Origin of the sequence: Clostridium sp. OM02-18AC (assembly GCF_003481825.1) — a bacterium.
Taxonomy (GTDB): domain Bacteria; phylum Bacillota; class Clostridia; order Lachnospirales; family Lachnospiraceae; genus Brotaphodocola.
In genome coordinates, this window is sequence record NZ_QULW01000009.1 from 57672 (window position 1) to 140900 (window position 83229).

General features: G+C 47.6%; 74 protein-coding genes, 1 pseudogene and 1 riboswitch (1 of these 76 cut by a window edge). Of the genes and pseudogenes, 64 read left to right on the forward strand and 11 right to left on the reverse strand.

All coding sequences use genetic code 11. The annotated features are described in order from the left end of the window. The 4 genes from DXB18_RS07960 to DXB18_RS07975 form a co-directional block, all read left to right on the forward strand. Positions 1-2425, forward strand: partial view of a hypothetical protein gene (locus DXB18_RS07960; protein ID WP_118707054.1) — the 3' portion only. 1565 nt of this gene lie to the left of the window's left edge; the window shows 2425 of its 3990 coding nt (coding positions 1566-3990); the start codon falls outside the window, past its left edge; its stop codon occupies positions 2423-2425. A 146-nt stretch (positions 2426-2571) separates the two neighbouring features. Beyond that, positions 2572-6726, forward strand: coding sequence for a leucine-rich repeat protein (locus DXB18_RS07965; RefSeq protein WP_118707056.1), 4155 nt, complete (start codon positions 2572-2574; stop codon positions 6724-6726). A 430-nt stretch (positions 6727-7156) separates the two neighbouring features. Next, a complete protein-coding gene (locus DXB18_RS07970) occupies positions 7157-7420 on the forward strand; it encodes a type II toxin-antitoxin system prevent-host-death family antitoxin (RefSeq protein WP_118543287.1) in 264 nt (87 codons plus the stop codon). Continuing rightward, the gene (locus DXB18_RS07975) at positions 7417-7749 is read left to right on the forward strand and encodes a type II toxin-antitoxin system RelE/ParE family toxin (RefSeq protein WP_118543286.1); all 333 of its coding nucleotides are present in this window, start codon (positions 7417-7419) and stop codon (positions 7747-7749) included. The genes DXB18_RS07970 and DXB18_RS07975 overlap by 4 nt, the downstream gene beginning before the upstream one ends. Before the next feature lie 187 nt (positions 7750-7936). Here the strand turns inward: DXB18_RS07975 and DXB18_RS07980 are convergent, their stop codons facing one another. Beyond that, complete coding sequence (locus DXB18_RS07980; RefSeq protein WP_118707058.1) at positions 7937-10264, reverse strand: glycogen/starch/alpha-glucan phosphorylase; 2328 nt, start codon at positions 10262-10264, stop codon at positions 7937-7939. 111 nt (positions 10265-10375) lie between these two features. Between DXB18_RS07980 and DXB18_RS07985 the strand changes: the two genes are divergently transcribed. Beyond that, a complete protein-coding gene (locus DXB18_RS07985; protein WP_147355230.1) occupies positions 10376-10579 on the forward strand; it encodes a hypothetical protein in 204 nt (67 codons plus the stop codon). On the opposite strand, the gene DXB18_RS07990 is transcribed toward DXB18_RS07985, so the two are convergent. Beyond that, positions 10574-12058 carry a hypothetical protein gene (locus DXB18_RS07990; RefSeq protein WP_118707062.1) on the reverse strand — a complete coding sequence of 495 codons (1485 nt, stop codon included), beginning with the start codon at positions 12056-12058 and terminating at the stop codon, positions 10574-10576. The genes DXB18_RS07985 and DXB18_RS07990 overlap by 6 nt on opposite strands. Positions 12059-12072: 14 nt before the next feature. Beyond that, entirely contained in the window at positions 12073-12927 is an 855-nt protein-coding gene (locus DXB18_RS07995) for an MBL fold metallo-hydrolase (RefSeq protein ID WP_118543283.1), read from the reverse strand. A 184-nt stretch (positions 12928-13111) separates the two neighbouring features. Here DXB18_RS07995 and DXB18_RS08000 point away from each other — a divergent pair, with 184 nt between their 5' ends. Beyond that, positions 13112-13810 carry a LytTR family DNA-binding domain-containing protein gene (locus DXB18_RS08000; protein ID WP_243103293.1) on the forward strand — a complete coding sequence of 233 codons (699 nt, stop codon included), beginning with the start codon at positions 13112-13114 and terminating at the stop codon, positions 13808-13810. Beyond that, a complete protein-coding gene (locus DXB18_RS08005) occupies positions 13810-15174 on the forward strand; it encodes a GHKL domain-containing protein (protein WP_118543281.1) in 1365 nt (454 codons plus the stop codon). Before DXB18_RS08000 ends, DXB18_RS08005 begins: the two co-directional genes overlap by 1 nt. Before the next feature lie 22 nt (positions 15175-15196). On the opposite strand, the gene DXB18_RS08010 is transcribed toward DXB18_RS08005, so the two are convergent. After that, positions 15197-16594 carry an amidohydrolase gene (locus DXB18_RS08010; RefSeq protein ID WP_118707066.1) on the reverse strand — a complete coding sequence of 466 codons (1398 nt, stop codon included), beginning with the start codon at positions 16592-16594 and terminating at the stop codon, positions 15197-15199. Positions 16595-16833: 239 nt separating this feature from the next. On the opposite strand from DXB18_RS08010, the gene DXB18_RS08015 reads away from it, so the two are divergent. Beyond that, positions 16834-17886 carry an XdhC/CoxI family protein gene (locus DXB18_RS08015; RefSeq protein WP_118707068.1) on the forward strand — a complete coding sequence of 351 codons (1053 nt, stop codon included), beginning with the start codon at positions 16834-16836 and terminating at the stop codon, positions 17884-17886. Between the two features lie 167 nt (positions 17887-18053). Here DXB18_RS08015 and DXB18_RS08020 read toward each other — a convergent pair whose 3' ends face one another. Further along, positions 18054-18920 carry a TylF/MycF/NovP-related O-methyltransferase gene (locus DXB18_RS08020; RefSeq protein ID WP_118707070.1) on the reverse strand — a complete coding sequence of 289 codons (867 nt, stop codon included), beginning with the start codon at positions 18918-18920 and terminating at the stop codon, positions 18054-18056. 225 nt (positions 18921-19145) lie between these two features. Between DXB18_RS08020 and DXB18_RS08025 the strand changes: the two genes are divergently transcribed. The 7 genes from DXB18_RS08025 to DXB18_RS08055 all read left to right on the forward strand — a co-directional run bounded on the left by DXB18_RS08025 (position 19146) and on the right by DXB18_RS08055 (position 25525). Beyond that, positions 19146-20204: a molybdopterin-binding protein gene (locus tag DXB18_RS08025; protein ID WP_118707072.1), complete on the forward strand. Its 1059-nt coding sequence runs from the start codon at positions 19146-19148 to the stop codon at positions 20202-20204. Position 20205: 1 nt separating this feature from the next. Continuing rightward, on the forward strand, positions 20206-20727 hold the full coding sequence (moaC, locus tag DXB18_RS08030) for a cyclic pyranopterin monophosphate synthase MoaC (protein ID WP_118707074.1): 522 nt from the start codon (positions 20206-20208) through the stop codon (positions 20725-20727). 2 nt (positions 20728-20729) lie between these two features. Continuing rightward, positions 20730-21686: a GTP 3',8-cyclase MoaA gene (moaA, locus tag DXB18_RS08035; RefSeq protein WP_118707076.1), complete on the forward strand. Its 957-nt coding sequence runs from the start codon at positions 20730-20732 to the stop codon at positions 21684-21686. Positions 21687-21690: 4 nt separating this feature from the next. After that, complete coding sequence (locus DXB18_RS08040) at positions 21691-22641, forward strand: MOSC domain-containing protein (RefSeq protein ID WP_118707078.1); 951 nt, start codon at positions 21691-21693, stop codon at positions 22639-22641. A 173-nt stretch (positions 22642-22814) separates the two neighbouring features. Beyond that, complete coding sequence (gene modA / locus DXB18_RS08045; RefSeq protein WP_118707080.1) at positions 22815-23699, forward strand: molybdate ABC transporter substrate-binding protein; 885 nt, start codon at positions 22815-22817, stop codon at positions 23697-23699. Between the two features lie 74 nt (positions 23700-23773). Then, on the forward strand, positions 23774-24451 hold the full coding sequence (gene modB / locus DXB18_RS08050) for a molybdate ABC transporter permease subunit (protein ID WP_118707082.1): 678 nt from the start codon (positions 23774-23776) through the stop codon (positions 24449-24451). A gap of 3 nt (positions 24452-24454) precedes the next feature. Further along, positions 24455-25525 (forward strand): sulfate/molybdate ABC transporter ATP-binding protein, encoded by a 1071-nt coding sequence (locus DXB18_RS08055; RefSeq protein WP_118707084.1) that lies wholly within the window; start codon positions 24455-24457, stop codon positions 25523-25525. Here DXB18_RS08055 and DXB18_RS08060 read toward each other — a convergent pair. Then, complete coding sequence (locus DXB18_RS08060) at positions 25522-25917, reverse strand: LysR family transcriptional regulator (RefSeq protein WP_118707086.1); 396 nt, start codon at positions 25915-25917, stop codon at positions 25522-25524. The two genes, DXB18_RS08055 and DXB18_RS08060, sit on opposite strands and share 4 nt — an antisense overlap. Positions 25918-26165: 248 nt before the next feature. On the opposite strand from DXB18_RS08060, the gene DXB18_RS08065 reads away from it, so the two are divergent. The 9 genes from DXB18_RS08065 (at position 26166) to ilvC (ending at position 33428) form a co-directional block, all read left to right on the forward strand. Continuing rightward, entirely contained in the window at positions 26166-26477 is a 312-nt protein-coding gene (locus DXB18_RS08065; protein ID WP_118707088.1) for a hypothetical protein, read from the forward strand. A gap of 172 nt (positions 26478-26649) precedes the next feature. Next, positions 26650-27018: a histidine phosphatase family protein gene (locus DXB18_RS08070; protein ID WP_118707090.1), complete on the forward strand. Its 369-nt coding sequence runs from the start codon at positions 26650-26652 to the stop codon at positions 27016-27018. Next, complete coding sequence (locus DXB18_RS16160) at positions 27011-27163, forward strand: hypothetical protein (RefSeq protein WP_182430513.1); 153 nt, start codon at positions 27011-27013, stop codon at positions 27161-27163. The genes DXB18_RS08070 and DXB18_RS16160 overlap by 8 nt, the downstream gene beginning before the upstream one ends. Before the next feature lie 163 nt (positions 27164-27326). Next, positions 27327-28118, forward strand: a complete 792-nt coding sequence (locus DXB18_RS08075) for an EFR1 family ferrodoxin (RefSeq protein ID WP_118543267.1) — start codon at positions 27327-27329, stop codon at positions 28116-28118. Beyond that, positions 28115-29482: an MATE family efflux transporter gene (locus DXB18_RS08080; RefSeq protein ID WP_118707092.1), complete on the forward strand. Its 1368-nt coding sequence runs from the start codon at positions 28115-28117 to the stop codon at positions 29480-29482. The genes DXB18_RS08075 and DXB18_RS08080 overlap by 4 nt, the downstream gene beginning before the upstream one ends. A gap of 144 nt (positions 29483-29626) precedes the next feature. Beyond that, positions 29627-30418: a ZIP family metal transporter gene (locus tag DXB18_RS08085; protein WP_118543265.1), complete on the forward strand. Its 792-nt coding sequence runs from the start codon at positions 29627-29629 to the stop codon at positions 30416-30418. Between the two features lie 138 nt (positions 30419-30556). Continuing rightward, positions 30557-31579: an alpha-hydroxy-acid oxidizing protein gene (locus DXB18_RS08090; protein WP_118707094.1), complete on the forward strand. Its 1023-nt coding sequence runs from the start codon at positions 30557-30559 to the stop codon at positions 31577-31579. Positions 31580-31730: 151 nt separating this feature from the next. Next, a complete protein-coding gene (gene ilvN / locus DXB18_RS08095; protein WP_118543263.1) occupies positions 31731-32231 on the forward strand; it encodes an acetolactate synthase small subunit in 501 nt (166 codons plus the stop codon). A 177-nt stretch (positions 32232-32408) separates the two neighbouring features. Then, positions 32409-33428, forward strand: coding sequence for a ketol-acid reductoisomerase (ilvC, locus tag DXB18_RS08100; protein WP_118707168.1), 1020 nt, complete (start codon positions 32409-32411; stop codon positions 33426-33428). 143 nt (positions 33429-33571) lie between these two features. Here ilvC and DXB18_RS08105 read toward each other — a convergent pair whose 3' ends face one another. Next, the gene (locus DXB18_RS08105; RefSeq protein ID WP_118707096.1) at positions 33572-34474 is read right to left on the reverse strand and encodes a LysR family transcriptional regulator; all 903 of its coding nucleotides are present in this window, start codon (positions 34472-34474) and stop codon (positions 33572-33574) included. A 251-nt stretch (positions 34475-34725) separates the two neighbouring features. Between DXB18_RS08105 and leuD the strand changes: the two genes are divergently transcribed. The 8 genes from leuD to DXB18_RS08145 all read left to right on the forward strand — a co-directional run bounded on the left by leuD (position 34726) and on the right by DXB18_RS08145 (position 43031). After that, positions 34726-35208: a 3-isopropylmalate dehydratase small subunit gene (leuD, locus tag DXB18_RS08110; protein ID WP_118707098.1), complete on the forward strand. Its 483-nt coding sequence runs from the start codon at positions 34726-34728 to the stop codon at positions 35206-35208. 3 nt (positions 35209-35211) lie between these two features. Continuing rightward, complete coding sequence (locus DXB18_RS08115; protein WP_118543260.1) at positions 35212-36462, forward strand: 3-isopropylmalate dehydratase large subunit; 1251 nt, start codon at positions 35212-35214, stop codon at positions 36460-36462. A gap of 54 nt (positions 36463-36516) precedes the next feature. Continuing rightward, entirely contained in the window at positions 36517-37008 is a 492-nt protein-coding gene (locus DXB18_RS08120) for a 3-isopropylmalate dehydratase (protein WP_118543259.1), read from the forward strand. A gap of 14 nt (positions 37009-37022) precedes the next feature. Next, positions 37023-38267: a 3-isopropylmalate dehydratase large subunit gene (locus DXB18_RS08125; RefSeq protein ID WP_118707100.1), complete on the forward strand. Its 1245-nt coding sequence runs from the start codon at positions 37023-37025 to the stop codon at positions 38265-38267. A gap of 114 nt (positions 38268-38381) precedes the next feature. Next, positions 38382-38876, forward strand: coding sequence for a Cys-tRNA(Pro) deacylase (gene ybaK, locus DXB18_RS08130; protein ID WP_118543257.1), 495 nt, complete (start codon positions 38382-38384; stop codon positions 38874-38876). A 489-nt stretch (positions 38877-39365) separates the two neighbouring features. Next, positions 39366-40229, forward strand: coding sequence for a cell wall hydrolase (locus tag DXB18_RS08135; RefSeq protein ID WP_243103289.1), 864 nt, complete (start codon positions 39366-39368; stop codon positions 40227-40229). 307 nt (positions 40230-40536) lie between these two features. Then, positions 40537-42141, forward strand: coding sequence for a phosphoenolpyruvate carboxykinase (ATP) (pckA, locus tag DXB18_RS08140; RefSeq protein ID WP_118543338.1), 1605 nt, complete (start codon positions 40537-40539; stop codon positions 42139-42141). 239 nt (positions 42142-42380) lie between these two features. Beyond that, complete coding sequence (locus DXB18_RS08145; RefSeq protein ID WP_118707104.1) at positions 42381-43031, forward strand: HAD family hydrolase; 651 nt, start codon at positions 42381-42383, stop codon at positions 43029-43031. A 78-nt stretch (positions 43032-43109) separates the two neighbouring features. On the opposite strand, the gene DXB18_RS08150 is transcribed toward DXB18_RS08145, so the two are convergent. The 3 genes from DXB18_RS08150 to pyrB form a co-directional block, all read right to left on the reverse strand. Then, positions 43110-43616 (reverse strand): CarD family transcriptional regulator, encoded by a 507-nt coding sequence (locus DXB18_RS08150; protein WP_118707106.1) that lies wholly within the window; start codon positions 43614-43616, stop codon positions 43110-43112. A 302-nt stretch (positions 43617-43918) separates the two neighbouring features. Then, a complete protein-coding gene (locus DXB18_RS08155) occupies positions 43919-44353 on the reverse strand; it encodes an aspartate carbamoyltransferase regulatory subunit (RefSeq protein WP_118707108.1) in 435 nt (144 codons plus the stop codon). Further along, positions 44347-45270: an aspartate carbamoyltransferase gene (gene pyrB / locus DXB18_RS08160; protein ID WP_118543252.1), complete on the reverse strand. Its 924-nt coding sequence runs from the start codon at positions 45268-45270 to the stop codon at positions 44347-44349. The genes DXB18_RS08155 and pyrB overlap by 7 nt, the downstream gene beginning before the upstream one ends. Before the next feature lie 371 nt (positions 45271-45641). Here pyrB and DXB18_RS08165 point away from each other — a divergent pair, with 371 nt between their 5' ends. The 25 genes and pseudogenes from DXB18_RS08165 (at position 45642) to DXB18_RS08285 (ending at position 73908) form a co-directional block, all read left to right on the forward strand. After that, positions 45642-46415, forward strand: coding sequence for an ABC transporter ATP-binding protein (locus DXB18_RS08165; protein WP_118707110.1), 774 nt, complete (start codon positions 45642-45644; stop codon positions 46413-46415). A gap of 12 nt (positions 46416-46427) precedes the next feature. Beyond that, complete coding sequence (locus DXB18_RS08170) at positions 46428-48287, forward strand: CARDB domain-containing protein (RefSeq protein WP_118707112.1); 1860 nt, start codon at positions 46428-46430, stop codon at positions 48285-48287. A gap of 100 nt (positions 48288-48387) precedes the next feature. Beyond that, positions 48388-49725: an FtsX-like permease family protein gene (locus DXB18_RS08175; RefSeq protein ID WP_118707114.1), complete on the forward strand. Its 1338-nt coding sequence runs from the start codon at positions 48388-48390 to the stop codon at positions 49723-49725. A gap of 58 nt (positions 49726-49783) precedes the next feature. Beyond that, a riboswitch (ZMP/ZTP riboswitch) is annotated at positions 49784-49866 on the forward strand. A 147-nt stretch (positions 49867-50013) separates the two neighbouring features. Next, positions 50014-50727, forward strand: a complete 714-nt coding sequence (locus DXB18_RS08180) for an IMP cyclohydrolase (RefSeq protein WP_118707116.1) — start codon at positions 50014-50016, stop codon at positions 50725-50727. 72 nt (positions 50728-50799) lie between these two features. Continuing rightward, positions 50800-51987: pseudogene (locus DXB18_RS08185) on the forward strand (phosphoribosylaminoimidazolecarboxamide formyltransferase); the annotation flags it as partial. 99 nt (positions 51988-52086) lie between these two features. Further along, positions 52087-52686 carry a bifunctional phosphoserine phosphatase/homoserine phosphotransferase ThrH gene (gene thrH, locus DXB18_RS08190; protein WP_118707170.1) on the forward strand — a complete coding sequence of 200 codons (600 nt, stop codon included), beginning with the start codon at positions 52087-52089 and terminating at the stop codon, positions 52684-52686. A gap of 35 nt (positions 52687-52721) precedes the next feature. Beyond that, positions 52722-52931 carry a hypothetical protein gene (locus tag DXB18_RS08195; RefSeq protein ID WP_118543246.1) on the forward strand — a complete coding sequence of 70 codons (210 nt, stop codon included), beginning with the start codon at positions 52722-52724 and terminating at the stop codon, positions 52929-52931. A 147-nt stretch (positions 52932-53078) separates the two neighbouring features. Beyond that, on the forward strand, positions 53079-54761 hold the full coding sequence (locus DXB18_RS08200; protein WP_118707120.1) for a GspE/PulE family protein: 1683 nt from the start codon (positions 53079-53081) through the stop codon (positions 54759-54761). 82 nt (positions 54762-54843) lie between these two features. Beyond that, on the forward strand, positions 54844-55899 hold the full coding sequence (locus DXB18_RS08205) for a PilT/PilU family type 4a pilus ATPase (protein WP_118707172.1): 1056 nt from the start codon (positions 54844-54846) through the stop codon (positions 55897-55899). Positions 55900-56152: 253 nt separating this feature from the next. Further along, a complete protein-coding gene (locus DXB18_RS08210) occupies positions 56153-57370 on the forward strand; it encodes a type II secretion system F family protein (RefSeq protein ID WP_118707122.1) in 1218 nt (405 codons plus the stop codon). 86 nt (positions 57371-57456) lie between these two features. Then, entirely contained in the window at positions 57457-57885 is a 429-nt protein-coding gene (locus DXB18_RS08215; RefSeq protein WP_182430514.1) for a prepilin-type N-terminal cleavage/methylation domain-containing protein, read from the forward strand. A 119-nt stretch (positions 57886-58004) separates the two neighbouring features. Beyond that, entirely contained in the window at positions 58005-58568 is a 564-nt protein-coding gene (locus DXB18_RS08220) for a prepilin-type N-terminal cleavage/methylation domain-containing protein (RefSeq protein ID WP_118707126.1), read from the forward strand. Positions 58569-58653: 85 nt separating this feature from the next. Beyond that, on the forward strand, positions 58654-59151 hold the full coding sequence (locus tag DXB18_RS08225; RefSeq protein WP_207665774.1) for a type II secretion system protein: 498 nt from the start codon (positions 58654-58656) through the stop codon (positions 59149-59151). Positions 59152-59177: 26 nt separating this feature from the next. Beyond that, positions 59178-59954 carry an A24 family peptidase gene (locus DXB18_RS08230; RefSeq protein WP_118707130.1) on the forward strand — a complete coding sequence of 259 codons (777 nt, stop codon included), beginning with the start codon at positions 59178-59180 and terminating at the stop codon, positions 59952-59954. A 104-nt stretch (positions 59955-60058) separates the two neighbouring features. Beyond that, positions 60059-61162 carry a pilus assembly protein PilM gene (gene pilM / locus DXB18_RS08235; RefSeq protein ID WP_182430515.1) on the forward strand — a complete coding sequence of 368 codons (1104 nt, stop codon included), beginning with the start codon at positions 60059-60061 and terminating at the stop codon, positions 61160-61162. Between the two features lie 13 nt (positions 61163-61175). After that, on the forward strand, positions 61176-61814 hold the full coding sequence (locus tag DXB18_RS08240; RefSeq protein ID WP_118707134.1) for a hypothetical protein: 639 nt from the start codon (positions 61176-61178) through the stop codon (positions 61812-61814). Continuing rightward, positions 61811-62506: a hypothetical protein gene (locus DXB18_RS08245; RefSeq protein WP_118707136.1), complete on the forward strand. Its 696-nt coding sequence runs from the start codon at positions 61811-61813 to the stop codon at positions 62504-62506. Before DXB18_RS08240 ends, DXB18_RS08245 begins: the two co-directional genes overlap by 4 nt. Positions 62507-62509: 3 nt before the next feature. Beyond that, complete coding sequence (locus DXB18_RS08250; RefSeq protein WP_118707138.1) at positions 62510-63322, forward strand: hypothetical protein; 813 nt, start codon at positions 62510-62512, stop codon at positions 63320-63322. Further along, positions 63319-63732 (forward strand): hypothetical protein, encoded by a 414-nt coding sequence (locus DXB18_RS08255; RefSeq protein ID WP_118543237.1) that lies wholly within the window; start codon positions 63319-63321, stop codon positions 63730-63732. Before DXB18_RS08250 ends, DXB18_RS08255 begins: the two co-directional genes overlap by 4 nt. Before the next feature lie 41 nt (positions 63733-63773). After that, positions 63774-64403, forward strand: a complete 630-nt coding sequence (locus DXB18_RS08260; protein ID WP_207665775.1) for a type II secretion system protein — start codon at positions 63774-63776, stop codon at positions 64401-64403. A 140-nt stretch (positions 64404-64543) separates the two neighbouring features. Next, positions 64544-69112: a type II secretion system protein gene (locus DXB18_RS08265; RefSeq protein ID WP_118707142.1), complete on the forward strand. Its 4569-nt coding sequence runs from the start codon at positions 64544-64546 to the stop codon at positions 69110-69112. Between the two features lie 381 nt (positions 69113-69493). After that, complete coding sequence (locus DXB18_RS08270; protein ID WP_118543234.1) at positions 69494-70513, forward strand: 4-hydroxythreonine-4-phosphate dehydrogenase PdxA; 1020 nt, start codon at positions 69494-69496, stop codon at positions 70511-70513. 374 nt (positions 70514-70887) lie between these two features. Continuing rightward, on the forward strand, positions 70888-71334 hold the full coding sequence (locus DXB18_RS08275; RefSeq protein ID WP_118543233.1) for a tripartite tricarboxylate transporter TctB family protein: 447 nt from the start codon (positions 70888-70890) through the stop codon (positions 71332-71334). A 12-nt stretch (positions 71335-71346) separates the two neighbouring features. Next, the gene (locus DXB18_RS08280) at positions 71347-72870 is read left to right on the forward strand and encodes a tripartite tricarboxylate transporter permease (protein ID WP_118543232.1); all 1524 of its coding nucleotides are present in this window, start codon (positions 71347-71349) and stop codon (positions 72868-72870) included. A 45-nt stretch (positions 72871-72915) separates the two neighbouring features. Then, positions 72916-73908: a tripartite tricarboxylate transporter substrate-binding protein gene (locus tag DXB18_RS08285; RefSeq protein ID WP_118543231.1), complete on the forward strand. Its 993-nt coding sequence runs from the start codon at positions 72916-72918 to the stop codon at positions 73906-73908. Positions 73909-73987: 79 nt separating this feature from the next. Here DXB18_RS08285 and DXB18_RS08290 read toward each other — a convergent pair whose 3' ends face one another. Further along, positions 73988-75898, reverse strand: a complete 1911-nt coding sequence (locus DXB18_RS08290; protein WP_118707144.1) for a sigma 54-interacting transcriptional regulator — start codon at positions 75896-75898, stop codon at positions 73988-73990. Between the two features lie 397 nt (positions 75899-76295). On the opposite strand from DXB18_RS08290, the gene DXB18_RS08295 reads away from it, so the two are divergent. The 7 genes from DXB18_RS08295 (at position 76296) to DXB18_RS08325 (ending at position 83024) form a co-directional block, all read left to right on the forward strand. After that, positions 76296-77327, forward strand: coding sequence for a 2-keto-3-deoxygluconate permease (locus DXB18_RS08295; RefSeq protein ID WP_118707146.1), 1032 nt, complete (start codon positions 76296-76298; stop codon positions 77325-77327). Between the two features lie 88 nt (positions 77328-77415). Continuing rightward, positions 77416-78585 (forward strand): amidohydrolase family protein, encoded by a 1170-nt coding sequence (locus DXB18_RS08300; protein WP_118707148.1) that lies wholly within the window; start codon positions 77416-77418, stop codon positions 78583-78585. A gap of 226 nt (positions 78586-78811) precedes the next feature. Further along, positions 78812-79648 carry a sugar phosphate isomerase/epimerase gene (locus tag DXB18_RS08305; RefSeq protein ID WP_118707150.1) on the forward strand — a complete coding sequence of 279 codons (837 nt, stop codon included), beginning with the start codon at positions 78812-78814 and terminating at the stop codon, positions 79646-79648. Between the two features lie 8 nt (positions 79649-79656). Then, complete coding sequence (locus DXB18_RS08310; RefSeq protein WP_118707152.1) at positions 79657-80316, forward strand: aspartate/glutamate racemase family protein; 660 nt, start codon at positions 79657-79659, stop codon at positions 80314-80316. Positions 80317-80335: 19 nt separating this feature from the next. Continuing rightward, on the forward strand, positions 80336-81163 hold the full coding sequence (locus tag DXB18_RS08315; RefSeq protein WP_118707154.1) for a transketolase: 828 nt from the start codon (positions 80336-80338) through the stop codon (positions 81161-81163). After that, entirely contained in the window at positions 81163-82098 is a 936-nt protein-coding gene (locus DXB18_RS08320; protein WP_118707156.1) for a transketolase C-terminal domain-containing protein, read from the forward strand. Before DXB18_RS08315 ends, DXB18_RS08320 begins: the two co-directional genes overlap by 1 nt. Before the next feature lie 14 nt (positions 82099-82112). Continuing rightward, positions 82113-83024: a TIM barrel protein gene (locus tag DXB18_RS08325; RefSeq protein WP_118707158.1), complete on the forward strand. Its 912-nt coding sequence runs from the start codon at positions 82113-82115 to the stop codon at positions 83022-83024. Positions 83025-83229: the final 205 nt, after the last annotated feature.

Below are 83229 nucleotides of genomic sequence, written 5' to 3' on the forward strand. Positions count from 1 at the left end.
AGATTATGCTACTTTTAGCGATTTTACAGCAAAATTAACCATGACTGGAGGAAATATTACTGAGAACAAATCAACAAGTGCTATAAATGGATTTGGTGGAGCAGTTTCCATTATCTGTATGGATCCTGATAACACAATTGAATTTAGAATGTCTGGAGGTACAATTTCTCAGAATCAGGCTGGATATGGTGGAGCCATCGCAGTGTTTGCTGATGGAAGCGCTTATCAAGGAAGTGCAGACGTGAAGATTTCCGATAAGGCTGAAATTAGAGAAAATAAAGCAAGAATGTATGGTGGTGGAATCTGTTTGTGGGGAAGTGAGTTAAACGGACACAAAAGCACTATTGAAATGGACGATGGTTTGATCGCTGAGAACAGTACAAATGATAATTCGGGATGCAGAGGCGGCGGAATTTATCTTAAAGCAAGAAGTGATGCATTTTATATGACTGGTGGTGAAATATCTGGCAATAAAGCAGGAAACGGTGGAGGTATTTCCATTGGCAGTGATAATGCATCGGCATATTTACTCGGTGGTGTCATCCAGAATAACACTGCGACAAGCGGATACCCGTTTATCGATAATCCACCGGAAACTCGTAAATATTATGGCAATGCGATAGAACAAAATGGAAATTTATACCTAGATGGAACTAAGGCAGAGATTCATGGTGATATTCGTCTTTGCTGTGCTTTTGATATATGGGATTACAATAAGATTTCAACGAATTACGTCCTAACATTAGTTGGCGCATCAGACGATATGAATGATTATGAACTTACATCTCTTGCCAATGAATCGCTGGATGGAAGAGTTGTTGTAGTTCCCGGAAGTGTTACATATGATGGGACGGACTATTCTGTTGATGATGCCGAGCCGTATGTTTCCCATTTTAAACACAATCATAAGAGAATTGTTACCAATACAGATTACATAAATCAGGTTCCAACAGGTACGAATCATGAAAAGAGCCTGGTTCTGTATGGAAAACATGCTGTGGAAATCACCCCGATGGATATTACCATTTACGTCGGTGGAAATGGGTATGATGGTGTGATTGGTTCTGATGGTCAGTTTGCTACAAATGATCTTCCAGAGATCGGATTTTACCTGACACTTCCGGATGAATTAAATGAGCTGCTTGGAAGTACGCAGGAAGAACCGAAAGACCTTAGTGACTATGTTGCCCTGACTTATAACGACAGTTCTAACCGCACAACGCGTGACTGGGCTTTACAGTTATATGGAGAAGAGGACAGCAGTCTGGCAAAGGTAGATGGCCAGCATGTTTATATTTACAAGCTGATGTCGAGTAAAATAAATGGCACGGCTGAGCAGATACCGCTTCGTATGCAGTTTACGGATGAAGCTGGCAATGTTATGGTAGATTCCAAATTCCCTGTCAATGACACAGACCAGTTCCGTGACTATAAAGTTGATTTTTATTCCGGAGATTTGGATGCAAAGTTTTATAACGTTACCGTCCAGGTTAATGGAAGCACGCAAACATATCCGGTCATTTTGAACAGCGGAAGTTTGAAAGTACGTGGAAACAAGGATCAGACCTATCGGGATATTTCCGATACCATGCCAAGTGTGGATCCGCAAAACAAAGGAGTTATCCTGGCAGAGACAGCACAGGATAATACGCAGTATTTCATTAATAAAAGCAATGTGAATGCAGACCCTGCAGGCGTAAAACTTCTGGTTGATCACAGCCTTGATGATACGCTGTTGACTGCTTACCTGAATCAGAATAAAAATGCGGATGGTAAATATGTTTATCAGTTCAGGTACCTTGACCTGGTTGATACACATAACGGAAACGCATATATGACGATGGCAGGTGGTCAGAAGATGAACATTTACTGGCCGGTTCCGGAAGATGCGAAAGAAGATTCTACATTCCATATTGTGCATTTCGGAGGATTGAACCGAGAGAGCAATGCGGATATGAATGATTTACTGAGAAATCATATTCCGGAAGAATTATCCAGTGAAAAAGTTTTCATTGACGGTCAGGCGTTCATTAAGTTTTCGGTTGGAAGTTTTTCACCGTTTGCCTTGATGTATGAAAATGGCAGCACATCCGGTAATGGAGGAAATTCCGGTAACAGCGGCACATCGAATGGAAATAATGGTTCTTCTGGTGGAGGAAGCAGTTCATCTGGCAGTGGAAGCAGCGGTAGTCATTCCAGTGCTGGATCCGTTACTGCAGGAACCACACAACAGGAAAAGCCGGAAGAAACTAATCTGGCAGAAAATGTATCTGCAGTGGATAATACAGACGAGATAAAAGAAGAAAATCAGGTTGAAACTGCACTTCCAAAAACAGGTCAGTCAGATAACTGGTCTGCAGTGCTTCTTTTCAACAGCGCAATCCTTCTTCTTTTCACCTGTTTTTTTAAGAAAAAAGAACACTAACAAAAAAATGAAGCTGGGCAGCAAAAGTTGCTGCTCAGCTTCTTACAAAGCAAAAGAGCGTATATATTGCGAGAATATGTGATTCCTTTCTTCATTGGGACTATTTAATTTCAAAATATATACATTCGGAGTAAGAAAGGAATAATATGAAAAAGAAAAAATTATTATCGTACATCTTAACTACAAGTCTACTGATCTCTCTTACTGCTAATCCGGTATTATCCATGGCCGAGGAAACAAATCTGAGCCAGGAAATTACGGTTGATCAAGATAATCCTGATCAAGATTCTAAATCCCAGAACATTTCATCAGAAAAAAATGCAGACTCAAAAGATAAAAACGAGAACGATGGATCAGACCGTGGTGATGAAATAGAACCGTCTGAAGATGGAAAAACAGAAGATCTGCAGGAAGATGAAGACAAAGCCAATTTATCTTCTGGAAAAGATGAAAAGCCGGATCTGAATGGATCGGATGGTGACCAATCAGAAGAATCGAAGAAAGATTCGATAAATGATTCTTCTGAGGAAGACTCTGATCAGGCAGATGCAGACTATGGCAGATTGGACGAAGATGAAAATATTGATCCTGATTTTAGTCAGCCAGTTGAAAATCCAGAGGAATCTTCTAGTGCTGCAGGTACTACTGCAAATTCTGGAAGTACTTCGGGCGGTTCTGGAACATCGAAAAAGAATGATGCTGATTTAGATGAATGTGAGCATTTAGAAGGTTGCGTGGATGGCAAACATGATCCAGAATGCCCGTTATATGAAGGAGAAGTGGAACTGCCGTCAGAAGCCGAATGTGCGCATCTGGAAGGGTGCGTTGGTGAACTTCATGACAAGGACTGTCCGCTCTATAAGGAGCTGAATGCTGCACTTTCAGCAAAACTTCCTTTGGCAGTACAAGAAAATATTTATGAAAATGTTTCTATCACTGTTGATGGAGTCGAGTATCGGTTTGATTTTTATCCAGATACTCACGAAGCAACATTGAAAGGGATAACAGATCCAAAGGCAACTACAGACGTTGAAATACCGGAAAAAGTAAGTTATCACAATGAAAATGAGAGCGATGATGAAGAATATACGGTAACAAAATTAAGCTTTGGCTTTTGGGCGTCTACGTGTAACAATGTTACTAAGCTGAATATACCAGACACCGTAGAAACATGTAACAGTTATTTTAGATGTTTTTCTAACTTAGAAGAAATTACAATTCCAGGATCGGTAAAAACATTTTCCGGAAACTTTCAATCTATGAACCATTTGAAAACTATAACTTTTGAAGAAGGTGTAGAAGAACTTGCCGGAAATTCACTGTTAAGTAATTGTGCTGTAGAAACAATTCATTTACCAGATAGTTTAAAAAGAATCACTGCACCTAGTGCGTTTTCTGGTGCTTCAAAATTAAAAACGATAGAACTTCCAGAAGGAATTGATATTCGTGAAGGAAGCTTATTTGCAGAAGATAGTTCACTTGTTTCAATAACATTGCCTGCGTCAATTACAAAAATCAATGGTTCCATGTTTAAATATTGCAGTAGTCTGGAGACTGTAACTGCAGAAGGAACCATTACAGAAGTAGGTCAAGAGGCATTTAAAAATAACACAAAGCTGACCAATATTCCAGATCTTAGTCAGGTCACATCCATGGGGACTTTTGCATTTTCTGAATGTAATAATCTGAAAGGCGAAGTTAATTTAGCAAGTTTGAATGATATTCCATATTGTGCTTTTTTAAATACACCCATTGAATCGGTTGTTTTGAGTGACAGTCTGCAGAAGATTGATGATGAGGCATTTTCAGGTACTAAAATAGCCTCGATCACATTTCCGGAATCACTGACAGCCATTGGAAGTAAATCTTTTGCAAATACTCTGCTGAACCAGGATACCTTAATCATTCCGGATAATGTGGCAACGATTGGATCGTCTGCGTTTTCTGGCGCAACCATCAAAAAACTTGTTTTGGGAAGTGGTTTGACTAATACATCAAATAATGAATTTGCAGGGATAGATGGATTGGAGTCTGTAACGGTTCAAAATAGTTCAGATGTATTGAATCTTTCCAATGCAGGTCTGCCGCAAAATGTAACCATAAATTATACGATTCCATCTATTTCAGATACAGTAGGTGATACGATTTCCAGTGAGGCAGGTGCTCCAAGTCTGCAGAAAGCTGTAGACACTGCAGCGGATGGAGAAACCATCAAAATTAAAAAAAATATTAAGCTGAGCAGTCAAGTTACGATTCCACAAGGAAAATCGATTACAATTACTTCTGATGATGATTATACGATTGTCGGCGTAAAAGACGGTACTAAGCCGGAAAATTTATTTGAAGTGTTAGAAGGAGCAAATGTTATTTTTGCCGGGAAACTTATTTTATCAGGTAGGTATAATGACAAGAGCATTATAAAGAATCATGGTACCGTAACGATTACAGATGACGTAACCGTTCGGGATGCAACCATAAAATATGATGAAACCGGTGCGCTGGAAAATAGTGGGACCAATGCGAAACTTGTTATTTCAGGCGGGCAAATCACAAACAACAAAATCATAAATCATGCGGAGTATAGTGCGACAGTCCTGATCAAAGATGGTGCTGCTTTTGAAATGACTGGTGGCAGCATTCAAGATAATAATTCTGTTAATGCAAATTACTCCCATTCCACTGGTGGCGTGTTCTTTTTTGGTGCGAGCAAAGGGGAAATGTCAGGAGGACGCATTCAAAGGAATATTGGACATCGCGGCAGCGTTGTAGTTCTTAGCAATGACCGCGGTGCTGATCAGCAAGCAGCGTTTACGTTATCTGGTGATGGATTGATCACAGAAAACAGTGGTACTTCCGGTAATAATGTTGATGCAGGTGGGGCTGTATTTATAGAAAATAATGCAGTATTTGAGATGACCGGTGGAAAGATAACGAATAATCATTTCATTCAAGGCGGCGGAGTTTGTGTCGTGGATGATGGAGTACAAGACAGCACAATTGAAGAATATGGCACTGCGTTTGTAATGAATGGAGGTACAATATCTGGAAATCACGCATCCAATGGTGGCGGAATTTATAGTTTTTCTAACAGAACCGTTCTTAATTCTGGAAAAATAGTAAATAATACGGCAGGTGTTTCAGGCGGAGGTATTTATTCCGAGGGAACACGTAATAATGGCTACAGTTCTATGCATTTATATAATGCGATTGTTACAAATAATACAGCCCAACAGGGAGGTGGCCTGTGGTTTTGCGCAACTGGTACCACAACCCTGAATATCAAAGATGGTATTGGCATCTTTGAAAATAAAGCGGTGGAATCAGATGATAAAGCAGCCGGTGATGATCTGGTATTTAGTGTTTTCGGTAATGGCGATCCCGACTATACAGCTACATTATCAAGTCGTATGTTAGGTGGCGGTGCGATCCAGTGGTATCCGGATGGCAAAATATATAATGGAGTCACCTCATCTTATCCAAGAGTGATTTCTGATATACGCTATAATAAAGATGATCCAACAAGTACAGCATTAGAGTCTGGAAAACTGGCAGATATTCAGACGAGTCAGGCTTTAAAAACGATAATGTCTGCGGATGCACAGAATCTGGCAGAGAATGAAGCACAGTTATTCATAGAGGGAAATACAGCAAAATATGGCGGAGGCATCGGTGCAAACGGAGGCATTATTGTAGGAGAAGATGATACGATTGATATATTGGTCAAAAAGGTCTGGAACAATGCTCCGGCTTCTGGAACGCCGGATTCGGTTACAGTTCGTCTGATAAATGAGGGGCATGTGATTGACCGGGCTGTTTTAAATGCAGCAAATAACTGGGAGTATCAGTTTGAGGATCTTCCGGAAGGATATTCTTATTCTGTATCAGAAGTTGTTCCTGCAGATTATACGCCAACGGTATCTGGAAATCAGACAGAAGGATTCCAGATATTGAATACCTATACTCCTGGAACACCTGCAGAACCGGAAAAACCGGATAATGGAGGAACAAATCCTGGAAATTCAAATCATGGATCAGGAGGTTCTGGTTCAAGTGGCTCTGGCAGTTCAGGAGGATCTGGAAGCAGTACAAGAACGGCACAAGTTGTTGAAACAACTCCGGTTGAACCGGTAAAAGAAGATATACAGCCGGTTCCAGAAGATATTCAACATGAAGATTTTGCTTCCGAAGCTAATATTGCGCTTCCAAAAACCGGACAGGCACCTAACCAGTCCGCACTTGTATTTTTCTCCAGCGCATTGCTTTTACTTGTTACATTGATTTTCAAGAAAAAAGAAGACTAATAAAGAAACTTATGATTTTCAGATCCTTATGGGGCTGGTAATAGGAAAGTGCTTGTGTGAGAATATCCATCAAGCACTTTCTTAGTGTTGCGTTAACATATCAAGCAGTATAATCATTACGGACTGTTTGTCAGCATGATTTACAATTTTGTTTTACGGGGGAAGAGATGAAAACGATGAAAAGAAATACGGATCGACGATGTTGTTTTATGTTATGTTTTTTGGGACTCTTACTATCGTTCTCATTTCCTGCGTCAGCTGCTGATACAGCAGAAAAGGTTGTACGGGTTGGATGGTATGAAGATTCTTACAATGTTACAGTGAGATTTTTAACTTGTACTTCACGATCATGCAAATTTATTTGAATCTTAATATTGATTATATAAAGAAATTTGTGTATAATTTTGTTATCATATAAGGGGGTGTTTTTATGCCAACAATCAAATCCAGTGCTGATCTAAGAAACAATTACAATGAAATTTCAACTCATTGCCACACTTACACTGAGCCAGTTTTTATCACTAAAAACGGAAAAGGTGACCTTGCCGTGATGAGCATTGAAGCCTACGAAGCACTAACAAGCCGCTTTGAGTTATACGATCAGATTCATGAAGGAATGGATGATATTAAATTCGGAAATACACGACCGTTTTCAGACGCATTATCAGAGATCCGGAAAGGACGTCGTAGATGAGTTATACAATCCACATCACTGCAACAGCAGAGAGAGATCTTCTGAAAGCAGCCGACTATATAGAATTTTCCCTTAAAAATCCGGATGCTGCAGACCACTTACTGGATACTGCAGATGAACAAATTTCTTCTTTAGCTGAAATGCCTCAGAGATACCGGATCGTAGATGATCCAGTCTTATCCAGTTGGGGAATCCGTTTCATAAAAGTCAATAACTATCTGGCATTTTATACTATAGATGAAAATAAACAGTTAGTAATCATCGTGCGTTTTCTGTATCAAAAAAGTAACTGGGCTTTTATCCTTCATCACGGGATTCCGCTTCAATAAAGCCAAATGGCCAACTTGAAAAGAAAAGGGGCTGTGAAAAAACATAGCCTATAAAAAAGAAGGGGCGTGTGAAAAAATGAGAAATCATTTTTTACACGCCCTGGATGTATGTTACACACGGAATTTTCAGTTACATTGCACATCGAGGAGGCGCTAGTGGCGCGTCCGCTGATTCAGAAAATTCTATCTACGACAGCTTCCAAATCTCTTCATTATACTGTGCGATTGTCCGGTCAGAAGAGAAGAATCCAGCCTTGCTGATGTTGACGAGCATCTTCTTCGCCCATTCGGTGCGGTCAGTGTAAGCGGTGTAGGCCTCTTCGCGGGTCTTCACATACTCTTTGAAATCCGGGAAAGTCATGAACCAGTCTTTGTTTAACAGTTCTTTGTAGAGACGCTCCAGGTTTTCTTTCTGGCCGATCTTAAGCAGCTCTTTTCCGACGATGAAATCGACAGCGGCTTTTAAGTCTTTGTCTTTCTCGTACCAGTCTTTGGACTTGTAGTCGCCGCGCCCGTAGCGGGCAATGACGGTCTCGGAGGATTCGCCGAAGGTGAAGATGTTGTCTTTTCCGACCAGTTCAGCAATCTCCACGTTTGCGCCGTCCATGGTTCCAAGGGTCAGCGCACCGTTTAACATGAACTTCATGTTGCCGGTTCCGGATGCCTCTTTGGAAGCCAGGGAGATCTGCTCGGAAATGTCGCAGGCCGGGATGAGCTTTTCAGCCAGGGTTACATTGTAGTTTTCCACCATGAAAACTTTCAGGTGTGGACTTACCTTTGGATCTTTGTTGATAAGTTCCTGTAAACATAAAATTAAGTGGATAATGTCCTTTGCAATGACGTAAGCGGGAGCTGCTTTGGCACCAAACAGTACGGTGATTGGTGTTTTCGGGATCTTTCCGGCTTTGATCTCCAAGTATTTGTGGATGACATAGAGGGCATTCATCTGCTGGCGTTTGTATTCATGCAGACGTTTTACCTGGATATCGAAAATGGAATCCGGGTTTAACACCAGTCCCTGGGTCTCTTTTAAGTAGGAAACCAGCTGTGTTTTCTTTTCGGTTTTAACTTCCAGAAGCTTGTTTCGAATAGCCGGATCGGACACGAAAGCGCCCAGTTTTTCCAGCTCCATGGCATCTTTTTTCCAGCCTTCCCCGATAAGGGAGGTAATGAGAGCGGAAAGCTCCGGGTTGCAGGCCATGAGCCAGCGGCGGAAGGTGATGCCGTTGGTCTTGTTGTTGAAACGTTCCGGGTATAGTTTGTAGAAGTTGTTTAACTCCGTATTTTTCAAAATCTCAGTGTGCAGGTATGCCACACCATTGACGCTGTAGCCATAGTGGATGTCCATATGCGCCATGTGCACCAGTCCGTTCTGGATGATGTAGGTGCTCTCGTCCTTTACAGTGGCACGAATGCGGTTGTCCAGTTCACGGATGATCGGCATCAGCTGCGGTACTGCTTTTTCCAGGAAGGAGATCGGCCATTTTTCCAGAGCTTCTGCCAGAATGGTGTGGTTCGTGTAAGCACACACTTTGGAAACGATGGAGATCGCCTCATCCATTAAAATACCGTGCTGTCCTAAAAGGCGGATCAGTTCCGGGATGACCATGGACGGATGCGTGTCGTTGATCTGAACAGCAGCGTAGTCAGCCAGGTCGTGCAGGTTGGAGCCGCGGGCGATACACTCATCTAAGATCAGCTGGGCTGCGTTGCTGACCATAAAGTACTGCTGGTAAACACGCAGCAGACGTCCCTTGTCATCGGAGTCGTCCGGATAGAGAAACAGGGTCAGGTTTTTCTCAATTTCAGTTTTATCGAAGTCGATGCCATCTTTGACAATGCTCTCGTCTACGGATTCCAGATCAAAGAGGCGCAGGCGGGTGGAGTGGTTGTTGTAGCCGGTCACATCCATGTCATAGAGGCGGGAGGTAACGGTAAAGCCGCCGAACGGAACCTGGTAACTAGTCTCGGTTTTGGTGAGCCAGCTTTCTTTTTCAATCCACGGGTTCGGAGTTTCCTGCTGGAGATGCTTTTTGTCGAAGACCTGCTTAAACAGGCCGTAATGGTAGTTTAAGCCGACGCCGTCTCCGTTTAAGCCGAGTGTGGCAATGGAATCCACAAAGCAGGCAGCCAGACGTCCAAGACCGCCATTTCCAAGTGATGGCTCCGGCTCCAGCTCCTCAATCTCTGCAAGGCTCTTGCCTGCGGCTTCCAGTTCTTTTTTGACATCATCGTAAAGCCCGAGGTTGATGAGGTTGTTGGAGAGCAGCTTGCCGATTAGAAACTCTGCGGAGATGTAGTAGAGTTTGCGCTTGCCGGAAGATGTTTTGGATTTTGCAAAGATGGCTTTTGCAGTGTCTGCTTCTGCAGAGGAGGCAATTGCTTTTTCATCCATATCTTCCTTTTCTTTCGCAAGTTTTTTCACCTGTTCCAAAAGGCAGAGGTAGATTTCCTCATTGGTGCAGGATGCCAGCGGCTTTTTATATTTTTCCTTTACAGCTTTGGTCAGATTCATGATCGTGAAAAACTCCCTTCTTTGAAGTGTAATGAATCACAGAATGAAAAAATTAACAAACTGTCTATATTATAACAAAGTGGGCTATGGGTGCGCAAGAGTGAAAATGAGATGAGAACAGTAACAATGAAACCTAACAATGAAAATATCTACGGCAAGAAAATTCCACCGGCTGCATGGCGACAGAAAATCCCCGGCGAAGCAATCGGAGAAAGATTCGCCGGGGATTTTTGTGTCCCTGTTTTCAAACAGATTCGAAAACAAAGACAAGTTGGGGATGATTTATTACAATTTTTTGAGACAGGCAATTTATAAGAGATAAGCGCAAAGAATGTAGGCCAGGGACGATGTGATCGTCACAATCGGGAAAATCAGCAGTCCATAGCTCCATACCCATTTCGGATCATCTTTCATACAGTCGGAACCAAGGTAGAGTGGTGCCGACCCGCCTGCTGCCATGGTAAGGAATGCGCATAATGCAGACATAACAATGGCTGGAATGAGGCAGCTTGGGTTGATTCCAATGGTTGTTGCATATTTGATCAGGAACGGACCGACTACGGTACCGATGATGACTGCAGTTGCCGTGTTGGAAAATACATTGGTGCACAAAAGCGTAGCTGCTACCAGAATTACAACAAACAGCGGGAATGGCATGTTGCCGAATACATGATTCATGATCATGCTGAGCCAGTTTCGGATTCCAAGTTCTTCATTGGCAATCATGCCGCCAATGGCAGTAAATGCGCATACACACATGACAATGCCCCAGTTGATGGCTTTTCCCATGGCACGCTCTACATTCAGGAGTGGTTCGCCGTTGATGTGGATCAGTGCCATAAGGATCAGCATCAGAACAAACCAGAAGCCCTGTCCGATGCCATTTATGATATCATAGCCTGGCATGGATTTGGGAAGCCAGATCATAACAACGGAGTAAGCAATTCCAACCAGGAAGATCAGGAAGGTTACTGACTGGCGTTTATTAAAGCTGGTACCGCCGTGTGCACAGATGGATGCGACATCGGCATCTTTCATTTTGGAAAAATCCACACGGAACAGAGGTTTCAGGCAAAGACCCAGTGAGACGGAAATAAAAAGTCCGGACACGATTGCAGAAACCAGATAAGAAATCTGATCGATCTCAACGCCGGCCTCCAAAAGTCCGGGAGCCAGAAGGTTGTAGATCATCATGGCCATACCTTTAAATGGCAGAATTCCGCCGCCTACAGAAGAGGCAATCAGGGCTCCGGTTGTCATGGCTTTCTTCCATTGGCTTTTATCATCGTAACCGACGGATTCAGCGATGGAATTGACCATGGCAACGCTGAAGAGAAATGCGCCAAGGGCACTGGCCAGGGCACCGAGGGTCGTTACTGCGATCATAAAGACACAGGTAAAGAGGACCGGATGTCCGTTTAATGCTTTCCTTGAGATCATCCAGCGCGCAAGGACGCTGTCTGCCCCGCTTTCGGTCAGTGCAAAGAGCAGGACAAAGATGATGATCAGCTGCCATACCGTTGGACTTCCGAGGGTTGTCTGAATGATGGTGGTGCCATCGGTGTAACCGGTAAGAAGCATGGCAAACATGATGATGAAAGAAGGAATGACCATGCCAAAACGGTTTGCGATCAGCCAGATCCCTCCGATGAAGATTCCAATGGCACGGACTCCAAGACGTGTGATCCCGCCCCAGGTCGGGCAGAATGCTCCAAAGAGAAAAATGAAACAGAAGCTGATTGCCAGGTGAAGCAGTTGTTTCTTTGTATAAGCGTTACTTCTTCGATTTTCCATAGGATACCTCCTGGTTATTTGCGGACCGGCTGCGGCGGGAGCAGATCATCTGCTTCTTTTGCCTGTTTTTTCATGGCAGCCAGGCAGTTGTCGGTAAAAGCTTTTTCATAATATTTGTAGTTCTCTTCTCCAAGAACGAACGGGTTTGGGATTCCGTCTGAAATGGTGCGGAGAATCTGCAGTCGTTCCGTTCCCTTGTCCACAAACGGATGGGTGGAGATTTCCGCGTCACAGTGCATCTGCCCGGTTTTTTCGGCAAATTTTAAGGTGGATTCCAGATAGAGCACTTTATCGCTCATTTTATAAGGAATTCCGGTTCCGCCCCACATGGCGACCATATGCGGACGGCCTTCATCGGTGACCGGAAAGATGAAGCTCATCCCTCCCGGGGTATGTCCCGGAGTCTGACAGCAGTAAATCCGGGTATTTCCAAGGGGAAACCAGGTATCATCTTCCAGATATCCGTCGACATCCCATTTCAGGACACCGGTCCGGTTTCTGGTATCCTGTTTGGCAAAAGCAGTATCGGTTTCGGACATATAGATTTTGCAGCCGGTCTGTTCCCGGAACCAGTCCGCTTTTCCGTAGTGATCGCCGTGTCCGTGTGTGATCAGGATGGCTTTGAGATCTTTCAAATCCAGACCAAGCTGTTTGAAACCGGAAACGATCAGGTCACGGTGTTCATCGAGCGGCTCCATACAGTCTAATAGAATCAGTCCATCGGAAGTCTCCAGAACAAAACATCCGACATTGGGAGTTCCGATGAAGGAAAGCTGGTCAAAAAATCTGGTAGCAGGAAATGGCTCTACGTTCTGATCGAAAAGTGGTTTATGCGGAAGGGGAGTCCGCCAGGAAGCTGGTGTATTCATTGCATGCACGTCCTTTCTTCTTTAGATTAACAATAATTTATCAAAGTTCCTGCACTTAAACAATGTGTGCAGCATGAACGGAAATTTCACAGCGTAAATGGACGATTTGACGGAGAAAAGAAAATCGGGTATGATATTTTGTAGAAAAGGTCTAAGAAAAGAGGAACCCTGTTTGTTGAAATTGATGATATGTGATGATGAGAGTGTGATGTGCGAAAGCATCCAGCGGATGCTGGAACGTTTTTCGGAGGAATGCGGGATCAGACTGGATATCAAAATCTGCAGATCTGGTGAGGAATTGCTGGAACAGATGACCCCGGACTTTGATATTTTGTTTTTGGATATCCGAATGGGAAAGATATCCGGAATGGATGCTGCACGGAAAATCAGAGAAAAATATTCAGACATCTGCATGATCTTTGTTACAACCATGACGCAATATGCATTGGAGGGATATAAAGTTCACGCATTCGGTTTTTTGAAGAAGCCTTTGACGTATGCACAGCTGAGGCTTCAGATGCTGGATGCAGTCCATATGTTAAAAAGCCGCAGGTCAGAATCCATTATGGTGAAGTCTGGAAATGATTCCTGGCGTCTGGACCTGAATAAGCTGTACTATATGGAAATTTACGGGCATGACATTCACGCAGTGTGTGCGGACCAGACTCTGACCTGTTACGGAAGTCTTTCCGAGTATGAAAAACTTCTGGAAGAAAAAGGGTTCTGCCGGTGTCACAAGAGCTATCTTGTGAATCTGCGCTACATCCGCCAGATTGGGGCGACGCAGATTTTTATGACAGATGGGAGTGTGATACCGGTAAGCAAATACCGGAAGAAAGAATTGTCAGAAGCTTTTGCACGCTGTATAGGAGGTAATATCTGATGGATGTTCCGCAGCTGTTCCGTTATATGTTTGATCTTTTGATGATGTACTGGTTTTTTGTCCCTTTGAAAAAGAAAACGCAGGAGGATGTCCCTGGTAAAGAAAAGGAAAACCTGGTGCGGGAGATAGCCGGATATGGAAGTCTGCTGCTTCTTCTCCCGATTTATCTGTATGCCGGGAGCGGAAGTCTTTTTTCGATGCTTTGGCGTTTCCTGCTTCGTGTCCTTGTGTATTCGTGCTGGGTATTTGGGGCAAAAAGAACCGATTTTCGGTTAAGCCTGTATTTGGGAATTCTGTGCTGGCTGGCATTTACCAGTGAAAATAATATTTTTCTGACACCGCAGCTTTCCGGTTTACGATGGATCCGCCAGTCCCAGTCAGTCGGAAGTACGTTTGGAAATGTGGCAGAATTGCTACTGGAAGCAGGATTGATCACGCTGGTGAGCAGACTGGTCCCTTTGGCGGCCATTGAACGTGTGCCAAAAAGCAGGTGGATCCTTTCGGCAGCGCTGATCGGGTGTGCGCTTTATGTAAAAATGACCTTAAAGCTGCTTTCCATGGTGCCGAGTGGTCAATATCCGACGGAACTGACCAGTTATCCGATCCTGATGCAGCTGCTCAGCATTACTGCCATGATCCTGTTTGAACGTTACCTGTACAACCGGAAAATCCGTGAAGAGGTGAGGCTGAATGAGGCCATTAACCACTACCGTTATGAAAATGCAGTAGCGCATCTGAAAGCCGATGAAGATGTAAAACGCATTCATCACGATATGAAAAATCATCTGATCGTCCTCCAAAACCTGATCGACAGCAATGAGAATGCGGCAGCTTATGTGCAGAACCTGATGGAAGAAATCTCCGGATACGGAAATCTGGCAGAAACCGGCAATCCGCTGCTGAATGGTCTGATCTCCGAGAAAATCTATCAGGCATCGCGGTTTCAGATTGACATCAATGCGTGTTTTGATTTTTCAGAGGGAGATTTTATCGATGCGATGGATGTCTGTGCGATTTTTGGAAATGCATTGGATAATGCGATTGAGGCTTCCAAAAAAGTGAAAGATCCGGAAAAACGCAGCATTCTTGTGAAATGCGGCAGAATTTCCGGCAATCTGGTCATAACATTCCGAAACTATTTTGAAGGAGATTTAACATTAAAGGGAACACTTCCGGTCTCTTCCAAACAGGGGCATCTGCATGGCATTGGACTTAGCAGCATCCGCCGCTCCGTGGAGAAGTATGGAGGAAGTATGGCAGCGCAGTGTGATCCGTACCACAATTTTGTCCTGACGGTAGCGCTGCCGATCCCGGAAACAGAACAATTGCAAAAACCGCAAACATCAAAAAAGCCGCAATCATAACCATGACTGCGGCTTTTAAATTTTAAAAATCCCCCGGCTTTACGGAGTCCGGAAGCATGGAGCGATAGGTACGGCTTCCTTTTATGCGCTGGTAGTCAGCCTGGATGCATTCGCAAAGTTCCGGGCTGGAATAGAGCTGTTTCGCTGCGGCAAACAGAATCCGCGCTGCATAGTGCATTCCCTTGTGTGCGAGCGGACTCTTGCCCTGTGCCACGATCTGCCAGGTGTGCAGGGCACAACCAGTGGCTTCGGCAGCTACGCTGATGAGCCCGGTAGGAACCTGCCAGCTTACATCGCCGACATCGGTGCTGCCAAGGTAGATGGTCTGGTCGGCAGGAAGAATCTCTGCATCAATCGAAGTGTGGGCAGAAGCAGCTTCTTCTCGCATGGTCTGATCTATGGAAGCAGCGTCAGCGGTGCCGGACAGATCGGACAGCTCAGGCAACCGCATAAACTTCGCTGCAACCGCATAATCTTCTTCGGTGTACTCTGGTTTTTCTGCTTCCTGCATCGCTTTCATCATGAGCGTTTCCATAGCCGGAGCCGATAATAAATCTGCGTAGGCACTGACTGTCCGGTAAGAAACTTTCGTTCCGGTCATCAGTGCAGCACCCTTTGCCACATCGGTGACCCGGTCGTAAAGCTCTGCAACATAGGAACTTTGCGGTGCCCGCAGGGCATAGAGTAAGGTGGCGGAAGCAGGAACGATGTTCGGCGCGTCGCCGCCGTCATTTAAGTAGGCGTAATGCATGCGGGCATCACTTTTTACGTGTTCCCGCAGATAGTTGACACCCACGTTCATCAGTTCGCAGGCATCCAGCGCGGAGCGGCCAAGCTCCGGGTGGGCGGCAGCATGGGCACTTTTGCCGGTGAAGTCGAAGATCACACGGATGTTAGCAAGTGCTTCTTTGATCAGTCCGGTTTTGGAACCAGGGTGCCAGGCAAGGGCAAAGTCCAGACCGTCAAAGCAGCCACTGCGGGTCAGGAAAGCTTTTCCGGCGCCGCCTTCCTCTGCCGGGCAGCCGTAATAGATCACGGTGCCGCTAAGTGATGTTTCTTCCAGCCAGTTTTTGATGAGGCAGGCAGCTTCCATGGTACCGGTGCCAAGCAGATTGTGCCCGCATCCGTGACCCGCTGCGCCGGGGCGGTCTGACTGGCGCTCACAGGCATTGGCTGTCTGGTTCATGCGGGGCAGGGCATCGTATTCGCCCAAAAGTCCGATCACGGGGTGACCGGAGCCGAAGCTTGCGGAAAATGCGGTGGCGATGCCGCCAGGGTTTTTGGTTATCTGAAATCCCTGATCTTCCAGAAAATCTGCCTGCAGGGCGCTGGAGCGAAATTCCTGGTAACGGGTTTCTGCAAAGTCCCAGATCTGGTCGCTGATTGTTTCAAATTGCTGTTCAAACTGTTGTCTGTTCATGACGAGATTTCTCCATCTATTTATGCTTTTTCTTTTTATCTGAATTTGCTATGTTTTCTATGCCTTAGTATAACATTTCTAACCTGATTTTGGAATGAGATTCTATGGGAGACTCCAGTGTGAAAAATAAAATGAAAAAACTATAGTCATACGATATTTACAAAAGTGATAAAAATTGCTACAATAAAGCAATGATTTTAAAATAGTCAGATATAATACCGGAAAGGAGAAGAGAAAAGATGGGGAGTAATGTATATGGGGAGCTTTTATCCGGACTTCAGTCAGAAAAACCGCAAATCCTTCTGACCAGACTTCATGAAGATGCAACGCTGGAAAAGCATATTTATGTGCCGGGACAGGAACCGGAAGAGGCCGAAGCATTGGCGCAGCAGGCAGCGTTTGAAAAGAAGGTGTGTATTTTGGGTTTTGAGCCGGGGCAGAGTGGCGAGAAATGGGTCGCAGAGCCTTTCTGCAAGGAAAACCGCATGCTGATCTTTGGCGGTGGTCATGTGTCCCTGGCACTTGCAGAGTTTGCGGCCCGAACCGGCTTTGACGTGACGGTAACCGATGACCGTCCAAGCTTTGCCAACCAGCTTCGTTTCCCAATGGCGAAGGAAGTACTTTGTATGGATTTTGATACCGCGATTGAAAAACTCGGTGTCAATGCTTCGGATTTTGTGGTTATCCTGACCCGTGGCCACCGTCATGACGGTGTCTGCCTGAGGGCACTTTCGAAACAGCCACAGACAGCATACCTGGGGATGATCGGTTCCAGAAAGCGCGTCCGCGAGTTAAAGGATACACTGGAAGAGGAGGGCATTGACCGGACCTGGCTGGACTGGATCCACACACCGGTAGGGCTGGATATCGGTGCGGTGACCCCGGAGGAGATCGCGGTGGCGATCCTTGCGGAAACCATTCAGGTAAAGCGGAAGCCAGAGAAAGAGGGAGACAGAAAGGTATCCCAGTCTGACATTGACATGGAGGTCATTCATGATCTGGCGGAACCGGACGAAAAGTTTGCGGACCAGAAAAAGGCAGTGATCACCATTTTAAGCAGCAAAGGCTCCACACCGAGAAAGGCGGGAGCCAAGATGATCGTTTATGAGACTGGCATGATCCAGGGAACCATCGGCGGCGGCTGTGCGGAGGCAAACCTGATGCAGCATGCCAGAGAGGTGATCCGTGACGGCATATACCAGATCCGGCATGTAGATATGACCGGAAAAGTGGCAGAAGAGGAAGGGATGGTCTGCGGTGGTGTGATGCAGGTGCTGATCGAGCGGGCGTGATTTTATCATGGAGGAAGCTGTTTTTTTATATGATAGGAAATTGCGTCCTATCATATAAAAACGCTCCGCGAGGAAGCGCACTCGGCGCAAAGGTAGATGGTTGCTGAAGCAACCATCTACCTTTGCGCCGAGTGCGCGAGAATGTGCCAAGGCACATTCTTTTTTGTTTATGGTTTCAGGATCACGGCGGTACCGTGCAGGTCACAGAGCGGAACCAGTAAAAGCGGAGTGGCGGTCTGTTCATACTGGCGTACCGCCTCTTTGCAGCCGCGAAACTGTGTATTGTTGTAGTCGTGCAGCAGGATCATACCGCCGGAACTGAGCCTTGGATAAAAATACTGCAGTCCGGCCAGAATTGGCTCATACAGATCGGTGTCCAGACTGACTAACGCAAACTGTTTGTCCGGGAGTCCGCAGGTTGTTTCTGGAAAGTATCCGGGATAGAAAAGAGCCTGATTGGGAAACGGAAGCCGGCTTTTGACATAGTCGGTAGAGGTATCAGAAAAGTTCTGGATTTCCGCTCTGGAAAAACAGCGTTCTTTTTCGGTTTTCACATCTTTTTCGTCAAAGCCATGAAAGGTGTCGAACAGCAGCAATTCCCGTTCCGGAAATAAGGCATTTAACTGCCAGGCAATATCTCCGCGGTATACGCCAAGCTCGGCAATGCTTCCGGGAATCCTCTGCTCTGTGATTCGGTTTGCCATGCGGTGAAGCGTGGCACTCCGGATATCTAAAATCCGGGAGAGATCTGAAAGCTTTAAAAAGGAATTCTGATAGCCGGCCTGTATGGCCTGGTCCATCAGAGCCTGGGTGCGCGTCTCGTCGCTTATGGCAATGAGCATAAGGTCTGGCTGCAGCTTCGCTGCCTGCTCTACGGAAATGACTGGAACTTTTCCAAGTGCGGTAGAAAGACCGGTATTCCAAAGTGTCTGGTTGTTATCTCCAAATGCAAGGAGCTGGAACTGGTTTCGGTTGACCAGACCGACAAAAGAACGGCCAAACTGACCTGCACCGAGTATGATAAGTGTCTGCATAGGATTCTCCTCTGTCAAAATGATATGTTTATTATACAATACAATTTTTGAAAAAAGCAAGAATGCATGACAGATAAAGGATTGCTTTCACACAGAAAACAAGTTATAATATTGACATTAACCGGCTTGTCTGTACAGGTCGGTCATTGTTTCGGACCGTTATATATTAAAAAACATAACGGTAGTTACTTTTATATTCACATGGAAAATTTGGGGGACAAACAAATGAAACTGATCAAAACCGTTGATGCAGAGGGGGCTGTTCTCTGCCATGATATCACGCAGATCATTCGTGGTGTGACCAAAGATGCAGTGTTTCATAAGGGACATATCGTAACCAAAGAAGATATTCCGGTACTTTTAAGTGTTGGAAAGGATACCCTTTATGTATGGGAAAAGGAAGAGGGAATGATGCATGAGAACGATGCAGCTGAGGTCCTTTGCGAACTCTGTAAAGGGGAGCACATGGACCGTTCCCAGCCGAAGGAAGGCAAGATTGAGCTGACTGCGGCCTGCGATGGTCTTTTGAAGATTGACGCAAAGGCATTAAAAGGGGTCAATGCCTTTGGACAGATGATGATCGCCACCCGCCATGGCAATTTTGCCGTGAAGAAAGGTGACAAGCTGGCGGGTACCCGTATCATTCCGCTGGTCATTGAAGAAGAAAAGATGAATGCGGTCAAGGCGCAGACGATGGAGCTGACTGGCGGAAAGCCGATTTTGGAACTGAAGCCGTTCCGCCATAAGAAGGTTGGCATTGTTACTACCGGAAACGAGGTATTCTATGGACGTATCCAGGACACGTTCACCCCGGTGATCGTGGACAAGCTGTCCGAGTTTGATGCCGAGGTGACCGACCATGTGACCTGGGACGATGATGACAAGAAGGTAACGGCCAGCATTCTCGACATGATCGAAAAGGGAGCGGACATTGTTATCTGCACTGGCGGCATGAGTGTGGATCCGGATGACAAGACTCCGCTTGCGATCAAAAATACCGGAGCGCGCATCGTGTCCTACGGTGCACCGGTACTTCCAGGCGCTATGTTTTTGCTGGCTTACTATGACCGCATGGAGCAGGGGAAGAACCGGAGAACCGTCATCATGGGGCTTCCGGGCTGCGTGATGTATGCAAAACGTACCATTTTTGATCTGGTACTTCCACGTGTCATGGCAGACGATGAGGTGACATCGGACGAGCTGGCAGCGCTCGGCATGGGCGGCTTATGCTTAAACTGCCCGGTCTGCACCTTCCCGAACTGCGGTTTTGGAAAGGGGTATTGATATGGAATTTACGCATTTTGATGAACAGGGCAATGCCCGCATGGTGGATGTCACGGAAAAAGGCGAGACGGTCCGCGAGGCGGTTGCCAAAGGCCGCATCCGTGTGAGCGAGGAATGCTTTGGGAAGATCAAAGAAGGTACTATGGCCAAGGGGGATGTGCTTGGTGTGGCCCGGATTGCCGGGATCATGGGAGCCAAGCGCACTTCAGAGCTGATTCCGCTCTGCCATATCTTAAATCTGACCAAGCTGAACGTGGATTTTGTCATGTACCCGGAACGCTGCGAGATTGAGGCAGTCTGTACCGCCAAGACCACCGGAAAAACCGGTGTGGAGATGGAGGCGCTCACCGGTGTATCTGTGACGCTGCTTACCATTTATGATATGTGCAAGGCCGTGGATAAGACCATGGAGATCGGAGAAATCCATCTGGCTGAGAAGACCGGAGGCAAGAGCGGTCACTTTGTAAACCCAAAAGAGCAGAAGGGGCACTTCGTGAATCTCCAAGAGCAGGGTGGTGAGTAAGTGTGAAGGATGCGTATGGAAGAGAAATCCGGTATTTGCGTATTTCCGTGACGGACCGCTGCAATCTGCGCTGCAAATACTGCATGCCGCATGGCATTGAGTGCGTGGAGCATAAAGACATCTTAAGCTTTGAGGAAATCCGGCAGATCGCAGTGTGCGGGGCAAAGCTTGGCATTACCAAGATCCGTCTGACCGGCGGGGAACCGCTGGCGAGAAAAGGATGTCCACAGCTGATAAGGATGCTGAAAGAGATTCCGGGCATTGAAAAGATTGCCATGACCACGAACGGGACTCTGGTAAGAGCCGTTCTCCCGCAGCTTGTGGAGGCAGGACTGGATGAGGTCAATATCAGCCTGGATACGCTGGATGCAGAAACGTTTGCTGAAATTACCGGACAGGATCTTTTACCGGAGGTATTAAAGAGTATCGATGCTTCTCTTGCCGCTGGGCTTAAGGTGAAGGTCAACGCGGTATCCATGCCGGATACGGACTGGAAACGCCTGATCTTACTGGCGAAAGAAAAACCGGTTGATGTCCGTTTTATTGAACTGATGCCAATTGGAGCCGGAAAGGAGTCGAAGGGGCGCAGCAATGAGGAACTTTTTAAAGAAATCCTCAGCGAATTTCCAGAACTTCAGGCAGATGACAGCGTACATGGAGCCGGTCCGGCGGTCTACTATAAAATCCCGGGATATCAGGGAAGCATCGGACTGATCAGTGCCATGCACGGAAAATTCTGCAGTTCCTGCAACCGGGTGCGCCTGACATCGACCGGATTTTTAAAGACCTGTCTTTGTTATGAGGATGGCATGGATCTGAGAAGCATCCTGCGTGGCGGTAGTCCGGAAAAACTTCTGGATGCCATGGCCCGAACGATATACGGCAAACCGGCAGAGCATTGTTTTGAACAGCCGGATCAGATTACAGAAGCGCACGGTATGAGCGCGATTGGAGGGTGAGAAAATGGAAGTTGGAAAAGAGGGGGTAGTGAAGGCTATCTGCATCAGTCCGGCCCGGGGAACGGAAAAGCATACGATCCCGGAGGGACATTTCATTCCAAATTTTGGAATCGAGGGCGATGCGCATGCTGGGACATGGCACCGTCAGGTGAGTCTTCTCTCCTACAATAAAGTAGAAGAATTTAATAAAAAGGGCGCAAACGTAGGCGATGGTGCGTTTGGCGAGAATCTGGTGGTGGATGGAATTGATTTCCGTGCCCTGCCGGTTGGAACCAGACTTTACGCCGGAACCGTCGAGCTGCGCATGACCCAGATCGGTAAAGAATGTCACAGCCACTGTGCGATTTATCACCGCGTGGGTGAGTGCATCATGCCGCGGGAGGGCGTGTTTGCTGAGGTAGTAAAAGAGGGAATCATCCGTCCGGGCGATGTGATGAGAGTCGAAGCACCGGATGAGAACCGTCCATTTACGGCGGCGGTGATCGTACTGAGTGATAAAGGCTCCAAAGGAGAGCGGGAGGACTTAAGCGGTCCGGCAGCTGAGGACATGTTAAAGGAAGCAGGCTATGAGGTAGTGGAGCGTTTTGTGATCCCGGATGAGCCGGAGGTGTTAAAACATCACCTCATTCGTCTGGCAGACAGCCGACAGGTAGACCTGGTAGTGACCAGCGGCGGAACCGGATTTTCCATGCGGGACCAGACACCGGAGGCAACTTTGGCGGTGGCTGACCGGAACGCACCTGGCATTGCGGAGTACATCCGCATGAAATCCATGCAGATCACAGACCGCGCCATGTTAAGCCGCGGCGCATCGGTCATCCGGAAAAAGACGCTGATCGTCAATCTGCCGGGAAGTCCGAAAGCCGTAAAAGAGAGTCTGGACTTTATTCTGGGGGCACTGGATCACGGCTTGAAGATTTTGCGCGGTACTGCTTCTGAGTGCGCCAGAAAATAGCATGTGAAAGCAGTGCATAAAAGCAGCATATCAAAAGAGTTTATGAAAGCAGTACATGAAAACAGACAATAACGGGTGTTTGGACCTTGCCGGAATGCGGCAGAAATCAGATCATAGCATTGGTGATTCAAAACGATTCACATAAAAATTTCAAGAACAGGGGAAAGAAAGTAATGAAAAAACAGTTCGCAGTTCTAATGGCAGCTATGATGGCAGCAGGTATGATGGCAGGATGTTCCTCCAAACCGCAGGAAACCACTGCGGCAGCAACCGAGACAGAGACTACTGTAGCGGAGACCACGGAAGCAGAAACTGAGGCAGAGAGCGAAAACGCTGGTGAGGCAAAGGCAGATCTTGGTGAGCAGAGCATTCTGGTTGCTGCAGCAGCAAGCTTAAAAAATGCATACGAGGATAAGCTGATCCCGATGTTTGAAGAACAGTATCCGGGCGTAACCGTTGAGGGAACCTACGACAGTTCAGGAAAGCTGCAGACCCAGATCGAGGAAGGTCTTGAGGCAGATGTATTCATGTCTGCAGCAGTTAAGCAGATGAAGGCTCTGGATGAGGAAGGTCTGATCGCGTCTGATACCATGGTTGATTTGTTGGAGAACAAGATCGTTCTGATCGTTCCGGCTGGCAGCGACAGCAAGATTGATTCTTTCGAGAAGATCGGTGATGCTGAGTCTATCGCCCTGGGCGATCCGGAGAGTGTTCCGGCTGGTCAGTACGCGAAAGAGGCTCTGACAAACTTAAATGTCTGGGATGGCATTCAGGACAAAGTAAGCTTCGGTACCAACGTAACCGAGGTATTAAACCAGGTTGCAGCAGCAAGTGCTGATGCAGGTATTGTTTACGCAACCGATGCAGCAAGTATGGCAGATCAGGTAACTGTCGTTGCAGAGGCACCGGAAGGAAGCCTGGAGAAGAAGGTCATCTATCCGGTAGCAGTTGTAAAAGCAACAGCTCATGAGGATGCAGCGAAGGCATTCGTAGATTTCTTACAGACTCCGGAAGCGATCACGGTATTTGAGGCCTACGGTTTCGTGGCAGCGCAGTAAATATAGATACGGTAGCATTCCGGCCTGCATAAACACGGAACTGCGATCATGTGTAACAGAGAGGAGAAACAAAAATGGACTGGTCCCCAATTCTGATATCCATGAAAACTGCCAGTGTTTCCATCGTGATCACCTTTTTTCTTGGAATTCTGGCGGCCTGGCTGGTGGTCAGCATGAAGAATGAGCGTATGAAGATCATTCTCGATGGTATTTTAACGTTGCCTTTGGTGCTGCCGCCTACGGTGGCGGGCTTTTTCTTCTTATATCTGTTTGGTGTGAAACGGCCCATCGGAATCTTCTTTTTACAGTTTTTCGGCGTGAAAATTGCGTTCTCCTGGACAGCTACGGTACTGGCGGCGGTGGTCATGTCCTTTCCGCTCATGTACCGTTCTGCCAGAGGAGCCTTTGAACAGGTCGATCCAAACCTCATGGCAGCGGCGCGTACCCTTGGCATGAGTGAATGGAGCATTTTTTATAAGGTACTGATCGCCAATGCCATGCCTGGCATTGTAAGCGGTGGAGTCCTGGCATTTGCAAGAGGACTGGGTGAGTTTGGCGCCACTGCCATGATCGCAGGCAATATTGCGGGAAAGACCAGAACCCTTCCCATGGCAGTGTATTCGGAAGTGGCTGCCGGAAACATGGATGCGGCATACCGCTATGTAGCGATCATCGTTGTGATCGCATTCCTTTCCGTGATCTTAATGAACCGGGCAGCGTTGAAAGAATCCAAAAAGAGAGGACAGTTTTAAAAAATGAGTGAACAATTATTAGCGGTTGATATCCGAAAAAAACTGCGGGAGTTTGAACTCCAGGTCCAGTTCACTTCTGGCAAAGGCTGCCTCGGAATTCTGGGACCTTCTGGCTGTGGAAAGAGTATGACATTAAAATCCATTGCAGGGATCGTGGAGCCGGACAGTGGTTCGATCGTGCTGGATAACCGTACACTGTATGATAGCAGCAGAAAGCAGAATCTGAAACCGCAGGAGCGGCGTGTAGGGTATCTCTTTCAAAATTATGCGCTGTTTCCGAACATGTCTGTGGAGGAGAATATCCGGACAGGCCTGAAAGCCGGAAAACGTTATGATGAAGCACAGCAGAAAAAACGGACAGCCGAAATGATGGAGCGCTTCCGTTTAAGTGGTCTGGAGAAGCGTTATCCTGTGCAGCTTTCCGGCGGACAGCAGCAGAGGGTGGCGCTGGCGAGAATTCTTGCCTACGAGCCGGAAGCACTGCTTCTGGATGAACCGTTTTCCGCGATGGATACCCATCTGCGGGAACGATTGCGTCTGGAACTGGCCAGTGTACTTTCTGAGTACCAGGGAGCATCCATCATGGTCACACATGACCGGGACGAAGCGTATCAGCTGTGCGATCATCTATTGCTGTTCAGCAAAGGCCATGTGATCGCAGCGGGAAAGACGAAAAATCTCTTCAACGACCCGGGAAGTGTGGAAGCCGCAAGGCTGACCGGCTGCAAGAATGTTTCACGGATTGAAAAGATCGGCGAGCACCGGGTACGCGCGCGGGACTGGGGGGATCTGGAACTGGTTACAGAAAAAACGGTGACCGAGGATGTGACTTCCATCGGAATCCGTGCCCATGATTTTGAGCCGCTGACGGATCAGGAGACTGACGCGGAAACAGAAAACCGGATTCCGGTGGAGAATCCAAAGATTTCGGAGATGCCGTTTGAATGGTATGTGACGATGCAGAACGGACTGTGGTGGAAAATCGGAAAGACCATCCACACACACAGTGCAGATGGTCTGATTCCAAAGTATGTAAGGGTTGCCCGGGAAGCGATTCTGCTTCTGAAAGATTAGGGTGTAAACGAATCAAAGTATTTTGCAAAGAGCTGGGCAGTGACTGCTTTCAGCTCTTTTTCCATACCCTGGAAACGGGCAAGGAAATCTTTGGCTTCTGCTGTCAGGTGTGAGGAACCGCCGGATGCACCGCCAGAGCGGGATTCAATCAGGGGACAGCCAAGATAGCGTTCCGCTTTCTTGATGATTCTCAACCCTTTGCTGTAAGACATTTCCATTTCCCGGCAGGCAGTCTGCATGGAGTTGGTCTGGTCTACAAGAATCAGAAATTCCGCAACACCGGGACCGAAGAAGGTATCCTGTTTGGCAAGACGAAGTCTCACCGAGGGGCGGAGCGGAAGCTTGGCTGGGGAAATTGAAGGATCAACGACTGGTTTGGCTTTGCGGTTCATGAAACAACATCCTTTCTGACTACAAATTCATTCTGTTTTTACTATAAAAGTTCTGCCGCCGATCAGGCGGCGTTAATTCAGGGATGCCAAATGCGCCTGTCAAAACTTTTATTTGCGGTGGTGCACTTGGCTGCAGGTGCATGCAGGTTTAGTATAGCATGCGATAGCAGCGTGGGCAATTTTTTCTCGACAAAAAGCAGAAAAACTCTTATAGTAATGGATAGATTAGAAAGATGAGGAAACAAGTTATGAAAGAAACGAATAAGATCGAATTGCATGGGGATATTTCCATTCCTTTCTTAAAAAAGAGCCGTTTCACGGGAAGTTTTAAGGGAATGCGCTATGTGCTCATCAAACATGAAAATGAGTTAGAGCCTGCTGCGGAGGAGACACCGGCGAAAACAGAAACGGTGATCCGGGCTATTATCTGGCCGGAACCATTTAATTTTGAAGTGACACCGGATGAAAAAAAACATCACCAGGATTTTCCGTTTACGACGGATGGAATCTGGGAAGCGGTGGACTGGCTGAATGCGGAGCATGAGGCAGGACATTTTTAATTGAAAAAGGCATTTGCAGCCGAAAACTGCAAATGCCTTTTTCAATAGAATCAATCTAACGGTTCAATAAATCAGTCCTGTTTTGGTTTTCCGCATAGTTTCATGGTCAGCGGCAATCCGGTGTAGAGACCAATCAGCTGGAACTGGAAAAACAGTTTGAAAAGGGGAAAATTTGAGAAACATATATCTGGTGAGGCACGGAAAAATAAAACAGGAAGCGGGAGGGCGCAGATGCATCGGGCAGACCGACCCGCCGCTTGATGAAAAATATGTTTCTTCTATATTAAAACTGGGGAACTGGTTTGCGGAGAGACAGCATCATCAAAAAGCATCTGTAGTACTGGCATCCGGAACCTTAAAGCGTGCATGCGATACGGCAAAGTATCTGAAAGAAGGTGCGGGAGAAATCATTTCCGGGAATATCCTTTTTGATGAGAATCTGAATGAAGTTTACACTGGTTTATGGGAAAACCGGGAATTTGAAGAAATTAAGGTCAAGGATCAGAAGCGGTTCGAAGAAAGGGGAAAATCGCTTGGATGATTCCAGGGTAAAGGAAAATGAAATCGTCAGTGTAGAGGCGCGTTATCAGGCCGCCTACGGGAAATGTCACTGCGCGGAAGCATACAAAAAGCACGAAGCGTTGTACGAAAAAGCGAAGAGCATAGAAAAAAAGATATTTGGATAAAGCAGGCAGGAGAAGGTGTATGGAGCCGTCTCCTGCTTGCTATTTCTATCCCAAAATGCTAAAATCGAACTACACACGGACAGTGGAAATTTGTGGGGATTTATTCTCTGTCTGTGTTCATAAAAATGTGAACGGGGGTTCATGAAAAAAGGGAGATTGTATTATGAATATTTCACAAATTACCGGGATTTACTTCAGTCCTACCGGCACGACCAAGAGCGTGACAGAGTGGATTACAGGGCAGATCGCGGCAGATAAACAAAAAACGGATGAGGTGGACTTAACCGATGCCATTCCTTCCCGCCCGGACTATACCTTTACCGAGCACGAACTTGCAGTAGTCGGTGTGCCGGTTTATGGAGGACGTGTGCCGGAAACAGCAACAGAGCGACTGAAAAAAATGCATGGAAAGCGGACCCCGGTGGTGCTTGTGGTTACGTTTGGCAACCGGGCATATGAGGATGCACTGCTGGAGCTTTCTGATATCTTAAAGGAGCAGGGCTTCATTCCGGCAGCAGCGGCAGCTGTGGCAACGGAGCATAACATTGCAAGAGTGTATGGTACTGGCCGACCGGATGAAAAAGATAAAAAAGAGATGGCTGCTTTTGCGCAGGCGGTAAGACAGAAACTGAAGAACACAGCCGGAAGCACAAAGCTGCCGGAGCTTTCCATCAAAGGGAACCGCCCGTATAAGCCTTACGGAACGCTGCCTTTGAAGATCAGCGTATCTTCTGCCTGTGAGAGCTGCGGGCTCTGCGTCAGCAAGTGCCCGGTTCAGGCCATTTCCAGGACCGATCCGAAGGTCACGGATGAAACAGCCTGCATTACCTGTATGCGCTGCATTCAGGTTTGCCCGAAGCATGCGAGAAAACTGGGAACTCTGGTAACGCTTGCCATCCGCCAGAAATTAAAGAAAGTCTGCACGGACAGAAAGGGTGCAGAGTTTGTACTATGAAGCTGGAAAATGACTTAGACACCGATGATATCCGGGGACTGGTCCTGCGTCTTGCGCTGCCGTCCATGCTGGCGCAGTTTGTCAGTGTGTTTTACAGCATTGTGGACCGCATGTATATCGGAAATATCCCGAAGATCGGGGAGACGGCACTGGCGGGTGTCGGTATCTGTGGCCCAATCGTGACTCTGGTTTCTTCTTTTGCAATCCTGGTCGGTGTGGGCGGTGCCCCGCTCATGAGCATCCGTATGGGCCAGAAAAATGAGAACGGAGCCCGGCAGATCCTGGCGAACTGCTTTCTGATGCTGACGGTGCTTGCCATGATGCTGACGGTCTGTGTGCTGGGACTCCGGGAAAAGCTGCTCTGGTGGTTTGGTGCGGGCGAGACAACGTTTCCGTATGCCTTATCTTATATGACCATTTATCTGTGCGGCACGTTTTTTGCACTGATGACAACGGGCATGAACCAGTTTATCATCTGCCAGGGCTTTGCGAAGGTCGGGATGAAGGCGGTTGTGATCGGTGCAGTGGCGAATATTATCCTCGATCCGGTATTTATTTTCGGACTGAATCTGGATGTGCGCGGCGCTGCACTGGCCACGGTACTGTCGCAGATGTGTTCCTGCGTTTATGTCCTGCGTTTCCTGTTTGGGAAGAAGGTACCGATCCGTATTACCTTTCACGGGTATGATCCGAAGCTGATGCTGCAGATCGTCAAAGTCGGCTTTTCGCCTTTTATCATCATTGCACTGGACAATGTGCTGGTCATCTCCCAGAATATGGTGATCCAGCGTCTGGGAGGCCCTGGTCAGGGCGATGTCCTTTTAACCTGTGCGGCCATTGTCCAGAGCTTTATGCTGATCATTACCATGCCGCTTGGCGGTATCACTTCTGGTACGCAGACCATTCTTGGGTATAACTTCGGGGCGAAGCGTCCGGACCGCATCTGGAAAGCGGAGCGGTGGATCGTCACCTGCTGTCTGGTATTTAACGCGGTCATGTTCCTGGCGGCACAGTGTATTCCGGAGGTTTTTGTGCGGATCTTCACCCGCAATGAAGAATACGTGGCATTGAGTGCCTGGGCCATCCGGGTTTCTACGCTTGGCGTGCTCCCGCTGGCGATTCAGTATACCGTGGTTGATGGTTTTACCGGAATGGGCATTGCAAAGGTAGCGATCACCTTGTCACTGTTTCGGAAGTTTATTTACTTTGCGTCCGTCGTGGCAGTTCCGATGTTCACCGGGGTGACGAATGTATTTTTTGCGGAAACCATTTCTGATTTTGCCGGTCCGGTGTTTTCCACGATCATGTTTCTCTGTGTGTTTAAAAAGGTTGTGGGGGATCCGAAGAAGGTGCCTGCGGCATGAACAGAACCGGTATGAAAATCCGCTCTGTCGGATTTTTCTGCCAGAAATTTTATCCATATAAAAACAGCAATCCGATTTTTCTGTATGGTATCGCATGTAGCCAGTTGCGGAATAAGATACTATAAGGAAAGAGGGTGATCTCTCATGCGAGAGGAGCTGTTTCATATTATTTTAGGAATTTTGATTCCGTTTCTGGGAACGACCATCGGAGCGGGCTGTGTTTTTTTTGTACAGAAGGAGATCAAGCCGGTCATCCAGAAGATGCTTCTGGGATTTGCCTCTGGCATCATGGTGGCGGCTTCGGTGTGGTCGCTTCTGATCCCGGCTATGGAGATGTGCGCGTCAGCAGGAAAGCTTGCCTTTATCCCGGCTGCAGTGGGCTTCTCCATCGGTATGCTGTTTTTGTGGGTGTTAGATAAGCTGATCCCGCATCTTCATATGGGAAGCGATACGCCGGAGGGACCAAAGAGCAACTTAAAGAAGACGACCATGCTGGTGTTTGCAGTAACGCTTCACAACCTGCCGGAGGGCATGGCGGTGGGCGTTGTATTCGCCGGGCTTCTGACTGGAAGCGCACCCATTACCGTGGCAGGGGCGTTTGCCTTGACCATCGGCATTGCGATCCAGAACTTTCCGGAGGGAGCGATCATCTCCCTGCCATTACACAGCGAAGGGCAGTCGAAGCTTCGTGCCTTTGTCATGGGAACGTTGTCCGGTGTGGTAGAGCCGATCGGAGCGCTGATCACAATCTTATGTGCGAAGGTCCTGGTACCGATCGTGCCTTATATGCTGGCCTTTGCGGCGGGGGCCATGATCTATGTGGTCGTGGAGGAGCTGATCCCGGAATCTGCCCAGGGCGAACATTCGGATATGGGAACCATGGGATTTGCGGTGGGGTTCCTGATCATGATGATTCTGGATGTGGCGCTCGGGTGATTCTCAACCCGATACACCGAAAAAGGCAACAACATGCAGCGATATAAAAACTGAAAATGGCTGCAAAGCAATAGAAAAGCCGGAATGCCTTCAAACGTGCATTTTCCGGCTAATACATAACAAGGAGTGAGTGTTAGAATGACACAGGAAGAGGTTTTAAAGAATGCAAGGACCTGTCTTGGTCCGTACTGTAAGGGATGCCCGGTCTGCAACGGCCGTGCCTGCAAAAATACCATGCCGGGCCCGGGCGCCAAGGGCGAGGGCGACACGGCAATCCGCAATTACGACAAGTGGAGAGAAATCCGCGTGCAGATGGACACGCTCTGCGAGAATGGTCCGGTGGATACCAGACTGGAACTTTTTGGAAAACAGTTTGCCTATCCGTTCTTTGCGGGTCCGGTGGGCGCTGTGAATCTGCATTACGGGGACAAGTACGATGACGCGGCGTATAATGATATTCTGGTGCATGCCTGCGCGGAGGCTGGCATTGCAGCATTTACCGGCGACGGAACCAACCCGGAGGTGATGCGCGCGGCTACCGCGGCGATCGGAAAGGCAAACGGACTTGGCGTGCCGACCGTGAAGCCATGGAATGCAGAAACGGTAGCAGAGAAGATGAAACTGGTAAGAGAATCCAAAGCCTTTGCGGCGGCCATGGATATTGATGCGGCAGGTCTTCCGTTCTTACAGAATTTGACTCCGCCTGCAGGCAGCAAGACCGTAGAAGAACTTTCTGGTATCATCCGCGAGGCAGGAGTTCCGTTTATCGTAAAGGGTGTTATGACCGTGAAGGGAGCATTAAAGGCGAAGGAGGCCGGTGCATCTGCGATTGTGGTATCCAATCACGGCGGACGTGTCCTGGACCAGTGCCCGGCAACCGCAGAGGTGCTTCCTGAGATCGCAGAGGCTGTGGGCGGTGGTTCTATGAAGATCCTGGTGGATGGCGGTATCCGAAACGGCATTGACATCTTCAAGGCACTGGCACTTGGTGCCGACGGTGTGCTGATTGCCCGCCCGTTTGTCACCGCGGTATATGGCGGGGCAGAGGAAGGCGTCAGGGAACTGGTGAACCGTCTGGGAAGCCAGTTAAAAGACACTATGGCTATGTGCGGCGCACACAGTCTGGCTGAGATCACGAGAGATATGGTGCGGAACGATTAAAGTGTCTTCTGATTGCGGACATATGACCGTTTCCGAAAGGAAAACGACATTAGATATAACTGAAAAGAATATTACACATTCCTTTTATATAGTTGACAAATAGTACCAGGATTGTTATCATAAAGAGAACGTGACAGAAGGGAGAACACTTATGGATCGAATCGTGTTATCATTGTTAGTAGACAACACATCAGGTGTCTTAAGCCGTGTAGCAGGCTTATTCAGCCGCCGTGGCTACAACATCGAGAGTCTGACCGTTGGTGTCACTGCAGATGAGCGGTATTCCAGAATGACAGTCGTTGCTTTTGGCGATCAGAACGTTTTAGAGCAGATCGAAAAACAGCTTCGCAAGCTGGAGGATGTCCGCGATATCAAGGAATTAAAACCGGGTCATTCCGTTTACCGGGAACTGATCATGGTGAAAGTACGGGCCAACGCGAGTCAGCGTCAGGCAGTCAGTGCCATTTCCGATATTTTCCGCGCAACCATCGTGGATGTAGGCAAGGATTCCCTTACCGTCATGCTGACCGGCGACCAGTCCAAGCTGGACGCACTGATCAACCTGCTGGAGGATTACGAAATCTTAGAGCTTGCAAGAACCGGACTGACCGGCTTATCCCGCGGCTCTGATGACGTGCGGTATCTTCCGTAAGCAGAAATTCCGTGAAGACACGGACTTATTACAAGGGACTTTAAGTGTCAGAAACTTCAGGGGCGGACTGAGAGTCGTCGAAGCGCTGGCGCATGAAGCATACAGGCAGCTGGAGGGAACCTGTTTTCCAGTTACCACACAACTATGAATCTAAAGATTCTTGAGGAGGAAAAGAAGATGGCAAAGATTTATTATCAGGAAGACTGTAACCTGTCCTTACTGGATGGAAAGACCATCGCTATCATTGGCTACGGCAGCCAGGGACATGCACATGCATTAAACTTAAAGGAGTCTGGATGTGACGTGATCATCGGTCTGTACGAGGGCAGCAAGTCCTGGGCAAAGGCTGAGGCACAGGGCTTTAAAGTATATACCGCAGCAGAGGCTGCAAAGAAAGCAGACATCATCATGATCCTGATCAACGATGAGCTGCAGGCTGATATGTACAAGAAAGACATCGAGCCGAACCTGGAAGAGGGCAACATGTTAATGTTCGCTCATGGCTTCAACATTCATTTCGGCTGCATCAAACCGCCGGCAAACGTCGATGTTACCATGATCGCTCCGAAGGCACCGGGCCACACCGTTCGTTCCGAGTACCAGGAGGGCAAGGGTACTCCGTGTCTGGTAGCTGTAGAGCAGGATTACACCGGCAAGGCTCTGGAGAAAGCTCTGGCATATGGCCTTGGTATCGGCGGCGCAAGAGCTGGTCTTCTTGAGACTACTTTCCGTACCGAGACTGAGACTGACCTCTTCGGTGAGCAGGCTGTTCTTTGCGGCGGCGTTTGCGCTCTGATGCAGGCTGGTTTCGAGACCCTGGTTGAGGCTGGTTACGATCCGAGAAACGCTTACTTCGAGTGCATCCACGAGATGAAGCTGATCGTTGACCTGATCTACCAGTCTGGTTTCGCAGGCATGAGATACTCCATCTCCAACACTGCTGAGTACGGCGATTACATCACCGGACCGAAGATCATCACCGAGGATACCAAGAAGGCTATGAAGAAGATCCTTTCCGATATCCAGGATGGTACTTTCGCAAAAGAGTTCCTGCTTGATATGAGCCCGGCAGGCCGTCAGGTTCACTTCAAGGCTATGAGAAAGCTTGCTTCTGAGCATCCGTCTGAGAAAGTCGGCGCTGAGATCCGTAAGCTGTACAGCTGGAACGACGAGAGCGGAAAGCTCATCAACAACTAATCAAATTCTCATACAGAGATTACAAAAAGGAGTCTCCGCATTGCGGAGGCTCCTTTTTTGAGCAGAATAAAAGCTGCACATGGTACTTTGTCTGAAATGCAGCTTTGCTTGTTACAGAAAAAAATTATTTTGGTGGTGGAAAATCACAGATTCCGGCTGTCCTGTGCCCGACAGAACCGGATAAATGTATCTAACGCCTTGGAAGTGCGGTTACTCTGCCATAAAAATCCAATGGTGCGCTTGTGGATCGGGGTGTCGAGCTTTAACTGCACAAGTCGTCCGGAATCCAGATCTTCTTTTACAAACTCTTTTATGACACATCCGATTCCCAGACCAATGCGGGCAAACTCGATGAGCAGATCCATGGTGGTGACTTCCAGAAGGTTGTTTGCCACGATCTGGTTTAAGGCCATATAGTCATCGATGTAATGGCGGGTGATGTTGTTTTTGTCAAGCAGCATCAGGTTTCCGCTCTGGAACACATCGGTGTCGGCACCTTCCCGCAGCTTTAGGTTTTCCAGATAGCTTGGGGTGGCAACAAAGATATCTTCGATATCCATAACTGGAATAAAATCCATGTTTTTCGCAGATTTCTGTTCGACTACAAGTCCAATGTCGATGCGCTGCTGCTCTAACATGGACAGTGTCTGGATGGTAGGCTGGCTTTCAATGGTGATCTTAATATGCGGGTACTGCTCGATAAAGCCTTTCAGATATTTTACCATGATAAAACGGCATAAGGTATTGCTGACTCCGATGCGGATGTGCCCCATGTTGAATTCACGGATACGTTTTAATTCCATTTCTCCTTTGGTGAGTTCATCGAAAGCATCGCGGGTATGTTCGAAGAGCACCTGTCCCTCTTCGGTGAGCTGTACCCCGCGGGAATTCCGGGTAAAGAGCACCGTGTTTAAGCTGTCTTCCAGCTTGCTGATGGATTTGCTGATCGCAGGCTGGCTGATGTAAAGCTCTTTTGCGGCGCGGGAAATATTTCCGGCTTTTGCCACGGCATAAAAAATGCGGTATTGTGATAAATTCTGGTCCATATCGCGTAATCCCCCTAATAGAATGATAGACTCTCCGGTCTGTGCCTGAGACAGAATAGAATCATATCGCTTACTTTATAACTAACTGTTATGATACATATGAGTATTATCTATTGTCATTATATCAGTAGTGATGATATAATTCAATAAGCGACAAAAAATGCCTGTATGCGGAAGCAAAACCAGAGTGTGAAAAAACATCCACCAAAGCATGCACGGCCAGAAAGAAAAAGAATTGTCAGGAGGACATTATGTCAGTCGGAAAAATTTTTAAATTTCACAATGACCTGGATACGGATCAGATCATCGCATCCCAGTATCTGTTACTTCCAACCATCGATGAGATGAAGGATCATACATTTGAGTCTTTAGACCCGGATTTCCCGAAAAAAGTAAAACCGGGTGATTATGTAGTAGGCGGCGAGAACTTTGGCTGTGGCTCTTCCAGAGAGCAGGCACCGAGCGTGTTAAAGGCTTTGGGTGTCCAGGCTGTAGTTGCAAAATCTTTTGCCCGCATTTTCTACCGCAATGCCATTAACATTGGCCTTCCGGTTATCGTCTGCAAGGATCTTCCGGATGCTGTAAACACCGGGGATGAGATGGACCTTTCCCTTACCGAAGGTGTTGCAAAAGCAAACGGAAAGACCTATTCCTGCACCAAGCTGCCGGCTTACATGAAGCAGATCTTAAGTCAGGGCGGACTGATCGCATCACTGAATAAGGAGGAAGACTAAGCCATGGGAATGACAATCGCTGAAAAAATCATCGCTCTTGCAGCCGGTGTGCCGGAGGTAAAGGCAGGAGATATCCATACCGTAACCCTGGACCGCATGATGAGCAATGACGGAACCACACATTTAACCGTCGATATGTACCATAACAAATTAAAGCATCCGCATATTGCTGATCCGAAGAAGATGGTCTTCATCGTGGACCATAACGTACCGTCTGACAGCCCGAAGACCGCTGCTTCCCAGAAAAAAATGCGCGACTTCGCAAAAGAAAATAACATTGATTTCTGGGAAGGCAAAGGTGTGTGCCATCAGATCATGATGGAACACTATGTCTGCCCGGGTGAGCTGATCTTCGGCGCGGACAGCCATACCTGCACCTATGGTGCACTGGGCGCTTTCGGTACCGGTGTCGGCTGTACCGATCTGCTCTACGGCATGGTAACCGGAACCTCCTGGGTACTGGTTCCGGAGACAGTAAAATTCAACCTGGTTGGAAAACTGCCAGAGGGCGTATATCCGAGAGACTTGATGCTTACCATCATCGGTGAGATCGGTGCAAACGGTGTAAACTATCAGGTAATGGAATTCACCGGAGAGGGCGCAAAGACGTTAAGCGTCAACGACCGTATGGTTCTGTGCAACCTGGCGGTAGAGGCTGGCGCAAAGACCGCGATCTTCGAGGCAGATGAGATCGCCCTGGAGTATTTAAAGGCAAGAGGCAGAGAGCCGAAGGCTGTATTCAAGAGCGATGCCGACGCGGTTTACGCAAGAGAGTATACCTTTGACCTTTCCAAGATCCAGCCGGTTGCAGCACGCCCGGATTTCGTGGACGATGTTGTTCCGGCAAAGGAAGTCTGCGGTGTCCGTATCGACGAGGCATTCCTTGGCTCCTGCAACAACGGACGTATCGACGATCTCAGAGTTGGTGCGGCCATCTTAAAGGGAAGAAAGGTTTCCGATCATGTACGTTTCCTGGTCGTTCCGGCCAGCCGTGAAGTTTACTTACAGGCACTGGATGAGGGACTGATCCAGATCTTCATGGAGAGCGGCGCAATCGTGATGAATCCAAACTGCAGCGTCTGCTGGGGAAGCTGTCAGGGTGTCATTGGTGAGAATGAGGTTCTGATCAGCACCGGTACCAGAAACTTCAAGGGACGTGCCGGACATCCGAGCTCCAAGGTTTACTTAGGTTCTGCAGCAACGGTTGCAGCATCTGCCGTGAAAGGCGAGATCTGTACCGCAGATATGCTGTAAAATTTGCATGGCAGATAAAACTATAATAAGATAGGAAATAAGAGGACGAAAACTATGGCACAGTATACCGGAAAGGTCTGGGTCCTGGGCGATGACATCGACACCGACATCATCATCCCGACCGAGTACCTGGCCTTAAAGACCATTGACGATATGAAACAGTACGGCTTTTCCCCGCTCCGTCCGGAACTTGCGGGTCAGATCAAGCCGGGAGATATCATTGTAGCAGGCAAAAACTTCGGCTGCGGCTCTTCCAGAGAGCAGGCACCGGAGGTGATCAAGGCGCTTGGCATTCCCTGCATCATTGCCAAGTCCTTTGCGCGCATTTTTTACCGCAATGCTTTAAACAACGGACTGCTCTTACTGGAGCAGCCGGAGCTTCACGATGTGGTGAAAGAGGGCGATACCATCACCGTTACCGTGAATGAAGATGTTGATTACAATGGAAAGAAATACCCGATCGCTTCCCTGCCGGAGAACTTAATGGAGATCATCGAGGCCGGCGGTCTGGTCAAAGCCATGCGCAAACGCAACGGGCTGGATTAGAGTAGGAGGAAGCTATGGGACAGACAATCATTGAAAAAATTTTAGCACACAATACCGGCAAGGATGTAAAGCCGGGCGATATTGTTACCGTAAACGTAGACCGCGTGATGCTGGATGACATCATGATCCCGTTTATCGTGGACAAGTTCCACGAGATGGGCTTTGCAAAAGTATGGGACCCGGATAAGGTTGTTCTGATCTACGACCATCTGGTACCGGCAAGCCAGCAGGACGATACCCGTCATTTCCGCGTAGGTGATGCCTTTGTAGAGCAGTATGGCATCAAAAACATCCACAGAAGTGACGGAATCTGTCACCAGCTCATGACGGAGGCAGGCTATGTAAAGCCGGGGCATGTGGTATTCGGTACTGACAGCCACACCACGACTTACGGCTGTGTGGGTGCATTTTCCACCGGAATCGGCTACACCGAGATGGCTTCCATCCTGGGAACCGGAACTCTCTGGGTAAAGGTGCCGGAAACCATTAAAGTGGTGATCGACGGCAAACTGCCGGAAGGCGTGATGTCCAAAGACGTGATCCTCCGTCTGATCGGGGACCTGGGCGCAGACGGTGCGACTTACCGTGCCCTGGAGTTTACCGGTTCCGCCGTGAAAGATATGAGCATTGCCAGCCGCACGACCATGGCGAACATGGCAATTGAGGCTGGTGCAAAGTGCGCACTGTTTACTCCGGATGAGAAGACCGAGGAGTACTGTGAAATCAAGCTGGACGACTTCCAGAAGAGTCTGGTGGGCGATCCGGATGCGGTTTACTTAAAAGAACTTCACTACCAGGCGGAAGATTTTGTGCCGGTTATGGCATGTCCTTCCCAGGTAGACAAGATCCGCAATGTCAGCGAACTCGAAGGTACCGTCATTGATCAGGTATTTATCGGTTCCTGCACCAATGGCCGTCTGGAGGATCTGCAGGCAGCTGCAGAGGTATTAAAGGGCAAGAGCGTAGCTCCGTTTGTGAAGCTGATCGTAACTCCGGCGAGCCGGAAAGTATACGAGGAGGCTGCAGCATGCGGTGCCATTAAGACCCTGATCGAGGCAGGCGCGATCGTCACCCATCCGGGCTGCGGACTCTGCTGCGGACGTACCGGCGGTATCTTAAGCGACGGCGAGCGCGTTGTGGCAACCAACAACCGCAACTTCTTAGGACGTATGGGAACCTCCAAGGTGGAGATTTACCTGGCATCCCCGAGAACCGCTGCAGCCTGCGCTGTAGCTGGTAAGATCGTGAGCCCGGTATAAACATGGAAACAAAGTAACTTGATTGTTGCCTGGAAATGCAGCCCGGTTTGAGCTGCATTTGGGGCTCAATATGACTAGGGAAACCGGCTTGCGGCCGTCCCGTTGCAGGAGATTATGTATATGAAAGCGCAAAAACAGGAAAAAACGAATGTCATGCGTCTTCTGGATGCGGCAGGCATTTCCTACCGTGTCCAGGAGTATGAGGTGGATGAGAATGATCTTTCCGGCATCCACGTAGCAAACCAGATCGGCGAAGACCCGGACAGTGTTTTTAAAACCCTGGTATTAAAAGGCGAAAAGCGAGGATTTCTGGTTTGCTGTATTCCCGTGGCAGAGGAGCTGGACTTAAAAAAGGTAGCCAGAGCGGTAGGGGATAAGAAAGTGGAGATGCTTCCCATGAAAGAGCTTCTCCCGACCACCGGTTACATCCGTGGCGGCTGTTCTCCGATCGGCATGAAGAAAAAGTTTCCTACTTATATAGAAGAAACAGCAATTTTATTCGATGAGATCGCAGTCAGTGCAGGTATCCGCGGTGCGCAGGTCATCTTGAATCCGGAGGATTTAAAGGCTTACACCGAGGCAGAATATGCCAGTCTGACGATTGCATGATTGCGATCCTCCAGTATGTTTGCAGCTGCGAAACAGCAAAAAATGCGGATGTATCCGGAACAGAGTGCTGGAGTTTCATGGAAAAAGGAAATAATAAAGTTTACATAAAAAAGAGTCGACATTGTTCGACTCTTTTTTTATGACGGTATAATTAACAAAAATGTAATAATTGCGTAATAGTTCGGCGGAAAAATGAAACAAAAAAATGGCTGTTTAAGCGGGTAAACTTTGTGAAAAGCTATAGAAAAGCGCAAATTCCTGAAAATTCCGGGTGGCACTTATGACAAAAGTGTGAAAAACTTATTGACAGTTTCACTTGTCCCCCACTATAATATCGCCTGTCACAAGAAACGAAGTGATTTCAGGACTTAATTCCCACTTTGAGTCAAAATAATGCCATATTTAGGGAATCACTTGTAAGGAAGAAAGGAGCATATCATGTATCCATTTTGCTCATTTCTCCAGGCGATTTGTCAGCTTGTAAAAAACATGTTCACTCCGGTAGTGAAGATGACCAAGCGTTTATATCGCAGTGCGGCAGTCATCATGGCCGGAACTGCAGTCGTAGCCGTTATGACTTTTTCTTCTGCTGGATTTGCGGCGGGCGGACACAATGCCCTGACTGCTTATGCGGAGACTTCAGACGGGGAAGTTCCGGAAACGGAAACACCAGACGAAGCCATGGAAGAAATTGCTGGAGAAACGCAACTATTAACGGAAGCAAAGGTGCAACTGCGTCTTACAGATCCTGACAATTTGAGGAGCGGACAGCTCCTTGTGGGCGATACCATAGCAAGAAATATACAGGAACAAAATGCTGTACGTCAGGAACAGAAAGCTGTGATCGAGGAAAACGAAAAAGAAATCGAGCGGATTGAGGAAGAACGCCGCAGACTGGCAGAGGAAGAAGCCGCCAGAAAGGCAGAGGAAGAGCGCAGGCATGCAGAGGCAGAAGCTGTGCGTGCGTCATCGGTCATTTCTTTTTCAGACCAGGATTATGAGGTTTTAAAACGGATCGTAGAAGCTGAGGCAGGCGGCTGCGACATGAAAGGCAGGATTTTAGTAGCCAATGTCATTTTAAACCGTGTACGCGACGGTGAATTTCCATCGACCATAACGGATGTGGTTTACCAGCGCTCTCAGTTTTCACCAGTCAGCGATGGCCGGTTAAACAGCTGCAGTGTGTCGGAAAAGACTGTAGAGGCAGTCAATCGGGCATTGTCCGGGGAAGATTACTCCCAGGGAGCACTGTTTTTTATGAACCGGATCCGTTCACGATCCAGTAATGTCAGCTGGTTTGACCGGAATCTTACGTATCTGTTCCAACACGAAAAGCATGAGTTCTTTCGATAAAACAGAACCAGATATCGTGCATACGTCATTGAAAAATGCAAAAAAACGGTAAACTATGTTAAAAAACAGACAGAATCTGCCATAAGGCAGAAAAACGAAAAGAGAGTCCAAATGGATTCTCTTTTTGTGCATAAGAGAAAACTTAAAAAAACACTGTATACATAATCCAAAACTTATGGATTTCATGAGGATTTTCTTATGGTTTTTTTATTTTCAAATATTGACTTTTTCTTCACAAAATGAGATAATAAACGCGAATTTCGGTAAAAATTGATATCGAGGAAAGTGAAAGAGAGGTTGAATGAAGATGGCAAATATCGATTTAAGTCAGTATGGTATTACCGGAACCACAGAGGTGGTTTACAATCCTTCTTACGAGATGTTATTTGAAGAAGAGACCAAAGAAGGTCTGGAAGGTTATGAGAAGGGACAGGTCAGTGAGCTTGGCGCTGTCAACGTTATGACCGGTATCTATACAGGTCGTTCACCTAAAGACAAATATATCGTGATGGATGAGAATTCCAAGGACACCGTTTGGTGGACTTCCGACGAGTATAAAAACGACAACCATCCGGCAAGCAAAGAGGCTTGGGAAGCAGTTAAGGAAATCGCTAAGAAAGAACTTTCCAACAAGAGACTGTTCGTAGTTGATGCATTCTGCGGCGCAAACAAAGACACCCGCATGGCAATCCGTTTTATCGTTGAGGTTGCATGGCAGGCACACTTTGTAACCAATATGTTCATCAAGCCAACTGAGGAAGAGCTGAAAGACTTCAAGCCGGACTTCGTTGTTTACAACGCATCCAAGGCAAAAGTTGAGAACTACAAAGAGCTTGGCTTAAACTCCGAGACTGCAGTTGTCTTCAACATCACCAGCCGTGAGCAGGTTATCATCAACACCTGGTACGGCGGCGAGATGAAGAAAGGTATGTTCTCCATGATGAACTACTATCTGCCGTTAAAGGGCATCGCTTCCATGCACTGCTCTGCAAACACTGACTTAAACGGTGAGAACACCGCTATCTTCTTCGGTCTGTCCGGAACCGGTAAGACCACCCTTTCTACCGACCCGAAGCGTCTCCTCATTGGTGATGACGAGCACGGCTGGGACGACAACGGCGTATTCAACTTCGAGGGCGGCTGCTACGCAAAGGTTATCAACCTGGACAAGGATTCCGAGCCGGATATCTACAATGCAATCAAGAGAAACGCGCTGCTTGAGAACGTTACCCTGGATGCAAACGGCAAGATCGACTTCGCAGATAAGAGCGTAACCGAGAATACCCGTGTATCTTACCCGATTGACCATATTAAGAACATCGTACGTCCGATCTCCGCAGCACCGGCAGCTAAGAACGTAATCTTCCTGTCCGCAGATGCATTCGGCGTACTTCCGCCAGTGTCCATTCTGACTCCGGAGCAGACCCAGTACTACTTCCTGTCCGGTTTCACTGCTAAGTTAGCAGGTACCGAGCGCGGTATTACCGAGCCGACCCCGACCTTCTCTGCTTGCTTCGGACAGGCATTCCTGGAACTGCATCCGACCAAGTACGCAGAAGAGCTCGTTAAGAAAATGGAGAAGAGCGGTGCAAAAGCATACCTGGTTAACACTGGCTGGAACGGTACCGGCAAACGTATCTCCATCAAAGATACCCGTGGTATCATCGATGCAATCTTAAACGGTTCCATCAACACAGCACCGACCAAACAGCTTCCGTACTTCAACTTCGAGATCCCGACCGAGCTTCCGGGTGTAGACACCGGCATCCTCGATCCGAGAGACACCTATGCAGATGTTGCTGAGTGGGAGACCAAGGCAAAAGATCTGGCACAGCGTTTCACCAAGAACTTCGCAAAATACGAAGGCAACGCAGCTGGTAAGGCTCTGGTTGCAGCTGGTCCGCAGATCTAATCGCGAGATTAATTTCATATTGCAATATTCATGGAAAGGCTGCCCTTGTGGCAGCCTTTCCTGCTTCACAGGAGGCAAGGGAGGAGTGTTGACAAAGCATCGGTAAAATCCTGTTGCTGGGCACGCGTGCGTGAACAGAAACCAAAGCAAAGGCACTTCTGTGGATTCCAGAAGAAAAGAATGTGCATCGGTTGTATTTTCTGCTATACTGGAATCATAAATAAAAAAAGGAGACGAGGATGAAAAAATATATATTCTTTGATTTGGACGGAACTCTCACGGATTCGGCGGAAGGAATCACCAATTCCGTCGCTTACGCATTAAAACGCAACGGCATTTTTGTGGAAGATAAAACATCCCTGAATGTGTTTGTAGGACCGCCGTTGGTGGAAAGTTTTATGAAATATTATCACTTCGACCGTGAAAAAGCGAAAAAATCCGTGGGGATTTACCGGGAATATTTTGAGGAGAAAGGCATGTTCGAAAATGCCGTATATCCGGGAATTCCGGAGCTGCTTGCCGAACTGAAAAAAGACGGATACAAGCTCTACGTGGCAACCTCCAAACCGGAACCGTATTCCGTAAAGATCATCGGGCATTTTGGACTGGCAGAGTATTTTGAGATGGTCGGCGGTGCAGACATGAACGAAACACGAGTTCATAAAGGCGATGTGATCCGTTATGTTATGGAAAGCTGCAATCTGACCAACCCGGACGAGATTGTAATGATCGGAGACCGGGAAAATGACATGAACGGTGCAAAGCAGAATGGAATCGAATCCGTCGGCGTTCTTTACGGATATGGAAGCCGCGAAGAACTGGAAAATGCCGGAGCCTGTCATATCGCAAACGATGTGCAGGAGCTGGGATGCGTACTGCGGACCTTATAAACAATATTAACATATGACAAGGGCCGTGTGAGTTGCCGAAAGGCAACTCACACGGCCCTATTAAAGTTAATCAAATTGTTATTTCAGCTCTTCGATGCGCTCTCCGATGTAGTCGGCCATCTGCTCTTTTGGCAGACCGAGGGCAGCCGAAAGTTCGCTGTAGAGGCAGTCCTCTGCCATGCGCAGATACTTCTCGTCTACTGCAGTGATCCGTTTTCCCTGTGCATTTCGCTGCAGCTTTCGCAAGTATAAAGTTTTGATGATCCGGATCCACTGGCGGCAGTCACCGGATTTCATACAGGTTTTATAGAGATCCTCCCGTTGCTTTTCATTGGCAATCCACAATTCTTTGATGTCCGGTATTTCACGGATCAGCTGTTCTGCCTCATCGTGGTTTAATACTTTGCGCATATAGTTTTTGGTGCTGTCTGTTGGAGTGAAAATTTTTCCGCCTTTCTGGGAAGAAGGCACCAGTACATAAAAAAGCCGTCCGCTTCCGGTCTGAAGCGGATCCATGGTAGTAATGTCTTCAATCTTGCATACGCCGGTTGTTCCGTAAACGATATAATCGCCTTTTTCAAACATGTTCACACATCCTTTTTCATTAACATAAAACGAAATTTACACACTCATTTTACCAGAATTTGGAGGTGAATTTCCAATGCTTTTTTACACAAAAGCGAAAGTTTGTGAAATAGTACTGTGTAGGAGTGATGTGTTTTTGTGGAAGATGACAATGCAGGTTATAGAAGAGAGACGTTTAGAAACCGGGATTTTTGGAATGAAAAGAATACGAAAGGATATACAAAGAACAAAAGAAGGAGCAGAGACGCCATTGGCATCTGTGCTCCTTCCTTTCTGGTGCGCTCAACCGTGCACGTCTGGTTTTATTTCGATTTTCCGTATTTCTCTTCGCAGTACATGCAGCGGTAAGTCTCGGTCTTCTCATCTGCAAGGTAGAAGATGTGCGGCAGCTCCTGTTCGATGGAGGTGATGCAGCGCGGATTCTTGCAGCGGATCACGTTGATGATCTTCTTCGGCAGGTTCAGTGCCTTTTTCTCAACGATCTTGTTGTTACGGATCACGTTTACGGTGATGTTGTGATCAATGTAACCAAGTACATCAAGGTCGATGTTGTCGATCGGTCCCTCTACTTTGATGATGTCCTTACGACCCATTTTGCTGCTGCGTGCATTTTTGATGATGGCTATCTGGCAGTCAGTAAGACGGTCAAGACCAAGGTGATAGTAAATGTCAAGACTCTTGCCTGCCTGAATGTGATCCAGAACTACGCCTTCCTGTAATCCACTGATATTTAACATGGTTTTTCCACCTCCAGTAAAGTCATGATCAGAGCCATACGGACATAAACACCGTACTGAGCCTGTTTGAAGTAAGCAGCTCTCGGGTCATCATCCACCTCAGTGGAGATCTCGTTGACACGAGGGAGCGGATGCAGAACATACATATCTTCTTTGGCTAATTTCATTTTCTCCTTGTCCAGGATATAGCTGTCTTTTAAGCGGATGTAATCTTCCTCATTGAAGAAACGCTCTTTCTGGACACGGGTCATGTAAAGAATGTCAAGCTCCGGCATGGCTGCGTCTAAGTTGCTGACTTCCTTGAAGTCGATATTGTTCGCACGCAGGACGTCTTCACGGATGTATTCCGGAACTTTTAATTCGTCTGGGGAAATAAGTACGAAACGAACATTTGGATAGCGGACCATGGCGTTGATCAGGGAATGAACGGTACGGCCGAATTTTAAGTCACCGCAAAAGCCGATGGTTAAGTTGTCCAGACGACCCTTTAAGGAGCGGATGGTCATTAAATCGGTTAAAGTCTGGGTCGGGTGCTGATGTCCGCCGTCACCGGCATTGATCACCGGGATTCTGGAATTCATGGAAGCAACCAGTGCAGAACCCTCTTTCGGATGACGCATAGCCGCGATATCTGCGTAGCAGGAAATCATGCGGATGGTATCTGCAACGCTTTCACCTTTGGCTGCAGAGCTGGAATTGGCCGAAGAAAAACCAAGTACGCTGCCTCCTAAACTTAACATTGCGGATTCAAAGCTAAGTCGGGTTCTTGTACTTGGTTCATAGAAAAGAGTCGCCAATTTTTTGCCGTCACAAACGTGAGCGTATTTTTTAAGGTTGTGTTCGATGTCAGATGCCAGTGTCAATAATTCGTCGGTCTCTTCAACGGAAAAATCCAACGGATTCAACAAATGTCTCATAACGTATCTCCTTTACTTTTTTTCTGGCAGCCGGACAAATTATCCGGCCGCAAGTCTTAGGACATTATAGCGGATTTTGTTTGGGATTACCAGTCCCTTTTTTAGAAAATATTTCATAAAAATACATCCTCTTTTTTGTGATATTTTTGGATAGTTTTTCTAAAATTCACTGTAATGAATCTGTAAGGAAGATTAAGAAAAAGTGGATATCTAAAAAGCTGAGAATACGGTATAATGAGCGTGAACAGAGAAGAAAAGCTGTTTTTGTGTATTCCAAAAACAGCAGATATCTGTGAGACATGGAGCAGCCGGAACGTGTTTGGTCCGTGCAGCGCAGGACTGGGACGACGATGCTCTCAGAGGAGATGAAAATGGAAGAAAAGAAGACACCCGTGATCCGGGTGAAGAATTTATATAAAATTTACCAGGTGGGCACAAATAAGGTCTATGCCTTAAACGGTGTGGATTTCACGATGTACAAAGGGGAATTTTGTGCGATTGTCGGTCCATCGGGTTCCGGAAAGTCTACGCTTCTGAATATGTTAGCCGGGTTGGAAAAACCGACAAAAGGCGAGATCATCATAGCCGGGAAACATATGGAACGGATGGATGAAAACCAGCTGGTGACGTTTCGGCGGGAAAATGTAGGTTTCATTTTTCAGTCCTACAATTTATTGAAAACGCTCAATGCCGTGGAAAACGTTGCTTTGCCTCTTTCGTTCCGTGGAGTACCAAAGAAGATACGAAATGCAAAAGCAGAAGAATATTTAAAGCTGGTTGGTCTGGAAAAGCAGATGAAGCATATGGCGAACGCCATGTCTGGCGGTCAGCAGCAGCGTGTAGGCATTGCACGGGCGCTGGTGGTAAATCCAAAGATCATTTTTGCGGATGAGCCAACCGGAAACCTGGATTCCAAAACGACCATGGAAGTGTTAAAGCTGATGCAGCGGATTGTGCGGGAGCAAAACCAGACCCTGGTTATGGTCACGCATGACAATTACATAGCCGGGTTTGCGGACCGGCAGTTCCACATTGTGGATGGAAAAATTCTGAAAATTGAGGAGCAGAAAGCGGACGAAGTGGGAGAAAAAATGGCGGAATCAGAACCAACAGAACCAGAACGGTTCGGAACATGTTTGAAATAGAGGAGAAGAGCAATGAAAAAAATGAAATGGAAGCGGCTTGCCGCCTTTGTACTGGCTGCGCTGCTGTTTGCAGGAGCTGTGCCATTTACCATGCCGGTGCAGACCTATGCATCGGAGGTAGCGGTGTATTCTGACAAGATCCAGCGGGGAAAGACAGGGAAATCCCTGACGGTCAGTTTTACCATTCAGAATCAAAGCGGAAGTGATATCAAAGACGCAAAGATTGCGTTTGACACCAGCGGTGGTGAAATCTGGGATGAAGACGAGGAAGACCGCCAGTATGGCTATTCCTTTCCGTTTGAGGTGACCGGAAAGCTGAATGATACCGATCATCCAAAGGGAATCGGAACCATTTCGGACGGAAAAGAAAAGAAAGTTTCCCTGACCGGTACTGTGCGCCGGGATTTATCTGAGGGTTACTATAAAGTCCCGGTTGTAGTCATGGACAAAGACGGGGGCTGGATCGGTCATGAGGACCTGCGTGTCTGGATCACCAAATCCACTTCCAAGGATGATGACGACGATGACACTAACAAAACCTACGATTTTGTTTTGGGCGAAGGGCAGGATGCTCCGCGCGGCGTTTATCCGAATGTGATGAATTTTTCCATTGGCCTGCGTAACAACAGTCCGGCAACGGTATACAATGTGAAAGCGAGCATGGTCCTGGATGCGGACAATACGAAGTTCCCGTTTGAGATCAATGATGCCAACTACGACCGCATGTTTGACAAGATCGCGGTTGATGAGACGGTGCAGCTGGACTACAGCTTTGCTATCCGCAAGGAGTCCTACACCGGTTATTACCCGATCACCATGAAAATCTATTATTCAGACAGTTCCACCGGGGAGGAACTGAAAACCTATGAGACGTCCTTCTTTGTCCATATTGTAAGTAAGCCGACTAAGGACGATTACGATGAATTTAATGAACATGACCGCACCAAGGCCCGCCTGATTATCGACGGATACAGTACCGATCCGGAAACCATCATTGCGGGAGAAAGTTTTGACCTGCTTCTTACCGTGAAGAACGCTTCCAGCAGTGTTTCGGCATCGGACATTCTTTTGACGGCAGAATCGGAGAAAGTTTCCGACAGTCCGGTATTCACCACGGAATCCGGATCCAGTTCTGTAGCAGTCAATTCACTTGGTGCAGGTGCATCGACGCAGGTGCGTTTTCGCATGGCATCGCGGGCGGGGGTAGATCAGCGTTCTTATGGACTTACGATCAAGGCAAAGTTCGACAGCCCGGAATTTAAAAATGCGGAGGAAAATATGGCGGTAGACATTCCGGTTAAGCAGATTCCGCGCCTGAACACGGGAACCTTTGAGGTGACCCCGGATTCCATCAATGTGGGCGAAGAGTCCAATATCATGTTTGGCATCAACAATACCGGCAAGGTGACTCTTTACAATGTGATGGCGAAGTTTGAGGCAGACTCCATCCAGACCACAGACACCTACGTCGGCAATATCAAATCCGGCGAGACCGGAAACGTGGACTGCATGGTAACCGGAGCGACACCGACCACAGACGACGGTAAAGTGAAAGTTATCATTTCCTACGAGGATGAAAATGGCGAGGTGTCAGAGGTAGAAAAAGAACTGACCCTGTTTGTAAGCGAACCTGCTCCGGATATGGACGAGATGGATCTGGACGGTATGGACGATATGCCGCAGGAAGAGCCGGGACCGATGCAGAAATACGGAAAGATCGTGCTGATCGCTGTGGCAATCGTCGCCGGAGCAGTAGCTGGCTGTGTTGTATACAAGCACCGGAAACGGAAAAAAGAGCAGGCATTGCTGGCAAGCGAAGAGGAACTGCAGGACGAAGATGATAAACAAGCTGACACCCGGGAAGGAAAATAGCCTGTGCAGGACAGGAAAACAGGATGAATGCCCTGGATTCTGTCAAACATTCGAAACAGAAGCATTTGAAGAAATGGAACGTTGAGAGGAAACAAACACAATGAAATTTGTAGATCTGCTGGCGATGAGCCTGAAAAATTTAAGCAGAAGAAAACTGAGGACCGCTCTGACGGTCCTTGGTGTCGTGATCGGTACAGCGTCCATTGTCGTCATGGTTTCCCTTGGCATTGGGCTTAGTGAATTGAACCGGGAACTCATTTCTTCCTATGGAAGCCTGACCGAGATCACGGTCAACAATCCTTATAATGGCGACAGCACAAAAGATCCGCTCTATCTGACGGATGATGTGGTAAAGCAGATGGAAAAACTTCCCTATGTGACTGGGGTGTATCCGATGCTGCAGGTGGATGTGCTGATGCAGCAGGGAAAATATAGCAGCAATGTGACCTTAAACGGTGTGCCTTACGAGTATCTGAAAAAAATTCCATTGGGGCAGGGAACGCTTTCAAATTCATCCGATCATGAATTAAAGCTTATTTACGGCAATGCCATCATCCAGTGGTTTACCGATGCGAAAGGCAATAACACCTACTGGGAAACCGGGGAACTTCCGAACGTGGATTTCATGGGAAAGCCGATGTTTGTGATCTTTGATACGGATACCTATTACCAGTCCCAGAATGGTGGGGAAGATGCTCCAAAGCCGCCGAAGAAGTATCTGCTGAAAGCAGACGGTGTGGTAGAAGGCGGCGTGGACGATTACAACAGCTATGCCTATAACGTTTACACCAGGCTGGATCTTCTGGAAACCCAGCTGAAGCGGATCTTTAAGAAAAAAGCCATTCCGGGACAGCCGACAACCAAAAAAGGAAAACCTTACCGCTATTTCATCTACAATTCCTGCAGCGTCAATGTGGATGATATAGAGCATGTGGGCGAAGTACAAAAGAAGCTTACCGACATGGGGTTTCAGGCATCCAGCAACGCCGACTGGATGAAGCAGTCGGAACAGCAGTCCAACATGATCCAGGCAGTGCTTGGCGGAATTGGTGCGGTCTCTTTATTTGTGGCAGCGATCGGCATTGCCAATACCATGATGATGTCCATCTACGAGCGCACGAAAGAAATCGGAATCATAAAAGTGCTCGGATGTGACATGAAAGTGATTCGCAATATGTTCCTGCTGGAATCCGGTTTTATCGGGTTTATGGGCGGTGTTGTGGGGCTGATCTTTAGTGCGGGCATATCCTTTGCCATCAACCATTTGCTTCAGATCGGCCAGACCATGACCGGCATGAGCGGCAACATCTCCCGGATTCCGCTGTGGCTGGCGGCAGCCTCGGTAGGCTTTGCCGTGCTGATGGGCATGGCGGCCGGGTTCTTCCCGGCACTGCGGGCCATGAAACTGAGCCCGCTTGCAGCAATCCGCAATGAATAGTGGATGAAAAGCACTTGAAAAAATACTTGCATTTTCCACGCGAATCCGCTATCCTGTATACAGAGCGTGTGACTGGCGGAAAGAGTGGGAAACCACAGGGGAGCACGCAAGTTTGAATTGCCGGCCGCCTGGGCACCATATTTTGTGGTACTCAGGCGGCCTTTTTGCAAATGTCGGGCAGATGAAACCCGAAACAGTTCTGAAAAAAGAAACAGCCGATTGGTAAGATACTGCAAGATATGGAAACAGTGAGATCCATCAAATGTTCATTCATAGGAGGAAACAGCGATGAAACAGTTATCCCTGCAGGAAGAGTTACAGGCAAACGCATACCCGGGAAGGGGCATTGTCATTGGAAAGACCCCGGATGGCACGAAGGCAGTGACGGCCTACTTTATCATGGGCCGCAGCGAAAACAGCCGTAACCGGGTTTTTGTGGAAGACGGTGAGGGCATCCGTACCCAGGCCTTTGACCCGGACAAGCTGACTGACCCGAGCCTGATCATCTATGCGCCGGTCCGTGTGCTTGGAAACAAGACTATCGTCACAAATGGTGACCAGACCGACACCATCTACGAGGGCATGGACAAACAGCTTACCTTTGAGCAGTCCCTCCGAAGCCGTGAGTTTGAGCCGGATGCACCGAACTACACCCCGCGTATTTCCGGCATTCTTCACATTGAAAACGGACGTTATAACTATGCCATGTCCATCTTAAAGAGCAACAACGGCAACCCGGATGCCTGCAACCGTTACACTTTTGCTTACGAGAATCCGGTAGCCGGTGAGGGACATTTCATTCATACTTACATGCACGACGGCAATCCGCTCCCGAGCTTTGAGGGCGAGCCGAAATTAGTAGGAATCTTAGACGATATGGATGCTTTTACTGAGCTGCTGTGGAACAGCTTAAACCCGGACAACAAGGTTTCCCTGTTTGTGCGCTACATCGATATCACAACCGGCGCATATGAGACGAAAATCGTGAATAAGAACAAATAAGACGAAAAGTCAGGAAAAACAGGAGAGACAAATGCCAATGGGCAGCAAAGCTGCCAAACAAAAGAAAGGAAGAACGTGACGATGAACGAGATGGAATTAAAGTATGGCTGTAACCCGAATCAGAAACCGGCAAGAGTTTTTATGAACGATAACAAAGACCTTCCATTCCAGGTACTGAGCGGAAAACCAGGCTACATCAACCTGCTGGATGCATTTAACGGCTGGCAGCTGGTAAGAGAACTGAAAAAAGCAACCGGACTTCCGGCAGCAGCTTCTTTTAAGCATGTATCCCCGGCCGGAGCTGCAGTTGGTCTGCCGCTTTCCGAGACCCTGGCAAAGATCTACTGGGTTGACGACATGGGCGAGCTTTCTCCGTTAGCAAGTGCCTATGCAAGAGCGCGTGGTGCGGACCGCATGTCTTCCTTTGGTGATTTCATTTCCCTGTCCGATGTCTGCGATGTTTCTACCGCAAAGCTCATCAAGCGTGAGGTTTCTGACGGTGTCATTGCACCGGGCTATGAGCCGGAAGCACTGGCCATCTTAAAAGAAAAGAAAAAAGGCAATTACTGCGTAATCCAGATCGACCCGGATTATGAGCCGGAGCCGATCGAGCGCAAGCAGGTGTTCGGTGTAGTCTTTGAGCAGGGCAGAAATAACCTGGATATCAACAAAGAGATGCTGGCAAACGTTGTGACGGAGAACAAAGAAATCCCGGATCAGGCAAAGATCGATCTGGTAATTTCCCTCATCACCTTAAAATATACCCAGTCCAACTCTGTGTGCTACGCAAAGGACGGTCAGGCTATCGGCATCGGCGCAGGCCAGCAGTCCCGCGTACACTGCACCAGACTGGCAGGCCAGAAAGCGGATAACTGGTTTTTACGCCAGGCACCGCAGGTATTGAACCTGCAGTTCGTGGATGGCATCAAGCGTGCAGACCGCGACAATGCGATTGACGTTTACATTGGTGACGAGTACATGGATGTTTTGGCAGATGGTACATGGGAGAAGACTTTCAAGGTAAAACCGCCGGTATTCACCAAGGAAGAAAAACGCGCATGGTTAGACCAGATGACCGATGTGGCATTGGGCTCTGACGCATTCTTCCCGTTCGGTGACAATATCGAGCGTGCACATAAGAGCGGCGTGAACTATATTGCGCAGCCGGGCGGATCCGTTCGCGACGACAACGTGATCGAAACCTGCAACAAATACAACATGGCGATGGCCTTCACCGGCATCCGCCTGTTCCACCACTAGGAGATACGGGAAACCGGCAGCAGCCAGAACATGCAGGGCTGCTGCATCCCCCATGTTTGCCGGAGTGGAACAAAAAACATGAAATTGGAGGATGAAAAGATGTTTATTACCTGTTTAGACTTAGAAGGAGTTCTGGTACCGGAAATCTGGATCGCATTCGCTGAGGCAAGCGGCATCCCGGAGTTAAAGCGCACCACCCGCGATGAGCCGGACTACGACAAGCTGATGAAATGGCGTCTCGGAATCTTAAAGGAGCACGGACTTGGCTTGAAGGAGATCCAGGAAACCATCGAGAAGATCGACCCGATGCCGGGGGCAAGAGCGTTTTTGGATGAGCTCCGGGAGCTGGGACAGGTAATCATCATCAGCGATACCTTCACCCAGTTCGCAAAGCCGCTCATGAAAAAACTGGGCTGGCCAACCATTTTCTGCAACGAGCTGGAAGTAGCAGAGGACGGCGAGATCACCGGATTTAAGATGCGCATTGAGCAGTCCAAGCTCAGTACCGTCAAGGCGCTGCAGTCCATTGGCTTTGAGACCATTGCCAGCGGCGACAGCTACAATGACCTTGGCATGATCCGCGCCAGCAAGGCGGGCTTCCTCTTTAAGAGTACCGAGCAGATCAAGAACGACAATCCGGATCTTCCGGCATATGAGACGTATGAGGAGCTGCTTACAGCGATCAAGGCAGCGGTATAGATTTTGGACAGGGCAGACGAAATGACAAAGAACGTGTGACCGATGCATTTCCAAAGAAAAGCAAAAGAGAGCAGATTTCCGAAACAGGAGATTTTGCTCTTTTTGTTTTGCGGGAAATTGTGTTCTGTGAAATCAAAAGAACTTTGCGAGGAAAAGCGTCAGCGACAAGTCTTGTAGATGGTTACTGGAAAAATGTGTTAAATAGAGAAGAAAATAATGAGAAGAAAATAATGAGAAGAATGTGAATAATAGTAATTGAAAATTACAGAAAAATGTGAAAAAATATACGGGAAAAGAAAAAGTGTTATACTTAATAAATGAAATAAACGTTGCTGGACACGCATGCGCGAACAGCGACAGATAAGTATCGATTTCATAGGAGAGAACACAGTATGCGTACAAAACGATTAGGCGATATGCTCCTGGAACTTGGTCTGATCACGCAGGATCAGTTAAAGGAGGCACTTGAATTCCAGTCCAAAGAAAAGGACCGTCTGGGAAGCATTTTGATCAAACATAAGTTCATTACGGAAGGTCAGCTCATCGATGCCCTCCGTATGCAGCTTGGTATCGATTACATTGATCTTACCAAGGTTGACATTGCACCGGAGATGTCGCAGTATGTCCCGAAAAACCTGGCAAAGCGCACAAACGTTGTGCCGGTGCGTCTTTCTAAGGATCAGCTGTTTTTAGCGATGGCGGATCCGTTGAACTTCATGGCAATCGAGGAAGCGCAGCGGACTTCCAAAAAACGGATCATCCCGATGATCGCATCAGAGCCTGCAGTGAAGCACGCCATCAACGTCCTTTACGGAAATGAAGGTGCGGTCCAGGCCATGGCACAGATCCGCGCGGAGAATGCGGCCGCCCAGGAACAGGAAGCGGCACCGAGAACAGCGGAAAACCAGGAAAGTGCAACGCCGATGGTGCGCCTGGTCAATTCCATCATTGAGCGTGCTTATTCAGAAAATGCATCTGATATTCATTTCGAGCCGACCGAGGAAGAACTGGTCGTGCGCATGCGTATCGACGGTCAGCTGCACCGGATCATGACGATTCCGGGAGAACTGAAAGACTCTGTCATTTCCCGTCTGAAGATCATGTCCAGACTGGATATCGTGGAAAAACGGATCCCGCAGGATGGACGTGCCGTGCTTCCGATGAAAGGGACTGACCTGGATATGCGTACCTCGACCCTTCCAACGATCTATGGCGAAAAAGTGGTAATCCGAATCCTGCGCAGAAATGAGGAATCTTTAAACCGGCGCGGCATTGGTATTCCACCGCTGGAAGATGCGAAGATTGATAAATTGTTGGGTCTGACTTCCGGAGTGATTATGATCGTGGGACCGACGGGTTCCGGTAAATCTTCCACCATGTATACACTGGTGCGCGAACTTCTTTCTGACCGGACGAACCTGATCACGCTGGAGGACCCGGTGGAGTACCACATCAAGGGGGCGACCCAGGTGCAGATCAATGAAAAAGTGGGACTGACCTTTGCATCGGGCCTGCGCTCGATTCTGCGTCAGGACCCGGATATCATCTGTGTTGGCGAGATCCGTGACGGCGAGACCGCTGAGATCGCCATGCGTGCTGCCATGACCGGACATCTGGTTATTACTACGGTACATACGGAGGATGCCATTTCTGCAATTGACCGTCTGCGCGATATGGGTGTGCCGCCGTATCTGATCGCATCGGGCCTGCGCGGTGTCATTTCCCAGCGCCTTCTCAGAAGAATCTGTCCAAGCTGCAAGCAGGAGATCGTTCCGGAGAAGAAAGCCCTGGAGCTTGCAGGAATCCCAGATATTCCGGGGCAGAAATACTGGCAGGGTGCAGGCTGCGACCAGTGCTTCCGTTCCGGTTACCGCGGACGAATCGGTGTCTTTGAAGTGATGATGATCCAGGAAGAATTGCGTCACTGTATTTTAGAGGGAGCAGACCGCCGCAGATTTATGGAAGTAGCAAAGCGGGAGAGCGGATATGTGCCGATGTCGGAACATGCGCGCAAACTGGTGCAGGACGGAACTACCACGGTGGATGAGATGATCCGCACACTGACGACATTGTAAAATGGAAGTTTATAAAGAAGATTGCCTGATACAGGAAAGCGTAAACGACGGATCAGTATGGAATGAAACAGAGAGGACAGATATGTACAATATAGAAGAATTGATCGAACTGGCTGCATCAAAAGGAGCATCAGATGTTCATCTGATCGCGGGTCTGCCGCCGAAATGCCGCATCGATGGCCGGATCATGACACTGACGGAAGAACCCTTAACGCAGGAAGACTGCGAGGAGTATGGACGTCAGCTGGCTGGTGTGCACAGTAAAAAAATTGAAGAGATCGGGCAGCTGGATTTTTCCTCCACGATAGCCGGACGGCGGATCCGTATTAATCTGTTCCGGCAGCAGGGAAATCTTTCGGCTGCACTTCGAATCTTAAGCAACAGCATTCCAAAACTGGAGGACCTCGGTCTGCCGCAGGCAGTACGTCAGTTTTCCCGTTGGAACAAAGGCATTGTGCTGGTGACTGGAGAAACCGGAAGCGGAAAATCCACCACGCTGGCAGCAATCCTGGATGAGATCAACCGGAGCCGTCCGCTGCACATCATCACCCTGGAGGATCCAATTGAGTATGTATACACACCGCAGAAAGCCATCATCAACCAGCGTGAAGTGGGCATGGATGTAGAAGATTACGAGCATGGTCTTTATGCGGCGCTCCGTGAGGATCCGGATGTCATCCTCATCGGGGAGATGCGAAGCCCTGAGACGATTGAGACCGCTCTGCTGGCTGCGGAGACCGGGCATCTTGTTTTTTCAACTATCCATACCAATTCCGCGATCGACAGTATCGACCGTATCGTCGGAGTATTTCCGGAAAATAAACAGCCGCAGATCCGCCTGCAGTTATCCATGACGCTGCGTGCCGTTTTAGCCCAGCAGCTGGTGCCGCGGGCAGCAGGACGGGGACGTGCCGCAGCCTGTGAACTGATGATGGTCACCCCGCCGATCAGAAATCTGATCCGTGACGGAAAAACCCCGCAGATGCAGAGCTATCTGCTGGCCGGTACGAAAGACGGTTCTGTTACGATGGACAATTTTTTGTGCGAATTGGCGAATAAAGGCATCATCATGCCGGAGACCGCTGTCGAGGCGGCAGAAGATCCGACAGAAATGCGGCAAAAAATGATGATGTTCTAACATAAATTTCATATTTAAGCGCTTTTTTGACACAAATTTGTGTATTTTTTTGTGTACAATCCGGGCGTGCTTTTATGCTTTTCTTTACAAACAATCATTGCGATGATAAAATGACGTTACAGATTGGAAAAAACGCTTGTGATTGAGATGACCTTGCTGTAATGTTTCGCAGTGGTTTTTGTGCTGCGCAGACAGCAGCGGATTTGTACATCCGGTGCAAAAGCCTAAGGTTAAGGTTTGGAGGTAAAATGCGATGCCGAATTTTTCATATCGGGCACTCGGCAGAGACGGAAAAGAAGTCCGCGGTGTGCTTCAGGCGGAAAATGAGACAGCGGCAGCAGCCAGAATCCGTGACAATTATCCGGTTTTGCTCAGTATCAGCAAACAGGCAGAAAAACGAAAAGCAGTCAATCTTCTGGAAATGGAGATTGGCAGCAAAAAGATCAAGACCAAGACGCTTTCCATTCTTTGTTCCCAGTTTGCAATCACACTCCGGTCCGGCATGTCCGTGTCCAGAGCCATGCAGATGCTGGCGGGACAGTGTGGGGACAAACGTCTCCGCAAAATCATGGAAGAAGCCGGACAGGAAGTCTCGGCAGGAAGTACCGTGGCAGCTGCACTGGAACAGTACAGCGAACGCTTTCCACTGACCTTTATTGAAACCATAAGGGCAGGAGAACAGTCTGGTACCCTGGACAAGTCGTTCGACCGGTTACATAAGTTTTACGATAAAGCTTACAAGACCACAGAAAAAGTCAAAGGCGCCCTGACATACCCTATGTTTGTCATCGCCATTGCCATTGTGGTTGTCATCATTGTCATGGCAAAGGTTATTCCGACACTGGCCGATGTCTTTTCCGACCTGGGCGGACAGCTTCCGCTCATGACACGGATGCTCATCGATACCTCGGATTTCTTTGCAAAATGGTGGATTTTGATACTGGCTGTGCTGGTATTGCTGAAAGTTGTGAGCAGCATTTACGCCAAAACAGAGACCGGCAAGATCCAGAAAGCAAAACTTGCCTTATCCATTCCGCTTGTAGGACCTGTCAACCAAATGAACGCAGCAGCCCAGTTTGCCAACACGATGTCGGTACTTCTGGCAGCAGGCATCACCCTGGACCAGGCCATTGAAACCACAGCGAAGGTCATGGACAATGCATTGTTTCAGTATGAAGTCCGTTCCATGAAAGACAGCATCGAGCAGGGACGCACCCTTTCCGACTGTCTGCGGAGTAAAAAGTATTTTCCCCAGACCATGATCGACATGTGTTCCGTGGGAGAAGAAACCGGTGAACTCGAAGAAACCCTCGAAAATGTAGCAGATTATTACACCAACGAAGCCGATTACCGGGTACAGCGTTTGCTCGCCATGTTGGAGCCAACCCTGTTGGTCCTGCTATCCATCTTCGCCGGAATCATCGTTGTGTCCATCTATCTGCCGATCTTTACGATGTATGACCTGATGTAGGTTTGCGTATGGGATTGGAAACATGAAACAGAATGATACGGGAGCAAGACCCGTTCAGGAATAAATATTTACAAAGGAGTATGATCATGATGAAGAACTTATTCAAGAAGTTCCGTGAGAACAAAAAAGGTTTTACACTGGCAGAGCTGCTGGTTGTAGTAGCAATTGTAGGTATTCTGGTTGCAATTTCGATTCCGGTGTTTACGTCACAGCTAAGTAAAGCAAGAAAAGCAACAAATTTGGCAAATTTAAGAGCAGCAAAGGCAGCTGCGGTAGCTGAATATTTGACGGGAGAAAAAGAAGGAGCAGAAATTTACAATTATGATATTGCTTCTGGTGAAGCGGTGCTAGTTGGTGAAAATGGTGTAACTCAAGCTACTGATAAAGAGAAAACATTAACTCCAGCTGATAATGATAAAACTTATACTGAAAAAAAATTCTCTAAGTTTTCTGTAAAAGTAACTACTGGTGCAACTGCGAAAGATAAATCTGAAGTGGTGTTATACGCTGAATAATTGGGAAATAGAACCCAAATAAAAATAGTGGATGGGATTTCCCATCCACTATTTTAGCATCAGGATTTAATTCAAGCATTAACATATTAACGAATCCTTTTGTATAAGGAGAGTATTTCATGAATTTCAAAAAATCAGGGTCAAATAAATATAAATCCGGTTTCACCTTAGCGGAACTCCTCGTAGTCGTAGCCATCATCGGAATTTTGGTAGCCATCAGCATTCCGGTCTTTACTTCACAAAGACAAAAAGCTATTGTTGCGGCGAACAAGGCGAACATCCGTGCAGCAAGAGCGGCGGTTGTAGCGGCATTGTATGATGACACATCGAAGCTGGATATGACTACTGTGCAAAATGATACAGATATTTCCTATTTTGTATATGATGTAAAATCAGGAACAATTGAAATCACCGTATCCGGAAAGGGGTTTAACGGTGCTGCTTACACATACAATGGAACCACGCAGAATTTCAATGCATGGGGAAAGTATTTTAGTGATCAGGCAAAAACGAAAGTTTGTGACAAGATCATTGTGTATGTTGGAAATGAGAAAGATATGACGACAAGAAACAGTGCGATGATACAGACTGCGCCATATTACACAGAGAATGATGAGATTGGATACAAGGGTGGAGGCAGCAATCCGTTTGGTCCGGGAGCTGGTTCCTCTACTGCAGGCTAGAAAAAGGATTGTGTGGATAGATTTAGGATCGTAACAGGATAAAAACAATTGCGATATTTTAATAGGTAAAAACAAAATGAAAAAGATGAAATCAAAAAAAGCATTCACTCTGGCTGAACTTCTTGTAGTTGTCGCCATTATCGGTATTCTGGTAGCCATCAGCATTCCAGTCTTTACATCCCAGCGCAGCAAAGCAATTGTAGCGACAAACCGTGCGAACATTCGTGCAGCCAGAGCAGCGGTTTCGGCAGAGATTTACGATGGAAAAGCTTCAGATGCATGGGGAAAGAGTGTCTATCTGGTATATGATATCAAAACGGCACAGCTGACCGATTTTCCCAACTATGGTGGTAATCCGGATGCAGGAAATGGTCCGAATACAATGGGCGTGAAGTATCGGGAGGAAGCAGCGAAACCGGCAGTTTGTGATAAGATCATTGTTTATGTAGATCTGACTCAGAGAGAGGCAGAAAATATGATCCAAACAGCACCTTATTATACCGATGATGGAAAACTGGGAGAAGTACAGGGAAAAAATCCATTCGGACCGGGTGCCGGAAATTACTGGAACAGTAAAAATTAAGTATAACCATTTCACGGAGAAAACCAATGTTACACATCACCCCTACCCTCACACTCTACATCCTCACCCTCACCTTTTTCCTGGGCTGCTGTCTTGGCAGTTTCACGGACTGCCTGGCTATGCGCCTGTTATCCGGGGAGTCGGTGCTGCACGGTCGTTCCCACTGCGACAGCTGCGGTCATGTGCTTGGGGCGGCGGATCTGGTTCCGTTGTTTTCCTGGCTCTTTTTAAAAGGACGCTGCCGCTACTGCGGTGCAAAGGTCCCGGCGGAGTGTTTCTTTGTGGAACTTTTGGCGGGAGTCGGCTGCTGCATGGTAGTGTACCGCTATGATATATCGATCCTCAGTATGCGCGGCATTCTTTTGGGCATGATTCTTCTTGCCATGAGTCTGACGGATCTTCACAGCTTTACCATACCGGACCGTCTGCAGCTTGCAGGCTGTCTGGTATTTCTGGGAACGGCACTGTTTCTTCCACAACCGCTTACGGTTATACGCCGCGGACTGTTTTTGGGAATTGTGCTGGCAGGCGGGATGCTTGCTTTTTCGCTGCTTTATGACCGGCTGACCGGAAAGGAAAGCCTGGGCGGCGGCGATATCAAATTGTTTTTCATGACCGGTCTGTATCTGGGATCGGCATGGGAAATTTTGTTTTATCTGATCTTAAGCTGTCTGCTTGGGCTTGGGTTTGCGGTGCTGAGAAAAAGTCAGCGGATCCCGTTTGGTCCGGCTATTGCGGCAGCATGTTTTCTTATGCTATTATATGGACAAATCATGACCAGCTGGTATACCGGACTGTTTTGACGTGGATCATACAAAAATGTAGTTTTTGCAGATCTGAGAGACGTGGAACCGTTACAGAGTTTTCAAAACTTCGGGTATCTGCAACAGGAAATGGAGTACTTCAGATGAAAAATTGTTTAGGAATTGAAATCGGACATTACCGCGTAAAGATTGCCTACATGGAACGGGGAGAGTTAAAAAAATATGTCTCGGAGCGTATCGAGACAAAATCCATGACCGATATGCGGCTTTATGCGGAGTTTATACAGGATGTTTTGCATGAAAACGGGATTCTTTGCCGGAATGCAGTTTTTGTGCTGCGGCAGGATGACACTTATGTGAAGCGTCTGCAGCTTCCGCTTATGACGGTTGATCAGTTAAAGCTGAATCTTCCTTATGAGTTTCAGGATTACATTGGGGATCAGTTAAATGAGTACCAGTTTGACTATGCGGTGATCAGCCGAACGGAAGATCAGCTGGATCTTCTGGCCGCTGCATGCAAAAAAGAACTTTGCCAGCAGTTCCAGAAGTTTGCGAAGATGGCACGTTTGAAATTAGTGGGTCTGGTACCGGCGGTGGTAGGTCTGGAGCGGATTCTGGAGCATGCAAGCCAGAACACAGGAAGCCAGACTACAGCGAACAAGAGTACGGAAAGCAGGAATATAACCAGCCAGGGCTCAGACGAAATTTCTCTGGAAGATGCAGCAAAGATAACCGGTCAGACCGGACAGACACAGGACGGCAGACCGATGACAGAAAAGAAGGATTATGCGATTCTGGACCTTGGAACCAAGGCGCTGCGTATCCACTTCTTCCGCAAGGGCATTTATGACATTACCCGTACCATGGAGCCAGGCTGCGAGGAGATTGAACGTCTCCGCCGCGGTGACAAGGAGACGGTCATGGAAATGGATGTGGATGCGGAAGATGCATTCTGGAGTAAAAAGAGTGAGGAAGCGATCGACAAAGTCCTGGCAGACCGTTATCAGACCATTGCGGTACAGACTATGCGTGTCCTGAACTTTTACAGTTTCAACAATTCTGATAATACCATTGACACGCTGTATTATTGCGGAGGCGGTGCCCGTTACCAGGCGCTCATCGATACGATAAGCGATACATTAGACATTCTGGTAAAAAGCATTGGCGTTCTGCTTCCGGAAGTACATGAGGATGAAATGCCAGAGTGGAGGGACAGTCCGCAGACCTTTGGCGTTATGCTGACCTAAGGAGGAAGAAAACGTGGCTGATTTAAAATCCATTGCGAAGATACAGATCGGCGGTCCGAAATATCCGGACAAAAAACACATCAATCTGTATCAGCGTGAGTTTAAAAAGAGCAAGATTGCGCTGGAACTTTTGGTGTTTGCGGTATTTCTGGTATTTCTCCATTTCTTTGTCATATTTGGAGTGCAGGAACCGCTGCAGCATGCTGAGCGCGCGGAACTGACTTATCAGAGAATGGAAAAGCAGCTGGATTCGATCCGGCGCGCCAACCGTGTGATCACGGATGTGCAGAATGAGTATGCACACTATGGAAATTCCTGGCAGAATGAGACAGAAAAACAGACTCCGGACCGCCTGGTGATGTTAAATACCCTGAAAGAGCGGATATTCCCGCGGTGTAACAGCATTGATTCCGTATCCATTACGGAGGATCAGATGAATATCTCCTGTGTGCTTCCGAAGGGGACGGTACTTTCCGAACTGATCGGGCAGATTGAAGAGGATGAGGCAGTTTTCTACGTGACTGCTTCGCTGGAAGATGTTGGCGGCGATGAGGCAGATGCCAATTCTTCCGTTCTGGCGCTGAATAAGGAAGCAAAGGCAGAGATTACGGTATCATTCAGGAAACCGGGAGAGAGTGGGGAAAAAGAATGAAATCCATACTAAGCTATGTATTAACACGGACAGAAAAGATCGTATTGCTGATCCTTGTGGCGCTGTTTTTGCTGGCGGGCTGGTATATGGGAATCTATCATCCCATCCAGCTTCGGATCCAGGCGGCAGACACGACAGATCTGGAATCGGAAATGGAAATGGAACAGATGCGCGCAGCGAAGATCAAAGCAATGCAGGCGGAAATTGATGAAAATAAAAATGTAGGCGCACCTATGGTTCCGTCTTACAATAATTTCAAAAAAGAACTGGATGCATTGAATCAGACATTTGGTCAGGCTTACGAGTTCCATTTTCAGTTTTCTGAGCCGGAGGAAGATGGAAATACGCTGCGCCGCAATATGGCAGTTTCGTTTGCTGCGGACAATTACGACCATGCGGTGGAGATGATGCGGCAGCTGCAGGAAGGACCATACCGCATGATGATCCATGACGTAACCATATCCAGTGATTCGCTGACGGATGCAAATTATGCGGCAAATATCAAAACGGGAAGGGTTACCGTTGCGTTTTCCCTTACCTACTACGAGACAAAAGTGGAAGCAGAAAATTTAAACGGATTGTCTTCAGACACTCAGGATACGCAGGCGGCAGGAGATCTGGCAAATGCAGACTTGTCGAATCTGGAACGCTCGGAGCTTGAGACAGCAGCGGAGGCAGCTTTTGGAGAATAAACGATGAAAAGTTTTGCAGCAGAACGGTTAAAAAAAGAAGATGGAGCCAGTCTGGTGGCTGCACTGCTGTTTTTTGTGCTGTGCGGAGTTGGCGCTTCGGTGATCCTGGCATCGGCATCGGCTTCCGCCGGGAAGATGCAGCAGGTCCCGGCTGCGGACCAGAAGCGGTTTGCCGTGGAATCGGCTGCTGCGTTTTTGCGGGATGAACTGACAAGACCGGAAAATACGGTGAAGATCCGGGAAGTGTGGACGGTGATCGAGGGAGACCGCTCCGGAGAAGAAGACACGGTGAAGTATTATTATGTTGGAGCCGGGCAGAAACCAGACGAAGAATCGTCCTGGTCTGCATTTGCATCAGACAGTCAGGGAGAAGCCTTGCTGGATTCGTTCATTCAGTATTTTGACGTGCTGCTTCCAGACCGGGAAACAACACAGGCTGCGAAAACGACACAGGAGAAAACCCTTCCGTTGTTGGTAGAAGCAGGAAGAAGCAAAGGAACCCAAACGGTTATGGAAGAGATTGCGCCGTTAAAAACTTCTGTGAAACTTTTCATGGAACCAGACTATAAGATTACGGCGATCATTTCGGATATGCAAACCGATGAAAACCATCCGGAAGATCTTTGCGAACGCAAACTGACGGTACCGGCACAGGTCCTCGAAGACATTGACGTGGAAGTGGAAGACCATGAAGAAACCGATGCGGAGGGCAATGTCACGGAGGCATGGACCAAGACTACCATGACCCGTCTCACGACCATTCAGTGGCAACGGGGCACGATCGAGAGAATCCATCCGGAGAAAGGAACATCATGATGCAGATAGTACGGAAATGCAAAACGGCTGCGTGTCAGAAAGTGGTATCCACACAGGCGGAGACGCTGGCGGAGCTTTTGGTCTCTGTGCTGGTGATCTCCCTGGGGCTTGCGATGTTTGCCACAGCGCTGATGTCAGCCAGACGTATGCTTCAGCTTGGGGATACTGTGATGCAGACCTATTATGAAGGAAGAAATCTTCTGGATCTGGAAGCGGATGAGGCAAAAGAGTCTGCTGCTGCGGAAGTGGTGCTGGAAAAAGGGACCGGAAGTATCAATCTGGGTGCACCGCAAAGCAACTTAAGGACCGGACACCAGAAAAAAGGGCGGTATTCTGTGCAGCTGTATGCGGAAAACCGGAAAGATTCCGAAGCGGATAACAAAATTTACCGGTATCAATGGATGGAGTAGCAGACAAAAATATGAAGACTACTTTTTTTCAATATAAAAAAATGTACAATCGAATCGAGAACCGTCTGAAAGAAACATCTGCCATGACATTAACGGAGATGCTGGCAGCACTTCTGATCCTGTCGATGACAGCGGTTGCCATTGCAGGAGGTGTGACGGCTGTAAAGAATGCTTACCAGAAGGTCACACAAAAGGCGGAAGCCCAGCAGATCCTGTCTGCAACAGCAGAACTGATGACAGACGAATTATCGTCTGCCCTTGAAGAAGAAGATGGCGGCACGGATGGCTGGGATTTTTTAAGTGGGAAAAACGGAATCTGGATGCATTTTGAGAGCAATCATGAGCAGGGAATCTGTAAGGTTTATGGTGATGAGGAGCCTGGCACTTCAAACGGAGATCTCGGACAGAATACAGTGGAAGAAAACACGGCGGACAACTCTGACCAGGGAAGCAAAAACGGTGTTTCCGTTCCGCTGCTTTCCCAGGCAGCTATGGGAAACCTGTTTTATACGGACTACGACAGTTACATTTATGAAGATGGCTGTTTTAAGGTAAAGGATCTTGCGGTCTACTACCGGAACGAAGAAATAAACAGTGCGGAGCGGGTTCCGGCAGCGATTTTAAATGAGCTGGTGGTACGGGCAGTGAATCTTGGAGATACACAGTCATAGCAGAAAAACAGAGTATGAGAGAGACATAAAACAAATCCGTTGCTGGGAGCGCAGTGTGCAGGCAGCAACACAGATCCAACTGGAAGCTGGCAGGGAACAACCTGCACCAGCATGCAGGTTTTACCGGAGGATTAAGATCAATGGAAACTAGAGCAAGAAAACAGAAAAAAAGAAAGGGCGGATTTACACTGGCGGAATTTCTTGTGGTGATCGCGGTCACCATGATTCTTGCCGGTGTTTCTTTTGTTGCGGTCATCCGTTATCAGGGCAGGCTCAGACGCCTGGAGATGGATCAGACAGCAAAAGAAATCTTTCTGGCTGTCCAGAATAATCTGAGTCTGGATGCGTCTTCGGGTGTATTTGAGCGTCTGCTTGCTCAGAATTCAGGTGCACAAACGGAAGAAAAACTGGGCATTTCCCTTACGGCAGAGGGCTCGGAAGGCATTTACTGTATTCTTTATCAGCCGGATGGTGCAGATCCATGCTCTGAGGTCCGAACACGTCTGCTTCCGTTCGGTTCCATCGATGAGACCGTACGGATCAGCGGGAGTTACCTGGTTTTTTATGAGCCCGCGAAGGGAGCCGTGCGCGCGGTGTGGTATTCAGACCAATACGTCTTTGTGCGCGAAGATATCGAATCTACGGCACTTTCCGAGGCAGCTTTGGATGATACAAAACGGGAACATTATACCGGAATGAATGATGCGTTTGCCAGCCAGGGGCAGCCAGTCGGCTATTATGCAGGCGATGCTTCAAAAAGTCCGGAAATCATCAAACCATCCACGATTTTAAACCAGCCAAGGGTTGAAATTACCAATGACAGCATCCTGTATGCCGATGTCATCGATCCAAACCTGGAAAACAGCATTTCCCATGAAAACACCTATCAGGCAAAGCTGTATATCGAAGGTGTTACCAGTAAGGCGAAAGGCTGGTTCGATCTCAAGGCAGGCGGACGGATTTCCCAGATCATTACATCCAATGCCTATCGTGTGATTCTGGATGATATTACCACGGCAAATCATCATTTTGCGCAGTTGAATGATGTGGGAAGCGGAGTAACATTCCTGACAGAGAAACGCCTGATCCCGGGAGAGGATATCCGGTTATATGCACAGGTATCTGTTTTGGGACAGGCAGGTTCCATCGAAACCAGTACGGTAAGCCAGGAAAACAGCCTGTTTTCCGGAAAACGTACGGACAAAGTGCTTGTGTCGGATCTGCGTCATCTGGAAAATCTGGACTATAAGATCTCGAAATTCAATCCAGACTCCGACAACCAGAATCTGGGATTGAGCCCGCAGATCTTTGATGGGAAAAAGCAGTATACGGCGCTCCAGCAGTCCGATATTTCCTGGTCTGGTTTCGTACAGAATGTCCAGCTGGTTACAGGCAGCCATAATCCATCCGTTTACATGCTGGACTCCACAAACTATACGGACCCAGACTGCTTTTCGCCGGTCAGTCCGCAGTTTGCCCTGGACTACCGGGGAAACAACTGCATGATAAGTGATCTTACCGTGAAAACCTCCGGAGAGGAGTCTGGCGGACTGTTTGGAAATGTAACAAGAAACTTAAAGGTAAGTCAGTTAAGCTTAAACCAGATCGATGTTGCCTCATCGGCGAGTGCAGGCGCACTGATCGGATGCGGAAAAGCAGCAGATTTGACGATCCAGGTCGACAATGTGAAAATTTTTTATCCCAGCGTGCTGACATCCGGCACAAAGGGAGGCATGACTTCTTCCAAAGAAATTGATGCCGGATCCGTTATCGGAAACTTTGACGGAAAGGAGCTTACGGTTCAAGATACCATTGCGGCGAACCAATTCTGGAAACAGCTCTCTGCACCGCAGGATATCCTTTCCAGACAGGATGAGACTGCATGCCGGATCCGTTCCGTATGGGGAATTGCCGGTGGTCTGGCTGGTGCAGTCCGGGGAAGTGTCCACTTCCAAAACAGCGCGTCTGCCGTTTATGTGGATGCAAGGGATTATGCAGGCGGTTTGATTGGAACTGTGCGGACGGTTTCTGGAAATCAGGCGGTTTCTATCGATAGCTGCTATGTGGGTGGTCATACATCCGGAAAGAACTTTTTATCTGACCCGGTACCGGGCGATGAACACGATGCTTACGACCAGACACCGGGGCGCTTCAATATCGTATCCCGCAATAATACTGCCGGTGGACTGGCAGCCGTGCTTCCGGCTGTAAGCACAGTCAGTCATACGTATGTATCAGCTTCGGTTTATGCGAAAGCACATGGAGATATTGTAAAAACAGAAATTCCGGAAAGCCAGGAAAATCCGGATGCCTCTGAAACTTTCGAAGCTGCAGGGACAACACCGCAGGCTCCGGAAGCAGCCGAGCAGCAAAAAAAGGCAGCATTCGTTGCTTTGTTCGGGGATACCGAACGCGGCAATGCAGGACAGGGCGGCGCGGGCGATCTGCAGGGAGCAGCGGCCTCCGATCCCCGTTTCTCCTACTGCTATACCGCAGTCTGGATCAATGGAGCTAGGGCGTTGGTGTATTCCGACGCCTGGAAAGACAAATTCGAAGAAGAAAATGCATTCCACAGCAAGGCGATGCCTTACGATCCGGAACTGAAAACCAAGTTGGAAACAGAGCCGGAAACGCGGTATCCGATGCCGACCGTGTATCATTTAAACGCATTGGACCGTGCAAATGAAACTGCGCAGAATCTTCCGGGATTTCTCAAGCTTCATGTGGGAGACTGGCAGGAGAGCGGGAAAGAGGAAGCGGCAGAAAACGGACTGACCATGCATAATGGGAATCAGCTCTGGGTGGATTATGTCATGGATATGCCAGGCGAAACGGAAACGAAATATCTGACTTTTTCTGTGAAAGGAGAAACCAGCAAAGTCACAAAATATTTTATTTTGAAGATAGAAGCAGACCTGGATCAGGCACAATTTTATGGAGATACGAATGCAGCTTCAATCGTGGAACTAAAAGAAAAGGTAAATGATTCAGGAGTTCAATGGAAATGGAGCAGGATTCAGGCTTTTGAGAAGGAAGAAGCGAAACGGTTTAAACTATCAAAGATTGGCACTTCCCAGATTCAGGTACGTTTTTATCTGGACAGTAAGGCGTTTATGCGATGCGCATTTAAGTATCTTCAGGATGGATTCCTGGGTGGAGAAGATGTGACCGTGAAAGCGGATGAGAGTGGAGAAATTCCACCGGATGACAAAAAGGGCATAACGAAAAACAGTTATTTTCAGTCTTTAACACAACTGGAAGATGGGACATACTGTGCAGCTGTTTCCAATGCCAGACATCTGATAAACTTAAGTTTTTGTGATACCAATCCATTTAAGATTACAAAAGTGGAACAGACGGATAATATTCTCTGGCAGCCGGATACGGATTCGGAACATGGCATCACAGCGGAAACAGAAGCATACTGCAAAGAACTTGCAGAGGTATATCCGGGAGTTCCGGTCCAGATTTTTGATTCTTATCAATCCGGAGCTGACAGCTATACAAAACCAGGAAGTTTTAAATGCATCGAAAATTCCGATATTACGTTATATGACGGGAAAAATCATACCATTGTAGGGCTGGAGATTACACCACAGAATAATTTCAGAAATGGATGGAAGAATGCGGAAGCACTTTTTCTGGAAAATGCGCATTTGGAAGTCCGGAATTTGAATTTGAAAGATCCGAAAATCGAGGGAAAAGGAACTGCTGCAGCCATTATTGCATTTGCAAAGGGAAATTCTGACGCAAACAGTTATCTGCACTTAACAAACATCAATATTTATGGCGATTCCCTGCACGTCTATGCGAATAATGGAGATTATGGATACGTGGGCGGTGCGGTGGCTTTTTCGGATGTTCGTGATCTGGCATTGGATCATGTGCGCATCTATGGAAAAGATGCACTGCTTGACCGGAATGGCGGTCAGAGTATAGGCGGACTGATCGGTTATGCACAGATGGGACAACATTTAAAAATCAGTCAGTCTGTATTCTCTGGATTTATAAATGGAAATGAATGTGAAAATGGAACGGGAGGTCTGATCGGATGGCTGAACGTTCCGGAAGGTCCAACACAGGAGCCGGCTGAAATTACGGAATGTTACGTAGCCGGCAGAAATCAGTCGTATGCGCAGAGCCAGGCAACGGATCTCCTGACAAACGGGGCAAGCATTTCCGGGCGGAGACCGGTTGGTGGTCTGATCGGTATGGCACAGGGACCCGTTAGGATTTCAAAAACATTCAGTACTGCCAGTCTGTACGATACACGTTTAGGCTGGAGAGGTGGTTTTGGCGGTCTGATCGGTATTTATTCTGGAAATGCGAAAATGGAAGTAAGTGACTGCTATTTTGCAGGAAAGCTGCTTGGCGCAGCAGAATACGGGGAGTGGGATCAGACAACGGGAATTCTGGTTGGAAGTCTTGGCGATAACAAGCAGGCAGACTGTATTGTATTTCGTCAATGCGGATATCATCTGTCAGGCGCAGGGGACAAAATCATTGGTTCGCCTGGCATCACATCGGACAGTCAGGTAAATGAAAGATATCTAAAACCAAATATGACGGATGAAGGTTATGATTCGTTGGTTACAGATGCATATGATGAAAAATTGAAAAATAATTCTTTCCCATATAAAATCTGGACGACGGAAGCAGGTGAAGATGGCGTGGAACGGAAAACTTACCGCGGTGACTGGATTCAGTAATTTGCATTGATGTTCTTTCGTATTTTTATCATAATGAATTCCAACAAGCTCAGGTTTATCAATCAGCCATGGTGGAGGATGGATATTGTGGACATTTTTGAAGCAATATGAAACGAAATGATACATTTTTTGCTTTTGAAACAAAAACACCGATTTTTGAAACGTAGCGTTTTGAAACGGTTATGATTGTGAAAAACATGTTAAGATTGAAACAAGGTTTTTTCATAAACATTGCCAGGAGAAAAGGAACGCGCGTATCAAATTATGTTAATAAATTTACAAAATAAAAATAGCTTTGAGAGTTGGCATGTACCTTGCTTATTAAATAATCAGAACATAAATGCAAAAAAGGGTGCATTTAAAGAGAAGGAGGGTATTATCATGGCAATAAAACCAGTAATTGGTGTACTACTTGGGGATGCTGCGGGTGTAGGACCGGAACTTGTGGCAAAATGTGCAGCAGCAAATTTTTATGAGGAGTATTGCAAACCAATCGTAATCGGAGACCTGCGCGTATTAGAGCGTGCACTGAAGGTGATTGGGGCAGAAGACAAGGTAAAGCTTCAGGTAATTTCTGATGTCGATGCGGCAGACTGGAGCAAGGGACTTCCGGTTCTCGACCAGAAAAACCTGGATCCGGCTGAGGTTCCGTTTGGAACAAAGACGGTAGTAAGCGGAAAAGCGTGCCTGGATATGTTAAAGCTTGGTGTAGAGCTGTGGCAGGCAGGCAAAATCGGCGGTTATGTATTCGGACCATTAAACAAAGCTGGCATGCATGATGCAGGTCTGACGTTAGAGAGTGAGCATCATTATCTGGCGCAGCTTCTGGGACACACAGATCCATTCGGTGAGATCAATGTAACCAATGGATTATATACGACCAGAACAACCAGCCATATTCCGATCGCACAGGTAAGCGCTGATTTAAGCGAGAATGATGGACTCCGCATCAAGAGAGCCATCCGTCTTTCTTATAAGACTCTGACTGGTGCAGGCATTGAGAATCCGAGAATCGGCGTTGCTGCTTTGAACCCGCATTGCGGTGAAAACGGTGACTGCGGACGTGAGGAGATCGATGTGATCACACCTGCAATCGAGTGGGCGAAGAAGGAAGGCATCAACGCTTCCGGTCCATATCCGTCCGATATTGTATTCCACAAAGCTCTGGTAAAGAAAGAGTTCGACGGCGTTGTTACCATGTATCACGACCAGGGACAGATTGCACTGAAACTGATCGGATTCGAGGGAGGCATTACCGTTGCAGGTGGTTTCCCGATTCCGATCGTAACTTGCGGACATGGAACTGCTTATGATATTGCCGGAAAGGGTGTAGTAACCACCGCATCCTTTGAAAATGCTGTAAAACAGTGTGCTACCATGGCTGCTGTAGCAGCAAAATAATTGTTTTATTTCACTGCCAACTGGTTTGAATTTTGATTGCATACGGGAAAGGGACTCCGAAAGGGGTCCCTTTCCCGTATGCTCATTTTCGGTTCATGAAAAATGAAATATAGAAAATGAAACATGATGAAACAAAATTAAACATGAAACAAATAATAGAAACATTTTTGCAGGAAATAAAACGATATTGGCAAAAAGTATGGTAATCAAACAAAAAAGCAGAGAGCTGATTGTGCGAAATAACTATGATATTATGGGGCCTGGATGAAAAAATGGGGGAAATCACTGAAAAAATATCAACATGGCACGGGAATTGCTTTATATAGAGTCATCAGGATGTTCTAAAAAGAACGCAACAAGGAGGAGGTAACAAAGTGAAAAGGTTTGGTTCAAAGCAGCTGATCCCAATCGCAATGGCACTGATGGGAGTGGTGTTTGCGGTCATCGGATTTACACAGCTGGGGTTCTGGGATAAAGAACCGAAGCCGGGATTTTTCCCAAGCATCATTGCCATTGTCATGGTGATTTCCAGTGTGGCGGCATTCTTTCAGACCCTGAAGGAGGAAGATAAGCCGCAGTACAACAAAAATGAACTTCTTGTCATTGCCGGTGGTGCCGGTGTGATCGCCGGAAGTTTTATTATTGGCATGATCCCGATGATCTTTCTGTACGTGCTCTTCTGGCTTCTGGTCATCGAGAAAGGAACACCGATCCTGCATATCGTGATTATCGAAGCAATCGTAGCGATCATTGTGCTGGGTGTTTTTGCCGGATGGCTTCAGGTACAGTTCCCGTGGGGGCTGTTCGAAAACTTTATGTAGGAGGAACGGAACATGGAAAACTTTTCAATGCTGCTTCAGGGATTCGGCACAGCGTTGACTCCGATGAACATTGGAGTATGTATGCTGGGTGCGGTCCTTGGACTGATCGTAGGCGCAATGCCTGGCATTGGTTCTCTGGCCGGTGTTGCACTGCTCTTGCCGCTGACTTATAAGTTCAATCCGGCAACTGCGATCATCATGCTGGGCGCCCTGTACTATTCTAATATGTACGGCGGCAGCTTCAGTGCGATTCTGTTAAATATCCCGGGCGATTCCCCGGCGGTCTGCACAACTCTGGATGGTTACCCGATGGCGACCAAGAGAAAAAGACCGGGTCAGGCACTTCTGACCGCAAACATGGCATCCTGCATCGGCGGTACCATTGGTATGTTCATTCTGACCTTCATGGGACCTGGCCTTGCAAACCTGGGCCTGAAATTTGGTCCTTCCGAGATGACTGCGATCCTGCTGATTGCAATGACTTCCATTAGCTGGCTGGTTGGTGAAAACCCGATCAAGGGTGTTGTCATTACCTGCTTCGGTATTTTACTTGCAAGCATGGGTATGGATACCTTATCCGGTGCTCCGCGTTATGAGTTCGGAAGCATGCATCTGCTGGGCGGTATTCCGTTTACCCCGTTCGTAATCGGCGCCGTAGGTTTTGCACAGGTGATCAAGCTGATCAATGACCGCGACTCGGATAATGAGAAACGTGCAGGTTCGGCAAAACATGAAATGAAGCTTTCTATCCGCGGATCCATGCTGACCGGACATGACTTCAAGCGTCTGCTTCCGCCGGCACTCCGCTCCGGATTTATGGGAACTTTCATCGGTGTTCTTCCGGGAGCAGGTGCTACTACCGGTTCTTTCATGGGCTATGCGGTGCAGAAGAAATTTAAGAGTGAGGAACCTCTTGGAACTGGTGCGATCGAAGGTATCGCGGCAGCAGAGGCAGCAAACAACGCAGCAGCAGCTGGTGCATTCGCACCGCTTCTTGCACTCGGTATTCCAGGATCCGGAACTGGCGCAGTACTGCTTGGCGGCCTGATGATGTGGGGATTATCTCCGGGCCCGCTGCTGTTTGAGAATGAGCCGGAATTCTGCTGGGGCCTGATTGCTTCCCTGTATCTGGCAAATATCTTTACCCTGCTGGTAGCAATCTGCATCATCCCATTCCTGATCCAGATTTTATCAGTTCCGGTAAAATATATGATCCCGATCATCACGGTAGTCTGCATCGTAGGTGCATACAGTACCAGCAACTCTATGTACGGTGTAATCATCATGTTCGTGTCCGGTATTGTGGGATACCTTCTGAATAAGAACAACTTCCCGTCTGCACCGATGCTTTTGTCCTTTGTACTGGCACCGCTTCTGGAAAACAACATGCGTAAGGCATTTATCCTTTCCGGCGGCAGCTTAAGCATTTTCTTTACCAGACCGATCACCTGTGTACTGATGATCATTTTCTTTGCAATCATTCTTGTTTCAGTTCTGCGTCCGATCCTTGCGAAAAAGAAAGGCGCAGCAGCGTAAAACAAACGTATTAACCAGAAATAAAGAAATGGAGGGTTTACATTTATGAAAAAGAGACTTTTAGCAGGTATTTTAGCAGGCGTTATGGCAGCATCCGTACTGACTACCGGATGTGGTGGCAGCAAAGACATCAAAGACGGAAAATTTACTCCTTCTAAGACTATCCAGTGGATGTGTACATCCAGTGCAGGCGGCGGTTCTGATATCTTTACCCGTAAGATCGGCGATATCATGACATCTGCAAACCTGGTAAACGGACAGACTATCGTAGTAACCAATAAGACCGATGGTTCCGGTGAGGTTGGCCGAAATGAAGTTGCAGGTCTGACAAAGAATGCGGATTACCAGCTCTTAACCTTTAACAGCGGCGACTTAATGCCAATGGTTACCAACACCAAGAACCGTTCCTCTAATTTCCGTATCCTTGCAGTCATGGCAGTGGACAAGCAGCTGTTATTCAAAGGAAAAGATGCGCAGTATGACACCTTTGCTGATGTAATTGATGCAGTAAAATCCGGAACTAAAGTTGTAATCGGTGGTTCCAAGGGTGATGATATCGCAACCTACCAGGCTCTGATCGCAGAACTGGGGGTAAGTGAAGACCAGCTGGCTTACATTACCTACGACTCCACCGGCGATGCGATTACCGCAGCTCTGGGCGGACACGTGGAGTTTGTTATTGCAAAACCGGCAGCAGCTTCTGAGTATGTAGAGGCTGGCTCCCTGGTTCCGATCCTTGCACTGGCAAATGAGCGTTACACCGGCAACCTGGCAGATGCACCTACCTTAAGCGAAGTTGGCGATTACAACAACGTAGAAGTTCCGGTATGGCGTGGTGTAGCAGCTCCGGCAGCAATGAGCGACGAGGCAGCAGCTTACTGGAGTGAGACCTTAAAGGCAGTTTCCGAGACCGACGCATGGAAGACCGAGTACATTGAGGCAAATAAGCTGATCGCGGAGTACATGGATACTGCAACTGCAACGGATTACGTTACCAACTACGAAGCGGATTATATGGCTGAGAATGGAATCCAGTAAATTTCATCGTATAAAACGGACATAAAAGTCAGGGCGTGAGAAAAAGAAATGTTCCTTTTTCTCATGCCCTTTTTGCGTGTTACCGGACAATGATCTTGTATTTTTTCATTTTTCTCCACAGTGTGCTTTTATCAATCCCGAGGAATTCTGCGGTTTTGGATCGATTATTGTGGAAGGTGCAGAGTGCTTTTAAGATTTCCTCGCGTTCGTCATACGGAGAATAGGAAGGTGGGATTTCTTCCAGTACCTGGCTTGGAACCGGCTGTTTTGTTATGCCGGCAGCATCTGGAAGAACCCGGAGGATGTCTGCAGGGCCGGCAAGCGGCACCTGGCTGAGAATGCAGATGCGCTGGCAGAAGTTTCGCATTTCCCGGATATTTCCCGGCCATGGATAGCGAAGAAGCAGGTCAGCGCCTTCAGTAGAAATTCCCTCCAGAATGCAGCCGGTGCGTTCATGTTCATAGGAAATAAGCTGGTTGAGCAGAAAAAGAACATCCTGTTCCCGGCTTCTCAGAGGAGGAAGGTTCAGCTCTAAAACATCCAGACGGTAGAGCAGATCCTGCCGGAAATTTCCATTTGCGACCTCTTCTTTTAGGTTTTTGTTGGTGGCTGAGATGACCCGGACATCGACCGGAATTACGGTGTCGCTTCCAAGACGCACAACTTCCCGTTCCTGCAGGACACGCAGCAGACGGCTCTGGAGTTTTTGGGAGACATCGCCGATTTCGTCTAAGAAGATAGTCCCTTTATGCGCAAGCTCGAAAAATCCCATTTTTCCACCTTTTGCAGCGCCGGTAAAGGCTCCTTCCACATAGCCGAACAGTTCGCTTTCCAACAGATTTTCCGGGAGGGCCGAGCAGTTGATCGCTACAAACGGGTGGTTTTTTCTGGGGCTGGAATTGTGAATGCTTTGTGCAAACAATTCTTTTCCGGTTCCGGTTTCGCCATAGATCAGAATATTGGAGTCGGAATAGCTGTAAGTCATGGCATCTGAGATCACGGCATCCATGATTTTGCTTTTGTGCATGATGTTGGAAAAGTGATATTTGGCCTGAAAGGTAGAATGGCGCAGATTTTTTCGAACCTGCAGTTCATCTGCCTGGATCCGGCTCGTGTCCTGAAAGGTCAGTACACATCCGGAGTTTTCGCTGTGTTCCAGCATAGGAACACAGTTTACCATCAAATGGTATGTAGCATAGATATAAATCTCGGAGAGGAGTTTTTTTCCGCCTTTGATCACTTCTTCAATGGGAAGCTTTGGGAAAAACTCGCGAATGTTCCGCCCGGTTAACATGGCATGACCGGAATCAAGGATGGAGTAGCAGTAGTTATTTGCGAAGATGATCGAACCGTCCGGGTCAATCGAGATGATTCCCTGAAACGAATAGTTCATGATATTGGCAATCTGTGCGCTGCGCATCTTTTCTTTTAGATCGATCTCGGCAGCAGATTTTGCTTCCGAAATGGCATTGTTGATGGCTTCACGGCCAGATTCGATCATGACAGCCGGAAGGTTGTATTTTTTTGCAAATTCAACGGCAGTGTAGTTTCCGACCAGCATTTCACAGCCATCTGCGATCGCTTTTTGTATGGTTTCATCGAGCAAAAGTTCTGAAGTGACCGGGTAGGAAGAAAGACGGATGTCCGGAAAGGCATCCTGGATCGTTTCGACACCGTAGATCATATTAAAAGCCCCGGTGATCGCGATGTGGGAAATGTCAGGTTTTTGTTTTCTGGCTTTCAGGACAGCGGCAATGACATCGTAACCACCTACTTTGAGTTCTGCGCAGAGACAGCCGCGCTGTTTCATCGTCAAAGCGGAGAAGCCGCGGGCAATGACAACATCGGCATTTAAGTCATAGAGCGGGTTATTGTAAAAATCCTGAACGATGCTGCAGGTGATCTCATCCTGGTCGGGACGTTCTTTTAGGACCTGTTCGATGGACGAAACAATCTGTGGGTAAGGTGCGTAAAAAATAATGCGGACCATAAAAACCTCCATGATGATAGAACGTAAAATGAAAACAGGGATAGAGCTATTATAAAATAGGTTTTGCGGAAAGAAAAGAAAGAAATTGCAAAAAATTGCATATTGATTTTCAAACAGATAAAAATGCAATGAAATGCAACTTATTGCAATGATTGCGAGAAGGAAAGAAGGCAACTTAGAAAGAAATTGAAAGAAAAAATATAAGTTCTATGGTGATAATAAATGAAAAATCAGAATTGGTTTTGTAGATATTACACAAAGAAATGGACGAAATTAGAAAAAGAAAAAAAGAAATCCACAAATGAGAAAAGTAGGCACGGTCTTTGCTTTATAGAAGGTCAGAACTGGTTCAAGAAGCAAATGGATGTAATCAACTATTTTATGGAGGGTACTAGTTATGATAGGAAATGTCAGAATACTCGGAACAATGAAAAAATTCCCGGCCGGTGCGATGGTCATTCCGCTGCTGCTTGGCTGTACGGTCAATACATTTTTCCCGGAGGCGCTGAAGATCGGAGGATTTACCACAGGACTTTTTAAGAATGGAATTCCGACTTTGATCGGTCTTTATCTGTTTTGCAGCGGTGCGACGATTGACGTGAAAGCAGCAGGTGAAACCGTATACAAAGGAGTACTTTTGACAGCATTAAAATTCTTCGGTGGATTTGGAATCGGACTTCTGTTAAATACATTGTTTGGAGAAGCTGGATTTCTGGGCCTGCTGCCGCTTGCAGTAATCGGTGCAGTAACGAACTCCAATGGCGTTATTTATGCAACACTCGCCGGTGAGTATGGAGAAGAGTCTGATGTAGGTGCAACCGCGATCCTGACCTTAAATGACGGACCGTTTTTCACGATGATCGCACTTGGAACTGCCGGAATCGGTAAATTCCCGATTACCGCGATCATGGCAAGCATCATTCCGCTGATCATTGGTTTTATCATTGGTAACTTAGACCACGAGTGGAGAGAAACACTTGCAACGGCAATGGCACTGCTTCCGCCGTTCAATGGATTTTGCCTGGGTGCCGGAATGAGTTTCTTTACCATTGCAGGTGCTGGTTTCTCTGGTGTTCTTCTTGGTCTTATGACGGTTGTGGTCACAGGCGTTTTGACCTTTATTGTTTACAGCCTGATCCGCCGGAAAGCAGATCCGATGGGCGCAGCGATTGGTACGGTAGCAGGAGTTGCCGCAACAACACCTGCAGCGATCGCTGAGGCAGACCCGTCTTTTGCACCGCAGGTTGAAACTGCAAGTGCGCAGATTGCGGCAGCTACCATTGTAACAGCAATCGTAACCCCGCTTCTGGTTGCTTTTCTTGCACGCTTTTCAAAGAAGTTTAATGAAAAACACGGGCTGGGCAGAGCAAAAAAAGAGTTGGCTGCTGTTTCTGAGTCTACAATAAAGCAGGCTCAGGAAGCCGTATAGAAGTAAGAAAACGGCGATAAGAGATGACGAAACATGGTTGGAAACAACGAAAAAAATGAAAAAGCGGCGTAAGCAGGAGGAAACGAACATGAATGATATGATTTTGAAAGCAGACCGCGTTCTGCTTGGTGAAGATTTAATCCCAAAAGAAAATATGGCAGTCATTGTCCGCGAAGGAAAAATCGAGGACATTCTTCCCCAGGCAGAATGTCCGGAAATCCCGGGTGCAGAGGTAATCGAGTTCAAGGACAAAACCCTTATGCCTGGTATGATCGAATGCCATAACCACCTTTCGATTGATGCCACGATTCCGGAACATCTGGAACTTCTGGCATGGAGCACAGAGTGTGAACTGACGCTGATCGCACTTGACGGCTTCCGGAAGGATCTGATGAGCGGCGTAACGACAGCACGCTGCATGGGCGACCGCTTCTATATAGATGTAACGCTGAAAAAGTTGATTCAGCAGGGAAAGGTGACTGGTCCGAAGCTTCTGGCTGCCGGGATTGGCATGAAGGGAAGCCATGGCGCAGGATACATTGGCGCACCACATTGCGGCGTGGAGGAGATCCGCAAAACGACCCGCGAAAATTTAAAGAAAGGTGTCGATCTGTTAAAACTCTTTATTACGCCGGGAGTTCCGGATCCGGACAGTGAATTTGTTCCAAGTTTTTTAAGTCTGGAGGAAATCGCAATGGCAGTGAATGAGGGTGCGAAAAAAAATACTCCGGTTGCCGCGCACTGCATTGGTGGTCAGGGATTAAAAGATTGTATCGACGGCGGCGTGCAGGTGATCGAGCATATGTACATGTGCACACCGCAGGATGCAGAATGGCTGGCAAAATCGAATTGTGTTGTTGATTTCACTTCCGGTATTTTCCTGGATCCAACGCGTGAAGAAACCTTATCCGCGAACAACGCGTACCGGGTACGAAAGAACCGCCCGCGTGTCCGCGAAAGACTGAAACTTCTTATGAGCACCGGTGTCCCGTATGTGCTTGGAACGGATGCCTACCATGGTTATCTCTATCGTGAGGTTGGTTATGCAGTAGAGCTTGGTTCTGATGTTGTGACAGCATTAAAAGGTGTTACGTCCAATGCGGCGAAAGTATGCGGACTTGGAGATAAGATCGGAAGTCTGAAAAAAGGGTATGTGGCTGATATCATTGCAGTGGATGGAAATCCTCTGATGGATGTGACCTGCCTTTCCAAAGTGCCATTTGTCATGCAGGATGGCAAGGTGATGAAACAGGAATAGTATGTTTCAAAAATGTTTCACGGAACAAAATAAAACGTCTTGAGAAACAAAATGAAACATTTGCATGGAGGGCGAAACACAAAAAGAGCGAAAATGAAATCCGCAGCTGCAAAAAAATGGTCAGAATGGTTTGGAAAATGTACATGAAATGCAAAATAAGACTTGGCACGCGTTTTGCTTTATATTACAGCATAAGGAACTTAAGGAAAAGAAAAGGAGTGAGGGTATGAAGTTATGTTATCAGGTTGCCACACCGGATGTTGCGATTGCAGATTCCGTGACGGCATACCAGGGACCGCTGGAGAAAAGCTTTTCCGATCTGGCAAAGCTTGGATACCAGGGCGTTGAGCTGATGACGTTAAACCCGTCAGAGCTTGACTGGGATTTTGTAAAATGTGAGGCAGAAAAAAACGGCTTGAAGGTGGTTCTGGTCTGCACTGGTGAAATCTTCGGCCAGCTGGGACTCAGCTACACAAACCCGGATCCGGAGAACCGGAAAGAGGCGATCCGCAGAAGTAAGGAAATCATCGACTTTGCGGCATATTTGGGGGCAAACATCAACATCGGCCGTGTCCGTGGGCAGTACTGCAAGGAACTGACCAGAGAGCAGACGGAGGAGCTTGCGATCGCGGCATTCCGGGAGCTGGCTGACTATGCTGCACCGAAAAACGTGCAGATCGCCCTGGAAACCGTTACCATCATGCAGACGAATTTTATCAACACCTGTGCTGAGGGGGCCGATATGGTAGACCGGGTAGACCGGAAAAACTTCCGCCTGATGTTAGATGTGTTCCACTTAAATCTGGAAGAAAAGAATCTGTTCGATGCGATCCGCCAGTATAGTCCGTACAACATTCATGTACATCTGGCAGATAACAACCGCCGTTACCCGGGCCAGTGCGGACTGGATTTTGAAAAGATCATTTCTACGTTTAAAGAGTGCGGATATGACGGTGCCTTTACGACCGAGATCTTCCAGCTGCCGAGCATGGAAGGCGCAGCAAAAGGCGCAGCCGCGTATCTGATCCCGATCTTCGAAAAGGTATACGGACCACTGAAATAGGAGGGACTATGAAAAGTATTGCGCTGATCCATACCGTGAAAACGGTGGCAGCTTCGTTTGACCAGAAGCTGCGTGATTATGTGGGGGAACCGGTAAAGATCCACAACCTGTGGGACGATTTTCTTGCCAACAATCCGAATGAGATCGGAACATTTACCATAGAAAACCGATGCCGCCTTTACAACGACATCAAATCCGCTGAGATGACAGATGCTGACATGATCGTGGTGACCTGTTCGACCCTGACTCCGGTTGTAAACATGATTCGCCCCTTTGTGAAAGTTCCGCTGATTGCCATTGATGATGCAATGGGAAGAAAAGCGGTTACTTACGGGGATAAGATCCTGGTTCTTGCGACGGCAGGCAGCACCGAAGGACCGATGCGGGAAAAGTTAAACGCAGAGGCAGCAAAATTAAATAAGACCATTTACATTGATTTCAAAGCAAACGCAGAAGCATTCCAGGCGATGAAAGCAATGCAGATGGACCGCCACGATGCGATCCTTCTGGAGATGGCAAAAGAAATTTCCGGTTATGACTGTGTGGTGCTGGCTCAGGCGTCCATGGCACATCTGGATAAAAAAATCGAAGAAATCTGTAAGATTCCTGTCCTGTCAAGCCCGGAGCTTTGCTTAGAGCAGGTGAAAGAAACATTGAAAACCATTTAAAGAAAAGGAGACTACTGACATGACCAACGAAAAGAAACAGGAGTTGGATGCTCTTTGCCTGAAATTCAGACGTACCCTGATTGAAATTTTACATGAGAGACAGACCGGACATCCGGGCGGATCTCTTTCCGTGTGCGAGATCCTGACAAACCTTTACTTCAATGATGCAAATATCTCCCCGGAGAATATCAATGACAGAAGCCGCGACAAGATTGTACTCTGTAAAGGCCATGCAGCACCGATGCTGTATCTGGAACTGGCTGAGAAAGGTTTTTTCCCAATGGAGGAGATGCATACCCTTCGGCAGATCAACAGCCGCCTGCAGGGGCATCCGTGTTCCAAAGAGACTCCTGGCGTAGAAGCTTCTACCGGTCCTCTGGGCGCTGGCTATCCGTTCGCTCTGGGTATTGCTCTTTCCGATATGCATGATGGAATTGATGCCTACACCTATGCGATCCTTGGCGACGGCGAGATCAATGAGGGTGTGGTATGGGAGACCTGCATGAATGCTTCCAAATTCAAGGCAGACCGCCTGATCTCCATTCTGGACTGGAACGGCGTACAGTTAGACGGTACCACTGAGCAGATCATGCCGATGGGGGATATTGAACTGAAGTTTAAGGCATTTGGATACAATACCATTGTCTGCGACGGACACAATGTGGCTGCACTCAGCGCAGCAATCGAGACTGCAAAATCCGTAAAAGGTGTTCCGAGCATCATCCTGGCGAAGACCGTAAAGGGCAAAGGGGTATCCTTCATGGAAGGAAAGAATACCTGGCATGGCGCTCCGGTTAAGGATGCCGACTATGAAGCAGCGATGAAAGAACTGGGAGGTGTACGGTAATGGGAAAAGCAATTCGTGATGTATATGGAGAATGTCTGAAAAAATATGGAGCAACCAATGAAAATATCGTAGTTCTGGATGCAGATGTATCTGGTTCCACCAAATCTGCAATGTTCGGCAAGGAATATCCGGACCGTTTCTATAACTGTGGCATCAGTGAGTATGCCATGATGGGCATGGCAGCAGGTATGGCAAAGAGCGGCAAAATCCCGTTCGTCAATACCTTCGCAGTATTCTTAACTACCCTGGGTTCTCTGGCAGCAAGAACCTTCATGTCTTACTCCGGACTGCCGATCAAGATGATGGGAGGCTACGGCGGATTATCTGACGCATTTGACGGTGCTACCCACCATGCACTGGAAGACATCGCCATGATGCGTACCCTTCCGGGCGTGAACGTGATGGTTGCTTCCGACGCACAGATCACTGACTGGATGGTGAAAACCGCAATCGAAGTCAATGAGCCGATGTACATCCGTCTTTCCAGAGATGCTGCACCGGACTGCCACCCGGAGAATGCGAAGTTTGAGTTTGGCAAGGGCATGGTTGTAAGAGAGGGCAGCGACGTTACCATCATTGCATGCGGCCTTATGGTAAGCACCGCGATCACTGCAGCTGAGATACTGGAGAAAGAGGGCATCAGCGTAAGAGTGGTTGATATGTACTGCATCAAACCGATCGACGCAGAGCTGATTGAGAAGTGTGCGAAAGAAACCGGCGCGATCGTAACGGCAGAGGAGCACAGCGTGATCGGCGGTCTTGGCGGAGCAGTCAGCGAAGTTCTGGCAAAAAGCGGCAGTCTGGTTCCGGTTGAGATGGTCGGCATGCAGGATCGCCACGGCGAGTCCGGACCTTACAGCGAGCTGTTAAAGAAATACGGTCTGGATGCAGATGCAGTTGCACAAGCAGCAAAGAAGGCAGCTGCAAGAAAGTAAAAGAGGAAAATCGTATGGAAAAATCCATGAAGCGGTATATGAAGGTCGGTACGATCCTTCATGTATCCTATAAAGAAGTGGGTTCCGGAGAAGGTCCAATCCTGGAGTGTTTAAAAAAGATCACGACGGATCCCTATTTTGAGGCTGTGGAAGTTGCACATATGAAAGATGCACAGGTGCGAAAGAAAGCGGTCGGGATGATCTCCTGTGCTCACATGGTCACTGCCTATGGCGGTCAGGGTCTGATGCTTGGGGCCGGGTTAAACATCAATGACCTGAAGGAAGAAGGCCGTCAGAAAGCCATTGCAGCCCTGAAAATGGGAATTGATGAAGCCTATGAGATCGGCGCACAGGATTTTTCATTTCTGGCAGGGAGGTATGAAGATGCGACCATGGAAGAATCTTTCCAGGCACTGCTTGCTTCGACCAGAGAACTCTGTGCGTATGCAAAGTCAAAAGGAAATATGCCGATTCTCTGCGAGGTATTCGACTATGACATCGCGAAGAAATCGCTGATCGGTCCGGTAGACCGGGTAAAGCGTTATGCAGAAACGATCTGTGCGGAGTATGACAATTTCGGTCTTATGGTAGATTTAAGCCACATCCCGATGATCCACGAGACCATCGAGGAGAATCTGCTTCCGGTCCGCAAATTTATCCGTCACGCCCATATGGGCAATACCGTCATCAAGAGTCCGGAATGTCCGGCATATGGTGATGAGCATCCGCGTTTCGGTTTCCCGAACAGTGAGAATGATGTAACGGAGCTGGCAGATTACCTGCGGCTTCTGCTGGAAATCGGATTTTTAAACGAAGAGAAACGCCCGATCGTCAGCTTTGAGGTAAAACCATTTGAGGACGAGGACCCGGATCTGTGCCTGGCCGGTGCAAAAAGAACACTTGACCTGGCGTGGGAACTTGTTTAAATTAGAACTATCCAACAATTTCACAATTTATGAGCAGGAGGATGAAAAACATGAGAGAGTCTATTCACAAATATTTTCAGGTAGGTACCATTCGCTGGATGTCTTTTCCGAACAGAAGCGTTGTTGACCAGGTAAAACGGATCGCAGTGGATGATTATTTTGATGCCATCGAGGTTACCAAATGTGCAGACGACGCAGAGCGCGA

Excerpts from the sequence above, each read along its gene's own strand:
- ilvC (WP_118707168.1), top strand. The coding sequence starts at position 32,409 with ATGGCAAAGATTTATTATCAGGAAGACTGTAACCTGTCCTTACTGGAT.
- DXB18_RS08280 (WP_118543232.1), top strand. The coding sequence starts at position 71,347 with ATGGAAAACTTTTCAATGCTGCTTCAGGGATTCGGCACAGCGTTGACT.
- DXB18_RS07990 (WP_118707062.1), bottom strand. The coding sequence starts at position 12,058 with ATGGAAAATCGAAGAAGTAACGCTTATACAAAGAAACAACTGCTTCAC.
- DXB18_RS08145 (WP_118707104.1), top strand. The coding sequence starts at position 42,381 with ATGAAAAAATATATATTCTTTGATTTGGACGGAACTCTCACGGATTCG.
- DXB18_RS08065 (WP_118707088.1), top strand. The coding sequence starts at position 26,166 with ATGAAAGAAACGAATAAGATCGAATTGCATGGGGATATTTCCATTCCT.
- DXB18_RS08290 (WP_118707144.1), bottom strand. The coding sequence starts at position 75,898 with ATGGTCCGCATTATTTTTTACGCACCTTACCCACAGATTGTTTCGTCC.
- DXB18_RS08085 (WP_118543265.1), top strand. The coding sequence starts at position 29,627 with ATGCGAGAGGAGCTGTTTCATATTATTTTAGGAATTTTGATTCCGTTT.
- DXB18_RS08200 (WP_118707120.1), top strand. The coding sequence starts at position 53,079 with ATGCGTACAAAACGATTAGGCGATATGCTCCTGGAACTTGGTCTGATC.
- pyrB (WP_118543252.1), bottom strand. The coding sequence starts at position 45,270 with ATGAGACATTTGTTGAATCCGTTGGATTTTTCCGTTGAAGAGACCGAC.
- DXB18_RS08055 (WP_118707084.1), top strand. The coding sequence starts at position 24,455 with ATGAGTGAACAATTATTAGCGGTTGATATCCGAAAAAAACTGCGGGAG.
- modB (WP_118707082.1), top strand. The coding sequence starts at position 23,774 with ATGGACTGGTCCCCAATTCTGATATCCATGAAAACTGCCAGTGTTTCC.
- DXB18_RS08000 (WP_243103293.1), top strand. The coding sequence starts at position 13,112 with ATGATATGTGATGATGAGAGTGTGATGTGCGAAAGCATCCAGCGGATG.
- DXB18_RS07970 (WP_118543287.1), top strand. The coding sequence starts at position 7,157 with ATGCCAACAATCAAATCCAGTGCTGATCTAAGAAACAATTACAATGAA.
- DXB18_RS08150 (WP_118707106.1), bottom strand. The coding sequence starts at position 43,616 with ATGTTTGAAAAAGGCGATTATATCGTTTACGGAACAACCGGCGTATGC.
- DXB18_RS08315 (WP_118707154.1), top strand. The coding sequence starts at position 80,336 with ATGACCAACGAAAAGAAACAGGAGTTGGATGCTCTTTGCCTGAAATTC.
- DXB18_RS08080 (WP_118707092.1), top strand. The coding sequence starts at position 28,115 with ATGAAGCTGGAAAATGACTTAGACACCGATGATATCCGGGGACTGGTC.
- DXB18_RS08220 (WP_118707126.1), top strand. The coding sequence starts at position 58,005 with ATGAATTTCAAAAAATCAGGGTCAAATAAATATAAATCCGGTTTCACC.
- DXB18_RS08090 (WP_118707094.1), top strand. The coding sequence starts at position 30,557 with ATGACACAGGAAGAGGTTTTAAAGAATGCAAGGACCTGTCTTGGTCCG.
- DXB18_RS08165 (WP_118707110.1), top strand. The coding sequence starts at position 45,642 with ATGGAAGAAAAGAAGACACCCGTGATCCGGGTGAAGAATTTATATAAA.
- DXB18_RS08175 (WP_118707114.1), top strand. The coding sequence starts at position 48,388 with ATGAAATTTGTAGATCTGCTGGCGATGAGCCTGAAAAATTTAAGCAGA.
- DXB18_RS08250 (WP_118707138.1), top strand. The coding sequence starts at position 62,510 with ATGAAAAGTTTTGCAGCAGAACGGTTAAAAAAAGAAGATGGAGCCAGT.
- DXB18_RS08120 (WP_118543259.1), top strand. The coding sequence starts at position 36,517 with ATGGCACAGTATACCGGAAAGGTCTGGGTCCTGGGCGATGACATCGAC.
- DXB18_RS08255 (WP_118543237.1), top strand. The coding sequence starts at position 63,319 with ATGATGCAGATAGTACGGAAATGCAAAACGGCTGCGTGTCAGAAAGTG.
- DXB18_RS07965 (WP_118707056.1), top strand. The coding sequence starts at position 2,572 with ATGAAAAAGAAAAAATTATTATCGTACATCTTAACTACAAGTCTACTG.
- DXB18_RS08305 (WP_118707150.1), top strand. The coding sequence starts at position 78,812 with ATGAAGTTATGTTATCAGGTTGCCACACCGGATGTTGCGATTGCAGAT.
- DXB18_RS08020 (WP_118707070.1), bottom strand. The coding sequence starts at position 18,920 with ATGCAGACACTTATCATACTCGGTGCAGGTCAGTTTGGCCGTTCTTTT.
- DXB18_RS08105 (WP_118707096.1), bottom strand. The coding sequence starts at position 34,474 with ATGGACCAGAATTTATCACAATACCGCATTTTTTATGCCGTGGCAAAA.
- DXB18_RS08260 (WP_207665775.1), top strand. The coding sequence starts at position 63,774 with ATGTACAATCGAATCGAGAACCGTCTGAAAGAAACATCTGCCATGACA.
- DXB18_RS08310 (WP_118707152.1), top strand. The coding sequence starts at position 79,657 with ATGAAAAGTATTGCGCTGATCCATACCGTGAAAACGGTGGCAGCTTCG.
- thrH (WP_118707170.1), top strand. The coding sequence starts at position 52,087 with ATGTTTATTACCTGTTTAGACTTAGAAGGAGTTCTGGTACCGGAAATC.
- DXB18_RS08115 (WP_118543260.1), top strand. The coding sequence starts at position 35,212 with ATGGGAATGACAATCGCTGAAAAAATCATCGCTCTTGCAGCCGGTGTG.
- DXB18_RS08285 (WP_118543231.1), top strand. The coding sequence starts at position 72,916 with ATGAAAAAGAGACTTTTAGCAGGTATTTTAGCAGGCGTTATGGCAGCA.
- DXB18_RS08295 (WP_118707146.1), top strand. The coding sequence starts at position 76,296 with ATGATAGGAAATGTCAGAATACTCGGAACAATGAAAAAATTCCCGGCC.
- DXB18_RS08075 (WP_118543267.1), top strand. The coding sequence starts at position 27,327 with ATGAATATTTCACAAATTACCGGGATTTACTTCAGTCCTACCGGCACG.
- leuD (WP_118707098.1), top strand. The coding sequence starts at position 34,726 with ATGTCAGTCGGAAAAATTTTTAAATTTCACAATGACCTGGATACGGAT.
- DXB18_RS08300 (WP_118707148.1), top strand. The coding sequence starts at position 77,416 with ATGAATGATATGATTTTGAAAGCAGACCGCGTTCTGCTTGGTGAAGAT.
- DXB18_RS07995 (WP_118543283.1), bottom strand. The coding sequence starts at position 12,927 with ATGAATACACCAGCTTCCTGGCGGACTCCCCTTCCGCATAAACCACTT.
- DXB18_RS08270 (WP_118543234.1), top strand. The coding sequence starts at position 69,494 with ATGGCAATAAAACCAGTAATTGGTGTACTACTTGGGGATGCTGCGGGT.
- DXB18_RS08040 (WP_118707078.1), top strand. The coding sequence starts at position 21,691 with ATGGAAGTTGGAAAAGAGGGGGTAGTGAAGGCTATCTGCATCAGTCCG.
- ilvN (WP_118543263.1), top strand. The coding sequence starts at position 31,731 with ATGGATCGAATCGTGTTATCATTGTTAGTAGACAACACATCAGGTGTC.
- DXB18_RS07975 (WP_118543286.1), top strand. The coding sequence starts at position 7,417 with ATGAGTTATACAATCCACATCACTGCAACAGCAGAGAGAGATCTTCTG.
- DXB18_RS08025 (WP_118707072.1), top strand. The coding sequence starts at position 19,146 with ATGAAACTGATCAAAACCGTTGATGCAGAGGGGGCTGTTCTCTGCCAT.
- DXB18_RS08215 (WP_182430514.1), top strand. The coding sequence starts at position 57,457 with ATGATGAAGAACTTATTCAAGAAGTTCCGTGAGAACAAAAAAGGTTTT.
- DXB18_RS08265 (WP_118707142.1), top strand. The coding sequence starts at position 64,544 with ATGGAAACTAGAGCAAGAAAACAGAAAAAAAGAAAGGGCGGATTTACA.
- DXB18_RS08320 (WP_118707156.1), top strand. The coding sequence starts at position 81,163 with ATGGGAAAAGCAATTCGTGATGTATATGGAGAATGTCTGAAAAAATAT.
- pckA (WP_118543338.1), top strand. The coding sequence starts at position 40,537 with ATGGCAAATATCGATTTAAGTCAGTATGGTATTACCGGAACCACAGAG.
- DXB18_RS08245 (WP_118707136.1), top strand. The coding sequence starts at position 61,811 with ATGAAATCCATACTAAGCTATGTATTAACACGGACAGAAAAGATCGTA.
- DXB18_RS07985 (WP_147355230.1), top strand. The coding sequence starts at position 10,376 with ATGAGAACAGTAACAATGAAACCTAACAATGAAAATATCTACGGCAAG.
- ybaK (WP_118543257.1), top strand. The coding sequence starts at position 38,382 with ATGTATATGAAAGCGCAAAAACAGGAAAAAACGAATGTCATGCGTCTT.
- DXB18_RS08155 (WP_118707108.1), bottom strand. The coding sequence starts at position 44,353 with ATGTTAAATATCAGTGGATTACAGGAAGGCGTAGTTCTGGATCACATT.
- DXB18_RS07980 (WP_118707058.1), bottom strand. The coding sequence starts at position 10,264 with ATGAATCTGACCAAAGCTGTAAAGGAAAAATATAAAAAGCCGCTGGCA.
- pilM (WP_182430515.1), top strand. The coding sequence starts at position 60,059 with ATGAAAAATTGTTTAGGAATTGAAATCGGACATTACCGCGTAAAGATT.
- DXB18_RS08180 (WP_118707116.1), top strand. The coding sequence starts at position 50,014 with ATGAAACAGTTATCCCTGCAGGAAGAGTTACAGGCAAACGCATACCCG.
- DXB18_RS08125 (WP_118707100.1), top strand. The coding sequence starts at position 37,023 with ATGGGACAGACAATCATTGAAAAAATTTTAGCACACAATACCGGCAAG.
- DXB18_RS08010 (WP_118707066.1), bottom strand. The coding sequence starts at position 16,594 with ATGAACAGACAACAGTTTGAACAGCAATTTGAAACAATCAGCGACCAG.
- DXB18_RS08170 (WP_118707112.1), top strand. The coding sequence starts at position 46,428 with ATGAAAAAAATGAAATGGAAGCGGCTTGCCGCCTTTGTACTGGCTGCG.
- moaC (WP_118707074.1), top strand. The coding sequence starts at position 20,206 with ATGGAATTTACGCATTTTGATGAACAGGGCAATGCCCGCATGGTGGAT.
- modA (WP_118707080.1), top strand. The coding sequence starts at position 22,815 with ATGAAAAAACAGTTCGCAGTTCTAATGGCAGCTATGATGGCAGCAGGT.
- DXB18_RS08060 (WP_118707086.1), bottom strand. The coding sequence starts at position 25,917 with ATGAACCGCAAAGCCAAACCAGTCGTTGATCCTTCAATTTCCCCAGCC.
- DXB18_RS08015 (WP_118707068.1), top strand. The coding sequence starts at position 16,834 with ATGGGGAGTAATGTATATGGGGAGCTTTTATCCGGACTTCAGTCAGAA.
- DXB18_RS08005 (WP_118543281.1), top strand. The coding sequence starts at position 13,810 with ATGGATGTTCCGCAGCTGTTCCGTTATATGTTTGATCTTTTGATGATG.
- DXB18_RS08225 (WP_207665774.1), top strand. The coding sequence starts at position 58,654 with ATGAAATCAAAAAAAGCATTCACTCTGGCTGAACTTCTTGTAGTTGTC.
- DXB18_RS08135 (WP_243103289.1), top strand. The coding sequence starts at position 39,366 with ATGTTCACTCCGGTAGTGAAGATGACCAAGCGTTTATATCGCAGTGCG.
- DXB18_RS08230 (WP_118707130.1), top strand. The coding sequence starts at position 59,178 with ATGTTACACATCACCCCTACCCTCACACTCTACATCCTCACCCTCACC.
- DXB18_RS08325 (WP_118707158.1), top strand. The coding sequence starts at position 82,113 with ATGGAAAAATCCATGAAGCGGTATATGAAGGTCGGTACGATCCTTCAT.
- DXB18_RS08210 (WP_118707122.1), top strand. The coding sequence starts at position 56,153 with ATGCCGAATTTTTCATATCGGGCACTCGGCAGAGACGGAAAAGAAGTC.
- DXB18_RS08205 (WP_118707172.1), top strand. The coding sequence starts at position 54,844 with ATGTACAATATAGAAGAATTGATCGAACTGGCTGCATCAAAAGGAGCA.